Below are 115,343 nucleotides of genomic sequence, written 5' to 3' on the forward strand. Positions count from 1 at the left end.
GAAATATTTATATATATTATTAATATACGTATTTAAACAATACTGTTATCAATCTGTTGTATTAATTTAGTATATGTAATTATTTTAATAATTGTATTGTACGTGAATAAATCTATAATTTTTAAAATAAAATATATATTAAATAAAAATACTAATATGATATTTTGAAATATCAAATACAAATATATTGTTATCAACAAATTTCTTAGAGATAAATAAAAGTATGAATAATTATCAATTAGAACAAATTATTAATAAAAAATTAAATAATAATGTCTTTAATGATTCTATACCTAATGGTTTACAAGTCGAAGGTATACCAAATATTCAAAAAATTATTACAGGAGTTAGTATATGTCAAAAATTAATTAATATTGCAATTAAGAAACAAGCACAAGCAATTATTGTACATCATGGTTTTTTTTGGAAAAATGAATGTTCAAAAATTATCAAACATAAAAAAAAACGACTAGAATTTATTCTAAAAAATAATATTAATATATATAATTGGCATTTACCATTAGACGTACATCCAGTACTTGGTAATAATGTACAAATTGCTAATCAATTGAATATTAATATTTTAGGGAAAATATCTAATATAGCACTATGGGGAAAATTTTTTCATGATACAACGGTAACAAACTTAACTAAAAAAATACATTCAGTCTTTCAAAGACCACCGTTATGTATTCAACATAATTTAAATCATATTATTAAACGTATCGCTTGGTGTAGTGGAAAAGGACAAGACTTTATTAAACAACTCGGATCCTTAAAAATAGATGCATTTTTAACAGGAGAAATCTCGGAAGATACTATGCATTATGCACATGAAAATAAAATTCATTTTTTTTCAGCTGGGCATTATGCTACAGAATGTTGTGGTATACAAGCATTAGGAAACTGGTTAATGAAAAAATATAATTTAAATGTTGAATTTATTAGAATTAATAATCCTGTATAGGTACAATATGGAAAACGACAAGCGTTTAAATCATACAGTATATAACTTGAGTAGTATTAATCAAATATATATCGAAACAATACATCAACAATTTAAAAAAAATGCTAATCTTGTTTCTTCTTATTGGAAGGATTTTTTTAGCAAAAATGATTCTTATTTTCAGAATATAAAGGATTATCATAAAAATCACGATGTTCATAATCTTCATAATAATTATGATTTTGAAATATTAGAGTTTATAACTTTTATCAGAACATATGGGCATAAATATGCAAATTTAAATCCATTACAAGAGTCTATTACACCGGATGAGTTACGTATAAAGTTATTACATGATTTTTATATGTACAAAAATTTTAAAAACCATAAGAATCGTAATATCATTCATGCGATACATTTTGAAGAAAAATACTTACAGTTTACCAAAATATATTGTTCATCTATTGGAATTGAATATATGCATATTAATAATATAGAAGAACGTATATGGATACAAGAATATTTAGAAAATCAATTTACCAAATTTTATCTTATACAAAAAGAACAAGAAGATTTATTAAGTTTATTAATCCAATCAGAAACATTTGAAAAATATTTACATAGCAGATTCCCAGGATCAAAACGTTTTTCATTAGAAGGTTGCGAAATACTCATTCCATTATTAAAATATATTATACATTATTTACATAAAACACAAACTTTAAAAATGATTATTGGAATGGCTCATAGAGGACGATTAAATGTTTTAGTTAATATCTTAAAAAAAAACATTAATACTTTATGTTATGAGTTTTCTTCTGATTATATTATCAAAGATAGAACTGGAGATGCAAAATACCATTCCGGTATGACAAGTAAAATCAAACTCAAAAATAAAAATATAATCATTGACTTAAAACCAAATCCTTCACATCTTGAAATTATTAATCCAGTTGTTATGGGTGCTGCTCGAGCATATATCGATAGTTTTTCAAAAAAAAATTCAGATTATGTCTTACCAATTAATATTCATGGTGATGCTGCTATTATAGGACAAGGCGTAATTCAAGAACTGTTAAATATCTCTCAAACAAGAAATTATACTGTGGGAGGTATTTTGCATATTATTATTAATAATCAAATTGGTTTTACTACATCAAGTTTAAAAGATATACGATCTAGTCGATATTGTACAGATATTGCAAAAATGATACAAGCACCAATTTTTCATATTAATTCTGATTTTCCAGAATCTGTTCTTTTTATTACGCAATTGGCATTAGATTTTAGATATAAATTTAAAAAAGATGTTTTTATAGATTTAGTATGTTATCGTAGACGAGGACATAATGAAGCAGATGAACCTTGTGTTACTCAACCTATTATGTATAAAAAAATTCAAAAACATCCAACAGTATGTAAAATTTATCATGAATATTTAATATCTACAAATAATATTTCTTTACATTATTTAGATAATGAACGTACAATACAAAGAAATAAAATTCATAAATTAAGTGAATTACCTATCATTCATACATCTAATGTATGTGTACAACAAAAAAAAATTCATACTAATTCAAAAATAGATTTAAAAAAACTGTTTAAAAAAATTAATTATATACCTGACACTATTAAGATGCATGAAAGAGTTTTTAAAATATATCAAGAACGACAAAATATGTTATATAAAAATCAATTACTTGATTGGGGGGCATCTGAAAATCTCGCATATGCTAATATGCTATCTCATGGTATATCATGTAGATTATCTGGAGAAGATGTTGGCCGAGGTACATTTTTTCATCGGCATGCTGTAATATATAATCAAAATAATGGATTAAGCTACATACCATTACAGAATTTAAAATTTAATAATAGTAAATTTTATATTTGTAATTCCGCTCTCTCGGAAGAAGCAGTATTAGCATTTGAGTATGGTTACTCTATTGATTCATATAATACTATAAATATTTGGGAAGCTCAATTCGGTGATTTTTCTAATGGTGCCCAAATTATCATTGATCAATTTATTAGTTCTGGTGAACAAAAATGGGGTGTACAATCAAAATTAATATTATTATTACCACATGGGTATGAAGGACAAGGTCCGGAACATTCCTCGGCTAGATTAGAACGATTTTTACAATTATCTGCGCAATATAACATGAAAATTTGTATTCCTTCTACTGCAGCGCAAATGTATCATATATTAATGTATCAAGCGCTTTGTTGTGTAAAAGTACCGTTAATTGTTTTTACACCTAAGTCATTATTACGTAACAATATGACTTACTCAACATTTTCAGATATTGAAAACGGGACTTTTCAAAAGATTATTTATGATGTTAATAGTATTAATCATAATATCATTAAGAAAATAATTTTTTGTGCAGGAAAAATATATTATGAATTATTATCTGAAAAAATTAAAAATCACATTAAACATATTACCTTAATACGAATTGAACAATTATATCCATTTCCAAAATCCGAAATAATTAATATTTTAAAGCAATATAATAATATTCAAGAAATTAACTGGTGTCAAGAAGAACCAAAAAACCAAGGTGCATGGTATTATATATATAATCAATTAAGAAAAAAAATATCATCTAATATTATTTTAAAATATGTTGGTCGTACTGCTTCTGCTGCTCCAGCAGTAGGATGTTTATCTGTTCATTACAAACAACAAAAACAAATAATATTTGATGCTTTAAGTATTTGATAAAGAGAAAATGATATGAAAGAAATTCTCATTACGGTTCCAGAATTACCAGAATCAATTAATCAAGCTACTGTTATTGCATGGCATAAAAATATAGGTGACTGTGTAAAACAAGATGAAGTATTAGTGGAGATAGAAACCGAAAAAGTGATTTTAGAAGTACCCGCACATACTAATGGTGTTTTAAAAAAAATATTACATCCGCCAGGAGATATTGTAATTAATAAACAAATATTAGGATATATGGAAGAAACTGACAACATTACCCAATTTCAATGTCAAAAACATAAAATTAAAAAAAATAATATTGTAGTACATATACCAAAAAATCAAGATCAGAATTATCATGAATCACATTTAACTCCATCAATAAGACGTATATATGATCAAAAAAAACATATTGATAATATACATATTAAACAAAAAGATCGACTTAATAATTATATTAATACTGCAGAAAATACTATTAAATCGAATCGTGAAAAACATGTACCTATAACAATCATTCGTAAAAGAATTGCAAAACGATTATTAAGTACTATGCATAATACTGCTATGTTAACAACATTTAATGAAGTTAATATGCAGAACGTGATAAAAATGCGTCATCAATATCGTCATGAATTTACATTAAAACATGGTATTAAATTAGGATTAATGTCTTTTTTTATTAAAGCGACTGTAGAAGCTTTAAAAATTTTTCCTGAAATTAATGCAAAAGTTCATGATAATGATATGATATATTATAAATATTTTGATATTAATATTGCAATATCTACAAATAAAGGATTAGTTACACCCATTATAAAAGATGCAGACTGTATATCTATGGCTGATATCGAAAAAAAAATTCAAGATCTTATAACACGCGGTAATACTGGAAAACTAGAATTATCAGACTTATTAGGTGGTAATTTTACTATTACTAATGGTGGAATATTTGGTTCATTATTATCAACTCCAATTATTAATCCACCTCAAATTGCCATTTTAGGTATTCATGCTATTCAAGATCGGGTTATTGTCGTAGATAAAGAAATGACAATAGCACCGATGATGTATATCGCATTATCATATGATCATTGTGTGATTGATGGTAAAGAAGCAGTTGGTTTTTTAAATGTTATAAAAAATACTTTAGAAGATCCTGCACGTCTTTTACTAAATATTTAATATTAAAATAAATAAAATGTCATGTATATAATAAAATTATATATTATACAACAGTGTGAATTTATAAATAATTATAAAAACTTAGGATCAGCATGAAAAAAAATCAATTAGTTTTAATTAGACATGGTGAAAGTACATGGAATAAATTAAATCAATTTACAGGATGGACTGATGTAAATTTATCAGATCAGGGTAAAAAAGAAGCAAAATTAGCTGGTAAATTATTGAAAAATAAAGATTTTGTATTTGATATATCTTATACCTCGGTATTAAAACGAGCAATTCATACTTTGTGGTTGATACTGTATGAATTAGAACAAGTATGGTTGCCTGTTAAAAAAACATGGCGATTAAACGAAAGACATTATGGTGATTTACAAGGATTAAATAAAGAATCTATTATTTCAAAATATGGCGCAGATCAAGTAAAAAAATGGCGTAGAAGTTTTACAGAAATTCCGCCAAAAATAGAAAAAAATAAACACTCTTTTACATATTATGATCGTCGGTATAACCATTTACAAAAAAATAATATTCCTACTGCTGAAAGTTTAGAATTAACGTTAATAAGATTATTGCCATTTTGGGAAGAATATATTTTTCCAAATATTAAATATGGAAAGAAAATATTAATTGTTGCACATGGTAATTCTCTCAGAGCATTAGTAAAATATTTATCTAATTTAAATTACGAAGAAGTATCGAATCTACATATTCCTACTGGGGTTCCTATCATATATGATTTTCATAATGATAAATGTTTAACAAAGTATTCTTTTTTAAAATAATAATATTATTTATACTTTATATTTTAATATTTTTTATAAGATTAATATATGATTAAAAAAATAGGTATACTAACAAGTGGCGGTGATGCCCCTGGTATGAATGCTGCTATTAGAGCTATAGTACGTACAGGGTTAAATAACAAAATATCAATGATTGGTGTATATGATGGATATTTAGGTCTATATGAAAACCGAATGATTGAATTAAACCGTAATAGTGTATCTAACATGATAAATAGGGGAGGTACATTTTTGGGATCTGCACGATTTCCAGAATTTAATAAAACTAATATTCGTGCTATAGCAATAAAAAATATAAAACATGCAAAAATTGATGCTTTAATTATTATTGGTGGAGATGGTTCATATATTGGAGCAAAAAAAATTACAGAAATTGGTATACCATGTCTGGGTTTACCTGGTACAATTGATAATGATATATTTGGAACAGATTATACAATTGGTTATTTTACGGCATTGGAAACTATTGTAGAAGCTATTGATCGTTTAAGAGATACATCATCTTCACATCAACGTATTTCTATAGTAGAAGTGATGGGAAGATTTTGTGGTGATTTAACTTTATCAGCTGCTATTGCTGGCGGATGTGAATTTATTGTATTACCTGGAACTAATTTTAAAAAAGAAATATTATTACAAAATATTAAAAATAGCATTCAAAAAGGTAAAAAACATGCCATTATTGCAATTACAGAATGTATTTGTGATGTAAATCAATTAGCTCAATATATTGAGCATAATATTCAGCGAGAAACTAGAGCAACCGTTTTAGGACATATACAAAGAGGTGGAGCACCGGTTGCATATGATCGGATTTTAGCATCTCGAATGGGTAATTATGCAATTCTAAAAATATTACAAGGATATGGAGGACAATGTTTAGGTATTAAAAATGAAAAAATTATTCATTATGATCTGAATATAGCTATTTCCAATAAAAAAAAAAAATTTAATAAAGCTTGGTTAAACGTAGCTAAAACATTATATTAATCATACTTTGGGTGCCGGTCAATATCCGGCGCTTATAAATGAAATATATAATACAATTTGGTTATTATTAATAACAATATTGATCTATATTATGAATGATGTTTATAAATGTTTCAAATGATAATGATGCAGTTCCTAATAGTACCCCATTGATGTGTTCGGAATTTATGAAATTTTGTATATTATTGAAATTTACTGATCCTCCGTACTGTATAATAATATCTTTCAATTTAATATTACTATTATCTGCAATATAACATTTAATAAATTTATGTATTCTGTTAACATGCTTAATATCTGCAGTTTGACCTGTTCCAATAGCCCAAATAGGTTCATACGCAATAATAGAATTTTGAAATATATCTTCTTCTTGTAATTGTAAAATGGCATCAATTTGATTTCTACAAATTAACTCAGATTGTTTTAAATTTTTTTCTTGTAAATTTTCACCCACGCATAAAATTGGGATAAGATTTTTAGATTTAATCATTTGAAATTTTTTAGCAATATATTCATTATTTTCATGATGAAATATTCTACGTTCAGAATGACCAATAATAATATAAGTTACACCAATATCTTTTAACATATCAATAGAAATTTCACCAGTAAATGCTCCAGAAAAATGTATATCAACATTTTGAGCGCCTATAAAAAAATTATTATGTTGAATTTGATTTTTTATATTATTGATATATATCACCGGAGGAGCAAAAATAATTTTGCTGAATATTTGATTTGTATCAAAATAAGATTTTAATTTATTAATAAAGTGACATACTAATACATTATTACCATGTAATTTCCAATTTGCGGTAATTATAAATTTTTTCAAAAAATTTTCTCCCGTATGTTGTATAGAAACTAAGTTACTAAAAATTTTATTATAGCACTTAGTTTCTTGAATAATCCATTATTCAATTATGTTTTATTCAATTAAATTACTGGCAGTAAGTTTAAAAAAAGTATCATGTTGAAATTTTTTTAAAAAATATTTTTTTTCACATTGTTTATATAATGTAAGATGAATAGTACGATTTTTTCTGTCAAATTTATTAAATTTACATTCAATATAATCTTGTATATTTAATACGGTAGTATTGTGTTTCATATGAATCGTTCCAGTAACATCATCCGCTAATTTTACATAAACAATTTGATTTTTCAATGCAATGACTTGACCAGGAACAATATCGTCACGTTTATATTGTTGAATATATTTACTAAAAGTATCTTCTTTCAGTTGTTTAATACCCAATGAGATCCTTTCTCGTTCTGGATCTACTTGTAATACTACAGCAATAATATCATCTCCTTTTTTGTATTGATTTAATACTTTTTCATTAGCATGTTTCCATGAAAGATCTGATAAATGTACTAAACCATCTATTCCGCCTTCTAAACCAATAAAAATCCCAAAATCTGTGATCGATTTAATTTTACCATTTACACGCACACCTCGTGCATTAATTTGTGAAAATAACTCCCATGGATTTGGTTTACATTGTTTAATACCTAATGAAATGCGACGTTTCTCAGCATCAATATCTAATATCATGACTTTTACAGAATCAGATACATGAACTACTTTAGTTGGATGGATATTTTGATTTGTCCAATCCATTTCTGAAACATGGACTAAACCTTCTATACCTTCTTCAATTTCAACAAAACAACCATAATCTGTTAAATTAGTAACTCTACCATATACCTTTTTACCTTCATGATAACGTTCTAAAATAGAATTCCAAGGATCCTCACTTAGTTGTTTTAAACCTAATGATACTCTTGTTTTTTCACGATCAAATTTTAATATTTTGACAAATATTTCATCTCCAATACTAACAATATCGCTTGGATGTTTAACTCGTTTCCATGCCATATCAGTAATATGTAATAAACCATCTACACCACCTAAATCAACAAATGCACCGTAATCGGTTAAATTTTTTATAATTCCTTTAATTTTTATACCTTCTTGTAAATTTAACAACAGTTGTTCTCGTTCAGCGCTAGTTTCGGATTCAATCACAGCTTTTCTTGAAACAACAACATTATTTCGTTTTTGATCTAATTTAATAACTTTAAATTCTAACTCTTTATTTTCTAAATAACTAGTGTCTTTAATGGGCCTGATATCTACTAATGATCCGGGTAAGAAAGCACGTAAATCATTTAATTCTACGGTAAAACCGCCTTTAACTTTTCCGCTAATAATACCTGTAATAATGTTTGATTTTTCATACGCTTGTTCTAATTTAATCCATGATGCATGTTTTTTAGCTTTTTCGCGTGATAATACAGTTTCACCAAAACCATCTTCTATTGCATCTAAAGCTACATCAATCTGATCACCAACTTTCACTTCTAAATGTCCAAACTTGTTTTTAAATTGTTCAATTGGAACATAAGATTCGGATTTTAATCCGGAGTCAATTAGGACCGTATCTTTTTGAATTGCAATAACTGTACCGGTAATAATTGATCCGGTTTTTGTCTTAATTTTTTTTAAAGATTCGTCAAATAATTGTGAAAAGATTTCATTCATATATATTATTAAAAATAATGAGATTTAACTTCTATTTTACTTCATGTGAAATAGGTTAATTGAAATTTTCTATAATCATCCTAATTATAGAGCAGATAATTTTTATTATATCTTAATATGTGACATTGCTACTTTCAATACTTCTGTAACATTCATATTACTAGAATCGATAACAATTGCATTTTTAGCTGTTTTTAATGGAGAGTCAATTCTATTTATATCACGAAAATCTCTTTTTTGCATTTGTAATAATATGTTATTAAAATTAACATTAAAACCTTTTTTTTGTAATTCACACATTCTACGAAGTGCACGATATTTTAATTTAGCATTTAAAAAAAATTTTATTATAGCATCTGGAAATACAGTTGTTCCCATATCACGTCCATTAGCAATTAAACCAGGTTTTCTCCTAAATAACCGTTGTTTAATTAATAAATTACTTCGAACGTATGTAATAGTAGCTAATTTGGAAGAAATATCTGTTACTTTCTGTGACATAAGATCATACTGTGTAAAATCTTTAGTATTAAAATTACAGATTATTCCATCATTATAATTAAAATAATTATTAAAATCCTCTAATAAAGAAAGTAAATTTTTTTTTGAAAAAATAGGATTTTTTTTTATAAATACACAAGCAAATAATCTGTAAATTACACCAGATTCTAAATTAAACCATGTTAAATATTTAGCAAGAGCTCTTGATAAAACACTTTTGCCTGATCCGCTAGGTCCATCAATTGTAATTACAGGCGCTAATTGCATATTTTAATCTTCTCAGATAAATTTTATATTAATAATAATCCTAACAAAGTATATTATACAATATAATCTGTTTACTTAAAAATGACTAATTTTATGAAATTCATAAAAATATTTTGGAAATGTTTTTGATATACATTCAGGATTAATAATAGTAACAGATTGATTGGATAATGCAAGTAATGAAAAACACATTGCGATTCTATGATCATCATAAGTATTAATATAAGAATAAATAAATTTTTTAGGAGGAGTAATAACAATATAATCTCTTCCTTCTTGGATAATAGCACCTATTTTTTTTAATTCTGTTGACATTGCATATAGCCTATCTGTTTCTTTAACACGCCAATTATATATATTATTAATTGTTGTGCTTGACCCATCTGTAAATAAAGCAAGTATAGCAATTGTCATGGCAGCATCAGGAATATTATTTGCATCTAAAGTAATACCTGATAAACTACCTCGAATACATTTTATATAATTATCTCCCCATATTATTTCTGCTCCCATTTTTTTTAAAACATTTGCAAAACATATATCGCCTTGTATACTTTCCTGAGAAATACCATATAACTTAACCGATTTACCTTTAATAGCAGCAGCTGCAAGAAAATATGTTGCTGAAGATACATCACCTTCAATAAAATATTCGCCTGGAGATTGATATTTCTGATTTGATGGAATAGTAAAAATTTTATAATTATCATTATATACAGTAACACCAAAATCTGTCATCATTTTTAATGTCATATTTACATATGGCTTTGATACTAACCCACTTACAATAATTTTAGTATCCAACATAGCTAAAGGAGAAGCTATTAGTAAAGCTGTCAAAAATTGACTAGAAATATTACCATGAATATGTATATCACCTCCTCTGAAACCACCCTGCACTTGGATAGGTAAGTAGTGTTTTTTATTAAGATATTTAATATCACTACCACCTTGAATTAAAGCATCAATTAAATCTTTAATCGGGCGTTCTTGCATTCTATGATTACCGGTAATAATTATTTTTTTATTTTGCAATGCTAAAATAGCTGTTAATGGTCGCACTGCAGTGCCTGCATTACCTAAAAATAATGATATTCCTGATTGATATTGAAATATATTTTCACAACCCTGGACAATACAATCAGTTTGATTTGTAAAATTATACTTTATCCCAAGCATTTTTAATGCTTGCAGCATATGTAGAATATCATCACTATATAATAGGTTTTTTATATATGTTGTACCTTGTGATATTGCAGATAATAGTAAAGCTCGATTTGAAATACTTTTTGAACCGGGTAAATTAATACTACCACATATTTCAGAAATGGGATTTAGAGTTAATAAACTATGCATATCAATATTTCCTGTTTATGAAAAATTATTATATATTTTATAATTAGTGTAAAACTAATGCTATATTATTAATAATATTATTTAAATTTATATTCAAAATTTTTCATAAATTCAATCAATTTTTTTACTCCAGACATTGGCATAGCATTATAAATAGAAGCACGAAAACCGCCTACTACTTTATGTCCTTGTAAAAATTTTAATCCTGATTCGTATGATTGTTTTAAAAAGATATGATTCAAATTTGGATCACGTAAATGAAATGTAATATTCATACATGACCTATTATCCGGATGTACAGTATTAATATAAAAATTACTATTATCAATGGTTTGGTATAATAAGGATGATTTTTTGTAATTCATGTTTTCAAAAAAATCAATTCCGCCTTGATTTTTAACCCATTTTAATACTAAACTAATTATATACCACGAAAAAGTTACAGGAGTATTAAACATAGAATCAAAATCAAAACTTTTTTTATAATCTAATATAGAAGGTGTAAAAGGATAGCTATTCTTTAATAATATTTTTTTTAAAATGACTATAGTAATACCTGAAGGTCCAAGATTTTTCTGTGCACTAGCATAAATTAAATCATATTTATTAATATTAATTTTTCGAGATAATAAAGAAGACGAAAAATCACCAACAACTACTTTATTATGAAAATTTGGTTCTTCATATATTGCAATACCTTCAATAGTTTCATTCGGACAGTAATGTATATAATCTGATTGTGACTGTATTGGCCATTGTTTCATTTTTATAATCGTTGTTTGACCATCAATATTTTTTTTAACAGTGATATGATTCGGGAAACAATATTTTTTTGCTTCCAGCATAGCATTATATGACCAATAACCGCTATCAATATAATCTGCACAATTAAATTGATTAAGTAAATTCATCGGAATTGCAGAAAACTGAGCACGGGCTCCGCCTTGACAAAATAATATTGCATATTCATCAGAAATATTTAATAATTCTCGTAAATATTGTTTAGATTTTACAATAATTTTATGAAATTCTTTACTCCTATGACTAATTTCAATAATTGATGTACCAATATTATTCCAATTTAAAAAATCGTTTTTTACTTCTTTTAATACTGCTTCTGGAAGCATAGCAGGTCCAGCGCTAAAATTATATATTTTTTTATTCATATGTTTATTAAGAAGCTTTATATTAAATAATATTATAATACAAATTAATTCAGAAATTTCATACCATGCATATATTTTTTACGTAATATTTTTGGTATTTCAATTTTTCCATCAGCACATTGATAATTTTCTAAAATTGCAGCTAATGTTCTGCCAATAGCTAAACCAGAACCATTAATGGTATGTAAAAAAATTTTTTTTTTTGTTTCTTTTTGAAAGTATTTTGCTTGTATTCGTCGAGTTTGAAAATCGGACATATTTGAACAAGAAGAAATTTCTCGATATCTTTTTTGAGCTGGTAACCAAACTTCTAAATCATAGGTTTTAGTAGCAGAAAACCCAAGATCACCGGTACATAAAAGTACTTTTCTATATGGCAATTCTAACAATTGTAGTATTTTTTCAGCATGTAGTGTTAACTTTTCTAAACTATCCATAGACTTTTCAGGAACAGTAATATGAAATATTTCTACTTTATCAAATTGGTGCATACGAATTAAACCACGTGTATCTTGACCATAAGATAAAGTTTCAGCACGGAAACATGGAGAGTAAGCTGTCAACATAACTGGCACTTCTTCTTCTAAAAGAACTGTATTACGAAATAAGTTTGTTAATGGTACTTCAGCAGTTGGTATTAAAATGTACTTGTTATTTTTTTTTCGTTGATGTATTGTAGAGACGTAAAATAATTCTTGCTGAAATTTGGGTAATTGACCAGTACCATACATACTTTCTGTGTTTACTAAATATGGTATATTTATTTCTAAATAACCATGATTCACGGTATGTGTATCTAACATAAATTGTCCTATAGCACGATATAACAATGCCATTTTATCTTTCATAACAACAAATCTTGATCCAGACATTTTAGAAGCTGAAAACCAATCAAAACCATTAATTTGTTTACCTAAAGCTACATGATCTTGAATTTTAAAACTACATTTTTTAATTTTACCCCATACCAAGATAATTTCATTATTGGTATATTCCGTTCCAATAGGAACGGTATCATCCGGTATATTTGGTATATATGATATCAAATTTTTTATTTCTGTTTGTATATGATACAATTCATCGTTTTTTATTAATAAATCTTTTTTTATTTTTAGTACTTGTGTTTTCAAAACTGTTAAATCATATTGAGTATTTAATTTTTTACCAATTTTTTTAGATAAATTCTTATAACAATGCCTTAATTGCTCTACTTCAAGTTGTAATTTTTTTCTTTGTTTTTGAAGAATCTGTAAATTTTCTATATTTAAAACAAAACCTTTATTTTTCAATTTTTGAACAATGATATTGGGTTGGTAACGTAATAAATTTAGATCAATCATAATATTTTTATAATTTTATAAATCATGATAAATATAATATATAAATATATAATACATATAATTATTCATGATATTTTGAAAAATAAAAAACTTATATACTTTATTATTATATACTATTCTTTAAGAAATAAAAATTATTTTCTTACATGTTATATTAAATAATTTATAATAATAAATGTTATTATATTACATGGGGGTTTAATTATGTGCATACAAAAAAAAAAAATCAATAAACTGATTATTATTGGATCAGGACCTGCGGGATATACTGCTGCTATATATAGTGCAAGAGCTAATTTAAAACCATTGTTAATTACTGGCTTACAAAAAGGTGGTCAATTAATGAAAACAGAAAGAATTGAAAATTGGCCTGGACGATTTCAAGCAGTAACTGGTATGGCTTTAATGCATGACATAGAACAACATGCATTATCTTTAAATACAAAAATTATTCATGACCAAGTACTACATGTTGATTTTTCACAGTCAATATTTAAAATAACATGTGAAAAACAAGAATATCTTAGTGCTAGTGTGATTATTGCTACAGGATCTTCACCACGTTACTTAGGATTAAATAATGAACAAGAATTTATCGGAAAAGGTATTTCTACTTGTGCAACATGTGATGGTTTTTTTTACAAAGCGCAAGATGTTGCTGTGGTTGGTGGAGGTAATACAGCTGTAGAAGAAGCGCTATATTTATCTAATATTGCTAATATAGTACATTTAATACACCGTAGGAAAACATTTAAAGCAGATAAAATTTTAATACAAAGATTACATAAAAAATTAAAAACAGGATCGATTATTTTACATACTCAGTATATTATTGTAAATATATTAGGTAATGAAAATGGTGTTTATGCAATTGAAATTGCTCAAACAAATAATATAAATAATAAAAAAATAACTCCTATTAAAGCATTATTTATTGCGATTGGTAGCATTCCAAATACTCATATCTTTCATGAAAAATTACATATGGAAAAGGGATATATTATATTAAATAAAAATCTTAAAAATATCACTACACAAACAAATATATCAGGCGTTTTTGCTGCCGGAGATGTTGTAGATCAAAATTATAAACAAGCAATTACTTCATCTGCCAGTGGTTGTATGGCTGCATTAGATGCAGAACGATATTTAAATACATTAGATTTAATATAATTAAAAAGGAAATCATAATGAACAAAGAAGAAAATATTGAAATGCAAGGTAATATTATAGATACACTACCTAATACAATGTTTAAAGTAAAATTAGAGAATGGGCACATTATTACAGCTCATATATCTGGTAAAATGCGTAAAAATTACATTAGGATACTAACTGGTGATAAAGTTACAGTAGAATTAACACCTTATGATTTAAGTAAAGGCCGAATTATATTTAGAAGTAGATAAAAAATATTAATATTTTTATTTTATAGAGTGAATAACCAATGCGTACAAAATATTGTGGCAATATTACAGTATCTGATGTAAACCAAACTGTTACATTATGTGGATGGGTAGATCGTAAAAGAAATTTTGGTAATTTCATATTTGTTGATATTAGAGATTGTACAGGTACTGTACAAATATTTTTTCATTCTAAAAATCATGCCGCTTTTCAAAACGCGCTCAAATTAAGAAACGAATTTTGTATTCAAGTTATTGGTATTGTTCAAAAAAGAACTGTAAAAAACCAAAATATGAAAATCAAAACAGGATTAGTGGAAATTGTTGCAAATGTTTTGAATATTATTAATAGCGCCATATCATTACCAATGGACATCAATCAACACAATGAAGAAAAAATCCGTTTTAAGTATCGTTATTTAGATTTACGTCGAGTAGATATGTTTCAAAATTTAAAATCTCGTCATGAAATTACTAAATATATAAGAAATTTTTTAAATAAACATGATTTTTTAGATTTGGAAACTCCATTATTAAGTAAATCTACCCCTGAAGGTGCTAAAGAATATTTCATATCCAGTCGTATGCATCAAAATAAATACTATGCATTACCACAATCACCTCAAATATTTAAACAATTATTGATGATATCAGGTATAGATAAATATTATCAAATCGTGAAATGTTTTCGAGATGAAGATTTAAGGTCAGATCGACAACCTGAATTTACACAAATTGATATAGAAGCTGCTTTTATTAATGACATTTATATAAAACATATTACAGAATCAATAATAAAAATGTTATGGAAAAAATTTTTAAATTATACATTAACAGATATTCCATCAATAACATTTTCTGACGCTATCAATAAATATGGTTCTGATAAACCAGATTTACGTAATCCAATACAATTATACCATATAAAAAAATCAAATCTTGTATATAATACTAACAGTTCAAACGAAAATAATATTATAACTATCGCCCTAGTAATACCGATGGGGATATCCAAGTTTTCAGAATGTGAAATATATAATATCAATAAAATTATTGATGTATATAATACAATTAATTATGTTTATATTTATGTTTATAATCTTAAAAATCAAGAATATAAAATTATCAATACTATCAATCCTTTAAAAACGCATAATACTATAGAAATAATTGATAATATCAATGCGAATAATGGTGATATTATATTAATTTTATCTGGAAAGAAAGATGTTGTGAACAACTTATCAAACCAAGTTAAGAATATTATTGCCCAAAAACTTGATCTTATTGATCAAAATAGTTGGAAACCTATTTGGATTACTGATTTTCCTATGTTTAAAAAAGATAAAAATAATGTATTATCCGCAACACATCATCCATTCACAGCTCCAAAAAATATTGACATACAAACATTAACAACAATTAATCCAGAATCAATTCTTTCCAATGCTTATGATTTAGTTATAAATGGATATGAAGTTGGAGGGGGTTCAGTACGTATACATAATCCAGAAGTACAAAAAATAATCTTTGATATACTAAATATATCTATTAAAACAAACAAACATCCCTTTGATTTTTTTGTACATGCTTTAAAATACGGTACCCCTCCACATGCAGGTATTGCACTGGGATTGGATAGAATTGTGATGCTATTAACAAAAAATAATAATATCAAAGATGTTATTGCTTTTCCAAAAACGAATACTGCAACTTGCTTAATGAGCGGTACACCATCTACAATAATATATTAACGTATTAAATAAACATCTTTCATGTAATTTCTTAATGCAAAATATTATTATATCATAAAACTCATTATCAATATTATTGATTCAAATAATATAATTGTTGGACTAATAGGTATATTATAAAGTATTGCAAACGCCATACTTATTGTAATTGAAATAATATTAATACATACTGAAAATAATACCATTTGTTCAGGTGACGTAGAAAACTTTTGAGCAATAGCTGGAGGAATAATCAAAATTGATGTAATTAATAAAGCACCAACCAATGTTGTAGATATACCAATTAACAAAGCAGTTAATAACATTAACATGAAACGCATGTAAAAAATGTTAATACCATTTACTTGAGCAAGTTCAACATGAATAATCATAAATAACATAGATTCCCAAAATCGCATAATAAATACAACAATTATAAGTGTCATAATAACAATGACACTAATATCAATTAGTGTTAATTGCAATACATTACCTAATAAATATTTTGTTAAATCTGACTTTTCATCTTTTGAAATAATATGTAAAATAATCATACCTATTGATAAAGAACTATATGTAGTAATTCCTAAAATTGTATCTAATGACAAGTTTGAAATACGTTCTATATAAACAATCATAATTGTTAATAAAACTAATATTATTAATACTGAACATATTGGGTTCATATGTAATAATAACGCACATGCTAAACCTAACAACGAAGCATGAGATAATGTATTACCAAAAGATGACATATTACGCCAAAGAATAAAAGATCCTAAAGGCCCGCAACAAAATGATAATAATATCCCTGATATCCAGATAAAAAAAACATGCTTACACATTTTGTACCCTCTAAAAAATATATTTTAATTTAAAAAACATGTACATGATTATGTTTATGAGGATATAATGCTAACTTATATAATGACTCAGTACCAAACATTGAAATAAATTTTAAATTCTTAGTAATTGTTTTTGGTGACCCAGAACAACATATATGATTATTTAAACAAATAACTTCATCAGTTTGTGCCATGACAAAATATATATCATGAGATACAATAACAATTGCGCATGATAACTCTTTTTTTAATTGATGAATGAGTTTATAAAAAGCAATTTGACCATTTATATCAACTCCTTGTATCGGTTCATCTAAAATTAACAATTTAGGATTATTTAATAAAGCACGTGCTAATAGAACTTTTTGGATTTCTCCTCCAGATAATTTATTTAATTGTATATATCGTAAATGGTATATATGAATTTTATTTAGTACTTGAATAATCGCATTTTCTGTATGATCCAATAATTTTAAAAAATTATATACTGAAATGGGAAAATATGTATGAAAACTTAATTTTTGTGGAACATAACCAATATTTAAATTCGGTATTCGCATTATAGAGCCTGTTTTAGGCTGTATTAATCCTAATATTACACGTACTAACGTGGATTTTCCTGCTCCATTTGGCCCAATTAATGTAACAATACGATTAGAATATAATGATAATGATATATCCGACAAAATGCTTCGATTAGATAAATCAATAAAAATGTTTTTGAGTTGAATTAATATTTTCATATATTATTAATATATACTGTAATGAAAAGAAATGTATCAAACATAACTAATGCTTATACAATCTTTTCAAACAAATCAAATTTTCGTTAAAAATTATACTTTTAAAATTCTATGAATGTTCGTTTTACCAGATTTCCCCATAATATCACCTTGTGTAATGACAATCATATCTCCAATTTTTAACAAATTTTTTTTTAAAAGTAATAAAATCGCATCATTCGCTACTTGTAAATCTTTATTAGGACTATTAAAATAAATAGGTATAACACCACGATATAAAGAAACTAAATTTAAAACATTTTGATGTTTTGATAACGCAAAAATTGGCAAACCCGAACTAATACGTGAAGTTAATAACGCGCTTAATCCTGACTCTGTTAATGTAATAATTGCACTGACACCACTTAAATGATTTGCAGAGTACATGGCAGACATTGTAATAGTTTCTTCAATATTATCAAATTTCACACCAATTCTATGTTTAGAAACATGCATACTCGGTATTTTTTCTGCCCCCCTACAAATATTAGACATTGCTCGTACTGTTTCAGATGGATAACGTCCAGTTGCAGTTTCAGCAGATAACATAACTGCATCAGTACCATCTAAAACAGCATTCGCTACATCCATCACTTCTGCACGTGTTGGAACAGGGTTATTCACCATAGATTCCATCATCTGAGTTGCTGTGATGACTATTCGGTTTAATTGTCTTGCATATTTAATAAGTTTTTTCTGTACACCGATTAACTCAGAATCACCGATCTCAACACCTAAATCACCTCTTGCAACCATAATTGCATCAGCAGCTAGAATCATTCTTTTCATAATACTTATGTTTGATACAACTTCTGCCCGTTCCATTTTAGCAATTATTTTTGGATAATTACCTAATGCACTTGATAATTCTCGTGCTAGCATAAGATCGCGAGGATGTCTTGGAAATGATACTGACAAATAATCGACTCCAATGTTAGAAGCAATGATAATATCCTTTTTATCCTTTTCGGTTAAAGATTCTGCGGATAAACCTCCACCTAATTTATTCACACCTTTATTATTTGATAATACACCTCCAATTAAAACTTTTGTAACCACTTTAGTATCGTAAATATCTAAAACTTGCAATTGTATCCGTCCGTCATCTAATAATAAAATATCATTTACATCTAAATCTGATGATAATTCTTTATAATCTATACCGACCTTTGTTTCATTACCTTCATTACTTGATAATGTCATATCTAATGTAAATATTTTACCTGGTATTAAAAACACAGATTGTTTTTTAAAACTAGATATACGAATTTTTGGTCCTTGTAAATCACCTAAAATTGCTACATGACAACCAATTTTTTTAATAATTTTAAATGCGTGATATGCTCGACTTTCATGTTCTTCTTGTGTACCATGAGAAAAATTTAAACGTAATATATTTGCACCTGCTAAAATTGATTTTTCCAGATTATCACTCTCATCTGTTGTTGGGCCTAATGTAATAACTATTTTTGTTCGTATTGTACTTAAATTCATATTTATTCAACCATAATTTTGATATAAGGTGAAATTTAAAATCTGTAATTATAAAATAATTATACGTATAATAAATAATCATATAAAATATTTTACAATATATATATATATTTACATTTATTGTAATAAATTTATTAACTTAGATAATATTATTATAAGTTATTTTTGATATAAAAATTTAATCTTTATAATATATTTTCTAAAATAATAAAAAACACTATAAAGAGGAAAATGTGAAAATAGAAAATATTATACCATACGATTTAGTAATTTTTGGAGCAAAAGGCGATTTATCTTGTAGAAAATTAATACCTGCATTATATCGGCTAGAATTACAAAATTTATTACATATAAATACTAGAATAATTGGTGTAGGACGAGCTGATTGGAATAATAATCATTATTCAAGTATAGTTTTACAAGCATTGAAAAAATTTCATAGTGATTCTATTGATATAAATATTTGGAATACATTTAAAAATAAATTATATTTTTATAATTTAGATGTTACTAAAATAGATAATTTTATTCATTTAAAATATACATTAAATCAATCTAAAAACACAAAAATTTACTATTTTGCTGTACCCCCGAATAAATTTAATAATATTTGTGAAGGATTGGGTAAAATTCAATATAATACACAACCAAATAGAATAATTGTAGAAAAACCAATTGGTGTATCATTAAAATCTTCGCAAATAATTAATAAACAATTGAATAAATATTTCCATGAAAATCAAATATTTAGAATAGATCATTATTTAGGTAAAGAAACAATATTAAATCTATTAACATTACGTTTTGCAAATCCAATATTTCATAATATCTGGAATAATACAGCTATTAAATACGTGAAAATTACTGTTTCTGAAACAATAGGTATTGAAAATCGGTGGGCATATTTCGATAGTATTGGTCAAACTAAAGATATGGTACAAAATCATCTGTTACAAATATTAAGCTTAATTACAATGTCAGTACCAAAAAAACTTGATGCTTATCATATCCGAAAACAAAAAATAGAAGTATTAAAATCATTACGAAAAATTGATTCAAAAAATATTTATACACATACATTACGCGGGCAATACAGTTCAGGTATGATTAATGGTAATATCGTTCCTTCTTATATTGAAGAAAATGGTGCAAAAAAAGATAGTGATATGGAAACATTTGTACTAATTAAAGCAAATATTGATAATACAACATGGTCCGGTGTGCCTTTTTTTTTAAAAACAGGCAAACGTATGCATACTAAAAAAACTGAAATTGTCATATATTTAAAAAATATACCAAATTCAATATTCATGAATCATATTAATAATAATTATGCAAATAAATTACGAATTATACTAGAGCCAAATGAAGGTATAGAAATTGAATTTCTAAATAAAAAACCTGATATAAATAACAAATATATATTAAAAAAATCGAAATTGAATTTTCAATATAGTGATATTACAAAAGATAAGATAGCAGATGCATATGAAAGACTATTATTTGAAAGTATGAAAAATGATCAATCATTATTTGTGTCTAAAGAAGAAATTGAAACTTCATGGGAATGGATTGATTCTATTATTCATGCTTGGAAAACGAATAAAATAAAGATTCAATTATATCCATCAGGAACAAAAGGACTATATTTTTCTAAAAAAAATTAAACAAAAATATTTTTAAAAATATAATAAAGAATATACAAATAAAAAATTAATACATTATTTTTAATAATAAATAAAATCATTTAATACATTTGTATCTATATAACATATATTAAATATAACATGTATTACACAACAGGATAGTATAATTATATGATACGAGTCATTCTATTTTTACTAACTAATTTATCCGTTACATTTATGTTTGGAACAGTATTATTTTTAACTGGTCTTGAATCAAATAGTATTAGATCGTTAATTGTATTTTCTTCCCTTGTAGGATTTACTGGTTCAATTACATCATTATTATTATCAAAATGGTCTGCTTTGCGTTCTACAAATGGAAGAATTATTTATAAACCCCAAACATCAATGGAAGCATGGATTTTAAATGCAGTAAGATATCAATCTAACCAATTAGGTATTAAAACACCAGAAGTTGCAATTTACACTTCAAACTCAGTAAATGCATTTGCAACTGGTTATAGTAGAAATAGTTCATTAGTTGCATTTTCTACTAAACTAATTGATGTTATGGATAAAGATCAACTACAAGCAGTCATTGCGCATGAATTAAGTCATGTAGCAAATGGCGATATGATTACATTAGCTTTAATTCAAGGAGTAATAAATACATTCGTTTTTTTTGTTTCTACGGTTTTTTCACGTTCTATTATGAATATGTTATCTACATATAGAAACACAAATTACGTTAGATCATATGGTTTTTTAATTAATTATGTATCTACTATGCTTTTACAAGCAGTATTTGGCATGTTAGCAAGTATTATCGTTATGGCTTTTTCAAGATATCGAGAATTCAAAGCAGATTCTGATGCAGCAAAACGTGTTGGATGGGATCGTATGATTAGATTATTAGTACGGTTTAAAGAAGTAACAGATCCTAGACCACCCGAAGATATTAAAACATACTGTATACATGGACAAACTAAATCATTTTTCAATTTATTTTCCTCACATCCTCCAGTACAAAATCGAATTGATGCACTACATAACAAAACATATGAATAAAAATTGAAAAATACATTTCATTAACTAAATTATTCGTGATTTTTTATGGAGTATATGAATGGTATGCTTGTTAAATCCTGCAACATGGGTTGGTTTATTAACTCTTGTTGTATTAGAAATAGTATTAAGTATTGATAATTTAATTTTTATTGCTATCTTAGTAGATAAAGTACCTCCTGAAAAAAGAGATCAAGCTCGTTTTATTGGTTTAGGAGTATCATTAACGATACGATTAATTTTACTTACCACAATATCGTGGATTATTACATTAACCACTCCTATTATTAGCAATAAATATTGTACTTTATCTGGACATGACTTAATACTATTATCAGGAGGATTATTTTTACTATTTAAAGCAACCATTGAACTACATGAAAAACTCGAAGGAGGTATCCGTCACCATAAAATTAATAAATATTATTCAGGTTTTTGGATTATTGTTTTTCAAATTATTATTGTAGATATTATATTTTCGTTAGATTCCGTTATTACTGCAGTTGGCATGGTAAATAAATTATTTATCATGATTTGCGCAGTAATAATTGCAACATTTTTAATGTTTATTGCTGCTAAAGCATTAACAAAATTTATTCATACACATAAAACAATTGTAGTATTATGTTTAAGTTTTCTTTTAATGATTGGATTGAATCTAGTTTCAGAATCATTCGGTGTCTCTATACCAAAAGGATATATATATTTTGCAATAGGATTTTCATTATTTATAGAAATCCTGAATCAAATTTCTATCAATAATATAATCAAATATGAATCACTACAACCAATTCGACAACGTGTTACTAAAATTATTTTAAGACTTATTAAAAAAACATGTGATGTCAATCAAACAAAAATATTAAAATTCAAAAAAATAAACAATAAATTATATCATACCCTACCCTTTTATAAAGATCATTTTCAAGATTCAGAAAAATACATGATTAAAAGTGTATTAAATCTAGCAGAACGATCGATTCGGAGTATTATGACTCATAAAGAAAAAATTATTTGGATTAATACAACTCATAATATCAATAATATTAAAAACAAACTACGAAATACATCTCATAGTATATTTCCAATATGTCATAATACATTAGATAATATTATTGGTATTATCCAAGCTCATGAATTATTTATGCATGTGCATCATAAAACATTTGATATTAAACAATGTTCAATTCAAACACTACCTATAACAGTCTTAGATACTATCAATCCAATTAATTTAATTACGGTTTTGAGAAAATCGCAGGGCGGTGTTATTATTGTTACAAACAAATTTGGAATAATACAAGGATTGATTACACCTTTAGATATTTTAGAAGCAATTGCAGGAGAATTTACAAAAATTAAAAAAAAATATAAATTGTTATAAATATATATTTATATACAGTGATATTATTTGATGGTGTAATGATATAAATTAAAAAAAATGATATTTATACTAATACAACATAGAAATAATAAAATCTTTTATTGTATGTAATCATAACAATTACATTAGGTTATTCATATGATACATAATCTAGAATATGATAATATCTTATCTATTGATTCTTCTTTAGATCATAATATTATTGCTATATTATATAACAATACCATCCATTATCAAATTAATGAGTGTAATAAACAACACGAAAAAAATATTTTAACCATGATACATGTATTATTAATAAAAAATAAATTAAAAATCAACAATTTTAAGATTATTTCTTTTACTATTGGACCTGGTAGTTTTACCGGAATTAGATTAAGTACAAGTATTGCACAAGGATTATCTATTCCAAATAATATTCATTTAATTGGTATTTCTACTTTAAAAATACTTGCTGAACAAACATGGCGTTTATATAAATTTGATAAAATAATTGTTTGTAATATTGCAAATAAAAAAAACATATATTGGGGACAATATATCAAAAAAAATAACTATTGGGTTGGATCAGAAATATCATTAACGATAGATATAGCATATCAAAAAATTAATTCTTTAACAGAAATATGGTATATGGTTGGATCAGGTCATATTTATTTTAAAAATATAAAAAATCAATTTTTACGTATCATACGTATTAATACACCATATGCAGAAGATATGATTACATTAACCCGAATAGAAGCTAAAAAGAAGAATTTTTTATTATTAGAAAATATTCACTTAAATTATTTAAATAATCCTATTTATTAAAATAATTTTAAAAAATTATAACAAACTACATATTTTCACTAATAAAATAAAATATATGTAGTTTTATTATATATGATAATTACAATATTGCTTTTAATTGATAAAATTTAGGTATTTGTTTTTCATACTGAATAATCCTATCTGAATGTTTCAATGTTAAATCAATATTATCTAAACCCTGTAATAAACAAGAACGATAAAAATCATCAATTGTAAAAATATACTTCTTATCGTAAATTATAAATTCATTTTTTTTTAAATTAATAGTAGCTTGTATACCCGGATTTTTATAAATAATATTAAAAATATCATTTATTTCACATTCAGGTAATGTAATTAACAAAAGATGATTATTAAAACTATTATTATAAAAGATATCCGCAAAATTTGGAGCAATAATTACACGAAAACCATAATCCAGTAACGCCCATACCGCATGCTCTCTAGATGAACCACAACCAAAATTATTTCTTGCAATTAAAATACTAGATTGAAAATAATGTGGTTTATTTAACACAAAATTAGTATCTAATGTATTCTCCTGACTATTACCAAACCTCCAGTTGTAAAATAAACTTTCCGCAAAACCTGTTTTATCAATTTTTTGTAAAAATTGCTTTGGTATAATTGCATCTGTATCAACATTAGATATATCTAATGGTGCTATAATACCTGTATGACTAATAAACTTTTTCAATATTACACTCCATTTACAATTTTATATATTACCGTATTTTTCTAATATCTTGAAATTTTCCAAATAATGCAGCAACTGCTGCCATAGACGGACTTACTAAATGCGTACGACTTTTATGACCTTGACGATGTTCAAAATTACGATTACTTGTTGAAGCACAACGGTCTCCCGAGTTTAATTGATCATCATTCATACCCAAACACATTGAACAACCAGGCAATCTCCATTCAAATCCAGCATGAATAAAAATTTTATCTAATCCTTCTTGTTCAGCTTGTTTTTTAACTAGATTAGATCCCGGCACAACAATAGCCGTTACTTTATCATGTACACGCTTATTATATATCATAGTTGCAGCTAATCGTAAATCTTCTATTCTAGAATTCGTACATGAACCAATAAATACTTTATTTATTTCAATATCTGTTAAAAAAATTCCTGATTTTAATCCCATATATGATAAAGCTTTTTCTGCTGATTGTCTTTCTAAAACATTTTTTATTGATTGAAGGGATGGAATAGGTAGATCAATTGCAATAACCTGACTGGGATTTGTACCCCAGGTTACTTGGGGAGATAGATTATTAATATTTATTGATAATGATTTGTCAAAAACGGCATCATCGTCTGATTTTAAAGTTTTCCAATACTGTATAGCATGATTCCAATTAAAATTCCGTGGTGCAAAATTTCTATTTTTTAAATATTGAAATGTTGTTTTATCTGGAGCGACAATACCAGATTTTGCACCCATTTCTATTGCCATATTACATAATGTCATTCTACCTTCCATACTTAACTGAGATATTGTTTCACCAACAAATTCAATAACATAGCCTGTACCTCCAGAAACACCCACTTGACTAATAATAAATAAAATTATATCTTTCGGGCTAATATAATTATTTAAATTACCAGAAATGTCGATCCTCATGGTTTTATAACGTTTTTGCTTAATAGTCTGGGTTGCAAGAACATGTTCAACTTCAGATGTTCCGATACCAAATGCTAATGCGCCAAATGCACCATGTGTGGAAGTATGAGAATCACCACATACAATTAACATGCCGGGTAATGTCATGCCTTGTTCTGGACCCATAACATGAACAATACCTTGATTATTATGTCCTAAATCAAACAACGAAATATTAAATTCACGACAATTATTAGATAATGCTTGTATTTGTTTACGTGCCATATGATCTAATAAAGTTATATTATTAGTTTTTGTAGAAACATTATGGTCCATAGTAGCAAACGTTTTTTCTGGACATCTAATATTTCTATTTTTTAAACGTAAACCACTAAATGCTTGTGGAGAAGTAACTTCATGAATTAGGTGTAAATCAACATATAAAATAGATGTATTTTCTGTATCTGTATAAACGATATGATTGTTATACAGTTTTTCATATAATGTTTGTCCCATATTATATCTCTTTAATGAACATTTGGGAAATGATATCTCCCATCTGATTAGTATGAATATAGTCTTGTGTATTATTTGCAATATCAAATGTTCTATAACCTTTTTTTAATACTTGTTTAATAGTTTCAAAAATTGCATCCGATAATTCGTATAATTGCATACTGTATCGTAATAATAACGCAATAGACAAAATTTGAGCAATTGGATTAGCCAGATTTTTACCTTGAATATCTGGTGCAGAGCCTCCGGCTGGTTCATACATACCAAAATTATTTTCATTTAAACTAGCTGAAGCTAGCATACCAATTGATCCAGTAATCGCCGCACATTCATCTGATATAATATCACCAAATAAGTTAGAACATAATATTACATCAAATTGACTTGGATTTTTAATAATCTGCATTACTGCATTATCAATATATAAATGTGATAATTGCACTTTAGGATACTTTTGAGAAAGATTATTAACTGTATCGCGCCATAATTTAGAACTCTTTAAAACATTCGCTTTATCAATAGAAGTAAGTTTATTATTCCGTTGTTGTGCAATTTGAAATGCCATATCTGCTATTCTATTAATTTCAGATCGATAATATAACTCAGTATCAAAAGCATATTCTCCAAAATCAATACTATCTTTTCTTTCAGATGAACCAAAATATATTCCGCTAATTAATTCACGAACACATAATATGTTTATATCTGTACCAAGAATATCTTGACGTAAAGGAGATAAATCTTGTAATTCAGAATATAAAATCGAAGGTCGAATATTTGCAAATAAATTAAAATGTTTTCTTAATGGTAATAAAGCACCACGTTCTGGTTGTTTTTCATCAGGTAAATTGTTCCATTTTGGACCACCTACCGAACCCAATAAAATTGCATCTGAAGACTCACAACCTAATAACGTTCTTTTTGGCAAAGCAGTACCATACTTATCAATTGCAATTCCACCAATATCATATTCATGAAAAATAAAATTAATAAAACATTTTTTTTTTAAAATTTTTAAAATTTTATACGCTTCTTGCATAACTTCAGGGCCAATACCATCACCAGGTAAAATTGCTACATGAAATTTCTTTTTCATTTGAAACACTCTGCAAGTAAATGTTTTTAAAAGATATAAATAAATATCTTAAACATATATAAAAAATGAATTTGACTAGTTTTAAATTCCATTAACTTTATTTAATGTTAAAATAACTTGATTAGCTCGCCATATACTATTTAAAACATTAACTAATGCTTGCGCTGAAGATTCAATAATATCTGTTGCTAACCCTATTCCGTGAAATTTTCGATTTCTATAATCTACTATAATATCTACTTGGCCTAGAGCATCTTTACCTTGTCCTTTTGCAAACAATTGAAATTTTTGTAATAACATTTTATATCCCGATATTTTATGCAAAGCACGGTATACAGCATCAACCGGACCATTACTCGTAGCAGCAGTTTTTGTAACAATATTTTTACCACAAATCAATGTTACTGATGCAATTGCAGAACCACTAGAACTAGATTTAACGTTAAAATATTCCAACCTAAAATGTTCTGGAGTCTCTTGTTGATTATTTATAAACGCCAATGCTTCCAAATCATAATCAAACACCTGACCTTTTTTATCCGCTAATTTTAAAAATGAAACGTATAGTTCATCAATATTATATTCAACATCTTTATAACCCATTTGTTGCATGCGATGTCGTACCGCTGCTCTTCCTGATCGTGAAGTTAAATTTAATTGTACTTCTTTTAAACCAATTATCTGCGGGGAAATAATTTCATAATTTTCTCTATTTTTTAAAATACCATCTTGATGTATTCCAGAAGAATGTGAAAAAGCATTACTACCAATAATTGCTTTATTTGCAGGTATAGGCATATTACATATTTGACTAATAATTTTACTTGTACGATATATTTCTTTTGTTTCAATATTTGTATGTACTTTTAATATATCTTTACGTGATATAATTGCCATAATCACTTCTTCCAAGGCTGCATTTCCTGCACGCTCACCAATTCCATTCATGGTACCTTCAATTTGTCTAGCCCCGGATAAAATTGCTGAAATTGAATTACCAACAGCCATACCTAAATCATCATGACAGTGTACAGAAATAACTGCCTGATCAATATTTGGTACTTTTTTGTACAACATTTTAATGATATTACTAAATTGATTTGGTAAAGTATAACCAACAGTATCTGGAATATTAATGGTATTTGCACCAGCAGAAATAGCATATTCAACAATTCTACATAAATTATCTAACGATGTTCGTCCAGCGTCTTCACAAGAAAATTCAATATCATTTGTATAACGTTTTGCATATTTAATTGAATGAATTGCCATATCTACAATTTCATCAAAATTTTTTCTTAGTTTTGATTGCATATGTAAATTAGAAGTACCTAAAAAAATATGAATTCTAAAATGATCTAATATAGACATAGCATTTGCAGCTGCATCAATATCTTTATCAACACAACGAGCTAAACTACATATTGTTGTATTTTTAATATTTTTTGAAATTTCTCGTACAGAATTAAAATCTCCAGGAGAAGAAATTGGAAAACCCACTTCCATAACATCAACTTTCATCCTTTCTAAAGCAAAGGCAATTTGTAACTTTTCTTTAACACTTAAACTTGCCTGTAATGCTTGCTCACCATCTCTTAATGATGTATCGAAAATAATTACTTTTTCATTCATGATATTATCCAAATAAAATTATTAATTTACTATTATAAAAAAACAAATATTATGTATGCGAAAAATGAAAATGTCATTTTTTTTGTCTTATATTTAATTCTAAAATAAAAATATTCGGATCTTTTTGATTAGCACGAACTGTCAGTATATTTGGTTTCATATGAATATATTTCTCTACTGTCAATAAAATCTCTTTTTTTAATTTTATAAAATATTTAGAATAATTAACCTGTTGTTTTTGTTTAAAAAACATAATTTGTAATCTTTTTTTTGCAATATATGCTGTATTTTTTTTACAAGATAAAAAAAAATCTAGTAATGACATTGTTTATCTCCAAAATAATCTTCTAAAAAAATTTTTTTTTTCTTCCTTTAAAAAACGAAAATTGCATTTTTTCCCGAGTAATCTTTTTACTGTATCACAATATGCATGTCCAGCCTTAGATGTTTGGTTTAAGATAATCGATTCACCTTGATTAGATGCTTTTAATATAGAAACATCTTCTGGAATGACTCCAATTATTGGAATACGTAAAATATCTACAACATCGTCCATACTTAACATATCCCCGTTTTTTACTCGAATAGGATCATATCTATTTAATAATAAATATTCTTTTACAGGAAATAAATTATTTTCAGCCCTTTTTGATTGCGCAGCAATAATTCCTAAAACACGATCAGAATCTCTAACAGAAGCAACTTCAGGATTTGTAACGATAATTGCTTCATCAGCAAAATACATTGCAAAAATTGCTCCTGCTTCAATACCTGCTGGAGAATCACAAATAATAAAATCAAAATTCATATCTAATAATTTATTAAAAATTATATTCAAACCATCTTTAGTTAAGGCATCTTTATTACGAGTTTGTGAAGCAGGTAAAATAAATAAATTTTCAGTATATTTATCTTTAATAATCGCTTGTTGCAGATTAGCATCACCTTCCAATACATTAATTAGATCATATACAACACGTCTTTCACAACCCATAATTAAATCTAAATTACGTAATCCAATATCAAAATCGATTACTATAGTTTTTTTTCCGAATTGGGCAAAACCAGTTGCAATTGCTGCACTAGATGTAGTTTTTCCAACTCCGCCTTTACCTGAAGTAACTACAATAATACGAGTAGTCATATAATTTATTCCATATCTTAATATAAATTAAATTAACGGTTTAACATATAAATTGTTTTTTTTAAAAAATACATATACACTACATCCTAATAAACTAGCAGTAATTTGATCTAATAATAAATATTCACCTGCAATTGAAACAATTTCAGCGAAATACTTTGTACAAAAAATATTTCTTGTACGATCCCCGTGTACACCTGCTAAAGCACGTCCTCTCATTGTGCCATAAATATGAATATTACCACCAGAAATTAATTCTGCACCTGTACTAACATTATTAAGAATAATTAAATCTGCATATTTGATATAAATTTTTTGCCCTGATCTAACGGGTTGAGTAATAACAGTTGATTTAATTTTTTTTAGATTTAAAAGATCTGTTTTTTTTAGAATATTAATATTATTTAAAATTTCCTTACCATTATTAAAAATTGGTAAACCAGATTTAATAATTATACTTTTTAAAATACAATTAATATACCCAGAAACACCTATAATACGCAAACCAGTGTCAGTAATTGCTTGTTGCATATCATGCCAGTTAACTGCAGGTGTTAAATAAGAAATATTTAATATAATATACGCACGTTTAAAAAATTCCGGAGATTCTTTAATTTTATTAAATATTGCTTTTTGTACTATATTTATAGTATCATTTTTAATATATAAGACTAAAAATGTAAAAACATTACCTTGAAATTCAATCGGATTATTTAATAACATAAAAATGCAAATTTTTAAAATCACAAGTAATATAATATTATATTATAAAATTTATATATTATAATTATAATTATAATATATATATTTATTAGTAATAGAGGATACATTTATATTATATTTAACTGATGAAAGTAAAATTATTACTCAGTACGCTGATAAATTTAAACAAAAAAAAATACTTTTTTCAGGTAATATTCAAGATCAAATATTTTTAAAAATTATTTCCAAAAAAATAACTATACATATACAAAAATGTTATAATAATATTTTATTATATAAGAAAAATAATAATATTTGTTTTAGAATGTTACCTAGATACAATATGATTAAAAATTGTGATACTGTAATATTCTTTTTACTTAGAAGTAAAATTGAGTTAATATTTCAATTAATATACATATGCTCTAAACTGAGTACAAAAAAAGAAATTTTTGTAGTCGGAAAAAACAAATTCGGTATTAATAGCATACAAAATATATTTAAAGCTTGGATCCAATTTAAAAAAATAATTTATAAAAAAAAATGTGCATTATATCATGGAACCATAAAAAAAATACCAAATTTTGATTTAAAAAAATATTTTAGACAGTATATTATATATAATACTAAAATTGTAACTTTGCCTGGAGTATTTGACTATAAAAAATTAGATATAGGTAGTAAGTTAATGATCGATAGTTTTAATAAAAACATTACAGGAAAAATTTTAGATATCGGATCAGGTTCAGGTGTTTTATCTGCTGTATTAAAAAAATGCTCACCATCAACAAAAATTACACTTGTCGATAATAATAGTACAGCATTATTTTGTAGTAAATATACTTTTAGAATTAATAAAATAATAGGTAAAATTCATTACAGTAATATTTTTTCACATGTCTGTAATAAATTTAATGTTATTATCACTAATCCACCTACACATTATAGTAATTGTAATAATTTAAGCATTATTTATAAAATTATAAAAGAATCAAAAAAATTTTTATATAAAAACGGAAAATTACGCATAGTATTGCATTCAAACATATCATGTAAAAATATATTTATGAAATATTTTGGAAACTATAAAATATTGAACACAAAAAAACATTTTAATTTATATGAAGTAATTTATAAATAAAAAAATTATAATTTTATGCCCAGAGCGGGAATCGAACCCGCAAAGCTGTTAAGCCGAGGGATTTTAAGTCCCTTGTGTTTACCTGTTTCACCATCCGGGCAAATATTTTAGGCGCGTTCTGGAATTGAACCAGATTATACGGATTTGCAGTCCGCCACATAACCAATCTGTCAACGCGCCAAAAATACCAACACTAAATTTTATTGTAATAAATATTAAATATATTGTCCAACATTATTTTTTATAAATCAGCATATTATATAATATTTTAGGTAAGTAAGAGCATAATATAATAAATAAAAAACTTTACATACAATGATAATTGTATTATTATATCAAATAATATATTTAATATTTATATGTGTAATATTGTATTATTTAAGAATTATATTCGGAGGAGTGGCCGAGTGGTTTAAGGCAGCGGTCTTGAAAACCGCCGATAAGTAACACTTATCCGAGAGTTCGAATCCCTCCTCCTCCAATATAAATAAACAATATATTTGAGAATATAATAACATGACTGATCTTTATATATAAAACATATAAAAATATATAATATAATTGTTTTTACAAAAAACAAGATTTTTTGTATTTTTTATAACCAATACAAATAGATTGTTTGTATAATAATTTATACTTTAAAATAAAATTGTTGTATACGCATTCCAAATATAAATAATATTGTAAAGTAAATTAACCAAGAAGATATAATAATCATCAATAATCTATTTGCTTTATACCAAACACTTCCAACATTCCAATCCGGCATACAATGTAAGATAATTGTTAATATGATTAACATAATTAGTGTAGAAAATATAATTTTTAATATAAAATTTAACCAACCCGGTTGAAATTTAAAAAATCGTTTTCGATATAAATACCAATATAATAACATACAATTAAACCAAGCCGAAAAACTAATCGACAATGATAAACCTAAATTTCCAAACTTCATAAATAAAAAAAATAAATTAATAATTTGTGTAATACAAATTGTTATAAAAGAAATAATCATGGGTGTTTTAATATCTTGACGTGCATAAAAAGCAGGAGATAATACCTTGACTAATACTAATCCTAACAATCCTATCGAATAACCAATTAACGACCTTTCTGTCATCATAGTATCAAATTTTGTAAATTTTCCATATTGAAATAAAACTGTAATTAAAGGATGTGATAAAATATATAACATCAACGAACTTGGTAATCCTATTATAAAACTAATTCGCATTGCCCAATCAATTAATTTACAAAATTGATCTCGTTTACTATAAACAATACTTTTTGTTAATGATGATAATAATATTGTACCAAGTGATATGCCTAGTATACCTACAGGAAATTCAATTAATCTATCTGCATAATACATCCAAGAGACTGAACCTGAAATAAATAACGATGATAAAATACTATTAATTAATAAAGAAATATGATTTGCTGATACACCTAATATTCCTAAACCAATTTTTTTTAATAAACTAGATATTTGTAATATTTTAAAATTAATCGTTGGTGAAACTAACATATCAATTCTTGTTAAAAAGAAAAATTGATATAAAAATTGTAAAATACCACCAAACACTACAGACCAAGACAAAGCAAATATTGGAGTATGAAAAAATTTTGTAAAAAATAATGAAAAAATGATCATACTAGTATTCAATAAAATTGGGGAACAGACAGGTATCAAAAAACAATCCCAAATATTCAAAATCGCAGTTGTTAACGATGATAATGAAATAAAAAAAATATAAGGAAAAGTAATTCTTAGTAATTTTACAGTTAATAAAAATAATAACTTTTTTTTAAAAAAACCAGGAACGATAATACAAATAATATAAGGCGCAAAATATATACCCATGAAAGTCAAAAAACATAACATTAAAATCATAAAACCAAAAATAGCAGAAAAAAATTTTTTTGTAATATTGCTATTTTGTTTTTTGTATTGAATAAGAATAGGAATAATAATTTGTAAAAATGCTCCTTCAGCAAATATCCGCTTTAATAAATTAGGTATCTTAAACGCAATAAAAAATGCATCAGTTGATATTGATACCCCAAATGTATAAGCAATAATAAAATCACGTATAAAACTTAGTATTCTTGAAAATAAAGTTAATACACTAATATTAATAAACGATTTTAAAAGGTTCATATTTTTAAGAAATATTTAAATGAACGTACAATATAAAATTATCTCACTATAAGATTTTATTTTATAAAAATGAAATATTTTAAATAATTTTAAAAATTTTGATTAAAAAAATGATCATCTTATATAATATATTTATATAATCTCTGTAGAATAAAATATGATAATAAATACATTTGTACGAAATATATAAAAAAATAAATATATTATATCATATATCGTATATAAAACGTATGATTCAAAAATTACATATGAAAATAATGTTTTTTTTGTATTATACTATTTTTTTCATGTATTTTTATCAATATATTACATTTAACATATATATTAAAAATATTATGGCATAAAAACTTATCAAATAAAAAATAATAAAATCGTGTACATATTAATCCAAATACTAAATATTTATACTACAAAATTATTGCTAAATAGAAATAAAAATACTATATTAAGAATATATATTACATTATAAATGCAAGACATTTAAAATATTAAGAATATAAATATAAGTATAATATATGCAAACAGTTTCCATATATATTAACATACATTAAATTCACACATATATTTTTTAATTTAAAAAAATATTTATTCTAAAATAATAATATGAGATGTACTGATTTTTTAATTAAAACATACAAAACTTATATTAAATTAGTAATCTATATGAGATCAATTATACATGTAATATTGATATAAAATTTAAATTTCATATATTAAATAAGTATTTTTTATATGGAGTACAATGAATAATCAACATAATTTAAATATCAAAATTAACAATGATACAACTAATCAAAGAATTGATAATTTTATACATAAAAAATTTCAAAAAATTCCAAAAAATATACTGTATGCAATGTTAAGAACAGGATATATTAAAATTAACACAAAGAAAGTTAAACCATACTATAAAATACAAACAGGAGATATACTATCATATTCTAATAGAATAATATTAAAAAAAAATAATAAAACCGTTATAAATACAATCATTAAAAAAAAGTTTTATTCTTATATTTTATTTGAAGATAAAGATTTATTAATTATTAATAAACCAACTGGGCTTGCAGTACATAGCGGTAGTGGTTTAAAATTTGGTGTAATAGAAATATTTCGTTTACTAGAAGCAAACTATAAAATTTTAGAATTGGTACATCGTATAGATCGTCATACATCCGGTGTATTAATATTATCAAAAAAAAAATCTGTTTTAAAAAATTTACACCAACAATTCCAAGAAAAAAAAATTTATAAAAGTTATACCGCCATAGTACATGGTGTTTTAGAAACAGAAAAACAACATATTTCTATACCACTTACAAAAGGAAAATTAACAAATGGTCAAAAAATTATAATAACCAATCCTTTAGGTAAAGCATCGCTTAGTATTTTTAAAGTAAAAAAACGCTTCAAAAAACATACATTAGTAGAAATTATACCAAAAACTGGAAGAACACATCAAATTCGAGTACACGCCGCATATATTGGACATCCTATTGTTTTTGATAGTATTTATGGTAATACTGAATTAGATAATAAAATTCATTTAAACAATTATAATAAAAAAATTTTATTACACGCTTCAAAAATTGCATTTTATCATCCCAGAAATTATCAAAAATATTATATTTATGCTCCAATAGCGAATCGATTTATAGAATTTTTAAAAAATATATGTGGTCAATAATCATAAAAATATACTTTATAAAGGATATATTCAAAATGGCAGTCCAAAAAAGTAAACCGACTCGGTCAAAACGTGGTATGCGACGATCTCATGATAAATTATCTGTACCAATGTTATCACAAGATAAATTTAGTAAAGAAATTCATATACGCCACTGTATGACAAAAAAGTTTTTTTATCACGGGAAATTAATTTTAAAAAAAAATACTAATTAATTTTTAAAAAATATTTTAACATGAATAAAAATATTTATTTATGTTAAATATCACATTTAAAAAGCATAATATACATATTGGTCGCACTTTACAATAATATTTATAGGATATAATGTGATTTTAAAACTAGCAATGATTTTTCCTGGACAAGGCAAGCAAAATATACATCGTATCATTCAACTCAATAAATATAACAGTATTATTTATCATACTTTTCAAGAAGCGTCAGAATATTTAAATTATAATATCTGGGATATTATCAAAATACCTCTTATAACATATCAAACAACATATGCACAACCAATAATACTGACTATGTCAGTAGCACTTTATCGATTATGGAAAAGTATAGGTGGTATAAATCCGATAATTTCGGCTGGACATAGTTTAGGGGAATATTCTGCTTTAGTATGTAGCAATGCCATGACATTTTCTGATGGAATTAAAATAGTCCAAAAAAGAGCAATCATGATGAAAAAACAAATAAACGGATTATCAATACAAATGCAAGCAATTATTGGACTAAAAAAAAAAATAATATTAAAATTATGTCAAAATCATTTATTTGATCATATGGTCAACATTGCAAATATTAATTCCGATAATCAAATTGTTATTTCCGGACATAAAAAAGCTGTACAAAACATCAGCATAATATGTAAAAAAATGGGCGCAAAAACAATTATATTACCTATTGATGTTGCTGCGCATTGTAATATTATGAAAAAAATTAGAAGAAAATTTGTTAAACACATTAAAAAAATACACATTCAAAAAACACAATATCCAGTAATTAATAGTATTTCCGTAAAACAACAAATCTCTCAACATACTATTCGTAAATCACTAGTTAAACAATTATTTAAGCCTGTGCAATGGTCAAAAACAATGAAAGTAATAACATCAATATCAAACATCATACTAGAAATGGGTACAGGAAACGTTTTAACCAAACTCAATAACAATAATTATATTAATATTATACCTATGTATACTATAAAAAATATATATAAAATTATCAATTTATTAAGTAAAAATAATTATGATAAATAATAAAAAAATTGCATTAATTACTGGCGCAAATAAAGGGATTGGACAAGAAATTGCAAAAACACTATCTCAAAATAATATTTTTGTAATCGGAACAGCTAAAAATATAGATGGTAAAAATATTATAGATAATACGTTAAAAAATCATGGATTTGGTACAATGTTAGATTTAAATGACCTAAAGCAAGTGGAATCTTGTATACAAGCTATCTATAAAAAATTTAAGAAGATTGATATCTTAATTCATAATGCTGCATATAAAAATGATAAATTATTTATTAATATGAAATTAAAGGATTGGAATGAAACCATACACATCAATTTAACATCTATATTTTTTATTACACAAATAATTATAAAAAATATGATACAACAAAAATACGGTCGAATTATTACAATTAGCTCAATTGTTGGATATAGTGGTAATATTGGACAAATAAACTATGCAGCATCAAAATCGGGAATAATTGGATTTAATAAAACACTTGCTTTGGAAGTTGCTTCAAAAGGTATTACAGCAAATATTATTGCGCCAGGATTTATAAATATTGGAATGACTCAAACAATGACCGAACGTCAAAAACAAAATTATTTATCTAAAATACCAATGAAAAAATTCGGTTCAGCAAAAGACATTGCTTATGCAGTATTATTTTTAATATCAAAATACTCTTCATATATTACAGGACAAACTATGCATATTAATGGTGGAATATATATGCATTAAATATGTAGCATGCATATTCAAAAGTTCAATGATTATATATAATAAAGATATTCACTTATAAAAAGTAAAATAATTCGGAATAACATGAAAAATACAATAAAAACAATTGTTTCTAAAATTATGAATGTTCATATAGATAAAATCACTGAAAAAACAAATCTATTTACAGATTTAAAGGCGGATTCACTAGATATGATTGAAATTGCTATGGCTATAGAAGAAAAATTTAAAATAGATATACCAGATTCAGAACTTGAACACTTAAACACTATTGATCTAATTACAAAATATATTCAAAATACTAATACAACATAATCTCATCAAATAACTAAAAAATATGATTTATAATCAAGGCAAATTTATTGCTTTAGAAGGATTAGATGGTTCAGGTAAAACACATGCCTGTAACTTACTTAAAAATATTTTACGAAAACATAAAATACAAAATATCATAATTCGTGAACCTGGAGGCACACCATTAGGAGAAAATATTAGAAATATTATAAAAAATTTACATCCATATGAAATAATTCATCCAAAAACAATACTTTTGCTTATATATGCTTCTCGTATGCAATTAATTCAAAATATAATTGCACCAGCATTAAAAAATAATATTTGGATAATATCAGACCGATATGAGTTATCTTCCTTTGCATACCAAGGAGGAGGGTTTAAAATCAAAAAAGAATTAATTATATTTTTACATAATATAATTGTTCAATCTTACACTCCAGATTTAACAATATATTTAGATGTAATACCAAAATATGCATTACAGAGAATTATACAAAGAGGTAAACTAGATCAAATTGAAAAAAATAATATTCATTTCTTTACAAGAATTAGAAATATTTATCTAAATTTAATTACTCAAAATGACAATAGCATAACTATTGATGCAAATCTTAAAATAGATATTGTACAAAAAGATATAAAAAATAAATTTAAAAAATGGTTACGAACATGCAAAATACATGGTATCCGTGGTTAAATAAAACATATAAAAATATTATTCAGAATTATCAAAACGGGAAATTACATCATACAATATTAATAGAATCATATAGCATTAATAATACATATAAAATCATATGGGCTATAATCCGATGGATATTATGTCATAAGAAACATGGAATTAAAAATTGCGGTAAATGTATAGGATGTACTTTAATTAAAAACAATATTCATCCTGATTGTTATATTATACATGCAAAAAATACAAATAATATTATAGAAATTAAAAAAATCCGTCATATTATTGATATGATTAAAAATACCGCACAACAAAAACATGATAAAATTTTATGGATTCCAGATTATTCGTTACTAACGATATTTGGTATTAATGCATTATTAAAAATTATAGAAGAACCACCTGAAAATACTTTTTTTTTTATTGGAAATAAATTTTATAATAATATCCATTCTACTTTTAGAAGTAGATGTATATTATATAAAATCTTTACACCTAATGAAAAAATCGGATTATCTTGGATGCAAAAAAATACGACAATCAAAAAAAAAACCTGTTTACTTGCCTTACGTATTAATAATAATGATCCAGAATTAGCAAATAAATTACTTAAAAATAAAAATTGGATTCAAAGAATCCAGTTATATAACAATATTCATTATGCAATCAATAAAAATAATTTTTTAACACTGTTACCATATTTAAATACTGATGATATAATAAATAAAATTTATTGGATTATATTATTATTTTTAGATAGTATGAAATTACAAAAAAAAATTTTTTCATATTTAATAAATATTGATCAAATACCATTAATTACACAGATATCCCAAAATTATTCATACATTACACTAAACAATATAGTACATTCTTGGGTTCAGTGCCGATATCTATTAACAACAGTTAATAATATTAATTATGAACTGTTAATCTTAAATCAATTATTAAAATGGCAAATTTTAAAGAAAAAATCATAACTATAGAGAATATATATGTATTTAATTGATTCTCATTGTCACTTAAACATAATTAAAAAAAAGTATACGGATAATATTAAAGACATATTACAACAAGCATCTAATAATGATGTCAAATTAATTCTGAATGTAGCAACATCTATTGATTATTATATTGAATCATCTCAATTATTCAAGAATAACAAATATATTTTACATAGTTGTGGTATTCATCCTTTGGATGAAAGCATTTATCATACTAATAATATTAATAAATTAGAAGATAGTATTATCAACAACAATAATATTACTGCATTAGGTGAAACTGGTCTTGATTTTTATTATACAAATACTACAAAAAATATTCAAATAGATGCATTTAAACAGCATATTTATTTAAGTATTAAATATAATATACCAATTATTATACATACTAGGAACGCAAACAAGGATACAATAAATATTTTATCTAATCAAGAATCGTTATCCTGTTCTGGTGTTGTACATTCTTTTACCGGTGATATCAATATGGCAAGAAAATTATTAGATTTAGGGTTATATATTTCTTTATCTGGTATTATAACATTTAAGAATGCGTTACATATAAAAAATATGGCAAAATTTATACCAGTCAATCGATTACTAATTGAAACCGATTCACCATATTTATCACCAGAACCATATAGAGGTCAATATAATAAACCATCAAATTTATTATATATTGCAAAATATCTTGCACAATTAAAACAAATTAGTGTAACTGACATAACAAGAATTATTAAAAAAAATTTTTATTCATTATTTAGTTTATCTAAATAACATAATAATAAATTTAAATAAAATATATTTAGGAAATATTCTATATGTTAAAAAATTTATTTTCAAATTTACAAAAATTAGGCAAATCTTTAATGTTACCTGTGTCAGTACTACCTATAGCGGGTATTTTATTAGGAATAGGTTCAGCGCATTTTAAAATTATATCACCAATAGCATCACATATTATGGCAGAAGCTGGAGGCTCTGTATTTAAAAATATACCATTAATTTTTTCTATCGGTATTGCTTTAGGTTTCACAAATAATGATGGCGTAGCTGCATTAGCGTCAGTAGTTTGCCATGAAATTATGATTAAAACAACATCAATTATGATCCCAATTGTTTTAAACAATGATATTATTTGTATAAACCACAAACATTTTTGCGATATTGGTGTATTAGGAGGAATTATTTCTGGAACAATTACAGCATATTTATTTAATCAATTTTCAAGAATTGAATTACCAGAATATTTAGGTTTTTTTTCTGGAAAACGTTTTATTCCTATGATTGCAGGATTATGTGCAATATTATTTGGTTGTATATTATCAGTCATATGGCCACCAATTAGTAAAATTATTCAAGTATTTTCACAATGGGCAGCATATCAAAATCCTATGCTTGCTTTTGGCATATACGGTTTTGTAGAACGTATATTAGTTCCTTTTGGATTACACCACATTTGGAATGTTCCGTTTCAAATGCAAATAGGGGAATATACTAATTCTCTAGGGCAAATTTTTCATGGTGATATTGCACGATATATGGCTGGAGATCGTACCGCAGGAAAATTAGCAGGAGGATTTTTATTTAAAATGTATGGATTACCAGGAGCAGCTTGTGCAATTTGGCGATGCGCGCATCAAAAATACCGAGCTAAAGTTGGTGGATTAATGATTTCTGCCGCATTAACAGCATTTTTAACAGGTATTACAGAACCTATTGAATTTTCATTTTTATTAACCGCGCCAATACTGTATTTTATACATGCAATTCTAGCAGGTCTAGCATTTCCTATATGTATTTTATTCGGTATGAATGCAGGAACAAGTTTTTCACATGGGTTAATTGATTTTATCATATTAAGCGCCCATGGAAAATCTATATGGTTATTTCCAGTTGTTGGTATTGCATATGGCGCTATTTATTATATTGTATTTTATACATTAATCAAGTATTTTAATTTATCAACTCCCGGAAGAGAAAATTTCAGAGATAATATCATTATTAAAAAACCGCAAGAATTAGCACCATTATTAATTCAGGCACTAGGCGGAATAAATAATATTCAACATTTAGATGCTTGTATTACAAGAATTAGAATTACTATATTGGATTCTCAATTAGTTAATCAAATACAAATAAAAAAACTAGGTGCATCTGGAATAGTAATGTCAGGTTTAGGTGTACAAATTGTTTTTGGTACTAAATCGGATAATATAAAAAGTGCTATGGATGACCATATACAAAAAATAACACAAAAAAAATAATTAAAATTCTACTACTATTATGATGTATATAATAGTAGCAGAAAAAAATGTACATCTTATTAAAATGTAAGCGTCATACCACCTTCTAAAACATTATTTACTGCAAATGATACAGTATTACTGTTTTCAATTTCGAAATTATTCTGTAAGTATAAAATCGTATTTTTATTATAACGATACTTAACTGCTGTATTACATGTATTAAATATATCAAATGATTTATCTTTGCTTAATAAATCATAATTTTGTAATACCATGCATTTTTCTTGATAAATATTATGTATGACATACATACGTATTAATTTTATACTTGCTATAATATGCGGTGTAAAATTATATTCTGATAATAATTCAATGTCTTTAGTACGATCAAAAAAATATTTTTGTGTAATTTGTTTTGAAAAATTTTCTTGAATACTATAAAATACTGCAAAATATAGTTTTTTAAATATATATTTTAATCCAACAGAATAAGATTTAGTTTTATCTTTAAAAAAGTTTAAAAAATCCTGGTTAAAATAATGATTTATATTAACTGAATATGCACCTGCAATACTGCCTTTATCACCATTAAAATCATATCTAATAAAATGATTTAATTTATCATGAGACAAATCAACAGGTAGACTAGAATCTAAATATTGATATTGCGATGCTATAGTTAAATGATCTATTAATCCAAAAAAATTTTTATTGTAATAACTAATTAAATTTTTAACATGATATGTAATATCGTGTATAATATGTAAAGCTTGTAAACCACAATCAATATCAAATTTTTTACGAGTGAAACAATTAACATCATACGTGAAATTATATTTTTTACCGTATTCTATATTACCAAGTTTATGAACATGTATACCTATACACATCGGATTTATATGATTGAAGATATCTATTGGATGTTTTAGTTTAAAAGTTCCATTCTGAACATCATATCCGATAGTACAGTAACTTATAAAATGTGGATTACGATGCATACCAAAAACCATAAACTTTAATACATTATTATAATCATAATATTGTATTTTATTATTTTGAAAATTATATAGCATATTTTTTTTTTCATACATAAAAATATTTACTTTAACACGTGCATTATGATTTTTACAGGTTGGTAACCCACTTGCTACATTAATAGATAATAACGCTGAAATAATGATTATCATAAAATTTTTTATATTTATCATATCCAAAATCTCGTGTATATATTAAAAATTTTTAATAAAATAATTTATTTTTTAATATTGTTCTAAAAAAATAATATAAGAACATTATATATCAAAATAAAGTATTTTAACAGTAAATTTTTTTAACATAATGCATGATTTACAGTGCGTGGAAATGGAATTAAATCCTTAACATTTTGCACACCGGTAATATATGCAATTAATCTTTCAAAACCTAAACCAAAGCCAGCATGAGGAACACTACCATAACGACGTAAATCAATATACCAAGAATAATTATTTTTATCTAAACCTAATTCTAAAATTCGTTTTTCTAATAACTCCTTACAATCTTCTCGTTCTGATCCTCCAATAAGTTCCCCTATATTAGGTACTAAAAAATCCATTGCAGCAACAGTATAATGATCTTTATTTAATTTCATATAAAATGCTTTTAAATGCTTAGGGTAATTTTTAATAAAAACCGGAGCATGAAAATAATTATTTACTAGATATTTTTCATGTTCTGAAGATAAATCAAGACCATTTTTAATGATATTAATAAATTTTTTTTTAGATCGAATTAAAATTTTAATAGCATCTATATATTCTATTTGAATAATTGGAGTATGCAAGAAATTTTCTAATCTATTAAAAATATTTTTATCGATTTGACTATAAAAAAATTCCATATCTAAGATATTATTCTGTAAAATATATTGAATAATATATTTTATCATATTATATGATAAATTTATAATATCATCTAAATTACAAAATGATTCTTCCACTTCTAACATCCAAAATTCTGCCAAATGACGTGTAGTATTAGAATTTTCAGCTCTGAAAGTTGGTCCAAAGGTATATATTTTCGTCATAGCACATGCATATGCTTCTGCTGTCAGTTGGCCTGATACTGTTAAAAACGTATCCTTACCAAAAAAATCTTTTTTTACAGATTTTAATTGATGTAATTGATTATGATATTTTTGATTTGGTTCTATCGTTGATACACGAAACATAGAACCCGCGCCTTCTGAATCTAAAGTTGTAATAATTGGTGTCGGAATCCAACAATAGTTTTTACTTTGTAAAAAATGATGCATAGCATTAAATATACCATTTCTAATTCTTGTAATTGCGCCTATTAAATTGGTACGAGGTCTAAGATGAGGTATTAATCTTAAATATTCGCAAGTATGTTTTTTAGAGGCTATTGGATAATTATGTGGAGCATCTATAAATCCAACTATTTTTATTGTATGCACTTGAATTTCATATTTTTGATTTTTCCCAATTGAGTATACCAATACACCCTGAATAGAGACTGCACAACCATTGGTTAATTTTAGAATCTCAGATTCATAATTGAATATATTATTTTTAATAATACCTTGAATAGTTTTTACACATGAGCCATCATAGATATCAATAAAAGAAATACCAAAATTTGAATGTCTACGATTACGAATCCAACCAGACAGAGTGACAAATTGATTAACTAAATTGTGATTTTTATATATATCATACACTAATATTTTCTTCATATTATATAATACCTTATGATTGTTATAATATAAATATCATATTTTAAAACATTATAAAATAGATCAATATCATATATAAATATAAAATACAGTCATGTAGTAATATTTTAACATTAATAATATATTATTTTAACTGATTTATACTATGACTTTTACAAAATTTTGAACAATATCCATTGTACTTGATTTGACAAATTCGACATTGGATAAATAAACGATGACACGTATGTTTTTGACAATTCAAATAAGTATCACAATAATCATTGCAATTTTTACATTTTGATAAAATATGTTCAGAAATTTTTTCAGTCATACGATCATCAAAAACAAAATTTTTACCATGAAATTGTATTAAAAAATTATTCTTACGAGATTCATTAACATAATTTAAAATACCGCCTCGTATCTGATATACATATTTAAAATGATGATATTTTAACCACGCTGCAGCTTTTTCACAACGAATGCCACCAGTACAATACATAACAATATGCTTATTTTGATACTGTTTTAAAAAATTCACAATAATTTGTAATTGAGCACGAAAAGTAGATCCAGGTATGTGTATTGCATGTTTAAATCGTCCAACAAGATATTCATAATCATTACGCATATCAACAAAAATTGTATTTGATTGCTTTAACATACGATTTACATCATGAATTTCAAGATATGTGCCAGTATTGTTATTATAAATAAACGTATTTGGTAAACCATCAGCAACAATTTTTTTACGTACTTTAACTTTTAACATCCAAAAAGATGTTTTTTGATTTAATGCATAATTAAGATGCACGTTTTTTAAACTATGATTAATTTTATATAAAGTATTTTTTAGAAGATATAATTTTTTTTTTAAAATGTTAATTTGTGCATTAATTCCTTCATAAGCAATATATATTCTACCAAAAATATTTAATTGAAAAAATTTTTCATATACTGTATTTCTCAATTGATTTGGATTATGTACGTTAAAATATTTGTAAAAAGATAGCGTAATACGACGTTCATTCTTTTCGAAAATAGAAGATTTTAATTTTTTTTTTTGATGAATATTATGTAATACTAACATCTGCGTTTCCATATAAGAAGGATGACAATCTAAATAATTCTCTGTATCACTATCATAATAAGATAAAAATACTATTACAATATATTATCACGGTTTTTAAGTAATTGTTTTAAAATTATTTGTTTATCATGAATTATTTTTTTTGGCGCTTTATCTAAAAAAATTTTATTAGATAATAGTTTTTTCAAAGTAATAATTTTTTTATTTAATTGATTAATTTTTTCTATTTTATCGGACAAAATAATCTTTTTAGTAAAAATAACATCCAATACCAGAAATATTTTATGATCATCGATAATTTCTGTAATAGCATCATTCGGAATTTTATAATTTGCATGAACAAAAATAATATCGTTTAAAAATGAGAATTTCTTAATAATATTACAATTTAATATTATAAAATTCTTAAATTTAAAATCAATATCCATAATATACAAACATAATAAAATATTGTTATCAATTTTAAAAGTAATACGAGTTTTCCTTAAAAATAAAATTATTTTTTGTAAATCTGTCATCATATGCATAATATCTTTACATATCATTTCCTGATTGGCAATAGGAAAATTTTGTAACATAATAGTATCTGCCGTGATAAATAACAAATTTTTTATCTTTTTCCAAATATATTCTGTAATAAACGGAATAATGGGGTGTGCAAGTCTTAAAAATATCTCAAATACATATACCAATGTATACTTAACGCTATTAATTTCTTGATTTGTACCTACATTAAAGATTATTTTTGTAATTTCTAAATACCAATCACAAAATTTATGCCAAAAAAAATCATATAATTTTTTTGTAGCAATATCAAATCTATAATTATCTAATGCTTTTCGATACACTTTTATTGTATTATTTAATTCCGACAATATCCAAATATCACAAAATAAAAAAAATTTATTATTTATTTTATATAATAAATTGTTTGATTTAATATTGATTAAAATAAATCTACCAGCGTTCCAAATTTTATTACAAAAATTTCTATATCCCTGTAATCGGTTCATATCCCAATGAATATTACGTGTTATTGATGAAAAAGAAGAAAATGTAACACGCAATGCATCAGCACCAAAAGCTTTTATCCCTTCTGCGCATTTTGTACGTGTATTATAAAGTATTTTTTCTAGATTACTATCTTTTACACTATTCAGAGTACGTTTCTTTAATAAATTATTTAAACAAATTCCGTCAATTATATCTATAGGATCTAATACATTACCTTTAGATTTTGACATTTTTTGACCAAATTCATCTTTAATTAAACCTGTAATATAAACATTTTTAAAAGGAATTTGAGGACTACCAGAATTATCTTTTATACAATATAAAGTCATCATAATCATTCTAGCAACCCAAAAAAATATAATATCAAAACCACTTACAAGAACATTTGTAGGATGAAAATTTTTCAATAAATTTTCTTTTTTTGGCCAATCCAAAGATAAAAAGCTCCATAAACTGGATGAAAACCAAGTATCTAATACGTCTAACTCACGAATAAGTTGCACATCATCTGGTATTAAATATTTTATACGGACATGCTCTTCATTATTTCCAACATATGTATTACCTAACGAATCATACCACGCTGGTATACGATGACCCCACCATAATTGTCGAGAAATACACCAATCCTGAATATTATACATCCAAGATAAATATAAATTTTGATATTGTTTTGGAAAAAAAGAAATTCGCTTCTCATGTACTACTTGTATAGCTTGTTGTGATAATTTTTTAGTTCGTAAATACCATTGATCAGTTAAAATGCATTCAATTTCAGAACCACTTCTATCACCATATAAACTAACAATATTGGTTTCTATTACACTATGTAATAACTTTAAACTCTTTAATATATTAAGTATTGTTTTTCTTGCTTGTAAACGTGTTAATCCATTCAAACAATTCGGAATCTCAATATTGTCAATTTTAACAAAATTACCATTTACATCGTAGATATTAAAAGTATGACAAACTTTTCCTTCAGTTGTAAAAATATTAATCAGTAACAAATTGTGTCGTATCGCAATATCATAATCATTAAAGTCATGTGCAGGCGTAATTTTCACACAACCTGTACCTTTTTTAACATCCACAAAAGTATCACTAATTACAGGAATAATTCTGTTAACAATAGGTACAACGACAAACGATCCAATAAAATCAATATACCTAGTATCTTCCGGATGTACTGCAACTGCAGTATCACCTAACAATGTTTCAGGACGAGTTGTAGAAATTATTAAATATTTATTTTGATTAATTTTACCTAAATTATCAACTAAAAAATATTTAATATTCCACATATTACCTACCACGGAACGATATTCAATCTCTAAATCAGATAAAACTGTTTGTAATTTTATATCCCAATGAGATAATTTTTTTTTACGATAAATTAAACCATGATCGTATAATTGAATAAAAACTTTTTTTACACCTTTCTTAGAAATATCATCTAACGTAAATCGAGTTCTACTCCAATCAACGGAACTACCTAATCGTTTTATTTGATGATTTATATTAGAATTATTCTGTTTTTTCCATTTCAAGCATTGATTAATAAAATTTCTTCGACCAAATTTTTTTAAATCCTGATTATATTTTAACTGAATGTGTTTAGATACTAGTATTTGCGTTGCAATACCTGCATGATCCACTCCCATTTGCCACAAAGTATTATATCCTTGCATACGATAATATCGTATTAAAATATCCATAATAGTTTGTTGAAACGCATGCCCCATATGTAAATTTCCTGTAATATTAGGAGGAGGCATCAATATACAAAAATTCTTTGATTTAATACCTTTATTTGAATTAAAATAACCATTTTTTTCCCAAGATGCATATAATACTTCTTCAATATCTTTTGGATTATATTTTTGTTTCATATTTAAAAATCTCATCAATAAATACAGTAAATATTATGAATATAATAATATTGTATGTATTGTATAAGTCAAATATCATAAATATATATAACATATATATATTTTATATACGAAATATGGTAAATATTATATTTTATGTGTAATACCATGAATATATATTTAAATCATAAATAACATCATATAAATTGCATGAACGTTTTTTAAAAATATGATTTTTAAAAATATAATCAATATACTTACTATATGGTTATTGCCAACTATATAATATATATTGAATCATATTTTCATTATATTTAAAATAATAAAATAAATTAAAAAAATACATATCATATAAAAATATTTTATGTATTCATATTATGAAATCCAAGATTACTATATAAAATAATACAATATAATATATATAAATATTTTATTGTCGTGTCATTTTATCATATTAAATATTGAAAAATTTTTATAAAAAATCAAAATATATACAAAATTTTTCACAAACTAACATATTTATATCAAATAATATAAAAATAATTATATTTTTTTAAAAAAATATTTTATATCATTATAAAACATAATGTTAGATAAAAAATATACAGTGTAATATTTCATAAATTATAAATATTATTTTATTTTTAAAATATTATATTTAATAAAAATATTATTATTATCATAATATCAAGATATAATATTTAAATTATTAATTGATACATATTGTTAATACAGATGAATAGTTTATATAAAAAACATTTTTTAAAAATGCAAGATTGTACAAAATATGAAATTAATCAAATAATTAATTTAGCTCAAGTTATAAAAAAAAATAGAAACAACAAACAAGAAATAAAATATCTAAAAAATAAAAAAATTGCGTTAGTTTTTGAACAAGAATCAACCCGAACAAGATGTTCATTTGAAGTTGCTGCTTTTGAACAAGGTGCACAAATTAGTTATCTTGGATCAGGAAATATACATCTAGGATATAAGGAATCACTCGCCGATACAATACAGGTTTTAAATCGATTATATGATGGTATTGGTTATCGTGGACTCCAACATAATAATATTAAAATATTATCGCATTATGCTAAGATACCTATCTGGAATGCATTAACGAAAAAATATCATCCTACACAATTATTAGCAGATTTATTAACAATTAAAGAATATACAGTTAATAAATTAGTGTCTGAAATAACATTAGTATATGTAGGTGATGCTTCAAATAATATTGCTAATACATTATTAGAATTATCATTAATAATCGGTTTTAAATTACGTTTAGTATCTCCGAAAGAATATTGGCCAAAATCCAATATCATAGATAAAATATATAAAGACAATAAAAAAAATTTTTTATGTACCGAAAATATTCAATCAGGTGTCAAAGATGCTGATTTTATTTATACTGATGTCTGGCTCTCAATGGGTGATTCAAAAAAAGAATGGGATAAAAAAATTCATTTATTAAAAAAATATCAAATTAATCAACAATTATTATCATATACAAAAAATTACAATGTAAAAGTATTACATTGTTTACCAGCTTTGCATGATCAAAATACTGTCATTAGTAAAAAAATTTCTGAATTGTATAATTTACAGGATGGTATTGAAATTACGAATGAAGTTTTTCAGTCAAATAAAGACATTATTTTTAATCAATCTGAAAATAAATTACATACTATTAAATCTTTAATGATACTTACATTAAATAAAAATATAGATTATATATCTACTCAACTAAATAATTTATAATATATATATCTTAATAAATTCATGATGGAGATATTTATGCACAATATTATTAGCACAAAATTAGCACCTAAACCGATTGGACCATATAGTCAGGGTATTAAAAGAAATAATATCGTAGTAACTTCTGGACAAATTGCACTGAATGAAAATAATGAAATAATATCAGATAATATTATTGAACAAACTAAAATAATTTTACAGAATATTAAACAGATTATACAAAAATCTGGTTTAACCATACACGATATTATAAAAATCACTATTTTTGTTACTCAATTAAATGAAATGAACCAAATCAATATCATTTATAATGATTTCTTTCAAAAACATCATGCAAGATTACCTGCAAGAACATGCGTTGAAGTCAGTAAATTACCTAAAAACGCAAAAATTGAAATTGAAGCAATAGCAATACAAAATTAACTACAAAATATGCCACATTGTGGCATAAAATATATAAAAATCAAAATATTATCTTTAAAAGATAATATTACACAATCAATATACTAATAATACCGTAATAAGATCAATAATCATGATTTATAAACTGTAATACAACTATTTATTATGATATAATGTAATGTTAATTGGTTTATTAAGAATCCTAGTATACGCTAAATTCTTAAAAATATCTTTGGATAAATTTTTAGATAACTCTACAGTAGAATATCTAGAATAAATCTTAACATGTCCAATATTATAACTATTTATTCTACCCTCATTCGCAATAGCACCAACAACATGTCTAACCTCAACCCCGTCATTATACCCTACATCAATTTTATATAAATACATATTTGATCTTACATGATGATTTTTTATTTTTATCAGATTTTTCTTTTTATTATTTTGATTTAAATAAATTTTACGATTATTAGTATAATTTTCTGAAATAATTAATGGACGTCCACCTTGTGCCATTTTTAATAAAGCAGCAGCCAATACCTCCATGGAAAAATTCTTTTTCTCATTTATTTTTTTTAATAATAAACGGTATTGGTCTAGATCCTTACTTTCTAATTCTAATAATAATTTTTCATAAAATTTATTTATCCTACATTGACTTAATAATTGTACATTAGGTAACTCGACTTGCAATATAGGTTGTTTAATAATACGTTCAATATTTTTTAATAATCTTCGTTCACGATACTCAACAAATAACAAAGCACGGCCTGTACGACCAGCACGACCTGTACGACCAATTCTATGAATATAAGACTCAGCATCCATAGGAATATCATAATTGATAACTAAACTAATTCTATCTACATCTAACCCTCTCGCTGCCACATCAGTGGCAATTAAAATCTCTAATCTACCATCTTTTAGTCGTTCTAATGTTTGCTCTCGTAAATTTTGATTCATATCACCATTTAATGCTGCACTATTGTATCCATGACGTTCTAAAGCTTCCGAAATTTCTAAAGTAGCACTTTTAGTACGTACAAAAATAATTGTAGCAGAAAAGTCTTCTGATTCTAAAAAGCGTATCAAACCATCTGTCTTTCTGCCACAAACAATCCAATAACTTTGTTTAATATTTGGTTGTGTTGTAAGATTAGATTGAATTTTAATTTCTTTTGGAAACACCATAAATTTTTGTGCAATAATTTTAATAGCTCGAGGCATAGTTGCAGAAAATAATGCTGTTTGATGTTTTTTAGGAATTTTTAACATAATATTTTCAACATCTTCTATAAATCCCATTCGGAGCATTTCATCTGCTTCATCTAATACTAATGATCGTAAATTTGATAAATTTAAAGTACCTCGATTTAAATGATCAAGTAACCTCCCTGGTGTTCCAACAATAACCTGTGGGCCTGTTTTTAATATCTTTAATTGTATATCATATCTTTGCCCTCCGTATAATGCTAATACTTTAATATGCATCATATATTGAGCAAATTCTGCAAACGACCTCGAAACTTGCACAGCTAATTCTCTAGTTGGTGCTAATACCAAAATTTGAGGGCATTTTAAGTGAGAGGTGATATTATTTAATAATGGAAGAGCAAATGCAGCAGTTTTTCCACTTCCGGTTTGTGCCATTCCTAAAACATCTTTCCCAACTAAAAGATAAGGAATACATAATTTTTGAATTGGTGATGGTTTAATATACTGCATCTTATTTAAAGCTTTAATAAGTGCAGTATTTAAACCAAAATTTAAAAATGAGTTATTATTTTGAATCATTTAATATACATACCTTGTATAGTTTTAATAATATATTTATATGATTGAATATAAATATATTTTTTATATAATTTAAAAAAACATTAATCCAAAATAAAATTTATAAAAAACTTTATTTTGAATAATTAACATTTAACACATTCTTAAGCTTTATTAGCAGCTTTTATACTTAATCTCAACCTACCTTGTCGATCTACTTCTAACACCTTCACAGAAACCTTTTGTTCAACGCTTAAATAATCTGTTACTTTTTCAACTCGCTGATTCGCTATTTGTGAAATATGAACTAATCCTTCTTTACCAAAACCAATAGACACGAAAGCGCCAAACTCTGTAATACGTACAACTGTTCCATGATATATTTTTCCGGGTTTGATTTCAGAAGTAATTTCTCGAATCCTTTTAATCGCATGTTTTGCTTTTCCTGAAACAGGAGAAGAAATTTTAATTATACCGTTATCTTGAATTTCAATAACTGTACCAGTTTCTTCTGTTAACATACGAATAATAGACCCACCTTTCCCAATAACGTCTTTAATTTTTTCTGGATTAATTTTCATAGTATGAATACGTGGAGCAAATTCAGAAATATTACTTCTTGGTGTACTAATCGCTTTTTGCATTTCCTGTAAAATATGTAATCGTCCTTTTTTTGCTTCATATAAAGCATCTTCTAAAATATCGTTTGTAATACCAGTAGTTTTCATATCCATTTGTAAAGCCGTAATTCCGGTTTCTGTACCAGCAACTTTAAAATCCATATCTCCTAAGTGATCTTCGTCACCTAAAATATCAGATAATATTATGTATTTATCATTCTCTTTTACTAAACCCATAGCTATTCCTGCAACAGCTGATTTTATCGGAATACCAGCATCCATTAATGCTAATGATGCTCCACATACTGAAGCCATTGATGAAGAACCATTAGATTCAGTAATCTCAGATACTATTCGAATAGTATATGGAAATTTATCTGCTGTAGGCATAACAGCTAACATACTACGTTTAGCTAATTTACCATGACCAATTTCTCTTCTTTTTGGAGATCCTACAATGCCAATTTCTCCTACAGAATAAGGCGGAAAATTGTAATGAAATAAAAAGTTATCTATTCTATCTCCTAATAATTCATCTAAATTTTGTGCATCCCTTGTAGTTCCTAAAGTAATAGAAACTAATGATTGTGTTTCTCCCCTTGTAAATAAAGCAGAACCATGTACACGAGGCAAAATACCTGTGCGAATATTTAATTCTCGAATTGAATTAAATCTTCTACCATCAATACGATTTTCTTCATATAATATTTTATCTCGAACAATTTTTCTTTCAATATTATATAAGATATTTTCTATTTCAGACTCTATAAAAACAATATTATTAGAAATTAATTTTTGAATTACTGAATTATGAATAATATCTAAGTTTTCATTTCTTTGTTGTTTATTAAAAATATTATAAACTGCAATAAGATCTGATTTACAAAATTTAACAATATAATCGAATAATTCATGTTTTTCAATATTTTTAGGAATATAATCCCAAGGCTTAATATTAACATCTTGTACAAATAAACAAATATTTTCAATTAATTGTTGTTGTTGTTGATGGCCAAATAAAATAGCATTTAAAATCTGCTTTTCATTTAATAAATTTGATTCAGCTTCTACCATTAAAATTGCATTTTTTGTTCCAGATACTACTAAATCTAACCTAGTATTTTTCATATCATCTGTAGTTGGATTTAAAACATATTCATTATTAATATATCCAACTCTTGCGGCACCAATCGGGCCTAAAAAAGGCATTCCAGATAACATTAATGCTGTAGAAACACCAATAATAGCTACAATATCAGGATTAATTTTTGGATTTAACGATATTACTGTAGCAGTCACTTGTATTTCATTTAAAAAATCTATAGGAAATAAAGGACGAATTGGACGATCAATTAATCTTGAAATTAAGATTTCATTTTCACTTGGTCTACCTTCTCGCCTAAAAAAACCACCTGGTATACGACCAGCAGCATATGTACGTTCTTGGTATGTTACATTTAAAGGAAAGAATTTTTGATTAATATCAGTTTTATTTTTACCAACAACAGTCACTAAAATAGTAGTATCATCCATAGTAACCATGACTGATGAAGTTGCTTGTCTAGCTATCATACCTGTTTCTAAAGTAACAGTATGTTTACCATACTGAAATTTTTTAATAATTGCATTTAGCAAAATCAAATCCTTATTTATATTGAAATACGTTTAACATAACATAAAAAGAGCATTTTACCCTTTTTATGATATAAAAAATATTTTTATGCAATATTATATACTTTGTGTATATAATATATGTTTTTTAATGTCGTAATTCTAATTTTTCAATAATGTTATTATATCGAATCATACTGATATTTTTTAAATAATCTAATAATTTACGTCTTTTAGAAACCATTTTTAACAAACCGAGTTTGCTAGAAAAATCTTTTTTATGTATATCAAAATGTTGTTTTAAGTAATTAATATGATAACTTAATAAAGCAATTTGAACTTCTGAACTTCCTGTATTTTTTTCATCTATACTATACTGTAGTATAATATTTTTTTTATTTTTTTTCATAAATACTTATCTCCTAAACTGTACAATGAATTTTTAAAATATATTTTTATTACATTTTCAATACTTTACATAAAATTAATTTTCCAATTCTATCAATTTTACCTATAATAAATATACTATTATCATTTTGTATGGTAATTCTAAATATTTGTGGAGTATTGTTATTTAAGAAAAATATTCTATTTTTAATATCATGTATAGCATGATAATCAGAACAAATCACCTCTGGGAGTTGTAAAAATGTAGTTTGTGTTGGTATTAACAATTTCAATAATATACTACGGTATATATAAAGAGGGTATTTTTTTATAATAGTATGCAATTTCTTCAAAGTAATGGCATTAGTAATTTTATAATCACTAACTTGTAATCTTCTCAAAGAAATAACATGAGCTCCACATGTTAATAATTTTCCTAAATCATGTACCAATCTTCGAATATAAGTTCCATGAGAACAAGTAATTTTTAATGTAATAAATTGATAATTATATGTTACACAATGTAATTTGTAAATTTTAATATTACGCGTAATTTTTGGAGTAACAATATTTTTTCTTGCATATCGGTATAATGGACGACCTTGATATTTTATTGCAGAATATATTGGTGCAATTTGAACAGTCTGTTTTTGTAATTTACGTAATGCTTCATATAACTGACGAGTGGAAAATTTTACCTTTCTACTATTTAATACTATACCTTCAGTGTCATAAGTTGAAGTAGCTTCACCAAATTTTGCTATAGTATAATAACACTTTTTAGAATGAGTTAATTGTTCTGAAAATTTTGTACTTTCCCCAAAACAAATAGGTAATAATCCTGTTGCAAGTGGATCTAGGGTACCAATATAACCTGCTTTTTTAGCACAAAAAATTTTCTTTACTTTTTGAAGTATTTTATTTGATGATATACCTGTTGGTTTATCCAACAAAAATATACCATGAATATCATTTTTACACATTATATAATTAACTTAAATTATCAAAAATATATTATTAAAATAAATTTATATTTTTTTTAGTAATTGTACAATTTTCATACCTTGTATTAAAGAATTATCGTTATAAAAAATAATAACTGGTATTTTACGTAACTGCATTATTTGACATAACACACGTCGGATATAACCGGATGCTTTTTGTAAAATATGCAATATATCATCGTTTATATTCTTATGAACGATTTTTTTTTTTAATAAAATAGAATTTTCCATATAACTAATAAAAATCTTTGCACATGATAAATCACGCGACATTTTTACCATCGATACTGTAATAAATGCATTTATTCTTGGATCCCTAAATTGATTTTGTAAAATATTTGATATTGCTTTTTTTAATTCTTCTGCTATACGCATAGAACGATAAGAATGTTTTTGATACTTATTATGTAATAATTTCATATATTAATACATCTATGATATATTTTGTGAATTTGAATGTTTAATTTCAATTGTCTTAAATGATTCTATTATATCTCCAATACAAATATCATTATAATCTTTTATTCCAATTCCACATTCTTTACCAATACCAACTGATTTAACATCCTCCTTAAAACGTCTTAAGGATTCTAATTCGCCTTTATATATTATGGTTTTATTTCTTAATATATGAATAGGATGAATACGTTTAATTATACCACTAATTACCATACAACCTGCAATAAAGATAGATTTTGTAGGTTTAAAAATGTCTCTAATTTCAGCTGATCCAATAATTACTGTTTTATATTGTGGAGCTATCATACCTGAAACAATTAATTTAACATCATCAATTAAATGATATATTACAGAATAATAACGAGCATCGATATTATTTATTTTTATTGCACGTTTAGCTAATACATTTGGAGTAACATTAAAACCAATAATCATCGCCTGTGTTGCTACTGCAAATGCAACATCAGTTTCAGTAATATTACCAACATTAGCACTAATAATCTTAATACAAACATATTGATTAGATAAATTTTGTATAACATGTGTGATTGCTTCTAATGATCCTTTAACATCAGATTTTAAAATTAAATTTAATATAGAATTTTTATTTTTATTTAAATTGTTAAACATATGGTGTACATCTATCGGTGGAATATTAGCTATTTTTTGTTTTTGTAACTGATTTTTTCGATATAATACGATTTCACGAGCTTGTTTTTCATGTTGCACGACATATACAATATCTCCACTAGAAGGTATACCAGATAATCCTAAAACTTCTACAGGAATTGATGGACCGGCATCTTGTACTGAACAACCAAAAGGATCTTTCATGGAACGAACTTTTCCATAATATATACCACATAGTATACTATGACCTTGTTGTAATTTCCCCTCACGAATTAATATAGTTGCTATTGGACCACGATATTTATCAAGACGAGCTTCAAGTATGACACCATTAGCCATACCATCTACTCTAGCAGAAAGTTCTAAGATTTCAGCTTGTAATAATATCGCTTGTAATAATTCATCTACTCCTTGTCCAGTAACAGCAGAAATATTAATAAAAATTACTTCACCACCCCATTCTTCCGCCATAATATCAAACTTTAATAGTTCTTTTTTAATGCTTTCAGGATCTGCTTCTAGTTTATCAATTTTATTTATTGCTACTAATATTGGAACACCAGCTGATTTTGCATGTTGAATCGCTTCTATAGTTTGAGGTTTTACACCGTCATCAGCTGCAACAACTAAAACTACAATATCAGTTACTTGCGCTCCGCGAGCACGCATTGCTGTAAATGCAGCATGTCCGGGTGTATCTAAGAAAGTAATGAGCCCACCTTGTGTTTTTACACAATAAGCACCAATATGCTGAGTAATTCCACCAGATTCATGAAGTGCAACCTTTGTAGAACGAATATAATCTAATAAAGATGTTTTACCATGATCTACATGACCCATTATTGTAACTACAGGAGGCCTATTTTTCTTTAAGAATTTATGATTTAAATTGATACTTTCTTGTAACATTAATGTTTCTGAATTATTTTTTTGTTTTAAAACTGCTTCATGACCCATTTCTTCGATTATTAATTGCGCTGTTTCCTGATCAATAATCTGGTTTTCTGTAACTACATTACCCATACTCAAAATTTTTTCAATTAATTGTACAGTTTTAATAGACAATTTATTTGCTAATTCAAGTATAGAAATGGTGTTATTAATGACAATTTTTTTTAATATATGTTTGTTTGGTTTGACAAAACCTTGACGTAATAAACGATATTGTTGATTTTTTAAAATATTTTTATCATTATTATAGCTAGAAATATGATTTTTATTATTTATTTTTTCTTTTTTATTATCAATATTAATATTTTCTTCAACAATATTATGTACAGCATCTAATTCATTCAAATTAACAATTTTTTTTAAATGATTTCCAGAAGATAACTTTTTATTCATAATTCTATTTGATGAGGTAATTTTATTTTTTTTTACAGTATTGATAGTATTTTTTTTGTAATGTGTAGTATGTTTTACACTAATATTGTTTTTTGCAACAGTCGTATTAGATGCGTTAGTAAAATTATTATTTTTATTACTAAGATTTACTTTTAAATGGATATTGTTATTAATAGAATTATTTTCATGAAATAATGCCGGTTTTTTATTATGAGATTTATTTAATGATTCAGAGTATATTTCATGATCTACTTGGTGAACAGTATCAGGAGTAATATTTACCATCCGTTCTCTAGTATGTAAGGTATTGTATTCTTTAATATTTTGTATATCATGTAAAACATTCTGTCTATTATTTTTTTTACGTAAAATACGTAATGATAACTCATTTTTTGAAGATAAATAATGTAACAATAATTTTTTTTCTTGTACAGTTACGTAATCATTTTTATTTTTTATAATACCAATATTAGAAAAATTTTTTATTAATTCAGAAATCGTGATATTCATTTCATATGATAAAGCTTGTAACGTCATATTATTCATATTATTCCTTATAATGTACATCAAATTTGTATCACAATAATATAACATAAGATATCATGATTAACAAAAGTATGTTATTATATAATGTAATTATAATAATTTAATAAACTCTATTAGTATAAAAATCACAATATTATATAAATTGAGTATACTATAAAAAAGAATGACAATTATTGATTACTAATAAATTTGTTAAATAACTATCTGACTGTTCTTGTAAAATGTTTACCACATTAGCATTGATACCTTGAATCTTGATTAATTTATTATACGGAGTACATATTAATTCCGGCAAAGAAGAAAACCCCGCATATATTAATATATTAACAATTCTACTATTTACATTTAAACATTGATTAAATATATTACGAATCTTATTTATTTTAATATTATTTTTACTATTTACATCATTTGCGGCCATAATGTTTAATTCCCATCCACTTAATTGTGCTGCTAATCTCACGTTTTGACCATTTCTACCAATCGCCTGTGCTAAATTTTTAGAATCTACTACAAGATCCATAGCATGTATGTTTTCATGAACAATTACAGAATCTACATGTATTGGAGACATAGCATTTATTACAAACTGCGCGGGATCATTACTCCATAAAATAACATCAATTCTTTCTCCACTCATTTCTCCTGATACAGATTGTACTCGTGCACCACGCATACCAACACATGCACCAACTGGATCTATTGTTGTATTATTTGCTTTAACAGCAACTTTAGCACGTAATCCAGGATCTCGAGCAACAGCTTGAATTGTGATAATTTTTTGATTAATCTCTGGCACTTCAATACGAAATAATTCAACTAACATTTCACCTCGTGAACGACTAATAAATAACTGTATGCCATTCGCTGTTGACCGTATTTCATATAATACTCCACGTATACGATCTCCAATACTAAATTTTTCTTTAGGTAACATATCCCGTCTTAAAATAATACCCTCAATAGAATTCCCCAAATCTAAAATCATAAAATCACGATTAATTTTTTTTACTGTGCTCTGAATGATTTTACCCTTATATTCATGGAATTTATTCGACATCATTAATAATTCTGCTTCTCTTACTTTTTTAATAATAATTTTTTTTGCTTCTTGAGTAGAAATTCGATCAAAATTGATTGATGTAATTATATTTTCTACAAATTCACCAATTTGTACTGCTGGATTATCAACACGTGCTTTTATTAAAGAAATTTCTCTTTCAGGATTAATAACATGATTTACAACAGTCCATCTACGATACGTATTTAAAATTCCACTTGATCGATCAATATTGACTCTAACATCAATATCATAAGTATATTGTTTTTTTGTTGCTATTGTTAAAGCAAGTTCTAACGCTTCAAATATTTTTTCACGAGGTAAAGATTTTTCACGAGATACTAACTCAACTACAGATAAAATTTCGATATTCATTACATCAACCCCCAAGATATTTAATATCTTGATAAAATATTATATTCCATATTTGTAGCAAACAAAATAATATCAATATGTTAAAAAAGATTATATAAAAATATTTTATTATACCGAGAGTGGGATTTGAACCCACATGCTATAAAAGCACTATCCCCTCAAGATAGCGTGTCTACCAGTTTCACCATCTCGGCAAAATATAATTTGTAATTATTTAAAATAAGTCATTTATACAATTACTATATTCAAAATTACTACATATGATTAAACATCAAAAATACAAATAATAATACTCAGTATGAAAAATAACACGATAAAGATTTTAGTTGCTGTATTTAACCAAGAATCGCGATAAATAAAATTCAATATACTAAACCTAGTATTATACTTACTAAAATTATATAAATCATTATAATTTGCAGGATTTAACATAATTAGAGTTATTAAAATAAAACAAACAATAATAAATATACAAAAAATTAATTTATACATATAGCCTATTTATCCTAAAAATTTAAAAAATGATAAAAATCATAATATTACAATAATATGTAAAATATTTACCTACTATTACTATAATTTCAAATAATAGTAGGTATTCACTTATTCAACATATTAATAATAAATAATACGATATTATATCAATATTTATATATATGGTTAATATGCTAAATCAAAAAATTTGTATTTTATTCAAAAATATATAAAAATTAAACATTTTTATCAGTACAATGATCCCAATTGATCGGTTTTCTGACAGTTTTTCGATTCATTAAATCATCAATTTGCATAGCATCTATTGTTTCATATTTCATTAATGCATCTTTCATAGCATGTAAAATGTCTAAATTCTCTTTTAATAATTTTTTTGCTCGATGATAGTTTTTTTCAATTAAGATTTTAATTTCCTGATCAATAATACTCGCTGTAATATCAGATATATGTTTTGTATTAGAAAACGTGTTATTAAAAATGTTATTATCATCTTCAGTTGTATAGAATAATGGACCTAATTTTTCTGAAAAGCCCCATTTTGTTACCATATTTCTAGCTAAATTTGTTGCAATTTTAATATCATTAACTGATCCAGTAGAAACCTTTTGTGCACCATAAATGATTTCTTCAGCTAAACGACCACCATATAATGTTGATATTTGACTTTCTATTTTTTCTCTACTTAAACTGATAATATCAGATTCAGGTAAAAAAAATGTTACTCCTAAAGCACGACCTCTGGGTACAATAGTAACTTTATGTGCTGGATCATGTTCAGGTACTAATCTTCCGATAATCACATGACCTGATTCATGATATGCTGTAAATTCTTTTTGTGATTCTGTCATAATCATAGAACGTCTTTCACAACCAATTAAGATCTTATCTTTTGCTTGTTCGAAATCTGACATTGAAACAACTGTTTGATTAGAACGAGCAGCACACAATGCGGATTCATTAACTAAATTTGATAAATCAGCTCCAGAAAAACCAGGAGTACCACGCGCAATAATCATAGTATCAACATCAGAAGATAACGGAACATTTTTCATATGTACTTGTAAAATCTTTTCCCTACCCCTAATATCAGGTAATGATACTATAACATGCCGATCGAAGCGACCCGGCCTCAATAATGCTGAATCTAAAACATCTGGTCTATTAGTTGCAGCAATTAAAATAATACCTTCATTACCTTCAAAACCATCCATTTCAACTAACATCTGATTCAATGTTTGTTCGCGTTCATCATTACCCCCGCCAAATGCACTACCACGTTGTCGTCCTACCGCATCAATCTCGTCAATAAAAATTATACAAGGAGCAATTTTACGCGCATGTTTAAAGACATCACGTACACGAGATGCACCCACTCCAACAAACATCTCAACAAAATCTGAACCAGATAATGTTAAAAATGATACTTTTGCTTCTCCTGCAATAGCTTTTGCTAATAATGTCTTCCCGGTACCAGGAGGTCCAATCATTAATATACCTTTTGGAATCTTACCACCTAATTTTTGAAATTTTTTAGGTTCTTTTAAATATTCAACTAATTCACTTACTTCTTCCTTAGCTTCATCACATCCTGCAACATCTGAAAAAGTAATTTTAATTTTTTTATCAGAAAATATACGTGTTTTGCTTTTTCCAAAAGAATTGATTCCTTTACCAACATTATTCTTAACTTGTCTCATAAAATAAAACCAAACACCAATCAATAATAATGTAGGAAACCAAGATATAAATATTGAAAATAAAATACTTTTCTGTTGGGGCGGAATTCCGGATACAATAATATTTTTTGATAATAACTTATTTAATAATTTTGCATCATGCATAGGAATATAAGTTGTATATTTGCTATTATTCTTTTTAATAAAATTAATATAATTTCCATTAATTCGTACTTTCTTAACTTCATTTTTATTAATTATAGATAAAAAAGTAGTATAATCAGTATTATGTATTTTTTTGCTCTTAATATTAAAACCAATTAAAGCAAAAATACAACAAATAAATATTACTAACCAAAATAATGAATTTTTAACTATATTACGCAAGACATTGACCTCAGTACGATGATAATTATTTTTTAAAATCCCGTGCTAAAATAAAGACTTCACGAGAATGATTACGTGAAGCATTCGGTTTACAAATTTTTATTGTATTAAAAAAAAATCCTAATTTATTTAAAAAATCTAAAAAACCTAATCCCTGAAAAACTTTAACTAACAATGTACCTTTTTGATATAATGTTAACATAGCTATTTTCATTGCTAGTTTAGCTAAAGTCAAAGATTTAGGAATATCTATAGACGGTATACCAGTGATATTTGGTGACATATCCGACATTACTAAATGAATTTTTTTATTTTTAATACGATTTAATATTTTAGAAAATATTTCTTCTTTTAAAATATTACCCTGAAGAAAATATACTCCAGGAATTGGAGACATAGTATTAATGTCACAAGATATAATATGTCCATTTCTACCAATTATATTAATAGCATATTTTGACCAACTTCCGGGAGCAGATCCTAAGTCAATAACATTCATACCACGATAAAATAAACAATATTTTAGATGTATATCATGTAATTTAAACCATGCCCGGGAACGTAAATTATTCAGACGTGCGGATTTTACAAAATGATCTTTAAAATTACGTTTTAACCATCGTATTGAACTATAAGAATGTTTTTTTTTCATGTAAATTATTTGATAAAATGATTTATTTATTATATTTACAATAAATTCAATATTTTTAATTATAACATTGCAATACGGTATTCGTATGAAAAATATTACATTTAACACTTATAATAAAAAATGTAATGTATTTTAAAAAAATCTTTTTAAATATATTGTATATTTAATATTTTATATACAATTATTCCAGAAGGCGTATCAACTTCCACAATATCTAATACTTTTTTACCAATTAAACTTCTTGCGATAGGTGAATTAATTGAAATTAAACCATCTTTAAAATTTGATTCATCGTCACCTACAATACAAAAAATAAATTCTTTATTTGAATGTATATTTAATATATTTACAGTAGATCCAAACACTACTTTACCATTAAAAGTAATATTTTTAATATCAATAACTTGAGCATGATACAATTTTGACTCAATATCTTTAATACGTTTTTCACAAAATGCTTGTTCTTCTCTAGCTGCATGATACTCTGCATTCTCTTTAAGATCACCATGTTTTCTTGATTCAGAAATTGCATAAATAATTTTTGGTCTAATAACATTTTTTAAATGTTTTAATTCTAAATGTAATTTCTCATAACCCTTAACTGTCATTGGAACTTTATTCATAAAGTATGATTCCCTTATTGTAAAACATATTATTAAATTTAATATATTGTTATTTTAATGACTGTATTAATATACAAAATATACAAAATTATTTAATATTATTATACATGCATGATGTATTCATAAAATATATAAACAATTTTAAATCAAATCTTATGATAAGATAAAGATCTATCAATATAACAATTACTAAATAATGCAAATAAAAATATGAATAATAATAATATTAAACTACATATTAAAAAACACGTACAACTAGACAAAATATATCTGAAAGGCGATCAAAACCATATACATATTATTGCAATTGGAAATATTTTTAATGGATTAAAACAAATTTCAAGACAAAAATTAATTTATCAACCATTAACAACATACATTATCAATAAAAAAATTCACGCCGTAACAATCGATACATTTACTCCAACAGAATGGGAAAAAGAAAATATATATGTTAATGATTATTCATAATCTTAATATACAACGTAATTATATAATATGATATTTTAATAATATGATATAAACTAAATATATTATCAATCATATTGAAGAATATTAAAACATTTATATATATTAAATAAAACTAAAATTATATTTTTTAATATTTTATATAGATTTCATACTTATGGAAAATAATTTTAATTCCTTGAATTACAAAAAATTCATTATTAACAGGAGTATTTATGTACGTAATATTTGCGCATGGAGGAAAACAATATCAAGCACAAAAAGGACAAATTATAAAATTAGAAAAAGTTAACAGCGAAACAGGTGTTAAATTACATATAGATAATATTTTAATGATAGTTGATAAAAACAATATACAAATAGGAAAACCTCATGTCATGAATAGCAGTATAGTTAGCCAAATTATACGGCATGGCAGAAAAAAAAAGGTTCAAATTATTAAATTTAAAAGAAGAAAACACTATAAAAAACAACAAGGACATCGTCAATATTTCACAGAAATAAAAATTATTGATATTATTACTACATAATAAGTTATACTATACAGGAAAAAAAAATGGCACAGAAAAAAGCTGGCGGTTCCACTAGAAATGGACGTGATTCACACGCTAAGCGACTTGGTATTAAGAAATTTGGAGGAGAATATGTACTTTCTGGATCAATTATTATTAAACAAAGAGGCACAAAATTTCATCCGGGACATAATACAAAATTAGGCAAAGATCATACAATATTTGCAATTCAAAACGGACGAGTAAAATTCGAAAAAAAAGGTTTAAAAAATAAAAAATATATAAGTATCACAACTGAATAAAATAATAAAATAAAACTTTTTAAATGTATATTACTCCTTTATTAAAAATAATAAAGGGTAATGACTAAATGATAATTATATTACAAAATTTGAAAATTATTATTTAAGAGATATATTAAATGAAATTTATTGATCAAATTGAGATACAAGTTACTGCTGGTAATGGAGGGAACGGATGTATACATTTTCTAAGAGCAAAATTTGAACCAAAGGGTGGTCCAGATGGCGGTAATGGCGGGAAAGGAGGTGATATTTGGATAAAAACAGATTGTAATTTAAATACATTAGTTGATTATCGATTTAATAAACACATCATTGCTGAAAACGGACATCCTGGACAATCTAAGAATAAATCTGGAAAAAAAGGATCAGATAAAACTATATATGTACCTATTGGTACTAGAATTATTAATAGTATTACAAATGAAATTATTGCTGATTTAAAATACACTCATTCAAAAATATTAATTGCCAAAGGTGGACATAAAGGTATTGGTAATACAAGTTTTAAATCATCCATTAATCGTACTCCATATCAGAAAACATACGGAGGTAAAGGTGAAACATTACACATTAAATTAGAATTAATCTTAATAGCAGATGTTGGCATTATTGGTTTACCAAATGCAGGAAAATCAACATTAGTACAATCCGTTTCCAAAGCCAAACCAAAAATTGGATCATATCCATTTACTACACTAATTCCTACTTTAGGTACTGTAAAATTTAATAATAAAGAGAAATTTGTTATAGCTGATATTCCAGGACTAATTCAAGGTGCATCAAAAGGTATTGGATTAGGTATAAAATTTCTACAACATATCAAAAGATGTCATATTTTATTACATTTAATTGATATTACCGAAAATACCAATATAATTAAAAATAATATCCATATTGTTGAAACAGAACTAAAAAAATATAGTAGAAGTCTATACAATAAACCTATCTGGCTAGTATTTAATAAAATAGATAATTACAGTCAAACATATATAATAAAAAAAATTATTTCTATAAAAGATGATATCTCCACTACAAGAAAAGTTTTTTTTATTTCAGCAATAAAAACTATAGGAACAAATAAATTATGTAATTTTTTATTCAAATATCTAAAAAAATATTATAAAAATATTTCAAAAAAAAATAAATTTTAAATTATAACATGTATGTAAGATATGCATATCATAAAATAAAATCCGGATATTAATCCATTCCGGATTTAAAAATATGTATATTATACAAAAATAGACATATTATCGTTTAGAAAATTGTGGTTTTTTTCTTGCTTTTCGCAATCCCACTTTTTTTCTTTCAACTTGACGAGAATCTCGTGTTAAGAAACCGGATTTTCTCAAAAGTAATCTAAAAGTTTCATCATATTCAATTAAAGAACGCGCAATCCCTTGTCGAATAGCTCCAGCCTGTCCAGACATCCCTCCGCCTTTTACAGTAATATAAAAATTAAATTTATTTAGCATATTTGTTATTTTTAACGGTTGTAAAATAATCATACGAGCAGTTTCAACAGGAAAATATTTTAAAAAATCTTGTTTGTTAATAATAATATTACCAATTCCAAATTTACAAAATATTCGTGCGGAAGAACTTTTTCGACGTCCAGTAGCATAATTTTGATAATGATTCATAACATATATTCCAAAGTTAAAAATTTAAGAATGTTGGATTTTGTGCATTATGTTTATGTAACTCATCGGCATAAACTTTCAATTTTTTTAACATAGCACGACCTAACGGTCCTTTTGGTAACATTCCCTGCACAGCAAGTTTAATAATTTGAGATGGATTTTGTAATAATAAATTTTGAAAAGATATTTTTTTAATACCTCCGATATATCCAGTATGTCGATAATAAATTTTATTTAACTGTTTATTACCAGTCACAATAATATTTTTCGCATTAATAACAATAATAAAATCTCCAGTATCCACATGAGGTGTATATTGAACTTTATGTTTACCTTTTAAATAATGAGCAAGTTTTGATGAAAATCGACCTAATATTTTATTTGTGGCATCTACATAGTACCAATTTTTTTGTGCATTATTTATAGTTGCGACAAAACTTTTCATATATATATCCTAAATTCATTGGAAAAATTTTACAAATTAAATTATAATCAACACTTTTAACAAAATTAAGGTATGTTATAATTCACGATAATAATTTAAAAAACAAAATACAACTATAATGTATAAATATTTTTATATATCTAAAAATAAATTTTAATTCAATTTGTAATAATATAATATACTTACTTTAAAAAATACGGTATTGTGATCATGGAATTAAAAAAAATATTGTCAAATTTACGTAATAAAATTAATGAAATTGATGAATTAATGTTGAAACTAATTGCACAAAGAAGAAAAATAGCAGTAAAAATCGCAAAAAAAAAAATTTCCAATAATTTTCCAATCAAAGATAAGAATAGAGAAAAAGAACTACTACAAAAACTAGCATACATTAGTAATTTATATCAATTACCTGAAGAATATATTCAAAAAATATTTCAGATTATCATTAACGATTCAGTTATGATACAACAACAAATAAAAAAAAAATACAATCAAAAAAATCCACTTAAACAAACAATTTTTTCTTGTCTAGGACCTTATGGTTCATACTCATATATCGCAAGTAAAAAATTTATAACACAATATTATGAAAATTATATTATAAAAGAATATAATAATTTTAAAAATATATTTATTTCTATAAAAAATAATCAAGCTAATTATGCAATTGTACCAATAGAAAATAGTACTTCCGGTTTTATTGATGAAGTATATCAATTAATATGTAAAAAACAATTAACCATTGTTGGTGAATGTTATTTACCAATTGAAAATTGTTTATTAGTAAAACCAGGCACGAAATTAGAAACAATTAATCATATTTACAGTCACGAACAAGTATTCCAACAATGTTGTATCTTTATTAAAAGATTTCCACATTGTAAAATTCACTACACAGAAAGTACTGCGCAAGCAATGAAGATTATTTCTAATAAAAATAATAATAATATTGCTGCTATTGGAAATAAAAATAGCGCTAAATTTTATAACTTAGATGTCATTTTAAAAAATATATCTAATACCAAAAATAATAATACTAGATTTTTTATTTTAACAAAAAATAATATTTTGATATCTGATATAACACCAAAAAAAGTAACAATACTTCTCAAAACAAAAGAAAGTTACCTATTTCAAATCATAACGTTACTATATATGCAAAAGATTCCAATTATACAATTACAATCCAGTATCAATTACAAAAATTATATTAAAGAAATTATATATTTAGAAATTCAAGCACATATTCAAGATGATAATTTACAAAAAACACTCAAAGTTATAAAAAAACAAAACATTTCAATAAAAATTTTAGGTTGTTATTCTACCTTTAATATATTATAAAGAACAAAAATAATTACAGTATACTCTTTATTTCGTAATATAAGTATAATTTCATTAAAATAATATAATAATGTGAGACATATAATTATGTTCAATAATCTTAAAAATAAATTTATATCAATTATTAAAGATATTTCTGGATATGGCAGAATTACAGAAAAAAAACTAAATGATTCTCTGAGAAATATTCGCATTACTTTATTAGAAGCTGATGTCGCATTATCTGTAATTCAGGAAATAATTAACAAAATTAAGACATCGATTATCGGAAAAAATATTAATCTCCATCTTACTCCAGGACAAGAATTTGTTAAAATTTTACAACAAGAACTAATCTCAATCATGAGCATGAAAAATAATAATCTTGTTATCTCTAAAAAAAAAACAAATATTATTTTAATGATTGGTTTGCAAGGTTCTGGAAAAACTAGTACAGTTGGTAAATTAGGTCACTTTATATCTCAAAAATATAAAAAAAATATTTTAGTTGCTTCTACTGATATATACCGACCAGCAGCTATAAAACAACTAGAGGTTATCGCAAAACAAGCTAAAATTCATTTTTTTAACACATATAATATTAATGATCCAATTAAAATTAGTACACTTGCTATACAAGAAGCAAAAAAAAAATTATATGACGTTCTGATATTAGATACCGCAGGAAGACTACATACTGACCAAAAAATGATGCAAGAAATACAAAATATACAAAAATGTACTAAACCAAATGAAACATTTTTTGTTATTGATACTATGCTAGGACAAGATACTATTAATATCGCTAAAGCATTTAATAATACAATACAAATATCTGGTTTAATATTAACAAAAGTTGATAGCGATGCTAGAGGAGGTGCTGCATTATCTGCCAGTTATATTACAAAACAACCGGTTAAGTTTATCAGTACAGGTGAAAAAATTACATCATTTTCTATATTTCAACCAGAAAGAATAGTATCAAAAATGTTAGGAATGGGCGATATGTTATCTATTATAGAAAAAATAGATAATAAAGTTAAAAAACAAAAAAAAAATCAATTAATTCAAAAAAATAATCAATTTAATTTAAATGATTTTAAAAAACAAATTCAAAAAATAAAAAAATTAGGAGGAATAAATACATTAATATCAAATATGCCAACACAGAATATGTATATACATAACATGAAACAAACATACAATGAACAGAAATTAACTATCATTACGGCTATTATTAATTCCATGACACCATATGAAAGACAAAACCCAGAAATTATAAAACATTCAAGAAAAAAACGCATTGCTCAAGGTTCTGGAACATCCGTACAGAATATAAATACATTATTAAAACAATTTTATGAATTAAAAAAAGTAATGAAAAAAATAAAAAATATCGGAATGAAAAATTTATTTCAAAATATAAAGCAGATGATACCGAATATATTTTAATAATAAAATTTAAAAAACAGTATTGTAAATGCAATATATTCAGTATAATAGATAATATACTACATAATACTATAAATTATATTTGATCTTTAAGAGGATTTTATGGTAAAAATTAGATTATCATTACAAGGTACTAAAAAAAAACCATTTTACAAAATTATTGTTGCAGATAGCAGATCTCCTAGGGATGGAAAATTTATTGAACAACTAGGTTTTTTTCATCCAAACACAACACAAAAAATATCTTTAAATATGAAACGCATAGAATATTGGATTAAAAATGGTGCTTTACCAACAAAAAAAATAAAAAAATTAATAAAAATAATTAAAAAAAATGAAATTTAAATTAGATTAATAATGTTATTATAATTATATGCACGATTTATTAATTGTTGGAAAAATTGGTGCTGTATATGGCATTCTAGGTTGGAATAAAATCTTTTCTTATACAGAAAAAAAAAGTAATATTTTGAAATATAAACCCTGGTTTTTATATCATAACAATCAATGGATACAATTTTTTTTAGAATATAACAAAATATACAACAAAAAAATTATTGTTAAATTTAAAAATATTAATAATATAAATCAGGCAAAAATTTTAACAAATAATCTGATTGCAATTCAAAAACAAACATTGCCGAAATTAAATAAGTGTGAATATTATTGGTATAATATTATATTATGCCAAGTATTTGATAAAAATAATATTTATATTGGTACAGTCAGGAATATAATCAGAACAAAAAAAAATGATATTTTAGTAATAAAAAATACGAAATATAATAAAAAAGAAATTTTAATTCCATTTATTCAAAATATATTTATTAAAAAAATATATTTAAAAAAAAAAATTATTCAATTAAATACTTCGATAGTTGAATAATGTTACTTAACAATAATTATCGTAAATGAAGGTTAAAATGTGGATTGGTATTATTACTATATTTCCAGAAATGTTTACTTGTATGATAAAATATGGCATTATTAAAAAAGCACTAAAAAAAAATATTATTTCTATTAATATTTGGAATTTAAGACAATTTTCAAATAAAAAAAATAGAAAAATAGATGACCATCCTTACGGAGGCGGTCCAGGAATGGTGCTAACTGCCCAACCATTAAAAACAGCAATTCAAACGGTAAAAACTTTTTCTCCAAAGAATACTATTGTAATTTATTTATCACCACAAGGACAAAATATAAATCAAAAACACATGCATAAAATTTCTCAACAAGTCGGGATTATTCTTGTATGTGGTAGATATGAAGGTATCGATGAACGTATAATTCAACATTATATCGATGAAGAATGGTCAATTGGAGATTATATTGTTTCCGGAGGTGAATTACCTGCTATGACCATTATTGATGTAATATCGAGATTACAACCAGGAGTATTAAAAAAATATTCTATACAAGAAGAATCATTCTATAACGGACTATTAGATTATCCTCATTATACTCGACCTGAAAATATCGATAATAAATTTGTACCAAAAGTACTACTATCCGGGCATCAAAGAAATATCCAAAAATGGAAAATAACACACTCTTTAAAAAATACTCTATTAAAAAGACCTGATCTATTTAAAAAAATATGTTTATCTAATGAACAAAAAAAAATACTCCAACAATTCAAAAAAAATTATTAATTTATATTAATAATTTGGAATCGCTGTTATGAAACCAAAAATTATTCAAGAAATTGAAAAACAACAAATGCATAATAATATACCTCACTTCCGACCTGGAGATACATTAGAAGTAAAAGTTTGGGTAATAGAATCATCAAAAAAACGATTACAATCCTTTGAAGGCACTGTAATTGCTATTAAAAATCGACAATTACAATCTTCATTTGTTGTTCGTAAATTATCGAACGGCGAAGGTACTGAACGTGTTTTTCAAACATACTCTAATATTATTGAAAAAATTATAGTTAAAAAAAGAGGATTAGTACGAAAATCTAAATTATATTATTTAAGAAATAAAATTGGAAAAGCAGCACGAATTAAAGAAAGAATGTAATAAATATCGTAATATATTCATATAACACTAAATATGCAGTCATATAATTTTTTTTGACTGCAATCTACATACATTATATTTAATAATAATATTAATATCATTATATAAAGTTTCAAAACCGAAATATATATCTATAAACGCTCTTTATATAAAGAGTAATGTATATTATGATCTTAAAAAAATATTTACAATATTATAATAATAAGAATTTTCCAGATATCGAAAAAGTATAATTAACAGCTTTACAAAACATTTAAACTTATCTATTATAAATTTATTATAATAATTTATATAATCCGTAATAAGATGAATCATATGTTATTTAAGATATTACTTTTGAATGGCCCTAATTTAAACTTATTAGGTACACGCGAATCTACCATATATGGAAAAACTACTTTAATACAACTGTTAAGTCAACTTAATAAAATAGCACACACATTAAATACAAAAATTACACATATTCAATCTAATGCGGAACATATTTTAATTGAAAATATCCATAAATCACAAGAATATGATTATATTATCATTAATCCAGGCGCTTTTACCCATACTAGTATTGCTTTAAGAGATGCGTTTTTATCTGTTCAAAAACCATTTATAGAAGTACATATTTCTAATATTTATTCTAGAGAAAAATTTCGGGCATTTTCTTGGTTATCTGATATTTCCAGTGGTGTAATTTCAGGATTTGGAATAGAGGGATATTATTGCGCGTTAAATACAGCCATAAAACGATTAAATGCAAAAAACTAAAATAGATTTATTATATAAAAATAAATCTTAAATAATTAAATATATTAATTATCGTGATGTATAGACTAACAGTATTATTTATATTTTATCTAAAATATAGATATTACTATAAATATTTTACAATATCAACCATATCTTTTGGTAATTCAGTATAACAATCTATTAAACAATTCGTAATAGGATGAACAAATTTAATATGACTTGCATGTAGTGCTTGCCGAGAAAATAAATTAATTTTATTTAAAAAATTTTTTTTAATATGTTTAGGATAATAATTAGTAATTTTATATGTCGGATCCCCTAAAATAGGATGTTTCAGATATAACATGTGCACACGAATTTGATGTGTACGACCTGTCTCTAGCTTAATATGTATATGTGTATAAAAATTAAATCTTTGGACGATTTGATAGTGTGTGATTGATGTTTTTCCTGTAGTATTTACCATCATGCATGTTCTTTTTTTAGAATGTCTAGTAATCGGTTGAGATATTATACCACCTGATGTTAAATGACCACTCACAAAAGCATCATATGTACGAATAATTTTTCGATTTTTCATTAAAAAAATTAACTTTTCATACGTAAAAATATCTTTAGCTATAATCATTAATCCAGTTGTATTTTTATCTAAACGATGTACTATCCCCGCTCTTGGTATTTTAGCTAAGAATTTGTTTTTATCTAACAAAATATCCATTAAAGTACCATCCAAATTACCATGTCCGGGATGAACAACTAAACCTGCAGGTTTATTAATTAATAATATATATTCATCTTCATAAATTATATTAATAAAATCATTCAGTAAAACTGGCCGTGATATCTGTTTATTATATAACAAAACCCTTCTCCTGATTAGCCATGAAATATCAATAATATTAATATTAAAAATTCTATTAATATAACAATATCAAAAATACTACAAAATATATTTACTGTATATATATATTAAATAAATATATCATATTAATATAACAAACACATTAATTAATTTAATACATCAATTCATATTTTTAAATTTAAAAAATATCAAATTTACAATATAGATAGGAAACATATGCAATATACAACAGAAAAAATTCGTAATATGTTTTTAGAATTTTTTAAAAAAAAAAACCATCAAATTGTTTGTAGTAGTCCTTTAATCCCAAATAAAAACTGTAATTTATTATTTACGAATGCAGGAATGAACCAGTTCCAGGATTATTTTTTAGGAAAAAAAACATATCCATTTTCACAAGTAGCAACTGCACAACGTTGTTTACGTACAGGGGGTAAACATAATGATTTTCAAGAAGTAGGATATAGCGAATATCATAATACATTTTTTGAAATGTTAGGAAATTTTAGTTTTGGGGCATATTCTAAAAAAGAAGCTATTTTATACGCATGGGAATTATTAACTGATAAAAAATGGTTTAATATTTCTAAAAAAAAATTATTTGTGACAGTCTACTACAAAGATCACGAAACATATAATATATGGAATAAAATAATCCAGTTGTCAACAGACAATATCATAAAAATTTATGATAAAAAAAATCAAAAATATGAATCAGATAATTTTTGGCAAATGGGTGATATAGGTCCATGTGGACCATGCACTGAAATTTTTTTTAAAAAAAAAAATAATATAAATAATTTATATAATTTAGACGATAAAAAACAATGTATAGAAATTTGGAATATTGTATTTATACAATTTAATAAAATTAATAACAATGAAGTCATACCTCTCAAAATAATGTCTGTAGATACCGGAATGGGTCTAGAAAGAATTGCATCAGTATTACAAAACGTGGAATCGAACTATCAAACTGATGTTTTTAAAAAAATTATTAAGAATATTTGTAATATAAATCATTTAATTACCACACATAATAAATCTTTAAATGTAATTGCGGATCATATTAGAGCTGCTGTTTTTATTATTCAAGAAAAAATTATACCTTCTCATGAAGGTAGAGGATATATTTTAAGAAAAATAATTCGTCGAGCATTATTTCATGGGAAAAAAATAGGTATTAAAAAAACTTTCCTTTACAAATTAGTTGATTGTATTATACCCCCTGTTATAAAAAATAATCAAATTTTAGATAATAAAAAATATTATATAATTAATATTTTAAAAGAAGAAGAATTACAATTTAATATAACATTGAATAATGGTTTAAAATTTTTACAAAAAACAATAAAACAATTAAAAAAAAATTATATACACCACAAAACAATATTTTATTTATATGATACATTAGGTTTTCCAATTGAATTAACACAAGATATTTGTCGTGATTATAATATCCAAATTGATCAAAAACAATTAGATGAGTTCATTTTACAAAAAAAAAATAATAATAATTATAATAAAAAAAATACAGTTAATAATATTATTTATACAAATTTTAAATCCAAATTCTGTGGCTATAAAAAATACGAAACTATTGCAATCGTAAATAAAATATTTATTAATAATCATGAAACATCTAAAATATTAAAAAATGAAACAGGTGTAATTATTCTTGATAAAACACCATTTTTTGGAGAATCAGGAGGACAAATTGGTGATACTGGAATCATTTATCATAATTCTATCTTTAATGTACATGATACAAAAAATTTTATGAATGCAACAGGACATTTAGGTACATTATCTTCTGGAAAAATACAACTTTATGATACTGTATTTGCTCAAATTGATAAAAAAAAAAGATTAAGAATCCAAAATAACCATACTACAACACATTTATTACATTCCGCCCTAAAAAAAATATTAAAATACCCTATTGAACAAAAAGGTTCTTTTATTAATGACAAATATTTACGATTTGATTTTACATATCCTAAAACAATCCAATCACGTGAAATATTTAATATAGAAAATATAATTAATAAAAATATTCAAAAAAATATCATCATAAAAAATAAAACTATAGATTTCCAAAAAGCAAAACAAAAAGGATATATTTTTTTAAAAAATAAAATATATAAATCAAAGATACGAACATTATCCATTCATAATGTTTCCAAAGAAATTTGTAAAGGAACTCACGTAAAACAAACTGGTGAAATAGGTATTGCAAAAATTTGTTCTTATAAAAGTATTGCTTTTGGTATTAAACGTATTGAAATGATAACTGGAATTACAGCATTACATAAAATACAAGAAAAAGAAAAAAAAATATACGATATTCAAGATACACTGAACAGTGATTATCTCTCTTTAATTCATAAAATAAAAAAAATTATAAACTATTGTGAAACCATTAAACAAGAAAATAATTTTTTAAATCAAATTATTATTACAAGTTATAAAAAAAAATTAATTAATAAAATAATCAAAATTAACCAAATTAACTTCATCATGCATCAAGTTAATATTCATAATACTAAATCGATCAAACTTTTAATAAAAGAACTTATCAAAAAAATATGTCCTGGAATTATTATTTTATTTTATCAATATAATAAAAAATATATTTTTGTTATTGGTGTTACTAAAAACCTTGTATTTAAAATACAAGCTACTCATATTATTAAAATTATTAATAAATATATAAAAAGCACAGGAGGAGGAAAACCAGAATTAGCACAATGTACTAGTGAAAATATTGTAGATACTATGAAAATCAAAACATATCTTCAAGATTGGATTAAATCTACCATATTATATATATAATATTAAAATGTATCTAGTATAAAGATATATAAAAATAAATTACGCGCTGAACACTAGTAATAATAAATATTCAAAAATACATTTTCAGGGATTAGAAAAATGCTTATTTTAACGCGCAGAGTTGGAGAGACGCTTATTATTGGTGATGAAATAACAATAACAGTATTAGGAGTAAAAGGAAATCAAGTCCGTATTGGTATTAATGCTCCAAAAAAAATTTCTATACATCGTGAAGAAATTTATCAAAAAATACAAGCCAAAAATTTATTTCATACTTTCAAGTCCTTTAAATTATATTAACATATCTAGATATTATACATTGAATACATCTGATATATCAATTAAATAAAATATTGATTTTTATGGTCATTGTAATATAATAAATAATAGACACTACTTATCGTATCGTGAAAAAATATATTTGACTAAATTTGTAAAAAAAAGTATTATATAATATGAATAATCAAAATACTACATTGGTGAGATGGCCGAGTGGCTGAAGGCGTTCCCCTGCTAAGGGAATATATAGTTATTGTATCGAGGGTTCGAATCCCTCTCTCACCGAATATTAAAAATCGCATCCGTAGCTCAGTTGGATAGAGCACTCAGCTACGAACTGAGAGGTCGGAGGTTCAAATCCTTTCGGATGCAATAAAAAAAATACATATTATGTATAAATATTATAATTAAAAATAATATATCATTAATTTAAAAAAAATATCATGATAATTTAAAAATCAATATTAAATGATTATTTTAAAATTTGAATCCCAGATTTTGTACCAATTAAGACCATATCAGCTTTATTTTTTGTAAATAACCCAACAGTGACTACCCCGGGTATGGAATTAATTTTTTGTTCTATGAACACAGGACAGCTTAAATTTAAATTATATACATCAATAATAATATTTCCGTGATCAGTAACATAACCTTCTCGATATTTAGGAGTACCTCCTAATTGAACTATTTTTTTTAAAACATAAGTATATGCCATTGGAATAATTTCAATTGGTAAAGGAAATTGACCAAGTTGTTTAACCAGTTTAGATTCATGAACAATACAAATAAATTTTTCTGCTATTGATGATATAATTTTTTCATTAGTTAATGCACCACCTCCACCTTTAATCATTTCTAAATTATGATTAATTTCATCAGCACTATCTATATAAATTATAGGATCACAAATAGCACCTAACGCAAAAACTGGTATTCCATATTTATGTAATATAATAGTTGTATAATGAGAACTAGAGACTGCACCAAGAATTTTTTTTTTAGATTTGTATAAAGCTTCAATAAAATATATAATAGTGGAACCAGAACCAAACCCAATAATAGCATTACTAGGAATATAATCCAAAGCAGCTAAAGAGACGTTTTTTTTTAGTTTATCAAATTGCATATAAACTATAATAATTACGAAAAACAAATAATTTTAAATGAATACAAATACTAAATATACTGTACCGAATAACATAACTAACATCTCTGTATCATTAGTTTTGTTATAAAAAACTGGGGTACCTGGATTCGAACCAGGGATGCCGGTATCAAAAACCGGTGCCTTACCACTTGGCTATACCCCAAAATTAAAATACGGGAGGCGAGATTTGAACTCGCAAACCTAAATCAAGGCGCCAGATCCTAAATCTGGTGCGTCTACCTATTTCGCCACTCCCGTAAAATAATATAGCTACGAAGGGAATCGAACCCCTGACCCCAGCGTTATGAGTGCTGTGCTCTAACCAACTGAGCTACGTAGCCTTATCCTGAATTATACTAATTCATATGATTTTGTCAACCAATTGTTAAAAATCATAACATATGACACATATCATCTATAAAACCAATGTTTTAATATTATTATTTCAATATTGTATTAAGGTTAAAATGAAAAACTTAAACAAAAAAACTAGTTTTATACACAAAATAATTGAAAATTTTTTAAAAAATAATAAAAAAAACACTTTACATACAAGATTCCCCCCAGATCCAAATGGCTATTTACATATTGGACATGCAAAATCATTATGTATAAATTTCGGTCTTGCTCAACAATATCATGGTCAATGTAATTTAAGATTTGATGATACCAATCCGCAAAATAAACACAACAAGTATATTTCTAAAATTAAAGAAGATATATTATGGCTGGGTTTTCAATGGAATAACAATACTAAGTATTCTTCCATGTATTTTAATAAAATATATAAATATGCTATAGAACTTATACAAAAAGATTTAGCTTATGTAGATAAATTAAAAAAAAGCGAAATCCGTGATTATCGCGGTACACTGAGCAAACCGGGCATAAATAGTCCATATAGAAACCAAACAATTGAAGAAAATATGTTATTATTCCAAAATATGAGATTAGGGAATTTTGCAGCAGGTACAGTATGTCTGAGAGCTAAAATTAACATGCAATCTCCGTGTATTATTATGAGAGATCCAATTTTATATAGAATAAAATTTATTAAACATAATAAAACTAAAAAAAATTGGTGTATCTATCCTACATATGATTTTGCACATTGTATTTCTGATGCTATAGAAGGTATCACACACTCTTTATGTACATTAGAATTTCTAGATAACAAACAATTATATCAATGGATATTAAAAAATATTAGTATAACGACTTATCCCAAGCAATATGAATATTCAAGATTAAATCTAGAATATTGTACATTATCAAAACGAAAATTAAAACTATTAATTGAAAATAATATTATTAAAAAATGGGATGATCCGAGATTACCAACAATTGCAGGTTTACGAAAACGAGGATATACTGCTTTATCAATTAAAAACTTTTGTTACAATTTAGGTATAACAAAACAAGACAATTTAATTGAAATGTCATCATTAGAATCATGTATTAGAAAAGAACTAAATATGAAAGCTTATCGTACAATGGCAATATTACAACCAATCAAAATAGTCATATGTAATATTGCAAACCATATTCAAGAAACAATAAATATTTTAAATCATCCAAACAATACAGAAATGGGTACTCAAAATATTAAATTTTCACAAATATTATACATTGAAACGTCAGATTTTAAAGAAAATCCAACAAAAGAATACTATAGACTAAGTTTAGGAAAAACAATAAAATTAAAATATTCGTATATAATAACAGCACATGCTATTCAAAAAGATAAAAATAAAAAAATTACTAAAATATTTTGTACATGTCATCTAAAAAATAATAATAAAAAATATAGTATTATTCATTGGATATCTAAAAAAGATATAATACCAGCAGAATTCCGAATTTATAATCACTTATTCACAATAAAAAACCCAAATATAAAAAATAATTTATTATCGCATATTAACCCTAACTCTAAAATAAAAAAATATGGTTTTATTAACAAAAACATTATTAATAATTTAAAAAAATCCCGATATCAATTTGAACGAATTGGATATTTTATTATAGATAAGATAATATCTAAAAAAAATTATATAACATTTAATCAAATAGTTACACTAAAAAAAAATTGTAAAAAATAAAAAATCATATAATTATCAATAAAATTATATAGTATTAAATGTATTATAAATATTATGTTAATATTTATAAAAAATAAAAAATATATTTTATTAAAAATATGGAATCAATATGTCAAAAATAAAAAAAATTTTTTCTAGAGAAATTATTGACTCTCGAGGCAACCCAACAATTGAAACAGAAGTACATTTACAAGATAATTCTATTGGTATATTTTCCTGCCCTTCAGGAGCTTCTACTGGTTCTGATGAAGCGCTAGAATTACGTGATCATAACATAAAAAGATTTTTCGGTAAAGGTGTAACAAAAGCTGTAAATATAGTAAATACATTAATTTATGATGCTTTAAAAAACCAAGATGCATATGACCAAAAAAATATTGATCAAATGATGATACAATTAGATGGCACAAAAAATAAAAAAAATATAGGAGCAAATTCTATTTTATCGGTATCTATGGCTACAGCAAAAGCAGCTGCGCAATCAAAAAAAATACCTTTTTATCAATATATAGCAGAATTAAATAATACCCCTAATTGTTTTTCTATGCCATTACCTATGATAAATATCCTGAACGGAGGTAGTCATTCTAATAATAATATTGATATACAAGAATTTATGATACAACCAATAAACGCACAGTCTGTTAAAGAAGCAATTAGAATAGGTTGTGAAATTTTTCATACTTTAGGAATAATAATTAAAAAATATAATATGAATACATCAGTTGGCGATGAAGGTGGATATGCACCTAACCTTAAGGATAATGAATCTGCTATAATTTTAATTCAAGAAGCAATACAACAATCAAACTACATATTTGGTAAAGATGTAACGTTAGCTATAGATTGTGCTGCATCTGAATTATATAATACAAATACTAAAAAATATTATCTAAAATCTGAAAATAAATATTTTAATTCAAAAGAATTTAGTCATTTTATGAAATCTTTAACATCAAAATATCCAATTACTTCCATTGAAGATGGGCAAAGCGAACTCGATTGGACAGGCTTTGCATATCAAACAAAGATATTAGGGGAAAATATCCAAATTGTTGGAGATGATTTATTTGTAACAAATACTGAAAAATTAAAACACGGTATTCAAAAAAACATAGCAAACGCGATTTTAATTAAATTAAATCAAATTGGAACATTATCAGAAACATTAAATGCTATTAAAATGGCAAAAAAATATAATTACGCAACAATAATATCACATCGATCTGGAGAAACTGAAGATTGTTCTATTGCTGATTTAGCTGTCGGTACACAAGCAGGACAAATTAAAACTGGTTCTATGAGTCGTTCTGAACGATTATCTAAATATAATCAATTAATACGTATTGAAGAACAATTAGGTAACATACGCGCACCATTTTACGGAATCAAAGAACTAAAAAAATATAAAAATAATTTTTAATAATTTCATTATATATATCAATCATATAAAAATATTATATTTAATTATTATGTACAAAAAAAAAATTGTTATTTTGATAGACGGACACTCATATCTATATCGTATATATTATGCGAAATTAAAAAATACACATGCACGATTTCTTTACACAAAAATCATATATAGTTTTTTATATGTATTAAAAAATATATTATTACAATACAAACCGGAAACATTAATTATTATTTTTGATAGTAAAAAAAAAAATTTTAGAAATCAGTTATTTAAAAATTATAAAGCAAATCGACCTAATATGCCCAATTTATTAAAAATAATTTTATTGAAAATACAAAATATACTAATAAATATAGGCATACCAACTATAATAATACCTAAATTTGAAGCAGATGATGTCATAGGGACATTATCTAATATATTAGAAAAAAAAGGACAATTTGTATTAATTATCACATGTGATAAAGATTTATCACAATTAATTAATAAAAATATTTATGTATTAAATCATATAAATAACAATATTCTCAATACAAATACAATAAAAAAACAATACGGTATTTATCCAAATTTAATAATTGATTTTTTATCATTAACCGGTGATGCAGTTGATAATATTCCAGGAGTGATAGGTATTGGTAAAAAAACAGCTATTCTACTACTCCAAAAAATAGGTAATATCAAAAAAATATATAATAATTTAAAAAAAATTTCTACATTAAATATCAGAGGGAAAAAAAATATTATTGATAAGCTTAAACAAGGAAAAAAAATGGCTTTTTTATCATATAAACTTGCTAAAATTAAAATTGATGTTCCTATCAATCAAAAATATCAATCCAAAAAATTGCTATCATTATTTTATCCTTGTACTTTTGATAATGTATATTATATTAAAATAATATATGAACTTAAAAATATAATTATTAACAACACGTAATATTAATCATATCAAATATATTTATTAAACCATATATCAATAATCTTTAATACATACAACACCCCTATATTTTTCAATGATGAAAATAAAACAATTGGAATTTTTTTACCAAATATAACCATTTGCTGTTTAATAATATTCATTTGTTTTTTTTGAAATGAAAAATTCAATTTATCACATTTCGTTAATAAAATCATAATATTTATATATTTTATTTGTAAATATTGTAATAATTTAATATCTTCTACTCTTAATAATCTTCTAATATCAATTAATAATAAAATACCTTTTAAACATGAACGCGTCTGAATATAATTAAAAATTAAATTATAATTATTTTTTTTATTAGTATACACAGTAGAGTATCCATAACCAGGAAGATCTACTAAACGTAAATATGAATTTACTGTAAAAAAATTAATCATATTTGTACGACCCGGGTATTTACTAAATCGAGATAATTTTTTATTATGTGTTAAACAATTTATTAAAGTTGATTTTCCAGAATTTGAGTAACCAGTTAAAGCAATTTCCATGCCATCTTGTTTTACACTAGCACACTGTCCATTAGTAGAGCTAGTCAAAAAATATGTAGAACTATAATTAATAATCATTAATCAAATACTCATTATAGAAATTATAAAAAATTTAATATTATATATAAAATATATTCAATATAATATAAATTACCATATAAATCATAAATAATAAATTTTATTTTATAAAACAGGTGTAATATGATTAAAAATCTTAGAAATATTGCTATTATTGCACATATTGATCACGGTAAAACAACTTTACTAGATAAATTATTAGAACAATCAGGATCATTAAAAAATTATAAAGAACAATATCAACGAATTATGGATTCCAACATATTAGAAAAAGAACGAGGGATAACAATATTTTCTAAAAATACAGCAATTCAATGGGATAAATACCGAATCAATATTATTGATACTCCGGGACATTCAGATTTTGGGGGTGAAGTAGAACGTGTATTATCAATGGTTGATTCTGTATTATTAATTGTGGATGCTGTTGATGGACCGATGCCACAAACACGGTTTGTAACAAAAAAAGCATTTGAATATAATATTAATCCAATTGTTATAATTAATAAAATTGATCGAGAAAATGCTAGACCGGAATGGGTAATAGAAAAAATTTTTGACTTGTTTATTAATCTAAATGCTACAGATACACAACTAGATTTTCCAATAATTTACACTTCAGCAATCTTAGGAAAATCAGGCGAACAAGCTAATAATATTAAAAATGATATGTCTGCATTATTTAATGCAATTATTCAATATACCCCGATTCCACAAGTACAATTACAGGGTAGTTTACAAATTCAAATTTCCCAATTAAATTATGATAATTATTTAGGTGTTATAGGGATTGGGCGAATTCAAAGAGGAACAGTTACTGTTAATCAAAAAGTATCAATTATTGACCGAAACGGAAATATTCGATATGGTAAAATTGGTAAAATTTTAAAATACCTAGGATTACAACAAATTGAAATACAAAATGCATCAGCTGGAGAAATTATTGCCATTACCGGATTAAATGAGTTAACAATTTCTGATACTATTTGTGATGTTAAAAATATCCAAGCACTACCACCAGTAAATATAGAACCTCCAACGGTAAATATATTATTTTCAGTAAATACATCACCATTCTGCGGACAAGAAGGTAAATATCTAACATCAAGCCAAATTGGAAAACGTCTAAAAAAAGAAACAATGCATGATGTTGCATTATGTGTAAAAAATACTACAAATTCCAATACATTTTCTGTTTCTGGAAGAGGTGAATTACATTTATCAATATTAATTGAAAATATGCGTCGAGAAGGTTTTGAATTCGAATTATCGCGTCCAAAAGTTATTTTTAAAGAAAAAAATAATATAAAAACAGAACCATTTGAAAACGTTATAATAGATATTGAAGAACGTCACCAAGGTATAATCATGGAAACTATGGGCCAAAAAAAAGCAAAAATGATTGATCTGACATCTAGCATTGATGGTAGATTACATTTAGAATATGTCACATCTAGTCGTTCATTAATTGGTTTTCGTAATCAATTTATGAATCTAACCTCAGGAACAGGAATATTCTATTCTTCATTTTTAAAGTATGATACAGTACAAACAGGAAATATTGATCAAAGAAAAAATGGTGTCCTAATTTCTAATGCAACAGGATTAAGTACAGGATTTGCGTTATTTAATTTACAAGAACGTGGTCAATTATTTATTGGGCATGCTGTAAAAGTTTATACAGGTCAAATTATTGGAATACATAATCGTTTAAATGATTTAACAGTCAATTGTTTAACAGGTAAAAAATTAACTAATATGAGAGCATCGGGTACTGATGAAGCAATTATATTAACTCCAATTACTAAAATGACATTAGAAAAAGCTTTAGGATTTATTAATGATGATGAATTAATTGAAGTCACGCCAATATCTATACGTATACGAAAAAAATATCTAACAGAAAATGACCGTAAAGTAGCACACCGCCAATATAATAAAAAAAAATAATTTCTTATTATGAATTACATAATCTATTCAACAAAAGGATTAATTATATTCTAGTATGAGTATCTAACATAGATAATACACTAGTTTGATCTGATGCAAGACGAAAAATATTACTCTGGATACGATTTATATTCAGCATACATTGTAATAAAAATATATTACTCATGACTTTTAAATAAAATATGGTGCAACCGACTTTTTTCCAATTTCCATGTATATATATTTCAATCAATGAAAAAATATCAATTACCGAGTTCACTGTCCCAACTAAGCAAAATAATTTTTTATTATTTAAATTTTTAAAATGTATTTTTGAAATCATTTCTTGTCCACAATAACAGCCTTTATGAAAATCTAATCCTCCTAAAATATCCAAATTTAATTCTTGGGGAAAAAATTTCTGAAATACCGGTTTTTCAATAATCGGTATACCAATACTAATATCTAAAAAAAACCAATAGTTTTTTATATTAGCAATATTATTTTTATATAATCTTGTTGTTAAAGATTGTAACTGTTTATTTTTCACAATTAATAAAAAACGCAGTATAGGCTGATCAAACCATAATATTATCACATCTTGAAAAAATACAATTGAAGTTATGTGATTCGGTAAATATGGAAAATGCGATAATAATACTGATTTTGCTTTTGGCCCAATTACACCTAAAAATGAATAATTTTTTAATTTTGTGATTTTCACTTTAGAAAATACAGCATATTTCATTAATTCTGTTATTTGAATATCACAAATACTACTTCTTTGCAGATAAAAATAATCATGTTTGTTGTGAAATAACCGTAATGTACTATTTATTCTACCATGAGAATTACAATTCCCGCATAATATGTGTTTTCCAGACTTCAATTTGAATATATCCGTAGTAATATGATTTTGTAAGTATTGTTGATTATCCATACCAGATATTTTAATGATCGAAAAACCTGTTAATAATTCAAAAAAATTAACATGTTGAATAATATTTCTAGAATTTAATAGAATCATAAGTCATAATTTCGAATATTATTATTAATATTACAATGTATATTATATAATAAGTTATATCATATAAAATAATTGAAGATTTTAAATGAAAAACATAATTTATATTAAATTTTAATCATTGTTATATAATATTGAAAATTAAAAAAATTTCAATAACATAATCGGATTAAAAATTATGATGACAAATATACATCACGAAAAAATTCATCTCATAATTATACAAATAAAAAATTTAGAATATGAATTACAAAATAAAAATAACAAATTATTAAAAAAAATCAACAAAAATAATAAAATTGATTTGAATAATCAAATCCTACGTATTCAATCTTGCATTAAAAAAATACATAAAATTAAAAATTCTATTTTTGATACAAAAGAATTATTAAAATTATCTTATGATATTAATGATCATAGTATTTTACATGATATTATGTTTGAATTAAAAAAAATACAAAAAAAAATTATCGATATCCAAAATTATCATACTTTTCAAAAAAAATATGATGTTTGCAATTGCTACCTTGATATACAATCCGGTTCAGGAGGTATAGATGCACAGGATTGGTCTAAAATGTTATTACGTATGTATTTGAAGTGGTTACATAAAAAAAAATTCAAAACTGAAATCATCCAAAAATTATCTGGTGAAATTGCAGGAATTAAATCAGCTACTGTACGTGTAATTGGAAAATATGCATTTGGATGGTTAAGAACTGAAACAGGTATTCATCGATTAATAAGAAAAAGTCCTTTTAATTCAGGAAACAGACGCCACACTTCTTTTAGTTCAGCATTTATATATCCAGAAACAAATAATATGATTAAAATTAATATTCACCCATCTGATTTAAGGATTGACGTTTATCGAGCGTCAGGTGCTGGAGGACAACATGTAAACCGTACAGAATCAGCTGTAAGAATCACACACTTACCAACATCCACAGTTACTCAATGTCAAAATGAAAGATCACAACATAAAAATAAAGAACAAGCATTAAAACAAATGAAATGTAAATTATATAATTTAGAACTAAAAAAAAAAAATCATGAAAAAAAAATTATTGAAAATAATAAATCGTCTATTGGATGGGGCTATCAAATTCGATCATATATTTTAGATAATGCTCGTATTAAAGATAGCAGAACCGGTGTTGAAACTCGAGATACACAATCAGTGCTTGATGGAAACTTAGATATTTTTATTGAAAAAAGCTTAAAAATAGGATTATAGAAAAATATTATGTCAATTAAAAAAAAAAATAATAAATTAATTAATGAAAATCATGAATTTGAAATTCGAAAAAATAAATTTAAAAAAATTTGTACAGAAGGTTTTAATTTCCCGAATCATTTTCAACCAAATACTACAATTAAAAAAATTAATAAAAAATATATCACATATACACATGATGAACTATATAAGTTAAATATTACCGTAAAAATTACCGGACGTATTATAAAACAACGTGTTATGGGAAAGGCAGCATTTATAATAATACAAGAAATTATTGAAAATATTCAAATTTATGTTACAGAAAAAAAATTATCTCCTGATTTTTATCAGAATAAATTCAAAAAATTAGATATAGGCGATATTATTGCAATAACAGGAATTATTTTCAAAACAAAAACCGAACATTTATCTGTTTATTGTACAAATATGTTACTTTTATCTAAATCATTACGACCATTACCAGAAAAATTTCATGGTTTAACTAACCAAGAAACCCGTTATCGAAAAAGATATCTGGATCTTTTATCCAATAAAAATAGTATGGAAAATTTTATTCGAAGATCAAAAATTTTAAATATTATTCGTAATTTTATGCACATAAATAAATTTATTGAAGTTGAAACACCGATGTTACAAAATATTCCAGGAGGGGCTACTGCCAAACCATTTATTACACATCACAATAGTTTAAATATAGATATGTATTTAAGAGTTGCTCCGGAATTATATTTAAAACGATTGATAATTGGAGGATTTACAAAAATTTATGAAATTAATAAAAATTTTCGTAATGAAGGTATTTCATACAAACACAATCCTGAATTCACTATGATGGAACTTTATATCGCCTATTCACATTATAAGGATTTAATGCACTTTATCGTACAATTTTTACAACATATCATCTATCAACTTACCAATACATATAATATTATATATCAAAAACAAGTGTTATATGTAGATAAACCTTTTCAAATATTTACTATAGAAGAAGCAATTACGTATTATAATCCTTTGATTAGGCAAAAAAATCTAACAAACATCAAAAAAATAAAAGAAATTGCAAAATCACACAATATTATTCTAAAAGATAATTGGAGCCTAAATAAAATTTTAGTTAAAATATTTGAAAATACTACTGAAAACAAATTGATTCAACCAACATTTATTGTAAATTATCCCATTGAAATTTCACCGTTAGCAAGAAAAAATAACCAGAATGAAAAACTTGCAGAACGATTTGAATTTTTTATGGGAGGCATCGAAATTGGAAATGGTTTTTCGGAATTAAATGATCCAATAGAGCAAAAAAACCGTTTTTTAAAACAAAATAATAATATAAATTATAAAAATAAAGTACCAGAATTATATGATATGGAATATATTGAAGCGTTAGAATATGGTATGCCTCCTACAGCAGGTTTAGGAATTGGTATTGATAGACTAATTATGATTTTAAATAATCATACTAATATAAAAGATGTAATATTATTTCCTACACTACGTCCAATCACACAATAATTTTATGGTATTACTATGATACATTTGTTTCAAAAAACAAAAATATTAAATGAAAAAGACATATTGCCAATTTTAAAAAAACAAAATAGCCCAATCTGGTTTTATGATGCAAATATTATTAAACATCAAATTCAAAAATTAAAAAAATTTGATACTATCCGCTTTGCGCAAAAAGCATGTTCCAATATTCATATCTTAAAATTGATCAGAAAATGTAATGTAAAAATAGATGCCGTATCATTAGGTGAATTAAAACGTGCATTAATCGCAGGGTTTAAAGCAAAAAACGATGAAATCATTTTTACATCTGATATAATTGATGATGAAACATTAAAAAAAATTATTAATTTAAAAATTACAGTTAACGCTGGTTCGTTAAATATGCTTAAACAAATCGGAAAATATTCTCCAGGACACCGTATATGGTTACGAATTAATCCAAAATTTGGGCATGGACATAATAAAAAAACAAACACTGGAGGCGAAAATAGCAAACACGGAATGTGGGAACCAGAATTAGCAATACCAATAATAAAAAAATATAAATTAAATTTAATAGGATTACACATGCATATTGGATCAGGTGTAGACTATCAACATTTAAAAAAAGTGTGTGATGCAATGATACAACAAGCAATAAAACTCAATCAAAAAATTCAATTTATATCAGCAGGCGGTGGATTATCTATACCTTATACAATGACAGATATACCAGTTGATACTGAACATTATTTTAAATTATGGAATAATGCTCGAAATACACTATCACAATATTTTCATAATAAAATTCACTTAGAAATTGAACCAGGCCGTTTTTTAGTAGGCGAATCTGGAATTTTAATTGCTAAAGTATATGAAATAAAAAAAGTTGGAAAAAAAATATTTACTCTCATCGAAGCAGGATTTAATGATTTAATGAGACCGGTTTTATATGGAAGTTACCATCATATATCAATTATACCAGCAGATAATCGCATCATAAGCAATTGTCAATATAGAAAAACAATAATTGGTGGACCTCTATGTGAGTCTGGTGATATATTTACTCAAAATTCACAAGGAGAATTAATAGAACGTTTATTACCAAAAATAAAAATTGGTGATTATATTGTCTTTCATAATACAGGCGCATATGGAGCATCTATGTCTTCCAATTATAATAGCAAACCATTAATACCAGAAATATTATTTGAAGATGGTATCCCAAGAATAATTCGTAGAAAACAAACAATAAATGAATTATTAAAATTAGAATTAGATATGAATTAAATAAAATGCACTTTAATTTATTAATATTATAATATGTAATATTTTATATTATTCAAGATTATACTATAATTAAACTAATATTATCATTTTTTAAAAACAACGTACAATACAATGAATACACATAATAAAAAATTCTATATTAAGACTTGGGGTTGTCAAATCAATGAATATGATTCATTAATAATAGCTAACACATTAAAAAAAAATACCTATTATATTCAAACAAATAATTTTTTTGAAGCAGAAATTTTAATTTTAAATACTTGTTCTATTCGAGAAAAGGCACAAGAAAAACTTTTTCATCAATTAGGTAGATGGAAACATTTAAAAAATAAAAATAATAATATTATTATAGCAGTAGGTGGTTGTGTAGCAAATCAAGAAGGATCAAAAATTATCAAACGAGCAAAATTTGTTGATATTATTTTTGGTACTCAGACATTACATCGCTTACCGGAAATGATTGAAAAAAAAATTAAAAAAAAAAAAAAGGTATTTGATATTAGTTTTCCTAAAATGGAAAAATTTCAAAATATGATACAACCTGAATATAATAATTATGCAACTTCTATACCGATTATGGAAGGATGTAATAAATATTGTTCATTTTGTATTGTCCCATATACTCGTGGTAGAGAAATTAGTCGCCCATTGAATGATATTATCAAACATATTACTATATTATCTAAAAAAGGTATTAAAGAAATACAATTATTAGGACAAAATGTCAATTCTTATAAAACAATTGATATTAACAACAAAAAATATACATTTTCAAAATTATTAAGAGAAATTGCTAAAATTCCTGCAATTGAAAGAATTAGATTTATTACAAGCCATCCAATGGATTTTAATGATGATCTTATTCATGTTTATCAAGATATACCAAAAATAGTAAGTTTTTTACACTTACCCATACAAAGCGGTTCAAATAAAATTTTAAAACTCATGAAACGTCCATATTCTGTTGAACAATATAAAACAATTATAGAAAAACTGAAAACAGTACGTCCAAACATACAAATTAGTTCTGATTTCATTGTAGGATTCCCAGGAGAGACAGATTCTGATTTTGAAGATACTATGAACATCGTGTCATACATTAATTTTGATATGAGTTTTAGTTTTATATACTCTGCTAGACCTGGTACACCAGCATCAAAATTAAAAGATAATATTAGTATAATTCAGAAAAAACAAAGATTACAAATATTACAAAAACAAATTAAAATACAAACATTAAACTGGAATAAAAAAATGATTCATAGTACACAAAATATTTTAGTAAATAACCATTGGAAAGAAAAAACACACTATTTTTCTGGAACTACAGAAAATAATAGAACAGTAATATTTTATAATATACACAATGTACTCGGTAAAATTGTCAAAGTAAAAATCGTGAATAAAAAAAACAATATTTTTGAAGGTATATGTATATAATTTATGAAAAAAAATCATATACAAAAAATAAAATTAAATTTACAGATCAATAATAATATAAAATATTTTATTCCAAAAAAAAAAAAAATTTTTCAATGGATTCAATCTGTACTACAACAAAAATCTGAAATTACTATCCGTATTGTAAATATTATAGAAATAAAAAAAATAAATTTTTTATACCGCAAAAAAAATAAACCAACAAATATATTATCTTTTCAATATACTAATATATATATAAAAAATTTTTTATTAATTGGAGATTTAATAATTTGTCCAAAAATTTTACAATACGAAGCACATGTACAAAATAAATTTATAGAAGCGCATTGGGCACATATTATTATTCACGGAATATTACATTTAATGGGTTATAAGCATAATAATACAAAAGAAAAAATGATTATGGAACATATAGAAATTAATATTATGAAAAAATTAGGATACAAAAATCCATACATTTTTGAATAATTTACAATATAATCTATCATAATAAATACTATAATAATACAATAATATATATAGGATATGATTCAGATCTATAAAAATACTACAAGATATACCATACAATATAAATACTTAAAAAAAATTTACTAAATAATGCATTTTATAATTTCACGCAAGCCATCAAAAAAATATTATTAAATATGAAAAAACTATATGAACCGCATATTATTGAACCTATTGCACAAAAATATTGGGAAAAAAATAAAACTTTTAAAGTAATTGAAAATAAAAATAAAAAAAAATATTATTGTCTAGCTATGTTACCTTACCCGTCTGGTAAATTACACATGGGACACGTACGTAATTATACTATTAGTGATGTAATTGCTAGATATCAACGTATGGCGGGAAAAAATGTATTACATCCAATTGGATGGGATGCATTTGGGTTACCAGCAGAAGAAGCAGCCATCATAAACAATACTATTCCATCTAAATGGACACATGATAATATTAAAGATATGAAATATCAACTAAAAAAGTTAGGATTTAGCTATGATTGGGATAGAGAAATTACTACTTGCAATGCACAATATTATCACTGGGAACAGTGGTTTTTTAAAAAATTATACAAATTAAATTTAATATATAAAAAAACTGCATTAGTAAATTGGTGTAAAAATGATAAAACAGTATTAGCAAATGAGCAAGTTATTGATGGAAAATGTTGGCGCTGTCAAACTGAAATTATTACAAAAATGATACCTCAATGGTTTATTAAAATTACTAACTATGCAGAAAAGTTATTAAAAGATTTAACATTACTAAAAAAATGGCCTAAAAAAGTGTTATCTATGCAAAGAAACTGGATTGGCCAACAAAAAGGATTTGAAATTATTCTTAATATACATAAATCAACAAAAAAAATTAAAGTTTATACTACTAGATTAGATTTATTATTTGGAATAACATACATTGCAATATCACCATTACATAATTTAGCAACAAAAGAATTAAATAAAACAGAAATAGAGATATTTATTAAAAATAATTATACAAGAAACCATAATTCTAATACAGAAATAAAGTATATTGGCAAAAAAACATCAAACTATGCCATTCATCCAATTACACAAGATAAAATTCCAATATGGATTACAAACTATATTACTTTAGAATACAATATTAATTGTATTTTATCATGCCCGGCTCATAATAAACATGATTGGAATTTTGCAAAAAAATATAATATTACAATAAAATCTGTGTTATTAAATACAAATGATATAACTAAAAAAAATATAAAAGTTCCTACAGAACAAGGTATACTATGTAATTCATGTGAATTTAATGGATTACATAGTGTATTAGCTACAAAAAAAATTTTCGCTTTATTACAAAAAATGAATATTATTAAAAAAAAGAATATATATCGTTTACAAGATTGGAGCATATCACGACAACGATACTGGGGAACACCTATTCCTGTCGCGTATTATAATAACAATACTATACTGATCCCGGATGATAAATTACCAATACAACCGCCTGAAATTAATACAATATCTGAATTAAAAAATATTAATAAAATTTATAAAAATTGGTCAAAAATTACTATTAATAACTTGCCGATGAGAAAAGAAACCGATACATTCGATACCTTTTTAGAATCTGCATGGTACCATATTAGATATACTGATCCTAAATATGACGGCATGGTTAATACAAAAGCAGCTAATTATTGGCTACCAGTTGATCAATATATCGGAGGTATTGAACATGCTACTATGCATTTAATATATTTTCGTTTTTTTCATAAATTACTGTATGAATTAAAATTAATCTCTTGTCCAGAACCAGCAAAAAAATTATTATGTCAAGGTATGGTATTATCTGATGCTTTTTACTATATTAGTAATACAGGTAAAAAAATATGGATAACACCTAAAAATATCAAAATAATTAGAAATAAATATGGTAAAATCGAAAAAATTCTTTCAAATTATAAAACAGATATTATACATGCTGGTATGATAAAAATGTCAAAATCTAAAAATAATGGAGTTGACCCTGAACACATGATCCAAAAATATGGAGCAGATACTATTAGATTGTTTATTATATTTGCAGCACCAGTTCAATCAGATATTGAATGGAATGAATCCGGAGTACAAGGAATGTATCGATTCCTACAAAAAATTTGGACCATGGTGTATAATTATTTATATAATATTAAAAATAATAAAAAAAATAAAAAACAATATACTATAGAAGAAATTACATCTAATTTGAATATAACAATTTACAAAGTATCAAAAAATATTAAAAAACGTCAATCATATAATACAGCAATTTCTGAAATCATGAAGTTATCAAAAATAATATATAATAGCCATATAAAAGATGATACTAACAACATAACTTTAAAAAAAATCTTAACAACAATTATAAAAATGTTATATCCATTTGTTCCACATTTTAGTTTCATATTATGGAAAAAATTCTCTATTAATACGAATATAGATGATATATTATGGCCGAAATATAATAAAAAATTAATCAAAAATACTAATATTAATTTAGTTTTTCAAATTAATGGCAAAAAAAAAGACATTTTAACCATTCCTAAAGATAGTCAACAAAAAAAAATATTAGAAATAATATATAAAAACCAAAAAACATTACATATTACACACAAAAAAAAAATAAAAAAAATTATATATATACCTAATAAAATTATTAATTTAGTAATATAATATTATGTATGCCTATATTGAATATAATATAATTAAAAAAATAAAACTTACAAATATTAATTGTTATTTTATTTTAGAAGAAGATTTCTTTATTGCACAAGAAGTACAAACATGCATATTGAAATATTATCAAAAAAAAAATTTTTTGCATATTATAAAAATAATAATTCAATCACATGATACATGGAACAAAGTATATCATGAATATCAGCAACGAGATTTTTTTTTTCAAAAAAAAATATTATTAATAATATTTAATAAAAATAATATTCATCATAATTTACAATATATATTACATCAAATCCAAAAATATAATAATAAAAACATAATATTAATTATACGGTGTAATAATACTCATCATGTAAATAATATAATTACATTAAAAAAAATCATTCAATCAAATCAAATTATTATCTATTGCCCATATCTAACTATACACTGTACTAAACAGTGGATTAAAAAGAAAATTCATGTTATGAACTTTTGTTTAAAGTCCAAAATTATTGATTTATTATCATATCACTATGAAAGAAATTTATTAATGTTATTTAAAATATTAGAAATTTTACAAATAATTAATACTAATACAAACATAACAACAAAGTATATTCAAGAAATTATAGTAGATCAGGTATCATTCAGTATAAAACATTGGATTTATGCATTATTTTCAAAAAATCACATACAAGCAGTCAGAATGTTAACATTCTTCCAAAAAGTAAAATATAATATATCACAATTAATACGAGCATTACAAAATAATTTGATACATTTAATCCACCTTAAAGAATATAATATTTATACAAAATATTTAAATAATAATAAAAAAAATATTATATTTTATGATAAGACACTAAACTTACAAATAATATTTCATAATATGAATTATAATAAAATATATAATATCATTAATATTTTAACAACATTAGAAATAAACAATAAAAACTGTAAACATGAATTATTATGGGAATATATAAAAAAAATAATTTTTATATTTTAATCACAAATCATACATAATATAAAAAATATTTATGTCACTAAAAATATTCAATCTAACACATTTTACATGCCCAGATACAATCATTATGTTAAAAAAAAATATAAGACATATCAATGAAAAACATATAATATTAATCTTATCAAATGATATTTCTACAAAATGGGATATCCCATTATTCTGTAAATTTATGAAATATCAATTAATAAGTAAAAAAATTATTTATCTACCATATGAATTTATTATACAAAAAATATATAAATAAATTTCTATTATGAAAATTTTATATGCTTAATAAAATCATTAATGTTCTACGTAATGGTTCTGCAGCACCCCATAATAATTGATCACCAACACTAAAAATAGATAACAAATTTTGACCTATTTTTAATTTCCTAATCCTACCAACAGCAATATTTAATGTTCCAGTTACAGCGAACGGTGTTAATAAATTTAATGTTGAATGCATATTATTAGGGATAATTTTAATCCAATTATTTTGCTCTTTTAAAATATCATAAATATTAGAATATGATAAATCTTTTTTTAATTTTATAGTAAATGCTTGACTATGACAACGAAAAGTACCAACTCGAGCACAAGTACCATCTATTGGAATCATATAATTAGAATTTAAGATTTTATTCGCTTCAACTTGAACTTTCCATTCTTCTCGAGTTTGATTATCTTGTACAGCACAATCAATCCAAGGCAAAACATTACCTGCTAACGGCGCCAAAAATTCTTGCTTAGGAAAATTAATATCTTGTGTAGATTTTGACATAATTTTTTCAATCTCTAAAATTGAACACTGCTTTTTCTCAAGATTATCTGAAACAGATTGATATAAATAACCCATTTGCCGAATAAGTTCAATAATGTGTTTAGAACCTGCCCCAGAAGCAGCCTGATATGTCGAAAATAATACCCATTCAATTAAATTATTAAAAAATAATCCACCTAATGCCATTAACATTAAACTCACAGTACAGTTACCACCAACAAAAGTTTTTACTCCAACATTAATAGCATCATACATTTCCTGTAAATTAATTGGATCTAATACAATAATTGCATCTTCATGTAATCTTAATGAAGAAGCCGCATCAATCCAATATCCATTCCAACCTAAACCACGTAATTTTTGATAAGTAGAATCAGTATATTTTCCGCCTTGACATGATACAATAATATCCATAGTTAACAAACAATCAAAATTATATGCATCCTGTAATATATTACTACCTTGAATATTTGGACCAGGTTTTCCTGATTCTGATGTTGAAAAAAATACAGCATGAATATTATCAAAGTTATTTTCTTCAATCATACGCTGTATTAATACAGAACCTACCATACCTCTCCATCCAATGAAACCAACAGTATTTTTCATAAATATTACACTCAAAATAATTTAATTGATATAATCATATAAATAATATAATAATATATTTAATTTTAATTTGAAGATATTTGTTGAAAACTGTACAATATGTTTATAATTGTTCAATATATATTTTTATTTAAAACTGAAAAATTAATTATTAATTTCAAAGTAAATAATAAAATTATTTACAAATATATTCCAAAATATTAATTTATATAAACATTAATATAAAAATAACCATTATACAGGTAAAAAAATGAATGCAATGATTTCCACAACTATATTGTTAATATTAATTATGGATCCTTTAGGTAATTTACCTATTGTTATGTCTATTCTAAAAAACTTAACTCCTAAAAGACGTATCTTTGTACTATTACGAGAAATGGTTATTGCGCTAGGTATTATGATCTTCTTTTTACTGGCTGGAGAAAAAACATTAGCAATACTTGATTTAAAAGCAGAAACTGTATCTATTTCAGGTGGTATTATATTATTTCTTATTGCAATAAAAATGATTTTTCCAGATGAACAACAAACTAAAAAAAAAAATGATTTAACAGAACCGTTTTTAGTGCCATTAGCGATACCACTAGTAGCTGGACCATCGTTATTAGCAACACTTATGCTATTATCACATCAATATTCTAATCAAATATTAACATTATCAATATCATTACTTATTGCATGGAGTACTACTGTTATTATTCTTGTATTATCAGATGTATTTCTAAAATTTCTAGGTGAAAAAGGTGTAAACGCGTTAGAAAGATTAATGGGATTAATACTAATTATGTTATCTACACAAATGTTCTTAGATGGTATTACAACATGGTGTAAGTTATAATATAAAATATTGTCTTCAAATAGTGTTCATTAAACAGATATTTTCAGAAATATCTACGAACATATAATAAACAATTATTACTTATTTGTAAGTGACTTTACATAATACATGATAATATTAAAAATATTCACTAAACAAAGAAATATAATCAATTTTATTATATAAAATATTTATCACAATATATTATCAAATAATAGCTATCAAAAAAACTATGAAAACTATAATCCACATGAAAGATATTGATTTATATAATAAAAGAGTCCTAATTCGTGTAGATTTCAATGTACCGATACATAATAAAATAATACTATCAGATAGTCGCATTCAAGCAAGTATTCCAACTATCCAGTATGCTTTAAATAAAAACGCCAAAGTAATACTAATGTCACATTTAGGTCGTCCAAAAGAAGGACAATACGATGCAACACTCTGCATGAAACCTATTGTAGAATATTTAAAAAAAATATTTTATAAAAATAAAATTCATTATAGTGATCATATCAAACCAGTTACGATACAATCAGGTGAATTACTAATATTAGAAAACGTCCGATTTAATATAGGTGAAAAAAATAACGATGATAAGTTATCTAAACAATATGCAAATTTATGTGATATATTTGTTATGGATGCTTTTGGAAGTGCACATAGAAAAGAGGCGTCTACATATGGAGTAGGTATGTTTTCTAAAATAGCATGTGCTGGATTATTATTAAGCGCTGAAATAAAAGCTTTAACACATGCCTTAAAAAATCCTAAACGACCGATGATATCTATTGTAGGAGGGGCAAAAATATCTACAAAATTTAAATTATTAAACACACTTTCAAAAATCTCTGATACCGTGATTGTCGGAGGCGGAATTGCAAATACATTTTTAGCTATTGATTATAATATCGGACGATCATTATATGAACCAAAATTTATCCCATTAGCAAAAAAAATACGAGACCAAAACAACATATTGATACCAATTGACTCAAGAGTAGGAACAGAATTTTCAAAAAATAGCCCTGCTTTTGTAAAACAGCCATCACAAATCCATAATCATGAAGAAATAATGGATATAGGAGATGCAAGTATTGAAAATATGAGCCAAATTATCAAACAAGCAAAGACCATTCTTTGGAATGGACCAATGGGAGTATTTGAATTTCCAAATTTTTCAGTAGGAACTAGAGCACTTGCAAAAAATATTGCATGTAGTCAATCCTTTTGTATTGCAGGCGGCGGCGAAACAATTAACGTTATTCATATGTTTAATATAAAAAATAAGATATCTTACATTTCAACAGGAGGTGGGGCATTTTTGGAATTTGTCGAAGGTAAAAAATTACCTGCAATACAAATGTTAGAATATATGAATAAATAAATTATTTCACCATGCATATAAATATATTATTATATTAGGAACAAATAAATGAACAAAATATATAATATTACATCCGGAGTAATTTTTGGACAAGATATACATAACATATTTAGATTTGCAAAAGAAAAAAAATTTGCTATACCAGCTATTAATTGTACAAACTTAGATACTATCAATACAGTACTAGAAACTGCATCCGTCGTCAAAGCACCGGTCATTATTCAACTTTCTTACGGTGGTTCTATTTTTATTGCGGGGCAAATGATTGGCGTTTCTAATATTCAAAAAGCAACATTAGGAGCAATTTCTGCAGCAAAACATGTACATCGTGTTGCAAAATACTATAATGTTCCCGTAATCTTACATACTGATCATTGTCATATAGATATTTTACCATGGGTTGAAAACTTAATTAACATTAGCACAAAACACGTTCAAAAAAAAGGATATCCTCTGTTTTCTTCACATATGCTTGATTTATCAAAAGAACCAATTAAAAAAAATATAGAAATCTGTAGCCATTTTTTAAATAATATAAAAAATAATAATATGTTTCTAGAAATAGAACTTGGTTGTACCGGGGGAGAAGAAGATGGTATAAATAATCAAAATATAAAACCTGAATTATTATATACAAAACCTGAAGATGTAAATTATGCATATGAAAAACTCATAAATATTAGTTCTAATTTCACTATTGCCGCATCTTTTGGAAATGTACATGGAGTATATAAACCAGGTAATGTACAATTAAAACCAGAAATTTTATATGATACACAACAATATATTTATAAAAAACATAATTTACAAAAAAACCCAATTTATTTCGTTTTTCATGGAGGATCTGGATCATCTGTTATTAATATTAACAAATCAATTGATTATGGTGTAGTTAAAATGAATATTGATACTGATATACAATGGGCAGCCTGGCAAGGTATTTTAAAATATTACAAAAAATATAAAGTATATTTACAAACACAATTAGGTAATCCGAACAATCGATATGAACCTAATAAAAAATATTATGATCCAAGAACATGGACAAAAAAATCACAAAAACAAATATCTCAAAAATTAATACAAATTTTTCATACACTACATGCATATGATTTATGGTAAAACATACTTTATAAAAATACAAATATTAGTCTTTAGGAGTGAAAAATGCACGAATGTAATATAATTAATAATATTAATTATGTCAGCAACTGGATAACATTGCATCAGAAAACATTGTTCAAATATATTGTACACATTATATCAGCTGTCATTATTATGTTAACCGGTATTTTTACTTCTAAAGTTATTTCTACAGCATTGAATAAAATATTCTATAATAGAAAAATTGATACCACAATATCTGACTTTCTCACTATTATTGTACGATATAGTATTGTTACCATTAGTACAATCATTGCATTAAGTAGATTGGGTGTTCAAACAACATCAGTGATTGCGATTTTAGGTGCTGCGGGTATGGCAATTGGATTGGCATTACAAGGTTCACTATCTAATTTTGCAGCAGGAGTGTTATTAATTATCTTTAGTCCATTACGTGTTGGAGAATATGTTGTTTGTAAAAATATTTCTGGAACTGTACTCAATATACATGTTTTCTATACAACATTAAAAACATTAGATGGAAAAATAATCGTTGTTCCAAATGGCAAGATTACATCCAATAATATCATCAATTACTCCCGAGAACCATGCCGTAGAAACGAATTTATCATTAATGTTACAAATAATGCAAATGTTGATGTAGTAATTAAGATATTAAAAGATGTTATGTATAATGAACCACGAGTATTGAAAAATAAAGATATCATTGTTGGGTTAAACAAACTAGAACCATATTCTATGAATTTTATTGCACGCTGTTGGAGTAATACAAATATTTTAAATGCAGTATATTGGGATTTAATGATTCAATTCAAAAAAGCTTTGGATGAAAATAAAATTCTTCTACCCTGTAAAAAATTAGAAATTAATATTAATAAAAAAAAGAATTTTTAAAGATTATCTATAGCTATATAATTATTATAATATGTAACATATTTAAAAGACAATACACATAAAATAATAAGTATACTATTAAATTAAAAAATATTTGTATTCATGCATTATTAAAAAAATATATACTTAAATTAATAAATTTAAAACACTGGTTGCGGAGGCTGGATTTGAACCAGCGACCTTCGGGTTATGAGCCCGACGAGCTACCATGCTGCTCCACCCCGCTATTATTTATATCTTATACTATCATCAAATAAAAATCAATATTTAAAAATAAAAAATATTATATATTATAATTTTGATAATCATATATAACATTAATAATACAATGAATATAAATATACAACCCATACAAACAAACAGTGTAAAAAGTATTGATGCTGGTGTAACAACTAAAAAATCAAAAATAGCAATTTTAATACCCCGATTTAATAATTTTATTAATCAAAATTTATTACAAGGTGCAATTGATACCTTACATAGAATTGGGAAAATACAAAAAAAAAATATTACTGTTATAAAAGTACCCGGATCATATGAAATTCCTATTATTGCAAATATCGTTTCTAGTTCATTAAAATATAATGGTATTATTGCTTTAGGTACAATTATAAAAGGCGAAACAGTACATTTTGATAAACTAGCAACTGATATTACCGCTCAAATATCGAATATTAGCATCAAGAATAATATACCAATCGCATTGGGTATTTTAATGACTGAAAATATTGAGCAAGCTATACATCGATCAGGTACAAAATTAGGTAATAAAGGTATTGAAGCAGCATTAACAATATTAGAAATGATTAATATTATTAAAATACTGCAAGAGTTATAAAATCAATTGTATAAATTATATAATATATTATGATCAATAATAATATTTTTATAAACTATAATACTATGAATTCTTCATTAAAAAACAAAATACAATTTTCTGAAGATGTATATTACATGAAAAAAACAATTCAATTAGCAAAACGTGGAAAATATACTACTGCTCCTAATCCTAATGTAGGTTGTATTATTATTCAAAAAAAAAAAATTGTGGGTATAGGATGGCATCAAAAAGCAGGTGAAAACCATGCAGAAGTTAATGCTATTAATATGGCTGGTCCATTATCAAAAAATGGAACAGCATATATTTCACTAGAACCGTGTAATCATTTTGGAAAAACTCCTCCATGTTGTCATTTAATTATTAAATCCGGTATTACAAGAGTAGTGATAGCTATGTTAGATCCCAATCCAAAAATGTCTGGTAAAAGTGTCATGTACTTAAAAAAAAATGGTATAAAAGTCACAGTTGGAATTCTATGTAAAGAATCTAAAAATATAAATTTAGGATTCTTAAAACGCATGGAAACAGGGTTACCATGGATACAATTAAAAATGGCCATTTCTATGGATGGTAAAATTGCTATGCCAAATGGAAATAGCAAATGGATTACTAGTAAAGCTGCAAGAAAAGATACACATCAATTACGAGCGTTAAGTGCAGCAATTTTAAGTACTAGTAGTACGATTTTAAAAGATAATCCAAAATTGACCGCAAGATGTAATATTAATAAAATATTCCAAAAAAAATATGTACAACCAAAAAGAATTATTCTAGATAGTAAAAACCGTATACAACCTACTCACCAAATTATTCAAGAAAATAGTAGTGAAGTATGGTTAATAAGATTATATCATGACCAAAAATACTGGCCAAATCATGTTAAACAAATAATATTACCAAAATATAAAAATTATATTAATTTAAAAAAATTATTACAATTTATTGGTAAACAACAAATAAATACAGTATGGATAGAATGCGGTACAAGCTTATGTAGTAATATGATTAAGTTAAATTTAATAGATGAATTAATTTTATACATCGCTCCAAAAATGCTAGGAAACTTAGCAAAACCATTATATTTTGATACAAAAAATATTCACTTAAATCAAGTAAATAAATTTATTTTTACCAGTATAAAACATATTGGACCGGATATACGGATAAAATTAAAACCAAAATTTACATGTTAACAATACTACAATTGATTATCAATATATATATTATATTAAATATAATCTTACAATATGGATATACAATATGAACCCAACACTCAGAAGACGCGCAAGAAAATATGCAGTACAAGCACTTTACACTTGGGAAATATCACGTAATGATATTATGGATGTTAAACAACAATACTTGAAACACATTAATACTAAAAAAGTGGATATACAATATTTTTCTGAAATAATTACAGCAGTAATTAACAATTATAAAAATATAGATACTAAAATTACATCATGTTTAAGTAGAAAATTACAAGAAATTGGACAAATAGAAAAAGCAATATTAAGGCTATCTTTCTATGAATTATATAATCGAACAGATATTCCATACAAAGTATCAATTAATGAAAGTATTGAATTAGCGAAATTATTTGGATCAGAAAATAGTCATAAATTTGTTAATGGTGTACTTCAAAATGCAGCTAATCAAATTAATCGCTAATAATACTTATTTATATTTTATACTTTAAGAAATCTATAATATCATTTATATCTGTTTTTTCGCTATCAAACTTAATAAATACAATATTATCTGAACGTACATATTCAATTGATATAATACCACAATCAGTTTTTAAAAATGGCGTTATATCTAATTTATAAATACATTTTTTTTTTAAAAATACTGATGTACTATATGTATATTTTGGTTTAGTAATAAAAATAAAAATTATTAACCATAATATTGAAACTAAAACACCTAATATAAATAACATCATCATACCAAAATATTGATATATTAATCCACCGATTATACCGCCTAAAGCTATACCAAGAAATTGACTCGTTGAATATATACTCATGATAATATTTTTATATTTTATAGGTAATATTCTACTTAACAATGATGGCAAAAAAGTTTCTGATATAATAAAAGCGATAAAGAACAGACACATACTAATAAAAAATATAAAAAAATTCAATGGAAAAATTAATAATAAAAAACATGATATCAGCAGCATTAAAATAACAGAAATCATTAAAACACGTATATATTTTTTTTTTTCAGCAATTATTATTAATGGAATAGTGATGAATAATGAAAAAATAATCATAATAAAGTAAATTTCAAAATGTGTTTTTAAAACATAACCTAATAATTCCATATTTTTTGGAAAAATTATAAAATTTATAGTTAATAAAAAATGTAAACAAAATATACTAATAATATAACCAAAAATATCATATTTTTGTATAAAACTATTCGTTTGATAAAAAATAATTTTATTTTTTTTATGAGAAAAAATTTTATCACAATATGGAAATATATATCGTACAGCAACATATATACAGATAACAGATAATAATATAATTATTTTAAATAAACCATATAAACCAATACCTCCAATTATTATTGGGCCAAGAATAATTGCAGATAAAAAAGATATACCAAAACTAATCCCAATACATGAAATTGACTTAATATAATTATGTTCTCGAATTACATTAGCAAGTAATGCTATAAAAATAGATGAAACTGTACCTATACCTTGTAAACTTCTACCAAGGATAATTCCAAATATTGAATGACTGTACCATAAAATAATACTACCAATACAAAATACAAACAAACCAATTAAAATAGTATATTTATAACCAATTCTATTTGATAAGTACCCAAACGGTATCTGAAAAATAGCTTGCATTAACCCATAAATACCAATCGCAACACCAATTAAAAATTTACTTGCATGAGGAAATAATATACCCGTTGTATGCATTGCTGGTGTTACCATAAACATACCAAACATTCTTAAAATAAAAATAATACATACACCGATTGTAATACGTATTTCATGTATATTTAATTTATCATTATTCATATTAACATCATTTAATACATTATTTTTTTTAAACTACATACTATATCATTTTTCTATTTAAATAAAATAAATAATTTAATATAATAATATTAAAACTAAAAATAGAAAAATATGATAAACATAATATGGAATACAAAAATTGCGCAGAAAATTGCACAAAAAGAATCAATTATATTAACAGATGCCCATTGGGAAATTATTTATTTTATTCGATTATGTTATAAGAAATTTCATGTTATTCCACCAAACCGAATGTTATTAAAATTAATGACAAAAAAATTTGATATAAAAAAATGTAATAATAAATATTTATTATCGTTATTTCCGAAAGGTATTAATAAGCAAGCAAATATAATTGCTGGATTACCAAGATCAAATATATGTTTATAAACAAATAAAGTTTATTATTAACACGCCATGAAAAACTAAGATAATAATAATAGACCAATAAAATAATAATCTTGAAAAATTCACACGATCATATAACACATAATACATATATGATATTAACAACCAAATCATACTCAAGAATAACAAAAATATAAAAAATATTAAACAAATGTAATTACAGATATAAAATAATGTAACTAATATTATAAATGCAATAATATATAACATAATATTTTTTACAGTACATAATTTACCTTTTTGATTCACAATGGTAGGTATTTTTGCAATATTATAGTCTTGACTGTATAATATTAAAATCGCATAAGAATGTGGAATTTGCCAAACAATACATATGATAAATAATAATATTGCTTTTAAATCTATTGCATTAATCACTGCACAATATCCAATTAATGGTGGTATAGCACCAGAAATACTACCAATCAAAATATCATAAATGGAAATACGCTTCATATATAAACTATATACCACAACATAAAAAAAAAAACCTATCACAGCTAATAAACATGACAATAAATTAACTTGAATTAAAAAAATTAATATACTAAAAAAAAATAATAATAATCCTATAATTTTCGCATATATAATATACTTTTTTGATGTTATTAAAATACGTGTTTTTGTTCGAAACATTTTTTTATCAATATCAATATCAATAACATTATTAAATATACAAGAAGAAGCAATCATACACGCTGTTCCTGATAAAACAAAAAATAATAACATAACATTTATCGTGTGAGATGCAGCAAAAAAAAAACCACCTAATACCGCAATAAGATTCACAATAATAATTCTAGGTTTCATTAATTGAATAAAAGTATTCATTATAAATTATTATATTGATGATATATAAAATGCTGTTTTAAATTATACATAATCCATATTGATCCTAAGATAATAATACTAATAATTACCATTGTAAATATTAAAAATATAATATTCCAATAATTTTCTGAATTAAAAGTTAAATGTAAAAAATATTTCAAATGTACGAAAAACTGTATAAATGCACAACAAATAACTATTAATAATGTAATATTTGGATTAAAAAAACGTTTCAATACTAAAAAAAAAGGTATTATAGTGAGTATTAACGAGTATATAAATCCTAAAAAATAAACTTTTATTTCTTGTTTAAATCTATTTTTATATGTAACAACATTATTCATAATATATTTCCCATTAAATATATAATAGTAAAAATACAAATCCAAATAATATCTAAAAAATGCCAAAATAAACTAAAACATACAATACGAATATAAAATATATTATTAAAATATAATTTATGTATATGAAATGACAAACCTAACATCCAACATAATCCAAAAATAACATGTATACCATGTAAACTAATTAAACTAAAAAAAGCAGATAAAAATCCATTTCTCTGAGGTAAATACCCTACTTGAATTAAATTTAAAAATTCATACACTTCTAAAGTTACAAAACAAACACCGCATAAAAATGTTACAAATAAAGATACATATACTAAAATCAGTTTTTTATACTTCACACTAAGAACTAATATACCACAAGAAATTGAACTTAATAATAATAATAATGTTTCTAAAAAAACAATACTTAAATTAAAAATATTTTTATATGATACAACATTAATAGACATCACACAATATACTGCAAACATGGTTGCAAATAATATACCATCACTCATTAAATATAGCCAAAATCCAAATGTACTATTATTTAAATTATATAAATCATGCGTAATATCATGTGTATTATCTTGAATAATATCTTTATTCATCTATTTCCCTTTTTTTAATAAAATATTATCTCGATTTTCTATGTTTTGAATTTCTAAAGCTGTAATATTATAATCATTATCATAAAAAGTATATATTAAAAATACTATCAACCCAACTATAAACGACAATAAACACATCCACCAAATGTGCCAAACCATAGCAAAACCAATAAAAAACGCAAGCATACCTAATATAAATCCTAAAGCAGTATTAATAGGCATATGAATACTTTTATACGCAGTATTTATTTTTAATAAATTATTTTGTTTTTTATACCAAAAATCATCTATACTACATACATTCGGAATATGAGCAAAATTATAAATTGGCGGAGGAGATGAAGTGCTCCATTCTAATGTTCGTCCATTCCATGGATCACCGCTAAAATCACGATATAATTTTCTATATTTAATAGAACTATATAATTGTATAACTTGACATAATATACCAATTAGAATTAATCCAACACCACCAATTGATATTGATAACATAAAATGAAATGTATGATCAATATCTTGACTAAGTCTACGAGTCATACCCATCAGTCCTAAATAATATAAAGGCATAAACGCAATAAAAAATCCAGTCAACCAAAAACAAAACGACCATTTACCCCATGTTTCATTTAATTTAAAACCAAACAATTTCGGAAACCAATATGTAATACCTGCAAAACAACCAAAAACAACACCACCAATAATTACAGTATGAAAATGTGCTACTAAAAATACACTATTATGTAAAATAAAATCAATGGCCGGAATAGATAAAATAACACCTGCCATTCCACCAAGAGTAAAAGTTATTAAAAACCCAATCGTCCACAGCATAGCAGAATGCATATGAATTCTACCTTGATACATAGTAAATAACCAGTTAAAAATTTTAACTCCAGTTGGAATTGCAATAATCATCGTAGTAATTCCAAAAAACGCATTAACATTAGCACCGGAACCCATAGTAAAAAAATGATGTAACCATACTACAAAAGATAATACTGTAATTGATATTGTTGCCCAAACTAGTGATACATAACCAAATAACACTTTTTGAGAAAAAGTAGCAACAACCTCAGAAAATACGCCAAAAGCAGGTAATATAAGAATATACACCTCAGGATGACCCCAAATCCAAATTAAATTCACATACATCATAGCGTTTCCGCCACAAGTATTAGAAAAAAAATGAAATCCACAGTAACGATCTAAACTCAATAATATTAATGTCATAGTCAAAACAGGGAAAGCGGCAATAATTAAAATATTTGAACATAATGCCGTCCAAACAAATACTGGCATTTTAAAAAGATTCATACCAGGTGCACGCATTTTCAGAATTGTTACAATAAAATTAATTCCACTTAATGTCGTTCCAATACCAGAAATTTGCAAACTCCAAATCCAATAATCAACACCTACTCCTGGACTATACTGTATTTCCGAAAGAGGTGGATATGCCAACCAACCGGTTTGAGCAAATTCTCCAAGTATTAAAGATGCATTTACAAGCAATGCTCCACTCACAGTTAACCAAAAACTGAAATTATTTAAAAATGGAAATGCTACATCACGAGCCCCGATTTGTAATGGTACAACTAAATTCATTAGTCCAATAATTAAAGGCATAGCTACAAAAAAAATCATAATTACGCCATGCACCGTAAAAATTTGATCATAATGATGAGGCGGCAAAAAACCGACACGACCCATGGAGGCATAAAATTGTTGTAAACGCATCATAAGCGCATCAATTAAACCTCTAAATAACATAACAATCGCTAAAATAAAGTACATAACTGATATTCGTTTATGATCAACAGAAGTAATCCATTCACGCCATAAGTATTTCCACTTTTTACAATATGTAATTGTAAATAATACTATTAAAGTTATAAAAAAAATTATTATACACGTTACCATAATAATAGGTTCATTATACGGAATACTATGTATTGTTAATTTACCGAACATGATATTTCCTTTAATAAAATAATAAATATTATGTAAAAAAATTATTTAATAAAAATTACGATAATACTCTACGAATAATTATATTAAACAAATTAGGATATACACAAGAAAAATACTTAATTGGATGTAATAAAGTAGGCCGTGATATTATCCGAAATTTATTAATAGTATTTAACTTATAAGAAATATGTTGTACTCGCTTTACCCACTTATTAAACATATAATGATTTGGTACAACGATAGTATTAAATTTCATTTTTGAAAAACCAGGACCATTATAATTTGATGAAAAACCATGATACCTGCCTGGAAATTTTGCCATTAAATTTAACATACCATACATTCTAGGCATAGCATAAATTTGACTACCTAATTTTGGTATAAAAAAAGCGCTCATTACTGAATTCGAAGTAATATTGAAATGAATTGGAGTATTATTAGGGATTACAAGCTCATTCATGGTAGCAATATTTTCTTTAGGATATATAAATAACCAATTCCAATCTAAAGCTACCACATTAATCGTAATTGGTCGATTAACTGCAATAATTCTTTTTTTTGGATCTAATCCATGTGATGTACTCCAAGCTAAAAAACCAAGAAAAAAAACGATCATAACAGGTACAAACCATACCATTAATTCTACTTTAGTAGAATGCGACCAAGTTGGAGTATAAATACTCATTTTACAATGACGATACTTATATACAAAAAATAACGTCATAAAAATTACCGGTATTACTAAAGTTAACATCGCAACACAAACTATACACATTAATTTATATTGTTGAATTGATGTAACACCTGCCGGATGTACAATAGTACGATGAAAACCAAGGAATAAAAACATTCCCAATATGAACATAAGCTTTTTTGCAATATTTCTTTTATTCATGTAATTTATTCCGGTATTAACAATATTATATTATTAAAAAAATAATAATTTTATCTATTATACTTATAATATATTTAAAAAAAATATTTAAAATTACCAATATATAAAATATATATTATTTCATACAATAAAATTTACTGCATATAAATAATACAGGTACGAAGTTTATGCTACAAAAAATAAAAAAATATTTTAATGCAAAAATTGTTAAAATATATGATAATACTAGACAACATAAAAATCAAAATCAAAAAAAACACTTAACAATAGTTATTATTAGTGATGTATTTATTAAACAAAATATTTTGAATAGACATCAGGATGTATATAATTTATTATCTAAAGAAATGCATACTACAATTCATGCACTTTCTATACATACATATACTATAAATGAATGGAAAAAATACTATATAAAAAATATTAAAAATACTAATTGTCACCAATTTTAACATACATATTAAAGTTGATAACACAATAAAGATCAATATATTACCAATTAATATATATTATCCATACATTTAAATATATATAGTTAATTTTATTACATTAATCAAGATACGAATATTAATTATTAATTAATATATATTATAAATATCATACTATAAATCAGGACATATAATGAAATTTGTTTTAACGACTATAAAAGATTTTGAAAAAAAATTAGATGTAACTGTACCATTTGAACAAATTATAAACATACAAAAAAAAGAAATAATCAATATACGTAAAAAAACAAACATTAATGGTTTTAGAAAAAACCATATACCTATAGAAATTATCAAAAAACAATATAAGGAACAAATTAAGAAAAATACAATTCAAAAAATTATTTATAAAAATCTTCACAAAATTATAAAAATCAAAAAAATACAAATTATTAATGAACCCAAAATTACTATTCATCAATATAAAAAACACTCTAATTTTACTTATACCATGTATTTTCAATGTTTACCAGAAATAAATTTACATCAATTTAAAAATAAAAATATTAAAAAAACATCAATCGTTATTACACATTCAGATCTCATATATTACATTAATGAAATGTGCAAGCAACATATTAATTGGGAAAAAAATACAAAAAACATTAAAAAAAATGATAAAGTTACTATATATTACCGTATTAAAAATGATACATCAATATCTACAGAGCAAAAATTTACATTTTTAGTCAATAAAAAACAAATTATACCTCAAATAGAAAAACAGATATTACAAAAAAAAATAACTGATACCATTTTAGTCAAAATAAATATTCCACAACAACATCCAGATCAAAATTATAAAGGTAAAACAGTAATAATACAAATTGATATTGATAATGTAATAAGATCAAAAAAAAAATACTCATATGATCAATTTGTCAAATATTTACAAACAACACTGCAAGCAAAAGATTATGAAGATGTAATGAATATCATAAAATGTCAATTAAAAAAAGATATTATAAATTTAGAATATAAATATTTAAAAAGTCAAGTCATTCAACATATTAAACAAAGTGATATAATTCAAATACCAAATACACTAATTAATACAGAAATACAAAACGAAAATAACAAAATACACGAAATATACTTTAAAGAAACAGGGAATATTTTACAAAAAAAATACTATAAAAAAATTAAAAATAAAATATCCAATAAAATTAAAATTGATTTAATTTTAAAATCCATTATATACCAAAATAACATTCATGTAACATCACAAGAAATTAAACAATATTTAAAGCATGAAAACAAAAATAATTATACATTCATGAAAATTTTGAAATCACAACAAACAAACATACAAGTTAAAAATTATATACATAATATTTTACTAGAAAAAAAAATTATCCAATATTTATTACAATTCTTCAATATTACATATGACACCACTAATTTAAAAACAATACTCCAAAAAATAAATATATAATATTCTACAATAATTCTTTAAAATAAGGTCTGAAATATGTACAAATATAGTAACAATAATAATATAAATAACAATTTAATACCTGTAGTAGTAGAAAAAAATAATACAGGTGAACGATCTTATGATATCTATTCCAGACTTTTAAAAGAAAGGATCATATTTATTACTGGTAAAATTGAAGATTATATGGCAAATATAATCATTGCACAAATACTATTTTTAGAATCCGAAAATCCTAAAAAAGATATTTTTTTATATATCAATTCACCTGGAGGTATAGTTACAGCTGGTATGTCTATTTATGATACTATGCAATTTGTACAACCGGATATTAATACAATTTGTATTGGACAAGCATGTTCAATGGCAGCAATATTATTATGTTCTGGGACAAGAGGGAAAAGATTTTGTTTAAAAAACTCAAAAATTATGATTCACCAACCAATCGGTGGTTATCAAGGACAAGCATCAGATATCATGATACATACACAAGAAATTATAAAAACAAAAATGATGATGAATCAAATTCTTTCAGAACATACTGGTCAAAATATCAAAAAAATTGAACAAGATACTGAACGAGATCATTTTTTTAACGCGCAAGAATCAATAAAATACGGATTAATTGATACAATACTACAATCTAGAAAAAATAAAATATCTATATAACAAAATAAATACACACATTCAATAATTTATATTATGAAGATGATATAATAATAATTAGAAAAATGATATCAAAATACATCATGATTTAATAATATTAAACTAAAACTTTATTAGGGAAAGTACTAAATATGCATGATCATAATAAATCAATATTAATATTTACACCAAGAAAAATAAAAAAACAATTAGATCAATATATTATTGGACAAAATAATGCGAAAAAAATATTATCAGTAGCAGTCTATAATCACTATAAACGCATATTGCATTTAAATAATCCATCTAGTTCGAAAAACATTGATATCAAGAAAAGTAATGTATTATTGATTGGACCTACCGGATGTGGAAAAACATTATTAGCCGAAACATTAGCTAAAATATTAAATATTCCATTTATTATTGCTGATGCAACTTCATTAACTGAAGCAGGGTATGTAGGTGATGATGTTGAAAATATTTTACAAAAATTGTTGCAAAATTGTCAATATGACGTTTCTAAAGCTGAAACAGGAATTATATATATTGATGAAATTGATAAAATTGCAAAAAAATCAGACAATGTATCAATTACAAGAGATGTATCAGGAGAAGGTGTACAACAAGCGCTACTAAAAATTATAGAAGGTACAATAGCTTCTGTACCCCCACAAGGCGGTAGAAAACACCCGCATCAACCGTGTATACAAATTGACACATCGAAAATATTATTCATCTGTGCTGGAACATTTGATGGACTAAAAACAATAATTTCTAAAAAAAACCAAAAACAACCTAGTATTGGTTTTAATATGCCAATTAACCTAAAAAAAAAACAGACATTAAATAAAAAAAACTTTAAATATGTTTCAACAAAAAATTTAATAAAGTTTGGTTTAATTCCAGAATTTATAGGACGTTTACCAATTATTGTTATTTTGAATGACATTAATCAAGATATGTTAATAGATATTTTATCTCAACCAAAAAACGCGTTAATTAAACAATATCAACAATTATTTTCTCTAGAAAATATTGTATTACATTTTGAAAAAGATGCAATTCA

General features: G+C 24.8%; 104 protein-coding genes, 10 tRNA genes and 2 pseudogenes (1 of these 116 running past the window's edge). 64 read left to right on the forward strand and 52 right to left on the reverse strand.

The features are described from left to right. Positions 1-223 precede the first annotated feature (223 nt). From RJT54_RS01030 to pfkA, 5 genes are all read left to right on the forward strand, one after another. A complete protein-coding gene (locus RJT54_RS01030) occupies positions 224-967 on the forward strand; it encodes a Nif3-like dinuclear metal center hexameric protein (protein WP_343128008.1) in 744 nt (247 codons plus the stop codon). Between the two features lie 7 nt (positions 968-974). After that, positions 975-3,677, forward strand: coding sequence for a 2-oxoglutarate dehydrogenase E1 component (locus RJT54_RS01035; protein ID WP_343128009.1), 2,703 nt, complete (start codon positions 975-977; stop codon positions 3,675-3,677). 15 nt (positions 3,678-3,692) lie between these two features. Then, positions 3,693-4,850, forward strand: a complete 1,158-nt coding sequence (sucB, locus tag RJT54_RS01040) for a dihydrolipoyllysine-residue succinyltransferase (protein ID WP_343128010.1) — start codon at positions 3,693-3,695, stop codon at positions 4,848-4,850. 92 nt (positions 4,851-4,942) lie between these two features. Then, positions 4,943-5,638, forward strand: coding sequence for a 2,3-diphosphoglycerate-dependent phosphoglycerate mutase (gpmA, locus tag RJT54_RS01045; protein WP_343128011.1), 696 nt, complete (start codon positions 4,943-4,945; stop codon positions 5,636-5,638). A 48-nt stretch (positions 5,639-5,686) separates the two neighbouring features. Continuing rightward, complete coding sequence (pfkA, locus tag RJT54_RS01050; protein WP_343128012.1) at positions 5,687-6,649, forward strand: 6-phosphofructokinase; 963 nt, start codon at positions 5,687-5,689, stop codon at positions 6,647-6,649. Between the two features lie 67 nt (positions 6,650-6,716). On the opposite strand, the gene tpiA is transcribed toward pfkA, so the two are convergent. The 6 genes and pseudogenes from tpiA to serS all read right to left on the reverse strand — a co-directional run bounded on the left by tpiA (position 6,717) and on the right by serS (position 13,827). Continuing rightward, positions 6,717-7,484, reverse strand: coding sequence for a triose-phosphate isomerase (gene tpiA, locus RJT54_RS01055; protein ID WP_343128013.1), 768 nt, complete (start codon positions 7,482-7,484; stop codon positions 6,717-6,719). Positions 7,485-7,664: 180 nt separating this feature from the next. Then, positions 7,665-9,197, reverse strand: a pseudogene (gene rpsA, locus RJT54_RS01060) (30S ribosomal protein S1); the annotation flags it as partial. A gap of 105 nt (positions 9,198-9,302) precedes the next feature. Beyond that, positions 9,303-9,965 (reverse strand): (d)CMP kinase, encoded by a 663-nt coding sequence (gene cmk / locus RJT54_RS01065; RefSeq protein WP_343128014.1) that lies wholly within the window; start codon positions 9,963-9,965, stop codon positions 9,303-9,305. 75 nt (positions 9,966-10,040) lie between these two features. Then, positions 10,041-11,321 carry a 3-phosphoshikimate 1-carboxyvinyltransferase gene (aroA, locus tag RJT54_RS01070; protein ID WP_343128015.1) on the reverse strand — a complete coding sequence of 427 codons (1,281 nt, stop codon included), beginning with the start codon at positions 11,319-11,321 and terminating at the stop codon, positions 10,041-10,043. A gap of 77 nt (positions 11,322-11,398) precedes the next feature. Continuing rightward, on the reverse strand, positions 11,399-12,487 hold the full coding sequence (serC, locus tag RJT54_RS01075; RefSeq protein ID WP_343128016.1) for a 3-phosphoserine/phosphohydroxythreonine transaminase: 1,089 nt from the start codon (positions 12,485-12,487) through the stop codon (positions 11,399-11,401). A gap of 44 nt (positions 12,488-12,531) precedes the next feature. Then, complete coding sequence (gene serS, locus RJT54_RS01080; RefSeq protein ID WP_343128017.1) at positions 12,532-13,827, reverse strand: serine--tRNA ligase; 1,296 nt, start codon at positions 13,825-13,827, stop codon at positions 12,532-12,534. A gap of 210 nt (positions 13,828-14,037) precedes the next feature. Here serS and trxB point away from each other — a divergent pair, with 210 nt between their 5' ends. The 3 genes from trxB to aspS are packed head-to-tail and all read left to right on the forward strand — an operon-like array spanning position 14,038 to position 16,987. Continuing rightward, complete coding sequence (gene trxB, locus RJT54_RS01085) at positions 14,038-15,000, forward strand: thioredoxin-disulfide reductase (RefSeq protein ID WP_343128372.1); 963 nt, start codon at positions 14,038-14,040, stop codon at positions 14,998-15,000. Positions 15,001-15,017: 17 nt separating this feature from the next. Next, entirely contained in the window at positions 15,018-15,236 is a 219-nt protein-coding gene (gene infA, locus RJT54_RS01090) for a translation initiation factor IF-1 (protein WP_343128018.1), read from the forward strand. Between the two features lie 38 nt (positions 15,237-15,274). Beyond that, complete coding sequence (gene aspS, locus RJT54_RS01095) at positions 15,275-16,987, forward strand: aspartate--tRNA ligase (protein ID WP_428994165.1); 1,713 nt, start codon at positions 15,275-15,277, stop codon at positions 16,985-16,987. A 47-nt stretch (positions 16,988-17,034) separates the two neighbouring features. On the opposite strand, the gene RJT54_RS01100 is transcribed toward aspS, so the two are convergent. The 3 genes from RJT54_RS01100 to pyk all read right to left on the reverse strand — a co-directional run bounded on the left by RJT54_RS01100 (position 17,035) and on the right by pyk (position 20,087). Further along, positions 17,035-17,811, reverse strand: coding sequence for a metal ABC transporter permease (locus RJT54_RS01100; protein ID WP_343128019.1), 777 nt, complete (start codon positions 17,809-17,811; stop codon positions 17,035-17,037). 29 nt (positions 17,812-17,840) lie between these two features. Further along, complete coding sequence (znuC, locus tag RJT54_RS01105) at positions 17,841-18,554, reverse strand: zinc ABC transporter ATP-binding protein ZnuC (RefSeq protein ID WP_343128020.1); 714 nt, start codon at positions 18,552-18,554, stop codon at positions 17,841-17,843. Between the two features lie 93 nt (positions 18,555-18,647). Continuing rightward, entirely contained in the window at positions 18,648-20,087 is a 1,440-nt protein-coding gene (gene pyk / locus RJT54_RS01110; RefSeq protein WP_343128021.1) for a pyruvate kinase, read from the reverse strand. Positions 20,088-20,320: 233 nt separating this feature from the next. On the opposite strand from pyk, the gene zwf reads away from it, so the two are divergent. From zwf to tsaB, 4 genes are all read left to right on the forward strand, one after another. Further along, on the forward strand, positions 20,321-21,754 hold the full coding sequence (zwf, locus tag RJT54_RS01115; protein ID WP_343128022.1) for a glucose-6-phosphate dehydrogenase: 1,434 nt from the start codon (positions 20,321-20,323) through the stop codon (positions 21,752-21,754). A gap of 150 nt (positions 21,755-21,904) precedes the next feature. Beyond that, positions 21,905-22,783 (forward strand): protease HtpX, encoded by an 879-nt coding sequence (htpX, locus tag RJT54_RS01120; protein ID WP_343128023.1) that lies wholly within the window; start codon positions 21,905-21,907, stop codon positions 22,781-22,783. A 58-nt stretch (positions 22,784-22,841) separates the two neighbouring features. Then, positions 22,842-24,164 (forward strand): TerC family protein, encoded by a 1,323-nt coding sequence (locus tag RJT54_RS01125; RefSeq protein WP_343128024.1) that lies wholly within the window; start codon positions 22,842-22,844, stop codon positions 24,162-24,164. 138 nt (positions 24,165-24,302) lie between these two features. Next, positions 24,303-24,977, forward strand: a complete 675-nt coding sequence (gene tsaB / locus RJT54_RS01130) for a tRNA (adenosine(37)-N6)-threonylcarbamoyltransferase complex dimerization subunit type 1 TsaB (RefSeq protein WP_343128025.1) — start codon at positions 24,303-24,305, stop codon at positions 24,975-24,977. Positions 24,978-25,056: 79 nt separating this feature from the next. On the opposite strand, the gene leuD is transcribed toward tsaB, so the two are convergent. The 7 genes from leuD to minC form a co-directional block, all read right to left on the reverse strand. Next, entirely contained in the window at positions 25,057-25,677 is a 621-nt protein-coding gene (gene leuD / locus RJT54_RS01135; protein ID WP_343128373.1) for a 3-isopropylmalate dehydratase small subunit, read from the reverse strand. Between the two features lie 25 nt (positions 25,678-25,702). Beyond that, a complete protein-coding gene (gene leuC, locus RJT54_RS01140) occupies positions 25,703-27,103 on the reverse strand; it encodes a 3-isopropylmalate dehydratase large subunit (protein ID WP_343128026.1) in 1,401 nt (466 codons plus the stop codon). A gap of 1 nt (position 27,104) precedes the next feature. Beyond that, complete coding sequence (leuB, locus tag RJT54_RS01145; protein WP_343128027.1) at positions 27,105-28,199, reverse strand: 3-isopropylmalate dehydrogenase; 1,095 nt, start codon at positions 28,197-28,199, stop codon at positions 27,105-27,107. An 81-nt stretch (positions 28,200-28,280) separates the two neighbouring features. Beyond that, positions 28,281-29,831: a 2-isopropylmalate synthase gene (gene leuA, locus RJT54_RS01150; RefSeq protein WP_343128028.1), complete on the reverse strand. Its 1,551-nt coding sequence runs from the start codon at positions 29,829-29,831 to the stop codon at positions 28,281-28,283. 73 nt (positions 29,832-29,904) lie between these two features. Continuing rightward, positions 29,905-30,156 carry a cell division topological specificity factor MinE gene (minE, locus tag RJT54_RS01155; RefSeq protein ID WP_343128029.1) on the reverse strand — a complete coding sequence of 84 codons (252 nt, stop codon included), beginning with the start codon at positions 30,154-30,156 and terminating at the stop codon, positions 29,905-29,907. Positions 30,157-30,159: 3 nt separating this feature from the next. Then, positions 30,160-30,975: a septum site-determining protein MinD gene (gene minD / locus RJT54_RS01160; RefSeq protein WP_343128030.1), complete on the reverse strand. Its 816-nt coding sequence runs from the start codon at positions 30,973-30,975 to the stop codon at positions 30,160-30,162. 27 nt (positions 30,976-31,002) lie between these two features. After that, positions 31,003-31,698: a septum site-determining protein MinC gene (gene minC / locus RJT54_RS01165; RefSeq protein ID WP_343128031.1), complete on the reverse strand. Its 696-nt coding sequence runs from the start codon at positions 31,696-31,698 to the stop codon at positions 31,003-31,005. A gap of 175 nt (positions 31,699-31,873) precedes the next feature. On the opposite strand from minC, the gene RJT54_RS01170 reads away from it, so the two are divergent. After that, positions 31,874-32,818 (forward strand): methyltransferase, encoded by a 945-nt coding sequence (locus RJT54_RS01170; RefSeq protein ID WP_428994179.1) that lies wholly within the window; start codon positions 31,874-31,876, stop codon positions 32,816-32,818. A 16-nt stretch (positions 32,819-32,834) separates the two neighbouring features. On the opposite strand, the gene RJT54_RS01175 is transcribed toward RJT54_RS01170, so the two are convergent. Beyond that, a tRNA-Leu gene (locus RJT54_RS01175) sits at positions 32,835-32,918 on the reverse strand. A gap of 9 nt (positions 32,919-32,927) precedes the next feature. Continuing rightward, positions 32,928-32,998: transfer RNA gene (locus tag RJT54_RS01180), tRNA-Cys, on the reverse strand. A gap of 213 nt (positions 32,999-33,211) precedes the next feature. On the opposite strand from RJT54_RS01180, the gene RJT54_RS01185 reads away from it, so the two are divergent. Further along, positions 33,212-33,299 (forward strand) — tRNA-Ser (locus RJT54_RS01185). Positions 33,300-33,449: 150 nt separating this feature from the next. Here the strand turns inward: RJT54_RS01185 and murJ are convergent. After that, positions 33,450-34,982: a murein biosynthesis integral membrane protein MurJ gene (gene murJ, locus RJT54_RS01190; RefSeq protein ID WP_343128032.1), complete on the reverse strand. Its 1,533-nt coding sequence runs from the start codon at positions 34,980-34,982 to the stop codon at positions 33,450-33,452. Positions 34,983-35,724: 742 nt separating this feature from the next. On the opposite strand from murJ, the gene RJT54_RS01195 reads away from it, so the two are divergent. From RJT54_RS01195 to ptsG, 9 genes are all read left to right on the forward strand, one after another. Next, positions 35,725-36,669, forward strand: a complete 945-nt coding sequence (locus tag RJT54_RS01195; protein WP_343128033.1) for an RluA family pseudouridine synthase — start codon at positions 35,725-35,727, stop codon at positions 36,667-36,669. Positions 36,670-36,704: 35 nt separating this feature from the next. Continuing rightward, positions 36,705-36,884 (forward strand): 50S ribosomal protein L32, encoded by a 180-nt coding sequence (gene rpmF / locus RJT54_RS01200; RefSeq protein WP_343128034.1) that lies wholly within the window; start codon positions 36,705-36,707, stop codon positions 36,882-36,884. A 114-nt stretch (positions 36,885-36,998) separates the two neighbouring features. Next, complete coding sequence (locus tag RJT54_RS01205) at positions 36,999-37,937, forward strand: ACP S-malonyltransferase (RefSeq protein ID WP_343128035.1); 939 nt, start codon at positions 36,999-37,001, stop codon at positions 37,935-37,937. Continuing rightward, positions 37,927-38,661, forward strand: a complete 735-nt coding sequence (gene fabG / locus RJT54_RS01210; RefSeq protein WP_343128036.1) for a 3-oxoacyl-ACP reductase FabG — start codon at positions 37,927-37,929, stop codon at positions 38,659-38,661. The genes RJT54_RS01205 and fabG overlap by 11 nt, the downstream gene beginning before the upstream one ends. Positions 38,662-38,745: 84 nt before the next feature. Continuing rightward, positions 38,746-38,976, forward strand: a complete 231-nt coding sequence (locus RJT54_RS01215) for an acyl carrier protein (protein WP_343128037.1) — start codon at positions 38,746-38,748, stop codon at positions 38,974-38,976. Between the two features lie 22 nt (positions 38,977-38,998). After that, positions 38,999-39,655 (forward strand): dTMP kinase, encoded by a 657-nt coding sequence (tmk, locus tag RJT54_RS01220; protein WP_343128038.1) that lies wholly within the window; start codon positions 38,999-39,001, stop codon positions 39,653-39,655. Beyond that, positions 39,628-40,617 carry a DNA polymerase III subunit delta' C-terminal domain-containing protein gene (locus RJT54_RS01225; RefSeq protein WP_343128039.1) on the forward strand — a complete coding sequence of 330 codons (990 nt, stop codon included), beginning with the start codon at positions 39,628-39,630 and terminating at the stop codon, positions 40,615-40,617. Before tmk ends, RJT54_RS01225 begins: the two co-directional genes overlap by 28 nt. A 15-nt stretch (positions 40,618-40,632) precedes the next feature. Further along, complete coding sequence (locus tag RJT54_RS01230; protein ID WP_343128040.1) at positions 40,633-41,415, forward strand: TatD family hydrolase; 783 nt, start codon at positions 40,633-40,635, stop codon at positions 41,413-41,415. Between the two features lie 44 nt (positions 41,416-41,459). Next, positions 41,460-42,905: a PTS glucose transporter subunit IIBC gene (ptsG, locus tag RJT54_RS01235; RefSeq protein ID WP_343128041.1), complete on the forward strand. Its 1,446-nt coding sequence runs from the start codon at positions 41,460-41,462 to the stop codon at positions 42,903-42,905. Between the two features lie 59 nt (positions 42,906-42,964). Here the strand turns inward: ptsG and RJT54_RS01240 are convergent, their stop codons facing one another. The 4 genes from RJT54_RS01240 to RJT54_RS01255 form a co-directional block, all read right to left on the reverse strand. After that, positions 42,965-44,095 (reverse strand): porin, encoded by a 1,131-nt coding sequence (locus RJT54_RS01240; RefSeq protein WP_343128042.1) that lies wholly within the window; start codon positions 44,093-44,095, stop codon positions 42,965-42,967. A gap of 122 nt (positions 44,096-44,217) precedes the next feature. Further along, entirely contained in the window at positions 44,218-45,621 is a 1,404-nt protein-coding gene (gene asnS, locus RJT54_RS01245) for an asparagine--tRNA ligase (RefSeq protein WP_343128043.1), read from the reverse strand. A gap of 124 nt (positions 45,622-45,745) precedes the next feature. Then, positions 45,746-46,693 carry a rhodanese-related sulfurtransferase gene (locus RJT54_RS01250; protein ID WP_343128044.1) on the reverse strand — a complete coding sequence of 316 codons (948 nt, stop codon included), beginning with the start codon at positions 46,691-46,693 and terminating at the stop codon, positions 45,746-45,748. Positions 46,694-46,767: 74 nt separating this feature from the next. Further along, positions 46,768-49,599, reverse strand: a complete 2,832-nt coding sequence (locus RJT54_RS01255) for a valine--tRNA ligase (protein WP_343128045.1) — start codon at positions 49,597-49,599, stop codon at positions 46,768-46,770. Positions 49,600-50,313: 714 nt separating this feature from the next. Here RJT54_RS01255 and argF point away from each other — a divergent pair. Together argF and RJT54_RS01265 are read left to right on the forward strand one after the other, a co-directional pair. Next, on the forward strand, positions 50,314-51,345 hold the full coding sequence (argF, locus tag RJT54_RS01260) for an ornithine carbamoyltransferase (protein WP_343128046.1): 1,032 nt from the start codon (positions 50,314-50,316) through the stop codon (positions 51,343-51,345). Between the two features lie 36 nt (positions 51,346-51,381). Further along, positions 51,382-51,768 carry a RidA family protein gene (locus RJT54_RS01265; protein WP_343128047.1) on the forward strand — a complete coding sequence of 129 codons (387 nt, stop codon included), beginning with the start codon at positions 51,382-51,384 and terminating at the stop codon, positions 51,766-51,768. Between the two features lie 135 nt (positions 51,769-51,903). On the opposite strand, the gene RJT54_RS01270 is transcribed toward RJT54_RS01265, so the two are convergent. From RJT54_RS01270 to greA, 12 genes are all read right to left on the reverse strand, one after another. Continuing rightward, on the reverse strand, positions 51,904-53,544 hold the full coding sequence (locus tag RJT54_RS01270) for a DEAD/DEAH box helicase (RefSeq protein ID WP_343128048.1): 1,641 nt from the start codon (positions 53,542-53,544) through the stop codon (positions 51,904-51,906). 143 nt (positions 53,545-53,687) lie between these two features. Beyond that, the gene (gene pnp / locus RJT54_RS01275) at positions 53,688-55,778 is read right to left on the reverse strand and encodes a polyribonucleotide nucleotidyltransferase (protein WP_343128049.1); all 2,091 of its coding nucleotides are present in this window, start codon (positions 55,776-55,778) and stop codon (positions 53,688-53,690) included. A gap of 124 nt (positions 55,779-55,902) precedes the next feature. After that, complete coding sequence (gene rpsO / locus RJT54_RS01280; RefSeq protein ID WP_343128050.1) at positions 55,903-56,163, reverse strand: 30S ribosomal protein S15; 261 nt, start codon at positions 56,161-56,163, stop codon at positions 55,903-55,905. 49 nt (positions 56,164-56,212) lie between these two features. Then, on the reverse strand, positions 56,213-57,124 hold the full coding sequence (gene truB / locus RJT54_RS01285) for a tRNA pseudouridine(55) synthase TruB (protein ID WP_343128051.1): 912 nt from the start codon (positions 57,122-57,124) through the stop codon (positions 56,213-56,215). A gap of 45 nt (positions 57,125-57,169) precedes the next feature. Beyond that, entirely contained in the window at positions 57,170-57,565 is a 396-nt protein-coding gene (rbfA, locus tag RJT54_RS01290) for a 30S ribosome-binding factor RbfA (RefSeq protein WP_343128052.1), read from the reverse strand. A 12-nt stretch (positions 57,566-57,577) separates the two neighbouring features. Then, entirely contained in the window at positions 57,578-60,124 is a 2,547-nt protein-coding gene (gene infB, locus RJT54_RS01295) for a translation initiation factor IF-2 (protein WP_343128053.1), read from the reverse strand. Between the two features lie 151 nt (positions 60,125-60,275). After that, the gene (nusA, locus tag RJT54_RS01300) at positions 60,276-61,559 is read right to left on the reverse strand and encodes a transcription termination factor NusA (RefSeq protein WP_343128054.1); all 1,284 of its coding nucleotides are present in this window, start codon (positions 61,557-61,559) and stop codon (positions 60,276-60,278) included. Positions 61,560-61,670: 111 nt separating this feature from the next. After that, a tRNA-Leu gene (locus RJT54_RS01305) sits at positions 61,671-61,753 on the reverse strand. Positions 61,754-61,823: 70 nt separating this feature from the next. Continuing rightward, positions 61,824-62,051, reverse strand: coding sequence for a preprotein translocase subunit SecG (gene secG / locus RJT54_RS02140; RefSeq protein WP_428994166.1), 228 nt, complete (start codon positions 62,049-62,051; stop codon positions 61,824-61,826). A gap of 218 nt (positions 62,052-62,269) precedes the next feature. Continuing rightward, entirely contained in the window at positions 62,270-64,108 is a 1,839-nt protein-coding gene (ftsH, locus tag RJT54_RS01310; RefSeq protein ID WP_428994180.1) for an ATP-dependent zinc metalloprotease FtsH, read from the reverse strand. A gap of 34 nt (positions 64,109-64,142) precedes the next feature. Then, positions 64,143-64,769, reverse strand: coding sequence for an RlmE family RNA methyltransferase (locus tag RJT54_RS01315; RefSeq protein WP_343128056.1), 627 nt, complete (start codon positions 64,767-64,769; stop codon positions 64,143-64,145). Between the two features lie 146 nt (positions 64,770-64,915). Then, entirely contained in the window at positions 64,916-65,392 is a 477-nt protein-coding gene (gene greA / locus RJT54_RS01320; protein WP_343128057.1) for a transcription elongation factor GreA, read from the reverse strand. A 210-nt stretch (positions 65,393-65,602) separates the two neighbouring features. Between greA and RJT54_RS01325 the strand changes: the two genes are divergently transcribed. The 4 genes from RJT54_RS01325 to obgE all read left to right on the forward strand — a co-directional run bounded on the left by RJT54_RS01325 (position 65,603) and on the right by obgE (position 67,828). Then, the gene (locus RJT54_RS01325; protein WP_343128058.1) at positions 65,603-65,863 is read left to right on the forward strand and encodes a BolA/IbaG family iron-sulfur metabolism protein; all 261 of its coding nucleotides are present in this window, start codon (positions 65,603-65,605) and stop codon (positions 65,861-65,863) included. Between the two features lie 212 nt (positions 65,864-66,075). Further along, positions 66,076-66,390 carry a 50S ribosomal protein L21 gene (gene rplU / locus RJT54_RS01330; protein WP_343128059.1) on the forward strand — a complete coding sequence of 105 codons (315 nt, stop codon included), beginning with the start codon at positions 66,076-66,078 and terminating at the stop codon, positions 66,388-66,390. A gap of 26 nt (positions 66,391-66,416) precedes the next feature. After that, positions 66,417-66,674 (forward strand): 50S ribosomal protein L27, encoded by a 258-nt coding sequence (gene rpmA, locus RJT54_RS01335; RefSeq protein WP_343128060.1) that lies wholly within the window; start codon positions 66,417-66,419, stop codon positions 66,672-66,674. Positions 66,675-66,793: 119 nt separating this feature from the next. Continuing rightward, positions 66,794-67,828 carry a GTPase ObgE gene (gene obgE / locus RJT54_RS01340; RefSeq protein WP_343128061.1) on the forward strand — a complete coding sequence of 345 codons (1,035 nt, stop codon included), beginning with the start codon at positions 66,794-66,796 and terminating at the stop codon, positions 67,826-67,828. 99 nt (positions 67,829-67,927) lie between these two features. On the opposite strand, the gene rpsI is transcribed toward obgE, so the two are convergent. Then, positions 67,928-68,320 (reverse strand): 30S ribosomal protein S9, encoded by a 393-nt coding sequence (rpsI, locus tag RJT54_RS01345; RefSeq protein WP_343128062.1) that lies wholly within the window; start codon positions 68,318-68,320, stop codon positions 67,928-67,930. Positions 68,321-68,336: 16 nt separating this feature from the next. Continuing rightward, positions 68,337-68,765, reverse strand: a complete 429-nt coding sequence (gene rplM / locus RJT54_RS01350; RefSeq protein WP_343128063.1) for a 50S ribosomal protein L13 — start codon at positions 68,763-68,765, stop codon at positions 68,337-68,339. Between the two features lie 210 nt (positions 68,766-68,975). On the opposite strand from rplM, the gene RJT54_RS01355 reads away from it, so the two are divergent. From RJT54_RS01355 to aroQ, 7 genes are all read left to right on the forward strand, one after another. Continuing rightward, entirely contained in the window at positions 68,976-70,115 is a 1,140-nt protein-coding gene (locus RJT54_RS01355; protein ID WP_343128064.1) for a chorismate mutase, read from the forward strand. Between the two features lie 87 nt (positions 70,116-70,202). Beyond that, entirely contained in the window at positions 70,203-71,546 is a 1,344-nt protein-coding gene (ffh, locus tag RJT54_RS01360) for a signal recognition particle protein (protein WP_343128065.1), read from the forward strand. 102 nt (positions 71,547-71,648) lie between these two features. Continuing rightward, complete coding sequence (gene rpsP, locus RJT54_RS01365; protein ID WP_343128066.1) at positions 71,649-71,891, forward strand: 30S ribosomal protein S16; 243 nt, start codon at positions 71,649-71,651, stop codon at positions 71,889-71,891. A gap of 28 nt (positions 71,892-71,919) precedes the next feature. Beyond that, a complete protein-coding gene (gene rimM, locus RJT54_RS01370) occupies positions 71,920-72,432 on the forward strand; it encodes a ribosome maturation factor RimM (protein WP_343128067.1) in 513 nt (170 codons plus the stop codon). A 37-nt stretch (positions 72,433-72,469) separates the two neighbouring features. Continuing rightward, positions 72,470-73,201, forward strand: coding sequence for a tRNA (guanosine(37)-N1)-methyltransferase TrmD (gene trmD / locus RJT54_RS01375; protein ID WP_343128375.1), 732 nt, complete (start codon positions 72,470-72,472; stop codon positions 73,199-73,201). A 28-nt stretch (positions 73,202-73,229) separates the two neighbouring features. Beyond that, entirely contained in the window at positions 73,230-73,577 is a 348-nt protein-coding gene (rplS, locus tag RJT54_RS01380; protein ID WP_343128068.1) for a 50S ribosomal protein L19, read from the forward strand. A gap of 315 nt (positions 73,578-73,892) precedes the next feature. Next, positions 73,893-74,336, forward strand: a complete 444-nt coding sequence (gene aroQ, locus RJT54_RS01385) for a type II 3-dehydroquinate dehydratase (RefSeq protein WP_343128376.1) — start codon at positions 73,893-73,895, stop codon at positions 74,334-74,336. Between the two features lie 106 nt (positions 74,337-74,442). Here the strand turns inward: aroQ and RJT54_RS01390 are convergent, their stop codons facing one another. Next, on the reverse strand, positions 74,443-75,180 hold the full coding sequence (locus RJT54_RS01390; protein WP_343128069.1) for an RluA family pseudouridine synthase: 738 nt from the start codon (positions 75,178-75,180) through the stop codon (positions 74,443-74,445). A gap of 216 nt (positions 75,181-75,396) precedes the next feature. On the opposite strand from RJT54_RS01390, the gene alaS reads away from it, so the two are divergent. From alaS to RJT54_RS01410, 4 genes are all read left to right on the forward strand, one after another. Continuing rightward, the gene (gene alaS / locus RJT54_RS01395) at positions 75,397-78,015 is read left to right on the forward strand and encodes an alanine--tRNA ligase (RefSeq protein WP_343128070.1); all 2,619 of its coding nucleotides are present in this window, start codon (positions 75,397-75,399) and stop codon (positions 78,013-78,015) included. A gap of 99 nt (positions 78,016-78,114) precedes the next feature. Further along, on the forward strand, positions 78,115-78,315 hold the full coding sequence (gene csrA / locus RJT54_RS01400; protein ID WP_343128071.1) for a carbon storage regulator CsrA: 201 nt from the start codon (positions 78,115-78,117) through the stop codon (positions 78,313-78,315). A gap of 178 nt (positions 78,316-78,493) precedes the next feature. Continuing rightward, a tRNA-Ser gene (locus tag RJT54_RS01405) sits at positions 78,494-78,579 on the forward strand. 13 nt (positions 78,580-78,592) lie between these two features. Then, positions 78,593-78,666 (forward strand) — tRNA-Arg (locus RJT54_RS01410). A 100-nt stretch (positions 78,667-78,766) separates the two neighbouring features. On the opposite strand, the gene rpiA is transcribed toward RJT54_RS01410, so the two are convergent. From rpiA to RJT54_RS01430, 4 genes are all read right to left on the reverse strand, one after another. Continuing rightward, entirely contained in the window at positions 78,767-79,423 is a 657-nt protein-coding gene (gene rpiA, locus RJT54_RS01415) for a ribose-5-phosphate isomerase RpiA (protein WP_343128072.1), read from the reverse strand. A 113-nt stretch (positions 79,424-79,536) separates the two neighbouring features. Next, positions 79,537-79,607, reverse strand: a tRNA-Gln gene (locus RJT54_RS01420). Between the two features lie 9 nt (positions 79,608-79,616). After that, positions 79,617-79,702, reverse strand: a tRNA-Leu gene (locus RJT54_RS01425). A gap of 9 nt (positions 79,703-79,711) precedes the next feature. After that, positions 79,712-79,785 (reverse strand) — tRNA-Met (locus tag RJT54_RS01430). A 126-nt stretch (positions 79,786-79,911) separates the two neighbouring features. On the opposite strand from RJT54_RS01430, the gene glnS reads away from it, so the two are divergent. The 3 genes from glnS to RJT54_RS01445 all read left to right on the forward strand — a co-directional run bounded on the left by glnS (position 79,912) and on the right by RJT54_RS01445 (position 83,903). Then, entirely contained in the window at positions 79,912-81,546 is a 1,635-nt protein-coding gene (gene glnS, locus RJT54_RS01435; RefSeq protein WP_343128073.1) for a glutamine--tRNA ligase, read from the forward strand. Positions 81,547-81,655: 109 nt separating this feature from the next. Continuing rightward, complete coding sequence (gene eno, locus RJT54_RS01440) at positions 81,656-82,969, forward strand: phosphopyruvate hydratase (protein ID WP_343128074.1); 1,314 nt, start codon at positions 81,656-81,658, stop codon at positions 82,967-82,969. A 49-nt stretch (positions 82,970-83,018) separates the two neighbouring features. Continuing rightward, entirely contained in the window at positions 83,019-83,903 is an 885-nt protein-coding gene (locus RJT54_RS01445; RefSeq protein ID WP_343128075.1) for a 5'-3' exonuclease, read from the forward strand. An 11-nt stretch (positions 83,904-83,914) separates the two neighbouring features. Here the strand turns inward: RJT54_RS01445 and yihA are convergent, their stop codons facing one another. After that, a complete protein-coding gene (gene yihA / locus RJT54_RS01450) occupies positions 83,915-84,517 on the reverse strand; it encodes a ribosome biogenesis GTP-binding protein YihA/YsxC (RefSeq protein WP_343128076.1) in 603 nt (200 codons plus the stop codon). Positions 84,518-84,640: 123 nt separating this feature from the next. Between yihA and typA the strand changes: the two genes are divergently transcribed. Then, the gene (gene typA / locus RJT54_RS01455) at positions 84,641-86,467 is read left to right on the forward strand and encodes a translational GTPase TypA (RefSeq protein ID WP_343128077.1); all 1,827 of its coding nucleotides are present in this window, start codon (positions 84,641-84,643) and stop codon (positions 86,465-86,467) included. Between the two features lie 43 nt (positions 86,468-86,510). Here typA and ygfZ read toward each other — a convergent pair whose 3' ends face one another. Further along, complete coding sequence (gene ygfZ, locus RJT54_RS01460) at positions 86,511-87,473, reverse strand: tRNA-modifying protein YgfZ (protein WP_343128078.1); 963 nt, start codon at positions 87,471-87,473, stop codon at positions 86,511-86,513. A 175-nt stretch (positions 87,474-87,648) separates the two neighbouring features. Between ygfZ and prfB the strand changes: the two genes are divergently transcribed. From prfB to RJT54_RS02145, 8 genes are all read left to right on the forward strand, one after another. Further along, positions 87,649-88,707 carry a peptide chain release factor 2 gene (prfB, locus tag RJT54_RS01465; protein WP_343128079.1) on the forward strand — a complete coding sequence of 353 codons (1,059 nt, stop codon included), beginning with the start codon at positions 87,649-87,651 and terminating at the stop codon, positions 88,705-88,707. A 9-nt stretch (positions 88,708-88,716) separates the two neighbouring features. Next, positions 88,717-90,231 (forward strand): lysine--tRNA ligase, encoded by a 1,515-nt coding sequence (lysS, locus tag RJT54_RS01470; protein ID WP_343128080.1) that lies wholly within the window; start codon positions 88,717-88,719, stop codon positions 90,229-90,231. A gap of 15 nt (positions 90,232-90,246) precedes the next feature. Beyond that, entirely contained in the window at positions 90,247-91,500 is a 1,254-nt protein-coding gene (lysA, locus tag RJT54_RS01475) for a diaminopimelate decarboxylase (protein WP_343128081.1), read from the forward strand. Positions 91,501-91,611: 111 nt separating this feature from the next. Then, positions 91,612-92,943, forward strand: a complete 1,332-nt coding sequence (miaB, locus tag RJT54_RS01480) for a tRNA (N6-isopentenyl adenosine(37)-C2)-methylthiotransferase MiaB (RefSeq protein ID WP_343128082.1) — start codon at positions 91,612-91,614, stop codon at positions 92,941-92,943. Between the two features lie 3 nt (positions 92,944-92,946). Beyond that, complete coding sequence (gene ybeY, locus RJT54_RS01485) at positions 92,947-93,414, forward strand: rRNA maturation RNase YbeY (RefSeq protein WP_343128083.1); 468 nt, start codon at positions 92,947-92,949, stop codon at positions 93,412-93,414. Between the two features lie 176 nt (positions 93,415-93,590). Continuing rightward, positions 93,591-96,146: a leucine--tRNA ligase gene (gene leuS / locus RJT54_RS01490; RefSeq protein ID WP_343128084.1), complete on the forward strand. Its 2,556-nt coding sequence runs from the start codon at positions 93,591-93,593 to the stop codon at positions 96,144-96,146. A gap of 4 nt (positions 96,147-96,150) precedes the next feature. Further along, the gene (locus RJT54_RS01495; protein WP_343128085.1) at positions 96,151-97,146 is read left to right on the forward strand and encodes a hypothetical protein; all 996 of its coding nucleotides are present in this window, start codon (positions 96,151-96,153) and stop codon (positions 97,144-97,146) included. Between the two features lie 85 nt (positions 97,147-97,231). Further along, a complete protein-coding gene (locus tag RJT54_RS02145; protein WP_428994167.1) occupies positions 97,232-97,408 on the forward strand; it encodes a sulfurtransferase TusA family protein in 177 nt (58 codons plus the stop codon). A gap of 18 nt (positions 97,409-97,426) precedes the next feature. On the opposite strand, the gene asd is transcribed toward RJT54_RS02145, so the two are convergent. After that, positions 97,427-98,536, reverse strand: coding sequence for an aspartate-semialdehyde dehydrogenase (gene asd / locus RJT54_RS01500; RefSeq protein ID WP_343128086.1), 1,110 nt, complete (start codon positions 98,534-98,536; stop codon positions 97,427-97,429). Positions 98,537-98,786: 250 nt separating this feature from the next. Between asd and RJT54_RS01505 the strand changes: the two genes are divergently transcribed. From RJT54_RS01505 to mscS, 4 genes are all read left to right on the forward strand, one after another. After that, a complete protein-coding gene (locus RJT54_RS01505) occupies positions 98,787-99,377 on the forward strand; it encodes a YhgN family NAAT transporter (protein ID WP_343128087.1) in 591 nt (196 codons plus the stop codon). 229 nt (positions 99,378-99,606) lie between these two features. Then, positions 99,607-100,749 carry a phosphoglycerate kinase gene (locus RJT54_RS01510; protein ID WP_343128088.1) on the forward strand — a complete coding sequence of 381 codons (1,143 nt, stop codon included), beginning with the start codon at positions 99,607-99,609 and terminating at the stop codon, positions 100,747-100,749. A gap of 48 nt (positions 100,750-100,797) precedes the next feature. Continuing rightward, positions 100,798-101,871 carry a class II fructose-bisphosphate aldolase gene (gene fbaA / locus RJT54_RS01515; protein ID WP_343128089.1) on the forward strand — a complete coding sequence of 358 codons (1,074 nt, stop codon included), beginning with the start codon at positions 100,798-100,800 and terminating at the stop codon, positions 101,869-101,871. Positions 101,872-101,916: 45 nt separating this feature from the next. After that, positions 101,917-102,768, forward strand: coding sequence for a small-conductance mechanosensitive channel MscS (gene mscS / locus RJT54_RS01520; protein WP_343128090.1), 852 nt, complete (start codon positions 101,917-101,919; stop codon positions 102,766-102,768). A 149-nt stretch (positions 102,769-102,917) separates the two neighbouring features. Here the strand turns inward: mscS and RJT54_RS01525 are convergent. After that, positions 102,918-102,994, reverse strand: a tRNA-Met gene (locus RJT54_RS01525). 102 nt (positions 102,995-103,096) lie between these two features. Between RJT54_RS01525 and ribH the strand changes: the two genes are divergently transcribed. The 3 genes from ribH to nusB all read left to right on the forward strand — a co-directional run bounded on the left by ribH (position 103,097) and on the right by nusB (position 105,280). Next, a complete protein-coding gene (gene ribH / locus RJT54_RS01530) occupies positions 103,097-103,606 on the forward strand; it encodes a 6,7-dimethyl-8-ribityllumazine synthase (RefSeq protein WP_343128091.1) in 510 nt (169 codons plus the stop codon). A 65-nt stretch (positions 103,607-103,671) separates the two neighbouring features. After that, positions 103,672-104,802, forward strand: coding sequence for a bifunctional diaminohydroxyphosphoribosylaminopyrimidine deaminase/5-amino-6-(5-phosphoribosylamino)uracil reductase RibD (gene ribD, locus RJT54_RS01535; RefSeq protein WP_343128092.1), 1,131 nt, complete (start codon positions 103,672-103,674; stop codon positions 104,800-104,802). A gap of 67 nt (positions 104,803-104,869) precedes the next feature. Further along, positions 104,870-105,280, forward strand: a complete 411-nt coding sequence (gene nusB, locus RJT54_RS01540; protein WP_343128093.1) for a transcription antitermination factor NusB — start codon at positions 104,870-104,872, stop codon at positions 105,278-105,280. Positions 105,281-105,290: 10 nt separating this feature from the next. On the opposite strand, the gene RJT54_RS01545 is transcribed toward nusB, so the two are convergent. Continuing rightward, positions 105,291-106,661 (reverse strand): MFS transporter, encoded by a 1,371-nt coding sequence (locus RJT54_RS01545; RefSeq protein ID WP_343128094.1) that lies wholly within the window; start codon positions 106,659-106,661, stop codon positions 105,291-105,293. 111 nt (positions 106,662-106,772) lie between these two features. Here RJT54_RS01545 and RJT54_RS01550 point away from each other — a divergent pair, with 111 nt between their 5' ends. After that, complete coding sequence (locus tag RJT54_RS01550) at positions 106,773-107,051, forward strand: TusE/DsrC/DsvC family sulfur relay protein (protein WP_343128095.1); 279 nt, start codon at positions 106,773-106,775, stop codon at positions 107,049-107,051. Here the strand turns inward: RJT54_RS01550 and cyoE are convergent. Genes cyoE through cyoA form a run of 5 tightly spaced genes read right to left on the reverse strand, consistent with a single transcriptional unit; the run spans position 107,046 to position 111,709 of the window. Further along, a complete protein-coding gene (cyoE, locus tag RJT54_RS01555; protein ID WP_343128096.1) occupies positions 107,046-107,900 on the reverse strand; it encodes a heme o synthase in 855 nt (284 codons plus the stop codon). The genes RJT54_RS01550 and cyoE overlap by 6 nt on opposite strands. After that, positions 107,900-108,244: a cytochrome o ubiquinol oxidase subunit IV gene (gene cyoD / locus RJT54_RS01560; RefSeq protein WP_343128097.1), complete on the reverse strand. Its 345-nt coding sequence runs from the start codon at positions 108,242-108,244 to the stop codon at positions 107,900-107,902. Before cyoD ends, cyoE begins: the two co-directional genes overlap by 1 nt. Then, on the reverse strand, positions 108,241-108,843 hold the full coding sequence (locus tag RJT54_RS01565) for a cytochrome c oxidase subunit 3 (RefSeq protein ID WP_343128098.1): 603 nt from the start codon (positions 108,841-108,843) through the stop codon (positions 108,241-108,243). Before RJT54_RS01565 ends, cyoD begins: the two co-directional genes overlap by 4 nt. Beyond that, positions 108,844-110,814: a cytochrome o ubiquinol oxidase subunit I gene (gene cyoB, locus RJT54_RS01570; protein WP_343128099.1), complete on the reverse strand. Its 1,971-nt coding sequence runs from the start codon at positions 110,812-110,814 to the stop codon at positions 108,844-108,846. Positions 110,815-110,869: 55 nt separating this feature from the next. Beyond that, a complete protein-coding gene (gene cyoA, locus RJT54_RS01575) occupies positions 110,870-111,709 on the reverse strand; it encodes a ubiquinol oxidase subunit II (RefSeq protein ID WP_343128100.1) in 840 nt (279 codons plus the stop codon). Between the two features lie 167 nt (positions 111,710-111,876). On the opposite strand from cyoA, the gene RJT54_RS01580 reads away from it, so the two are divergent. The 4 genes and pseudogenes from RJT54_RS01580 to clpX form a co-directional block, all read left to right on the forward strand. Beyond that, complete coding sequence (locus tag RJT54_RS01580; protein ID WP_343128101.1) at positions 111,877-112,161, forward strand: BolA family protein; 285 nt, start codon at positions 111,877-111,879, stop codon at positions 112,159-112,161. 169 nt (positions 112,162-112,330) lie between these two features. After that, positions 112,331-113,632 (forward strand): trigger factor, encoded by a 1,302-nt coding sequence (tig, locus tag RJT54_RS01585; protein ID WP_343128102.1) that lies wholly within the window; start codon positions 112,331-112,333, stop codon positions 113,630-113,632. 36 nt (positions 113,633-113,668) lie between these two features. Continuing rightward, positions 113,669-114,301: an ATP-dependent Clp endopeptidase proteolytic subunit ClpP gene (gene clpP / locus RJT54_RS01590; RefSeq protein ID WP_343128103.1), complete on the forward strand. Its 633-nt coding sequence runs from the start codon at positions 113,669-113,671 to the stop codon at positions 114,299-114,301. 140 nt (positions 114,302-114,441) lie between these two features. Further along, positions 114,442-115,343: pseudogene (clpX, locus tag RJT54_RS01595) on the forward strand (ATP-dependent Clp protease ATP-binding subunit ClpX) (its annotated part continues 184 nt past the right edge of the window); the annotation flags it as partial.

The organism is Buchnera aphidicola (Takecallis taiwana) (genome assembly GCF_039355125.1).
Taxonomy (GTDB): Bacteria; Pseudomonadota; Gammaproteobacteria; order Enterobacterales; family Enterobacteriaceae; genus Buchnera_L; species Buchnera_L aphidicola_AG.

Coding starts and splice junctions, on each gene's coding strand:
- greA (WP_343128057.1), bottom strand. CDS start 65,392: ATGAATAAAGTTCCAATGACAGTTAAGGGTTATGAGAAATTACATTTA.
- RJT54_RS01545 (WP_343128094.1), bottom strand. CDS start 106,661: ATGAATAATGATAAATTAAATATACATGAAATACGTATTACAATCGGT.
- alaS (WP_343128070.1), top strand. CDS start 75,397: ATGCAATATACAACAGAAAAAATTCGTAATATGTTTTTAGAATTTTTT.
- fabG (WP_343128036.1), top strand. CDS start 37,927: ATGATAAATAATAAAAAAATTGCATTAATTACTGGCGCAAATAAAGGG.
- RJT54_RS01550 (WP_343128095.1), top strand. CDS start 106,773: ATGATAAACATAATATGGAATACAAAAATTGCGCAGAAAATTGCACAA.
- RJT54_RS01215 (WP_343128037.1), top strand. CDS start 38,746: ATGAAAAATACAATAAAAACAATTGTTTCTAAAATTATGAATGTTCAT.
- infA (WP_343128018.1), top strand. CDS start 15,018: ATGAACAAAGAAGAAAATATTGAAATGCAAGGTAATATTATAGATACA.
- serS (WP_343128017.1), bottom strand. CDS start 13,827: ATGATTGATCTAAATTTATTACGTTACCAACCCAATATCATTGTTCAA.
- csrA (WP_343128071.1), top strand. CDS start 78,115: ATGCTTATTTTAACGCGCAGAGTTGGAGAGACGCTTATTATTGGTGAT.
- argF (WP_343128046.1), top strand. CDS start 50,314: ATGAATAGTTTATATAAAAAACATTTTTTAAAAATGCAAGATTGTACA.
- rplS (WP_343128068.1), top strand. CDS start 73,230: ATGAAACCAAAAATTATTCAAGAAATTGAAAAACAACAAATGCATAAT.
- RJT54_RS01035 (WP_343128009.1), top strand. CDS start 975: ATGGAAAACGACAAGCGTTTAAATCATACAGTATATAACTTGAGTAGT.
- gpmA (WP_343128011.1), top strand. CDS start 4,943: ATGAAAAAAAATCAATTAGTTTTAATTAGACATGGTGAAAGTACATGG.
- RJT54_RS01195 (WP_343128033.1), top strand. CDS start 35,725: ATGAATAATCAACATAATTTAAATATCAAAATTAACAATGATACAACT.
- RJT54_RS01580 (WP_343128101.1), top strand. CDS start 111,877: ATGCTACAAAAAATAAAAAAATATTTTAATGCAAAAATTGTTAAAATA.
- lysA (WP_343128081.1), top strand. CDS start 90,247: ATGATACATTTGTTTCAAAAAACAAAAATATTAAATGAAAAAGACATA.
- leuB (WP_343128027.1), bottom strand. CDS start 28,199: ATGAAAAAGAAATTTCATGTAGCAATTTTACCTGGTGATGGTATTGGC.
- rpiA (WP_343128072.1), bottom strand. CDS start 79,423: ATGCAATTTGATAAACTAAAAAAAAACGTCTCTTTAGCTGCTTTGGAT.
- ffh (WP_343128065.1), top strand. CDS start 70,203: ATGTTCAATAATCTTAAAAATAAATTTATATCAATTATTAAAGATATT.
- rplM (WP_343128063.1), bottom strand. CDS start 68,765: ATGAAAAGTTTTGTCGCAACTATAAATAATGCACAAAAAAATTGGTAC.
- typA (WP_343128077.1), top strand. CDS start 84,641: ATGATTAAAAATCTTAGAAATATTGCTATTATTGCACATATTGATCAC.
- minC (WP_343128031.1), bottom strand. CDS start 31,698: ATGTTATTAAATAATCCGATTGAATTTCAAGGTAATGTTTTTACATTT.
- cyoD (WP_343128097.1), bottom strand. CDS start 108,244: ATGAATAATGTTGTTACATATAAAAATAGATTTAAACAAGAAATAAAA.
- RJT54_RS01495 (WP_343128085.1), top strand. CDS start 96,151: ATGTATGCCTATATTGAATATAATATAATTAAAAAAATAAAACTTACA.
- asd (WP_343128086.1), bottom strand. CDS start 98,536: ATGAAAAATACTGTTGGTTTCATTGGATGGAGAGGTATGGTAGGTTCT.
- glnS (WP_343128073.1), top strand. CDS start 79,912: ATGAAAAACTTAAACAAAAAAACTAGTTTTATACACAAAATAATTGAA.
- leuA (WP_343128028.1), bottom strand. CDS start 29,831: ATGAATGAAAAAGTAATTATTTTCGATACATCATTAAGAGATGGTGAG.
- truB (WP_343128051.1), bottom strand. CDS start 57,124: ATGTGTAAAAATGATATTCATGGTATATTTTTGTTGGATAAACCAACA.
- cyoA (WP_343128100.1), bottom strand. CDS start 111,709: ATGAATAAAAGAAATATTGCAAAAAAGCTTATGTTCATATTGGGAATG.
- ribD (WP_343128092.1), top strand. CDS start 103,672: ATGAATTCTTCATTAAAAAACAAAATACAATTTTCTGAAGATGTATAT.
- tig (WP_343128102.1), top strand. CDS start 112,331: ATGAAATTTGTTTTAACGACTATAAAAGATTTTGAAAAAAAATTAGAT.
- RJT54_RS01250 (WP_343128044.1), bottom strand. CDS start 46,693: ATGTTAGTATTACATAATATTCATCAAAAAAAAAAATTAAAATCTTCT.
- minE (WP_343128029.1), bottom strand. CDS start 30,156: ATGTCATTACTAGATTTTTTTTTATCTTGTAAAAAAAATACAGCATAT.
- RJT54_RS01100 (WP_343128019.1), bottom strand. CDS start 17,811: ATGTGTAAGCATGTTTTTTTTATCTGGATATCAGGGATATTATTATCA.
- prfB (WP_343128079.1), top strand. CDS start 87,649: ATGATGACAAATATACATCACGAAAAAATTCATCTCATAATTATACAA.
- asnS (WP_343128043.1), bottom strand. CDS start 45,621: ATGAAGAAAATATTAGTGTATGATATATATAAAAATCACAATTTAGTT.
- RJT54_RS01445 (WP_343128075.1), top strand. CDS start 83,019: ATGTACAAAAAAAAAATTGTTATTTTGATAGACGGACACTCATATCTA.
- murJ (WP_343128032.1), bottom strand. CDS start 34,982: ATGAACCTTTTAAAATCGTTTATTAATATTAGTGTATTAACTTTATTT.
- yihA (WP_343128076.1), bottom strand. CDS start 84,517: ATGATTATTAATTATAGTTCTACATATTTTTTGACTAGCTCTACTAAT.
- RJT54_RS02145 (WP_428994167.1), top strand. CDS start 97,232: ATGTTAAAAAAAAATATAAGACATATCAATGAAAAACATATAATATTA.
- leuS (WP_343128084.1), top strand. CDS start 93,591: ATGAAAAAACTATATGAACCGCATATTATTGAACCTATTGCACAAAAA.
- rpmA (WP_343128060.1), top strand. CDS start 66,417: ATGGCACAGAAAAAAGCTGGCGGTTCCACTAGAAATGGACGTGATTCA.
- RJT54_RS01240 (WP_343128042.1), bottom strand. CDS start 44,095: ATGATAAATATAAAAAATTTTATGATAATCATTATTTCAGCGTTATTA.
- secG (WP_428994166.1), bottom strand. CDS start 62,051: ATGTATAAATTAATTTTTTGTATATTTATTATTGTTTGTTTTATTTTA.
- RJT54_RS01355 (WP_343128064.1), top strand. CDS start 68,976: ATGGAATTAAAAAAAATATTGTCAAATTTACGTAATAAAATTAATGAA.
- rpsP (WP_343128066.1), top strand. CDS start 71,649: ATGGTAAAAATTAGATTATCATTACAAGGTACTAAAAAAAAACCATTT.
- aroA (WP_343128015.1), bottom strand. CDS start 11,321: ATGCATAGTTTATTAACTCTAAATCCCATTTCTGAAATATGTGGTAGT.
- RJT54_RS01325 (WP_343128058.1), top strand. CDS start 65,603: ATGAATAATAATAATATTAAACTACATATTAAAAAACACGTACAACTA.
- ptsG (WP_343128041.1), top strand. CDS start 41,460: ATGTTAAAAAATTTATTTTCAAATTTACAAAAATTAGGCAAATCTTTA.
- rpmF (WP_343128034.1), top strand. CDS start 36,705: ATGGCAGTCCAAAAAAGTAAACCGACTCGGTCAAAACGTGGTATGCGA.
- ygfZ (WP_343128078.1), bottom strand. CDS start 87,473: ATGATTCTATTAAATTCTAGAAATATTATTCAACATGTTAATTTTTTT.
- lysS (WP_343128080.1), top strand. CDS start 88,717: ATGTCAATTAAAAAAAAAAATAATAAATTAATTAATGAAAATCATGAA.
- pfkA (WP_343128012.1), top strand. CDS start 5,687: ATGATTAAAAAAATAGGTATACTAACAAGTGGCGGTGATGCCCCTGGT.
- RJT54_RS01265 (WP_343128047.1), top strand. CDS start 51,382: ATGCACAATATTATTAGCACAAAATTAGCACCTAAACCGATTGGACCA.
- RJT54_RS01125 (WP_343128024.1), top strand. CDS start 22,842: ATGGTATGCTTGTTAAATCCTGCAACATGGGTTGGTTTATTAACTCTT.
- RJT54_RS01255 (WP_343128045.1), bottom strand. CDS start 49,599: ATGAAACAAAAATATAATCCAAAAGATATTGAAGAAGTATTATATGCA.
- eno (WP_343128074.1), top strand. CDS start 81,656: ATGTCAAAAATAAAAAAAATTTTTTCTAGAGAAATTATTGACTCTCGA.
- rbfA (WP_343128052.1), bottom strand. CDS start 57,565: ATGAAATTATTACATAATAAGTATCAAAAACATTCTTATCGTTCTATG.
- rpsO (WP_343128050.1), bottom strand. CDS start 56,163: ATGAAAAAAAATAAAAAAAATATTATACTACAGTATAGTATAGATGAA.
- aroQ (WP_343128376.1), top strand. CDS start 73,893: ATGTTATTTAAGATATTACTTTTGAATGGCCCTAATTTAAACTTATTA.
- leuC (WP_343128026.1), bottom strand. CDS start 27,103: ATGGGACAAACATTATATGAAAAACTGTATAACAATCATATCGTTTAT.
- rpsI (WP_343128062.1), bottom strand. CDS start 68,320: ATGAATCATTATCAAAATTATGCTACTGGACGTCGAAAAAGTTCTTCC.
- mscS (WP_343128090.1), top strand. CDS start 101,917: ATGCACGAATGTAATATAATTAATAATATTAATTATGTCAGCAACTGG.
- fbaA (WP_343128089.1), top strand. CDS start 100,798: ATGAACAAAATATATAATATTACATCCGGAGTAATTTTTGGACAAGAT.
- miaB (WP_343128082.1), top strand. CDS start 91,612: ATGAATACACATAATAAAAAATTCTATATTAAGACTTGGGGTTGTCAA.
- RJT54_RS01230 (WP_343128040.1), top strand. CDS start 40,633: ATGTATTTAATTGATTCTCATTGTCACTTAAACATAATTAAAAAAAAG.
- rplU (WP_343128059.1), top strand. CDS start 66,076: ATGTACGTAATATTTGCGCATGGAGGAAAACAATATCAAGCACAAAAA.
- aspS (WP_428994165.1), top strand. CDS start 15,275: ATGCGTACAAAATATTGTGGCAATATTACAGTATCTGATGTAAACCAA.
- serC (WP_343128016.1), bottom strand. CDS start 12,487: ATGAATAAAAAAATATATAATTTTAGCGCTGGACCTGCTATGCTTCCA.
- RJT54_RS01510 (WP_343128088.1), top strand. CDS start 99,607: ATGAAAGATATTGATTTATATAATAAAAGAGTCCTAATTCGTGTAGAT.
- znuC (WP_343128020.1), bottom strand. CDS start 18,554: ATGAAAATATTAATTCAACTCAAAAACATTTTTATTGATTTATCTAAT.
- rimM (WP_343128067.1), top strand. CDS start 71,920: ATGCACGATTTATTAATTGTTGGAAAAATTGGTGCTGTATATGGCATT.
- trmD (WP_343128375.1), top strand. CDS start 72,470: ATGTGGATTGGTATTATTACTATATTTCCAGAAATGTTTACTTGTATG.
- RJT54_RS01565 (WP_343128098.1), bottom strand. CDS start 108,843: ATGAATAAAGATATTATTCAAGATAATACACATGATATTACGCATGAT.
- minD (WP_343128030.1), bottom strand. CDS start 30,975: ATGACTACTCGTATTATTGTAGTTACTTCAGGTAAAGGCGGAGTTGGA.
- htpX (WP_343128023.1), top strand. CDS start 21,905: ATGATACGAGTCATTCTATTTTTACTAACTAATTTATCCGTTACATTT.
- infB (WP_343128053.1), bottom strand. CDS start 60,124: ATGAATAATATGACGTTACAAGCTTTATCATATGAAATGAATATCACG.
- RJT54_RS01270 (WP_343128048.1), bottom strand. CDS start 53,544: ATGATTCAAAATAATAACTCATTTTTAAATTTTGGTTTAAATACTGCA.
- sucB (WP_343128010.1), top strand. CDS start 3,693: ATGAAAGAAATTCTCATTACGGTTCCAGAATTACCAGAATCAATTAAT.
- RJT54_RS01225 (WP_343128039.1), top strand. CDS start 39,628: ATGCAAAATACATGGTATCCGTGGTTAAATAAAACATATAAAAATATT.
- nusB (WP_343128093.1), top strand. CDS start 104,870: ATGAACCCAACACTCAGAAGACGCGCAAGAAAATATGCAGTACAAGCA.
- RJT54_RS01315 (WP_343128056.1), bottom strand. CDS start 64,769: ATGAAAAAAAAACATTCTTATAGTTCAATACGATGGTTAAAACGTAAT.
- obgE (WP_343128061.1), top strand. CDS start 66,794: ATGAAATTTATTGATCAAATTGAGATACAAGTTACTGCTGGTAATGGA.
- tsaB (WP_343128025.1), top strand. CDS start 24,303: ATGATACATAATCTAGAATATGATAATATCTTATCTATTGATTCTTCT.
- RJT54_RS01505 (WP_343128087.1), top strand. CDS start 98,787: ATGAATGCAATGATTTCCACAACTATATTGTTAATATTAATTATGGAT.
- cyoE (WP_343128096.1), bottom strand. CDS start 107,900: ATGAATACTTTTATTCAATTAATGAAACCTAGAATTATTATTGTGAAT.
- cyoB (WP_343128099.1), bottom strand. CDS start 110,814: ATGTTCGGTAAATTAACAATACATAGTATTCCGTATAATGAACCTATT.
- pyk (WP_343128021.1), bottom strand. CDS start 20,087: ATGAATTTAAGTACAATACGAACAAAAATAGTTATTACATTAGGCCCA.
- nusA (WP_343128054.1), bottom strand. CDS start 61,559: ATGAATATCGAAATTTTATCTGTAGTTGAGTTAGTATCTCGTGAAAAA.
- clpP (WP_343128103.1), top strand. CDS start 113,669: ATGTACAAATATAGTAACAATAATAATATAAATAACAATTTAATACCT.
- ribH (WP_343128091.1), top strand. CDS start 103,097: ATGAATATAAATATACAACCCATACAAACAAACAGTGTAAAAAGTATT.
- tmk (WP_343128038.1), top strand. CDS start 38,999: ATGATTTATAATCAAGGCAAATTTATTGCTTTAGAAGGATTAGATGGT.
- RJT54_RS01030 (WP_343128008.1), top strand. CDS start 224: ATGAATAATTATCAATTAGAACAAATTATTAATAAAAAATTAAATAAT.
- cmk (WP_343128014.1), bottom strand. CDS start 9,965: ATGCAATTAGCGCCTGTAATTACAATTGATGGACCTAGCGGATCAGGC.
- ybeY (WP_343128083.1), top strand. CDS start 92,947: ATGAAAAAAAATCATATACAAAAAATAAAATTAAATTTACAGATCAAT.